Raw genomic sequence first — 91310 nt, forward strand, 5'->3', positions numbered from 1 at the left:
GAGTCTGCTAACCCAATGATCTCAAAGCGGCCGATGTTTTTATATATGTGTATGGTGACAGGTGTGTATCGATTGTTTCCCGGGGTGCGGGACATGGGCCTCTAACGCCTCGTGAATAACGCCCTTAGGGGGTATCTCCTTCGGACTCTTTGGCGCTTCCACCGGCAAGACTAGACATCCGCAAAATAATAGTCTGAGCTAGTCTGTGGAGCAACATCGCAGCCGCTAATTTTCAATACATTCTTCTGGCAGTAGTAGAATTGTCAAAATCGCCCAGAGTCAGATCGCGGCCCTGCTTGTGATTGCTGGTGTACCGACAAAATTTGCATCATTATTTATGGCCTTGAACTTGGGGGTGTCATTCACGGGGGGTGTCATTCACGGGTCGTCAGCCACCCGATTACCTCGCCCGGCAAAATAACAGATGCACACATGTGACTATTCATGCAAATGAAAACATCAACCGCTTTCGCGGCTCTTCCCACATGAGGGTGTAGATCCGGTAGCCGCCGGTTCGGTGTAGGAGTCGGCGCGTCGGTGCCCAGGTAGACGTCGAGGCTTTCCAAAGATGAAGGTTCGTACACACCTCACCCAAGAAGACCTCGACGTGCTTGACGCTACCTTCACCTGCCCGGATCTGACCACGTTCACCGGCGTGGACGACCTCGCCCTGACCATCACCGGCCAACGACCCCTACCCGGCAACGCCGTCCTGGCCTGCGATGTCACCCCCGGAGGAGGACGACTTTCGGTGTTGCCGGGGCGGCTGAGGCAGCCGCCCCGCGGCAGCGTCATCCACTCACTGGCTCACGTGCCATTCGGATGGCGCCCGACCGTGCCGCGAATCCGGGTACGGGTCTACCGCTGCGCCGAGTGCGGGCCCGGGCGGCGACAAGACACCAGCGCCGCGGCCGTAACGACTCCGGCCATGCAAGCTGCCTCCTCAGGCATCGCTAGCCCTCAACACGTCCAACACCAGCGGCACCACCGGCTCGGGCACCAGTCTCAGGTCGGATGTCGGCGTCCACCAGGCGAACTCAAGATCCCGCTCTGGGCTTCGGGGAACCTCGCCGCTAGCAACGAGGGCGTCGCAACTGACGAGGAAGTAGAACTCGACGGAGTGGCATATTTTGCCCTCGTAGGCGAAGAAGTTCTCCAAGACGTCCAGCCGGCGCACAACGTCGATGTCGCTTACGAGCTCCTCACAGAACTCCCGTTGCAGCGCATCGGCGGCAGATTCTCCCTCGTTTACTCCGCCGCCCGGCAACGCCCACACGTCATCGCCGATCTTGCGCTGCACCAGGACGCCAGCAGACCCGATTAAGACGCCCGCTGCACGGACCCGGATGTTTGAAAGTCCCATGTCACAAATCTCTCTGTCTGAGGAATGCCAACCACGTGGGAGCACAAGGAATGCGATGCTGGACGTGAAAGGCGGGTCCCCACATGCACTCCAGGACCATATTCTGATGCAGGCGAGTCCCCATCTCCGCAGCCCCGATGCCGAGCCTCGCCGCTACCCTGCCGACCAGGTCCGAAGTCCAGGACAAGCCAGCTCCGGCACGCAAGACCAGCTTGGCAAGGTGAACGTCACCATGGCTCAAACAGGCAACGGCTGGCGGGGCGGCGTTCACGACGCACTCCGCCCATGTCGCGGTGTCTGTGGCAGGCATGCCACCACGGCGGTCCTCTTCGTCTGCCAGGCCCATGTGTGCCTTGGTGAGGAGGCGCTGCGCAAGTCCAGGGCGGAGCCGTGGAGGTGTTCGTCACACTCTACCGACGTACCTGCTTCCAGCTGACACCCAGCGGTTAATTCAAAAACAGCGAGGTGCCGGCAGGCCCGCAGGCCTACCGGCACCTTAGAAGGGGAAAGATCACTCAGATGGAGTCCAAGGACTTACCTTTGGTCTCTTGAGCGAAGAGATAGATGATCGAACCCATCACCAGCAGCGCCGCAAAGAGGAAGAACGCTGGTGGCACCGCTGCCGTGGTCACATTCTGTTTGAGCATGTCGCCGCCGACGATGATGCCCATCAGTGCCGGACCGACGACCTTGGCCATCGCTCCCAGTCCGTAGCCCAATCCCAGCCCCGTGGAGCGAGCCTCATTGGGGAACTGCTCAGCACCAAAAGCATTGAGGATGCCGAAGGCGCCATCGCCGAAGCCCATGATGATGACGACACCGACGAAGAACATGGTCCCGCTGGTGGAGGTCGCCGCGATCACCGCTCCGACCGCGCCCATCATGCCGAAACTGAACATCGTCCACCGGCGGCCGATCCGGTCGGCCAGCCAGGCCGAAGCCAATCGACCCAGCAGGTCGGCCAAGGAGACCCCCATGAAGAGGTATCCCACGGTGGACAGCGAGTAGCCGTAGCCCTCCTTGAGGAGGGTCTGCCCCCATGACTGGACGGTGAATGATCCGAGGATGAAGCAGAACGATCCGAGAGTGACGATGGTCAGCGGACGCAGGTGACGGGAGATGACCTGCCCGTAGGACATGCCCTTGGTGGTGGTGACCTCGGGAAGTGCACCCACGTTCTCGACTGGCATCTGCAATGCCCAGGCCAGCGCTTCCTTAGCTTCGTCGGTGCGCCCCTTCAACTGCAGGAACCGCGGCGACTCAGGCACCTTGGCCAGCCAGGCCAGGAGGAAGATCGGTATGACACCCAAACCGATCAGGCCACGCCATCCGATGATGTCGCCCAGCCAGGCCTGCGCCATCGACCCCAAGAACAGGCCGAGCGGGATGAAGACAGAGGCCAACCCAGCGAGCAGACCCCGCTGCGCAGCAGGAACGAATTCCTGGACATACGGAATGGAAGTGATGTTGAGACCACCGACGCCGATGCCGACGCCGATCCGCAGGATCGCGAGGAGGAGCCACCCTCGGTCTGGGGTGAAGACCGACAACGCCGTGAAACCGACGAACAGGATGACGCACCATCTAAAGGACGCCTTGCGTCCGATCATGTCAGCCAGCCGACCCCACATGATGGCACCGGCCACGGTGCCCAGCCCGGAGCAGGCAAGGATGACACCGGATTCCAGCCCGGTGAGATGCCAGGGTTTCACCAGGTACGAGATGACGAAACCGATCAGGAACATGTCGAAGAACTCGGCGATATTGCCGGTGATGGCCAGCCCGATCAGGGAGCGTTGGTTCCGTGTGAGGGGGTGGGCGTCGATCTGCTGCAGCGCCGTCATAGGCGTCTGATGCGTAGCAGTCATGGGTGGTCGCTTTCTGCACGTCGTTGTGGAAAGACCGGTGGAGCGTCTGCCTGTTAGAGCAGCCCGGACAGCCGCCCCACCGGTGGTCACCGCACGATGTCGGTCGTGGTGGGGATCTCCAGTTCGGTGGCGGAGATGTGAGTCAGGTCGCCGTGATGGGTCAGGGCGAACTTGGAAGTGCGCAGGCCGTAGCCGATGCCCGCTTTGACGTCGCCGTCGAGATAGCCGTGCAGGCAGCCAGCAACGAAGGAATCGCCTGCGCCAGGTCGGTCGACTACGGGAACCTGCTGGACTTCGTAGGTCTGGCAGCCTTGTTCACCGCAGTAGTAGACCCCGGCGGTCGCGTCAGTGGACACCACATGCCTAATCCCGGTCCACTCCTGCAGACGCCGGTTGACGGTGGGTCCGTCTCCGTCAAGGCCAAACACTTTCGCGCCGTCAGCACGAGAACAAAACAGGATGGAAACCTTGTCCAGCAACGGCTCCAGGACCTCCCGAGCGCGCTGCGGTGACCACAGCAGGCTGCGGTAGTTGACGTCGAGCGCTACCTCGACGCCCCGCCGGGCGGCTTCGTTGACGGCATGGGTGACGACCTTGGCGGTGTCTTCGGTCAGCGAAGCGGTGATGCCGGTGACAAACAACACCCTGGTGTCCAAGAGGCTGTCCCAGTCAAAGGTGTCCGGCGTAATCTCCCGGAACTTGGTGTGCAACCGGTCATAGGTGACTCGGGCAGGCATGGGGCCGTCACCGGGCTCCATGAAGTAGAGCGCGATCCGCTCGTCGGCAGTCCTGATCACGTGGGACAGGTCGACACCGACGCTGCGGTATTCGGCCATCACGCGGGTGCCCAGGTCAGTGGTGGGAATCACCGAGGCCCACGTCGTACGACGAGAGAGCTGGGACAGCAGGCCAGCCACGTTGGCTTCCGACCCGGCTGCGGTCATCCGCAGTCCAGTGGTGGTGCACAGGCGGTCGCCTTTACCGACGGTCAGCCGGATCTGTCCTTCGCCGAAGGTTGCCAGATCGTAGGTCGTCATCGACTCACTCCCGTACTCGCCTGAGATGTGCCGTACCGGTTTTGGTAACGGTCCCAGTTCGCTTCGATCTCCGCCTGATCCAGACGGGTCACTTCTCCTAGCCCTCGTGCGAGGGCGACCGTCGCAGCGACGTCTTCGACCATCACCGCAGCTTGCAGGGCTTTCCCGATGGTGCGACCGACGGTGAACACCCCGTGCTGCTTCATCACAATCGCCGGAGAACGCCCGATGGAGCGGACGATCTCCGCGCCGATCTCGTCGCCTCCGATGGAGGCATAAGCTCCGCAAGGAATATCCCCACCGAACTCGTCGGCGATGGCCGTCAGACAGCAAGGAATCGGCTCGCCCACCGCGGCGAAGGCCGTCGCATACCGCGAATGGGTGTGCACGATGGACATCACGTCTGGGCGCGCCCGATACACGGCCAGATGTGATGCCGTATCGGAGCTTGGCCCCCGATCCCCCGCCACGATGCGTCCCTCCAGGTCAACGACCACCATGTCCAGTGGTGTCATGTCGTCGTACAGCATGCCTGAGGGTTTGATGGCGACCAATCCGGTCTCGGGGTCGCGGGCAGAAAGGTTGCCTCCGGTCCAGGCGACCAGTCCGTTCTCCGGGAGGGCCAGGTTGCCGCGGCACACGTCCTCACGGAGTCGTACGACGGATGCTGGCAGCTCCTGTCCGGCGGGGACCCGACGGGTGGATACGATGATCCCGGCCCGATGCAAGCGTTCCTGAAGGAACTCACGGGCAGCGACGCAGCGATCCAGGCTGGCCGGATCGTCGTCATTCCACATCTCGATCATGAGACGTCCAGACCACCGTTGAGCAGCGAGCTCAGCGAAGGCCACGTCCCAATCGACGATGCCTGATCCCATCGGCACCCGGCGTGGCTCGCCGCGACGGACGTCCTTAGCGTGCAAGGCCAACATGCGGCCAGCACCGCGCCGTAGTTCAGCGACCATCGGCAGGCCCTGTTCAGCAATATTGCCCAGGTCAGGGTAGAGCGCCAGCCAGGGCGAGCCGATCTCGTCGACGACGCTCATCGCAGCACTGATCGAGTCAATGTCGTGCCCGTCGACGTTTTCGATGCCCAGGAGGATGCCGCGTCGGGCAGCGTGGGCCGCGCCACGCCGCAAGCAGTCGACATAGTGGGCTCGAGCCTGCGGGGTGGCCTCCTCGTAGAAGGCGTAGTAGCCGGCCAGTTGCACCACGGGAACGCCCAGGTCGGCAGCCAGATCGATGCCCTGCAACAGGATGGTCCTGGCCTGCTCCCGGACAGCGGGGTCAGCGCTTCCCGGGCCAATCTTGCGATGCAGTGACAGGCATAGCCCACCCACCGTGATCCCAGCGCGGGCCGCAGCAGCCCGCACAGCGGCCCGCTGCGCTCCGGTCCATTCCAGACGTGCAGCCCGCTCCGGGCTTTCGTCGATCGAGAGGTCGACAAACGCGAACCCAGCGCGAGCGACCTGGTCAAACAGGTCGTCGTAGGAGCCGGTGAACCGCAGCGCTTTCTCGTAAATACCCAGCTCCACGCAGGGCTGCCCGTGGGACGCAGCGGTCACATCGAGGTCGTTCTCGACCCGAGTTGCGGTGGCGGTCATGATGGCCACACCCGTCGTAGCTCGTCCTGCAAGGTGCGGGCGGCAGCGGCCGGATCGGCAGCGGCGACCACCGACCGTCCGGCGATGACGATGCCCACCGGATGCCCGGCGAAGGTAGCCAGGTCCGACACCCCGATCCCCCCGGTGATGGTCACGGTGAATCCCATTCCGGCGAGTTCGTCGACACGGGCCAGATCATCTGGTCCCCACGACAGGTCGCCAGCGGCTTCCCGGTCGCGAGACCGTTTCACGATGACATGTTGTACGCCGATGTCCCGCCAGGTGCGGGCCCGCTCAACGTCGTACCACTCGTCGGCCAGTTCGACCTGAACCTCGCCGTCGTACTCAGCGGCGACCGCCACGACCTGACGGACCGTCTCCAAACTTGCCCCGGCCACCACCGAGACCAGCGACGCCCCGGCGCGAAAAGCCATCGTGGACAGGATCTTCCCGGCTTCAGCGATGCGAATGTCCGCGAGGATCGGCGTGGCTGGGAACGCCGCCCGGATCGCCCGGACTGCCGCCATCCCTTCAGCCAGACACAACACGGTGCCGACCTCAATGACGTCGACGTCCGATGCCGCAGCGACCAATGGCCCCAATGCGGCCGGCAGATCCGGAGTGTCTAGCGCGATCTGTAGCCGGGGGGTGGCGAGGCTCACTGCTGCTTCCCGTCAGCGAACGCGAAGAACTGACGGGCGTTGTTGATCAGCAGGTCATCGACGTAGGAGCGCTCGACGCCCTCGTCGATCAGGCGCGGCGCGAAGACTGCCGGATCGAAGTCGATCCCGGTGACCGACCCGTAGGCCTTCTGGTAGGAAGCCTTGCCGGAGTCAGTGCCCAACAGGATCTGCGAGCCGAAGCCATCGCGCTCGAAGGAACGCACCAGGTTGACCCGGTGGCAGTCGGGCAGGTACTTAATGCGGTTGGTGCCGTCCAGCTCCAAGTAGCAGCCGAGCTTCATGATCTGCTCGAGGTACCACACGTCGGCGTTGCGCTGGACATGTCCGATCGCGGTCTTCTCCGGGATCGCCCCCAAGCCGAGGAGGAACTGCGCCTGCTCCAACGCTGCGGTCCCAGCGGTGGTGTGAGTGTTGATCGGGCAGCCAGTCTCTTTCTGAGCGATGACGACGGCCTCGCCGGTCTTCTTCTCCCAGTCGGTGATCTTGCCGTACGCGGTGGCCCATTTGAGCACACCAGCCTTGGACGTGTGGCGGCGGACCAGCGGCCCCATGTAGTCGTACTCGTCGATGCCCTCGCAGATGTCAGCGATAAGCAGGTCAGCGATCTGGTTGACGGTGTACTGGTACACCCAGGTGGTGTGCGGCTCGAGGTACACCTTCTGCTGGTGGAATCCAGAAGCCACGATGACCTGCAGGCCTTCGACCTGCTCGGCAACCTCGTTGAGCAGGGTGATCGATCGTCCGCAGGCGGCCGGGCACATGTCGACGACAGTCCCGCCGTCGGCCCACTGCTTGCTGGCGTCGACGAAGTAGGTGGCTTCTTCCACGGCCTTGCTCACGTCAGAGAGCATGTGGTCACCGTCGATGTACACCTCTCCGGCGCCCACTCGGATCAAGTGGTCGTGGGCGTTCACGACACCCAGGGTCTGAGGGTCGACGTCACCGGCGATCGTGCGTGCAAAAGACATCCGTCACTCCTTCGTGCGGGACCACGGCTTGCGTGCTGGTCCGTCCTGCCACGAGTTGTACGCCCGTCCTGGATCCCCACTCCAGTCCTTACATGCACATCTGTGCATGGACGGCGTGAAGGTCATATGCTTCTTCCCGGCCTCCACACTGTGATTCGACGACGTGCCTGCCACCCCGGCCCACCACAAAGCACAGATGTGCCCATCGCAGGAGAGGAATCCGCCATGCCACCCGATCGTGAACACCTCAGCCTGCTCACCCAGGTCGCCCGGTGGTATTACCTCGATGACCTGAGCCAAGACGCCATCGCCGCCCGAGTCCACCTGTCCCGATCTCGAGTCTCCCGACTCCTGACCGAAGCCCGGGACCGCCGTATCGTCCGATTTGTCATTGGCCATCCCCTGGAACGGGCCATGGCCTTAGAAGATGCTCTCCGCGAGCGCTTTGGGCTGCGTGAGGCGCGGGTTGCCGAACCTGCCGAGGGTTCTTCGGCGATGAATGCTGTGGCTGTAGCCGCTGCCGACGTGGTCGCTGATGCCGCCCGCAATGCCACGGTCCTGGCCACGTCAGCCGGAACGACGCTGGCCGCGGTGGTGGATGAGCTGCCCCAGTTGGCCTTGCACGACCTATGTGTAGTCCAGATGATTGGCGCTCTCAGCAAGGACAATCCGCTGACGGACTCCCCCGATCTGACTCGCCGTCTGGCAGAACGTCTCGGTGGGACGTATCGCCTGATGCCGACCCCGCTGATCGTAGGGTCAGCTCGGCTAGCCCATGCGCTGCGTCGAGAGGAAGCGGTCGCCAATGCGTTGGCGCTGGCTTCCCACGCTGATGTCGCTCTGGTGGGGATCGGTGCTCTCGATCCCAACGGGGCTTCCGGGCCGATTTTTACCGGATGGCTCACCCCTCAGGAGGGGGCATACTTGTCGCGTCTCGGGGCTGTCGGACACATCTCAGGCCATCATTTCGACGCGACCGGGGCGCCGTTACGAACGGACTTGCGTGACCGGGTGATGTCGGTCCCGCTGGATCATCTGCATCGGGTGCACACCGTTATTGGGGTCGCTACTGGTGCGGACAAAGTCGAGGCGATTCGTGGGGCGTTGCGCGGACGCCATGTTGACATCCTCATCACGGACGCCGTGACCGCGCAGGCTGTCCTGGCGCGACGCTGACGGCGTGGTCGATTCCTGGCGGCGAGGTCACATCATGAGTGGTGAGGCCTGGTCACCGTTGAGTGGAGTCGGTGACCTCGCCCACGAGTTCCTCTAGGACATCTTCGAGGAAGACGACACCTGTCACGGTGCCATCGTCGGCGACGACGCGAGCCAGATGGGTGCCCGAGCCACGCATGCTCTCCAAGACATCTTCGACCTCGTCCCCCGGGGCGACAGTCGCCAACCGGCGGATCCGTGAACGCGGGACGGGGTGGCATCGATCTGCGTCAGCAGCGTCAAGGATGTCCTTGAGGTGGAGGTAGCCGACGAGCACCCCGTCTCGTTCCAGGGGAATCCGGGAAAAGCCTCGTTTGGCCACGACACGTTCCACGTCGTCAGGTGTCGCCTCCCAGGGCAACACCACCAAGTCGTCGGTGGGTACGGCGACATCGGCGGCAACCCGGTCACTGAACTCCAAGGCTCGGCGTGCTAAACCGTGTTGGGCTTCGGCGAGCAGTCCTTCACGGGCGGATTCGGCGACGATCTGGTTGACCTCTTGCGCGGTATAGGCGCTGTTGACCTCATCTTTCGGTTCAATCCCGAGCAGACGGACCAGTGCTTTCGCAAGGTATTCGAGCACTTTGATGACCGGCCCCAAGGCGCGCGTCAAATACAGCAGGGCCGGGGCGAGCCACAATGCCGCCTGGTCGGGGCCAGCGATCGCCATATTTTTAGGGACCATTTCCCCGATCACCACATGGAAATAGGCCACGATGAGCAGCGCCACCAGCAAACTCACCGCATGTGACGCGGCGCTGGGGACGGGCAATCCATCAATGAGTGGGGCTATCAGATGGTGGATCGCGTCTTCGGCGAGCGCGCCGAGGAGCAGTGAACATACGGTGATCCCGAGTTGGGCGCAGGTCAGTAGAGAAGCGATCTGTTCCAGAGCGGTCAAAGCTAGCTCTGCCCGTCGGCTCCCGGCCTGGGCCAGCGGCTCCAATTGGCTACGTCGGGCTGCCATCACCGCGAACTCGGCGCCGACGAAGAAGGCGTTACCCAAGAGCAGGAGAACGGACAAGGCGAGTGCCACACCAGTGCTCATCGGTGTTCTCCTGAGGGGTCCGAGGTCTGTGGCGGGGCGGGGACCCGTCCTCGACCGACGACCGGTGGGGGCACCACCACCCGAGATCCGTGCGGCACCGCGCCGCCATCGGCGTGACGAGCTCGATCCAGGTGTTGCTGGACCGGATCCAGCGGGGTGAAGGACACCCGTTCGACGCGACGCCCGTCCATCATGTCCACGCGCAAGGTCCAACCAAGGATTTCTACCTCATCGCCGACAACGGGAAGGCGCCCCACTGCGGCCATCACAAAACCACCGAGAGTTTCATAGGCGCTGGACTCTGGGACGTCCGCGCCGACACGCTCACATACCTCGTCGGTGCGCCACAGCCCCGGGACAGTCCACCTGCCGCGGGCATCCCGCCGAGCCAGGCCTCCTTGGCTGTCATGCTCGTCAGTGACCTCTCCGACCAATTCTTCGATGACATCTTCTAAGGTCACCACCCCGGAGGTGCCGCCGTACTCATCGACGACGATGGCGATCTGGTGCCCGGCTCGACGTAACAGCAGCAGCAGTGGATCCAACCCGATCGTCTCGGGGACGAAGGTTGGTTCGGTCATCAACCCGGACACCTGCACCAGCGCACGCCGTTCATGCGGTACGGCGATGGCTTTCTTCACGTGGACCAAACCATCCACGTCGTCCCAGTCGTCTCCCAACACCGGGAAACGCGAATGTCCGGTACGACGTGCAAGCTCGAGGACTTCCTCCACGGTCGCAGTCCGGTCGATCGGGACACAACGCACTCGCGGTGTCATCACGTCAGCAGCAGTCCGGTTGGCGAAATCCAGAGACCGGGTCATTCGGACGGCCAGTTCTGTGTCGAGAGTGCCAGCTTCGGCGCTGGAACGCACCAGCGAGGCCAACTCTTGCGGGGTGCGCGCCGCGGACAGTTCCTCCTGCGGCTGGATCCCGAACGACTCCAGCAAAGCGTTCGCAGACCCATTCAGGACGACGATCAACGGGCGGAAGAACACCGCAAAAAAACGCACCGGGACCGCAACAATCCGAGCCACCGCCAACGGCGCAGAAATCCCCAAAAATTGCGGCACCAACTCCCCAAACACCATGGAGAACAATGTCGCTATCACTAACGCCGACACCGACGCCACCGTCTCAGCGTGCCCACCACTCCAGCCAGCGTCCGCGAACCCCCGGGTCAGCAGCTTCCCCACCGACGGCGCCGCGATATATCCCAAAGCCAACGTGGTCAACGTGATCCCGACCTGAGCTGCTGAGAGCTGCGTCGATAAGGTCCGCAACGAAGGCAGCACCGTCCGCGCCCTGGAATCCCCCTCCTGCGCGGCGCTCTGCACGCTGGAGCGATCCAACGCGACAAAAGCAAACTCAGCAGTGACGAACAGGGCCGTGCCCAGCGTCAACAGGACGCCGACGGCGACCAGGATCCATTCGGTCATAGTGTCCACAATCCTAGAAGCCCCGACCGGTGCGGACATCTTGGGGCCGCGGCGAGGTCAGGGCATATCCCCTGCCAGAAGCCCACCACCTCGCACGGTAGCCTGGGAACATCGGGCCAGCGAAGTCGTCGGATGGTCCGTCGTGATCTGGCCTCACCGGCGACGTACGAAAGAGGCGAGCCCGCCGTGGCAGAAATGCGTGACCCCAACGACCCCACCGCGAGCTTCGGGCCCAACCAGTGGCTCGTCGACGAGCTGTACGAGCAATACCTGAAGGACCGCCATTCGGTCGACGAATCCTGGTGGGCTTTCTTTGATGGATATGCCACCCGCGACCAAAACCACGACGCCGAGACGCATCCAGCGACGGCCCCCGCGACATCTGCGCCGACAGTGTCCGCGACGCCGCCCACCACCCGCCCGGCCCCGGTGCGCGCGGACGGCCAGGCCGCGCCACGCACCGACCAACCCGAGCGACCCACCACGCCCACTCGCCCCAGCCCGGTCACGTCAACAGGCCCGACCCGGCCACTCGCGGTCAACGCCGCCCGGCAGGAGACCAGCCCCGCCACCGCCGCGCCCGGCTCCAGCGCCGCACCGACCCCCCGAGACACTCCGGCCGTGAACCACCCCAAAGCCGTCTTGGACGACAGCGTTTCCCCGCTCCGCGGCCAAGCCGCCCGCATCGTGACCAACATGGACGCCTCACTTCAGGTGCCCACCGCGACCAGCGTGCGCGCCGTACCGGCGAAAGTCATGATTGACAACCGCATTCAGATCAACGAGCAGCTCAGCCGCACGCGTGGTGGAAAGATCAGCTTCACCCACCTCATCGGATATGCGATCGTGAAGGCGCTCGCCGCCCTACCCGAGATGAACAACAGTTTCCGGGTGGATGAGAAGGGCAAACCACAACTCGTCACGCCCTCTCATGTCAATTTCGGGCTGGCAATCGACCTTCCGCGCCCAGACGGCACCCGAAGCCTGGTAGTGCCCTCGATCAAAGCTGCCGAGACGCTCGATTTCTTCCAGTTCTGGAACGCCTACGAAGACCTCGTCAAAAAAGCCCGGGGCGGCAAACTCACTGTCGATGACTTCGCGGGAACGACCATCTCCTTGACCAACCCTGGCGGCATCGGCACGGTGCAGTCCGTTCCCCGATTGATGCAGGGGCAAGGGTGCATCGTCGGCGCTGGCGCGCTGGAATACCCCGCCGAATGGCAGGGCGCCAGCACCGAGACGGTCGCCCGCCACGGAATCAGCAAGATCGTCACGCTCACCAGCACCTACGACCACCGCATCATCCAGGGAGCGACCTCCGGGGAGTTCTTGCGGATCGTGCACCGGCTGCTGCTGGGCGAGGATGGCTTCTACGACGAAATCTTCCGTAGCCTGCGCATCCCGTACGAACCTGTGCGTTGGCAGCGAGACGTCATGGCCAACCACGAGGACGACCTGTCCAAGGCCGCGCGGGTGCAGCAGCTCATCCATGCTTACCGAGTCCGGGGACATTTGCTCGCTGACACCGACCCGCTCGAATATCGGATGCGTCAGCACGACGACGTCGCCCTGGAAACCTATGGCCTGACGTTGTGGGACCTGGAACGCGAAGTAGCCACCGGTGGATTCGGGGGCAAGGAGCGCGCGACGCTGCGCGAGATCCTGGATGTCCTGCGGGACAGCTACTGCCGCACCGTCGGTGTGGAATATATGCACATTCAAGACCCTGAGCAGCGCCAATGGATGCAGCACAAGGTTGAGGTCAAGGCGTCCAAAGTGAGCCGGGACGAGCAGATGCGCATCCTGCGTCGCCTCAACGCCGCCGAAGCCTTCGAAACCTTCCTGCAGACCAAGTACGTCGGCCAGAAACGATTCAGCCTCGAAGGCGGCGAGTCGGTCATCGCACTCCTTGACCGGGTGTTGTGCCGCGCGGCCGAGGACGGCATGGACGAGGTGTGCATTGGAATGCCACACCGCGGGCGGCTCAATGTGCTCGCGAACATTGCTGGTAAGAGCTACGCCCAGATCTTCCGCGAGTTTGAGGGCACCCAAGATCCGAGCAGCGTGCAGGGGTCCGGTGACGTGAAATATCACCTGGGCACCGAAGGCGTGTTCTCCTCCGAGGACGGGGCGACGACCAAGGTTTACTTGGCAGCGAACCCCTCCCACCTTGAGGCCGTCAACCCGGTACTCGAAGGCATTGTCCGCGCGAAGCAGGACCGTCTAGACAAGCACGGCGAAGCATTCACGGTGTTGCCGATCCTGTTGCACGGTGACGCAGCCTTCGCTGGCCAAGGTGTGGTCTTGGAGACGCTGCAGCTGAGCCAACTTCGCGGCTACCGCACCGGTGGCACCGTGCACGTGGTGGTCAACAACCAGGTCGGTTTCACCACGGCTCCGTCCAGTTCGCGGTCGTCGGTCTATTCCACCGACTTGGCCCGAACCATTCAAGCCCCGATCTTCCACGTCAACGGGGATGATCCGGAGGCCTGTGTGCGGGTCGCCGAGTTGGCGTACGAGTTCCGCCAGAAGTTCGCCAAGGACGTCGTGATCGACATGGTCTGCTACCGGCGGCGCGGTCACAACGAGGGCGACGACCCGTCGATGACCCAACCGTTGATGTACAAACTCATCGAAGCCAAACGGTCGGTTCGTAAGCTCTACACCGAAGCTCTGGTCGGCCGCGGTGACATCACCCTGGAGGACGCGCAGGCAGCGTTGCAGGACTACCAGGGCCGGTTGGAGCAGGTCTTTGTCGAGACCAGGGAAGCAACCCGGGCGCGGCCCACGTCCGGCAGTGAATCCAGCACTCCGCACGTCCGCGAAGGCCTCGAACGCCCCGAAGCGCAGATCGAGGACGAGGTCCGCACCCACCGCACCTACAGCACTGCGATCAGCACTGAGCTGATGCATCGACTCGGTGACGCGTGGACCTCACTGCCAGAAGGCTTCGAGGTTCATCGCAAGCTACGCACGCTGCTGGAGAAGCGCACCCAGATGACCCGCGAGGGAGGCATCGACTGGGGTATGGGCGAGCTGCTCGCCTTCGGGTCGCTCCTCAGCGAAGGCACCCCCGTGAGGTTGGCCGGGCAGGATTCTCGTCGAGGCACGTTTGTCCAGCGGCACGCAGTGCTCATCGACCGCAACACTGCGGAGGAATGGACCCCACTGTTGTATTTGGGCAACGGTCAGGCCCGTTTCTGGGTGTATGACTCGCTGCTGTCTGAATACGCCGCGATGGGCTTCGAATATGGCTATTCGGTGGAGCGACCGGACGCCTTGGTGTGTTGGGAAGCCCAGTTCGGCGACTTCGCGAACGGCGCGCAAACCATCGTCGACGAGTTCATTTCCTCCTCAGAGCAGAAGTGGGGTCAGCGCAGCTCGGTGGTGCTGCTGCTGCCGCATGGTTACGAAGGCCAGGGCCCGGACCACAGCTCCGCCCGAATCGAGCGGTATCTGCAGTTGTGCGCCCAGGACAACATGACGGTGGCCTACCCCAGCACTCCGGCAAGCCACTTCCACTTGTTACGGCGTCAGGCCTATGCCCGTCCGCGCCGTCCTTTGGTGGTCTTCACTCCCAAGCAGCTACTGCGGCTGAAGGCTGCCACCAGCAGCGTGGAGGACTTCACCACCTGCTCGTTCCAGCCAGTTTTGGCAGACCACGCACCGTTGGAAGCTCAGTCAGTGACCAGGGTGCTGTTGGCCTCCGCGCGGATCGTCTACGACCTGGAAGCCGAGCGGGAAAAGCGCCAAGACGGCAGCACCGCCATTGTGCGGGTCGAGCAGCTGTACCCGGTGCCAGCGCAGGAGATCGCGGAGACGGTCAAGCAATACCCGAACGCCGAGCTGGTCTGGTGTCAGGATGAGCCAGCTAACCAGGGCGCCTGGCCTTTCATGAGCGCCAACCTGCCAGAGTTGCTTGCTGAGCAGGGTGAGCACCGTCCGGTGCGGGTTGTTTCCCGACCGGCGTCGGCGTCTCCGTCGACGGGCTCACATAAGCAGCACGAGGTTGAACGTGACGCGTTGATGCGCGGCGCTTTCGACCGGTGAGGTCGCTTCAGGTCGCCACCTGAGCTGACCTGGCCCCGCCGGGAGACTTGGCCGATGTCCTTGTCCCCGGCGGGGGCTCACGTACGGCAGAATGCGTGACGTGTATTTCACCGACCGTGGCATCGAGGAACTGGCATCCCGGCGTGGCGGCGAGGAGGTCACGCTGGATTGGCTTGCCGAGCAGCTCCGCACGTTCGTCGATGTCCATCCTGAGTTCGAGACAGCTGTCGAACGCTTCGCCACCTGGCTCGCCCGACTCGACGACGAGGACTGAGGAAAGCCGTGAGCATCGAAGAAGGTATGGGAAGCGACGATCAGCAACCTCCGATGGAGTTCATCGCCAGCGCTGAGGCCCTGGCCATGGACGGGCCCCGAGACGTCGGGTTGGTTTTTGTCGGCGACTCGTTCGTCGCCGGGTACGGCGACCCTAAAGCACTGGGATGGGTGAGTCGGGTCGTGGCCCGCACCACCCACCCCGACCTGGACCTGACGCCGTACAACCTGGGCGTGCGTGGACAGTCCTCAGCGGACCTGTTGACCCGGTGGCGTGCCGAAGGCCTGCCGCGGTGGGCTGAACGACGAGAGCGCCGCCTGGTGATCGGGGTGGGGCAGGGTGATCTTGACCAGGATCTGACCATCGCCCGGGCAAGGCTGAACATGGCCAACATGTTGGATGATGCCACCGCCCGAGGAATCTCACCGTTTGTGGTGGGCCCGCCCCCGACGTTGGATCAGGAGTTCAACTCCCGGTTGGAGTCGCTCGTAGAAGCTCAGTCGGACGTGTGCGCGCGCCGCAGCATCCCGTACGTCGACTGCTACTACCCCTTGCTAGAGCATGACCAGTGGCTTTCTGAATTGAGCGCTGCCACTGACCAACGCCATCCTGGCCAGGCCGGATACGGACTGTTGGCATGGCTTGTCCTTCATGGCGGGTGGGAGCACTGGCTGGCTATTGCGCCGTGACCACTGCGGTCAATGACATGGTCGGCGCGGGCAGAAATGCTGCCTGCGCCGACCATGTCATGATGGCTCACTCGTGACCGAGGTCATTCGTGAACCGTGGTGAAAGATCCCGGTGAGGTTAGTCCTACTTGATGTAGTTCCACGGGTTTGACGGCTGGTCATCCACTGAGGACCACATCCGGGCTCCCTGGGTGGGCAGAGTGAGACGTTTCTGCGCATCAAGCATCGTATCGTCAGCCAGGATCCATTCGTCACCGAATTCGGTGGAACAGACGTTGTTGACAAATGGTTCAGCCACCCACGACGACAGACGCGCCTCAAACGGGGTGCGGTTTCCCGGCGCTTTCTTGATGCACAAGGCAGGATGCTTCCCCCGGGCTTTCTTGGCGCTGGCATAGTCAGGGCCGAAAGCCATGGAGGTCGCACCCCAGGTTGAGTTCAACACCGACCAGGTGTAGTGCGGAGATTGTGACATCGCGGTCGGGGACTCATAAGGGTGGGTGGCCCATACCTGCAAGCCGTCACTGTAGGCCCACCATTGCCAGCCGCCGTTGCCCTGGTGGTGCTCACCCATGACATAGCCAGCACCAAAATTGGACCTGCAGATCCGGTCCCCCTCGGCCCTGGAGGTGAGCGCCCAACCCTGAATCGGCGGAGTGAGTTTAGCGGTACCCCCGGTCCAACCGTGATAGAAGTCAGGATTAATTCCTGGTGGAACAGGAAGATCTTGTTTTTTGAGGCAGAGCAGTGGCAGCGATTCCTGGCAACTGGTGTCGCCTTGGTACGAGTCAGTGTTAATGTCGGAGCCGATTAAGCTCAGCGCTCTCTCGGTTTCATGAGTACCAACGACCCAGGTCACTCCGCGGCAGGCGGCCGAGAACCGGGCACCATCAGGGGCTGTCGCTGCCGAGGGCTGCGCCGCAGCCACCCCTGCGCTCCCACCGACCACCACCACTGAAGCCAGCACAACGAGGCTTTTCCGTACGGACGACTTTTGCATGTTTTCCCCTCCCGTGCGCACCGGACGCCGATACGTCCGATTTCCCATTGACGGGTTCCCCCGTCGACCCATCCTTGACAATGAGGACACTTCAAGGTTGAGCGTCAACAGTCAAGCGCCATCGGATAAACGCGGCGAGGATCACATCGCATGCGAAGTCACGGCGTCATCACTGAGATGATTCGGCGCACTGAATTACGTCGAACCGATGACCCTCAGTGCGTTTCACATATCGCCACATGTGACATTCGTGACGATCGATTCACCGCACAGGGCGGTGCCGCAATATCCGCAAAAAATAAAGGCAGCCGTCCAGGTCGATTCACCTGGACGGCTGCTCAGCTATCAAGCGTTACCGAACTCACATAGTGAAGACGATCTTGCCGAAGCCTTCCCCGCCCGCCATAAGCTCAAAGCCCCGCCGAGCCTGCGCCAAGGGCATGGTCTGCGCAATCGTGGGAGTGATACCTCTCGTGGTCACCAAAGTCGCCAGACGTTCCAACTCTTGGCGGGTCCCCATTGTTGAACCTGCCACGGTGAGTTGTCGGAAGAAAATCTTGGTCAATTCGGCGCGGGGCGGCGCGTCACCAGTGGTGGCTCCACTGATCACCACGACGCCGCCGGGTCGCAACACGTTGACCGAGTGCGACCAGGTAGCAGCGCCTACTGTCTCCATGACCGCATCAACTTTTTCAGGCAGACGAGCGCCGCTCTCAAAGGCGGCTTCAGCCCCTAGCTCCAAGGCCGCCTGACGTTTAGCCTCCGACCTGCTAGTCACCCACATCCGCAGACCAGCCGCAGCACCGAGTTGCACACAGGCAGTCGCGACACCGCCGCCAGCTCCCTGGACGAGCACCAGGTCCCCAGGAGACACCTTGGCCTGGGTGAAGAGCATCCGGTAGGCCGTCAGCCAGGCGGTCGGCAAGGTCGCGGCGACCTCCCAACTCATCCCGTCCGGCTTGGGGACCAGGTTGCGGGCCGGGACGACGACTTTTTCGGCGAATGTGCCTTGATGCACCTCAGATAGCAGCGACCGGCGTGGGTCGAGAGTTTCATCTCCGGACCACCCTGGGCTGGACACGACGCCATGCACGATCACCTCCCGGCCGTCAGCGGTCACCCCAGCGCCATCGCACCCCAGAATCATCGGAAGGCGCTCTGGAGGCAGACCTACACCTTGAAGGGACCACAGGTCATGGCGGTTCAACGTAGCGGCGCGCAATGCGACCACCTCCCAGCCAGGCAACACTTCTGGTTCGGGACGTTCCCCGATCTGAAGTCCGGACAAGGGGTCGGAAGCGCTCTGGCTGGCGGCGTAGACGGCGAGCATGTCGGCCAACATAGCGACCGGGCAGGCCGATAGGCCAACGCAAGAGGCTCAGGAGACCTAGGTCGCGCCATGATGGGTAGCACGGATCCGAGGAGGGCAGACCGATCCAGGTCGTCTGCCCGAGGAGGATAGGCTGGGTCGGCCATAGGCTGCCGACGAGGGAGGAATACGTGCAGACGCAGTCGTCAACGACCAGAGCGCGGCTTCGGCGATGGCTCTGGGCGGCAGCCGATGTCGTCATCTGGGTGCTCGCCGTCTTCGCGGCTGTGCTGTTACGTTTCGACTTCAGCCTCCCCGAACTCTTAAGTCCGGTCACCGTGCTCACCCTCGGGCTGATGTGTGGACTCCTGCAGCTGGTCTTCGGATCGCTGCTCGGCCCGTATCGGGTCAGTCACACTCGTGGTTCCTATGAGGAAACCTTCGACCTGATGCGGTCGATGTTGACCACCACCGTCTCCGCGCTGCTTATCCAGTTCTTGCTCTGGCACCCCACCCACTTGCCCCGCTCTGGGTCAGTGATGGGTAGCGGTTTAGCGTTGCTCGGATCGTTCGCCTTGCGGCTGATGTTCCGTTCCTTCCGCACCCGGGAGATTCGCACCCGAGCTGATAGCGCCGAGCGAGCCATCGTGTACGGCGCTGGAGACACCGGGCGCCGCCTGATCAAGAGCGCCATCCGGGAGCAGGAAGCTGGCATCCTCCCGGTGGCTTTGCTTGATGACACCCGCGAACGCCAACGTCTGCGGATCGAAGGCATCGCGGTACGAGGCACCAAGTCTGATCTTCGTGAGGTCGCTGAGCAGGTGCGCGCGACCATGCTGATCGTGGCAGCCCCCCACGCCACTGCTGCGGACCTTCGTGAACTGTCTGAAGGCGCTAACGAAGCCGGGCTCAAGGTCAAAATCCTGCCGAGCCTCTCCGACGTCCTAGACCCATCAGCGAGCGGCGCCGGGGTGCGTGACCTACGCGACCTCGATCTGACAGATCTGCTCAGTCGCCCCCCGGTACAACTCGATACCACCGCTATCGCCGCCCAGATTCAAGGCCGACGAGTATTGGTGACCGGGGCGGGTGGATCGATCGGATCAGAGCTATGCCGCCAAATCGCGAAGTTTTCCCCAGAGCGGCTTTTCCTCCTGGACCGGGACGAGTCAGGTCTGCAAGCAACCCAGATGAGCCTGACCGGCCAGGGGCTGCTGGACAGCGACGATGTCCTGCTTGCTGACATTCGTGACCCGGAGGGGCTGCGGTTGGTTTTCGAAACCGCCCGTCCCCAGGTGGTCTTTCACGCGGCAGCGCTGAAGCACTTGCCGCTGTTGGAGAGCTTCCCCTTGGAAGCGTGGAAGACCAATGTGCTGGGCACCTATCACGTGCTGTGTGCCGCCTCAGAGATGGGGGTCGAGGCCTTTGTCAATGTCTCCACTGACAAGGCTGCCGATCCCACCTCCACTCTGGGATATAGCAAACGGTGCACCGAGCGGCTGACGTCTCACTTTGCCCGCACCCAACCGGGCCGGTATGTCTCCGTACGTTTTGGAAATGTGCTCGGCTCCCGCGGTTCAATGTTGCATGCTTTCACCGCCCAGATCGAAGCCGGTGGTCCTGTCACCGTGACGCACCCCGAGGTGCAGCGCTACTTCATGTTGATTCCTGAAGCCTGCCAGCTGGTGCTCGAAGCAGGGACCATCGGTCACGACGGTGAAGTGATGGTTTTGGAAATGGGTGAGCAGGTCAAGATCATCGAAGTCGCCCGCAACCTCATCCGCATCTCCGGGAAAAAAGATGTCGAGATTGTCTTCACCGGTCTGCGCCCCGGCGAGAAACTCGGCGAGGATCTTTTCGCCGACACCGAGGGGCGCCGTTCCACTGCGCATCCCCTGGTCGACGCGGTCGATGTCCCACACCTGGATCCCATGGTGGTGACCGGCGCGTCTCTGCACGACGCGGTATCGGCATACGAGTGGATGCGCGGAGCCGCACTCGGACGTGAAGCGCACCGGGTCATCCCAGCCACCGGCACCCACCCTGTCGCCGCAAGCGGCACCCCGTTGGAATCGGTGTCTTCCTCCTCGTCCGCAACGCCCTGACCGCCCGCCCGCACCAGTTATTTCCGACCCTGTCTGTCAATCATTGATTTCTTCCCCGCGTATGCGGGGGTACGCCGTCCCCCGCGTATGCGGGAATCAGTGTTCTCTGCGTCCGCAGAGATGATTCTTACTCGCCCTAGGCGGCGATTCTCGAAGGAGCGCATCCATGACCAGCCTGTCCGGCGCAACCGTCGCCATCACTGGAGGCACTGGCTCGTTCGGGTCAACGATGGCCCGTCATCTCCTCGCTGAGGATGTCGCCGCCGTCCATATCCTCAGTCGGGACGAGGCGAAACAGCACGACATGCGGTTGCGGTTTGCTGATGCCCGGCTGCGCTGCTTCATCGGCGATGTCCGTGACCCCGAGAGCGTGGCTAAAGCGTTCGTGGGCGCCGACTACGTCTTCCATGCGGCGGCACTGAAGCAGGTCCCCAGCTGTGAATTCTTCCCGCAGCAAGCAGTGAAGACCAACGTGGTCGGCAGCCATCACGTCATCGAGCAGGCGGCGGCGGCCGGAGTTCGTTCGGTGGTCTGTTTATCCACCGACAAGGCGGTCTACCCGGTCAACGCGATGGGAATGACCAAGGCGCTCATGGAGAAGACCGCGCAGGCCTTTGCCCGGCAACAACCCGATTCGCCCACCACCATTAGCGTCACCCGCTACGGCAACGTGATGTATAGCCGTGGGAGCGTCATTCCCCTATTTGTGCAGCAGGTCCGTGCCGGTGCGCCTCTGACGCTGACCGAACCGACGATGACCCGCTTCCTGATGTCATTGGAAGAGTCAGTCGACCTGGTCAAATACGCCTTCGCCCATGCTGAGCCGGGTGACCTGTTCGTACGGAAAGCGCCGGCCTGCACGGTGGAGGTGCTGGCCCGTGCGGTCGCTACCCTGATGGGGCACCCCGACCATCCGATTCGAGTGATTGGGTCCCGGCACGGAGAAAAACTGCATGAGACGCTGTTGTCCCGCGAGGAGATGGTCAAGGCCGAAGATCGGGGAGAGTATTACCGAGTGCCGGTCGATGCTCGTTCCATGCAGTATGAGGAGTACTTTGACGAAGGCAGCCAGGAAGTCGTGGAGTTGCAGGATTACACCTCGGAAAACACTGACCGCCTCGATGTGGCCGCCACTCAGGAACTGCTGCTGACCCTGCCGGAGATGCAGGCGATCGTCGAGGGCCGCGCGTGACCACCGTCGTGATCACTGGTGCTGCTGGTTTCCTCGGCTGGCATACCCGCGCCCGGCTGGCCACCGTCCCTGACATCCATGTGATTCCGATAGATCGGGCGGCTTTCGCCGGTCCGGATCTGGAAGCTGCTCTGGCGGGATTGGGTCCGCAGGACGCGGTCCTCCATCTGGCCGGCATCAACCGCGCCGCTGAGGATGAGGTGCGCGACGGCAATATCGCTCTGGCCGAGCGACTCGCCGATGCGATGGCCACCACCGGATGTCAGGCCCGCACTGTCATCGCTGGATCCACCCAAGCCGATCTCATCGGTGCGGAAGCGACGGCGTACGGAATCGGCAAACGCCGCGCCGCCGAGCATCTCGCTGCCGCCGCAGCACGAGCTGGTCGCAGCTGCGTCGAGGTGCGCTTGCCCAACTTGTACGGCGAGCACGGCCGCCCGGACTACAACTCGTTCGTTGCGACGTTCGCGCACCGCATCGCCGGTGGGGAGGTCCCTACTGTCACCGGTGATCGCGAGATCCCGCTGTTGCACGTCCAGGATGCGGTGACTGACCTGTGGAGTGCGGCCCTGCACTCGGATCCGCCATCGATGATCCGCCCTGAGTCGGTCACCCCGCTGCGCATCTCCTGGATCGCGGATCGTATGGCGTCTTTCCAGGAGGTCTATGCCACGGGTCAGATTCCCGCGCTGGCTGACCTCATCGACGTCAGGCTGTTCAATGTGCTGCGGGCCGCCCGATGGGACCAGGGCCAGTTGTCGTTCCCGTTGACTCCGCACAGCGACGCCCGTGGCGATTTTGTCGAAGTGCTCCGACAGCACGGCGGGTCTGGGCAGAGTTCGTTTTCGACGACAGTGCCGGGAGTCACTCGTGGCGACCATCTGCATTTCCGCAAGATCGAACGGTTCGTCGTGGTCCGGGGCAGCGGGGTCATCCGGTTACGGCAGATGTGCACCGATCGGCTCGTGGAGATCCCGGTCAGCGGGGATAGCCCAGTCGCCGTCGACATGCCTACATTGTGGACGCACTCCATCACCAATGTCGGTGATGACGAAATGCTCACCTTGTTCTGGATCAACGAGTTATACAACCCTCAGGATGCCGATACCTACCCGCATCCGGTGCTGCCGGTGCCCGCCGCTGCCGGGTCACGACCGGGCGGTACGACGGAAGGAACTGCCCTGTGACCAAAGTGATGACCGTCGTCGGCACTCGGCCGGAGATCATCCGGCTCTCCCGGGTGATGGCGCGGCTGGATGCGACATGTGATCACGTGCTGGTGCACACCGGCCAAAACTATGACTATGAATTAAACGGGATCTTCTTCGAGGAGATGGGGATCCGTAAGCCCGACCGGTTTATGGAGGTCAACACTGGCTCGTTGGGTGCCGTGCTGGGTGGGGTGTTAGCGGGCACCGAGGAAGCCATCCTTCAGGAGCGTCCCGACGCGTTATTGGTGTTGGGTGACACCAATTCGTGTATCGCTGCGGTGATGGCCAAACGAATGCGAATCCCCGTTTATCACATGGAAGCCGGCAACCGGTGTTTTGACGAGAACGTCCCGGAAGAGACCAACCGCCGCATGGTGGATCACGTCTCGGATTACAACCTGGTGTATACCGAGCATGCTCGACGTAACCTGCTCGCCGAGGGCATGGCACCGCGACGTATCCTCAAGACCGGCTCTCCGATGAAAGAAGTGCTGCTGCACCACCGGGACCAGTTCGCGGCCTCACAGGTGCTTACCGATGCGGGCCTCACCTCGCAAGGGTTTCTGTTGGTCAGCGCACATCGTGAGGAGAACGTCGACTCCCCAGCACGTTTGGCTGCACTCCTGGATTGTTTGGAAGCGGCACAACGGGAGTACGACGTACCGATGTTGGTCTCCACCCACCCGCGCACCCGCAAACGGGTCGATGCTCTGCTCACCGAAACCGGTCGAGTGCTCTCTGAGCAGATCGTCTTCCATGCTCCGCTGGGATTCGCGGACTATGTGCGGCTGCAACAGGAGTCTTTGGCCGTGTTGTCCGACTCCGGCACCATCAGTGAGGAGTCCGCACTGCTGGGGTTCCCCGCGGTGACATTGCGGGACTCCATTGAACGCCCCGAGGCTTTGGACACCGGTGCGATCGTGATGACAGGTCTGGATCCGGAGAACGTGGTTGAAGGATTGCGCACCGTACTGGCCGAACGGGATGGTGACGGGCGGGTGCATCCGGTGGTGCCGGAGGATTACGCCATCGACAACTGTTCGCAGCGGGCAGTGAATTTCATTCTTTCCACCCATCGTCGACACGAACAATGGTCCGGTCTGCGCCAGTCGTGAACAGCACCTCCCCTGGCGGAACGTGGGGTCGCCTCCTAGATCGCGCCGATGCTGTCGCCCCTGGTGCCATCGTCGCGCTATGTCTGCTGCTGACCTGGGTGAGTCAGATCTCGCTGCGCCTCAAAGGTGCTGCTCGCATCCCGATCTACCTGATTGCCGCCGCGGTGCTGAGCGTGGCTGTCATCGCGGTGTTCAGGTCGCGATGGTGGCGATCCCGTCCGGTGCAGTGCTGGCTGGCTTGGTGGGTGGCCTGGGCAGGAGTCACTGCGCTGGCGTGGACATCGATCCCGGAGCAGGCGCGGCCATCAGCGAGCGCTGAGGTCACGATGATGGCGGCCTGTGCCGCGTTGTCGGGGGCGTCGATCCTCCTGGGGCGGGGATCGCGGCGGGGAGTGTTGGGGTATCGGTGGGCGTGGGCTGCGGTGTTGATGACCACTGCACCGGTGGCGATTCGGGAGGTCGTGGCCAACGAACACATCATCGTCACTAAGTGGGTGGTGTGGTATTTCCACGCGCATGTCCCGGCGGGGCCGTTTGCCAATCCCAACAATTACGGTTGCGTCTTGGTTGCGGTGACTGGGGTGTTGCTGGCGTGGTCGCTGGATCAGCGGCGGCGGAGCATGGTGGCGCTGTTGTTGGTTGGTGCTGCTGGTGCGACCTGGTTGACGTGGCGCACTGAGAGCCGTGGTGCCTTCGCGGCGATCGCGGTGCAGGTGCTGATCACGGCGGTGGGCGCTGCTGCCCGTTGGGGGTGGTGGCGCGCTGTGGCACGTTCGCCGCGGGCTCGTCGTACGGCGATCGCGGCGGGTGCCGCGTTTTCTGCGCTGGCGGTGGCGATGTTTGCTGTCCCGGCGTTGGCGGCGCACAATCCGTTGTTGCGTTCTCCCAAAGCTCAAGCCACCGTGCAATCTGATGGGTTGCGGTGGAGTTTGGTGGAGGCGGGGCTGCGTTATTGGCGGGAGCACCCCCTCTGGGGGACGGGACCGGGGACGTTTGAATATGAGCTCGGTCGGGAGCGGCCGGCAGGGGTGCCCGATCCCACCATCAATGCCCATAACGCGTTTGTGGAAATCCTTTCCCAGTATGGATTAGTGGTCGCCGTGCCGTTGGCAGTGCTGTTGGCGGTGCTGTTGTGGCGAGTGGTGCGTCCGCAGCGTCGTCTCAGCGGGGAAGTTTTACGACGTGCTGAGCGGCACGCACAGGACTCTCAGCTGATTGCGTATCGGGTGGAAATTGCGGTCTTGTGTGTGGCTTTTGTCATCACCGCGATCGTGGTGAGCACTGCTTTGGCGCTGCCAATGTGGTTCCTCATGTTGGCGCACATGGTCACGACGGCCTGGGCAATGGATGAGCCGGTAGAGTTGACGGGTCGCGAAAGGGAGTAGTCCTTAACTCACGTCCGTGTCGACATGCTGGCTCAGCTCATCCCGAGCCCGGTACGGACGGCCACTGATAGTGGCGGACGAGACTTTCGGCCGATGACGCATACCCACCTGCGTCGGCCGAAGCTCTCCCTCGAGGTCTCCGGTGGACGCTGACTCTGCGAGGAGCTTCCCCGTGCATGCCTTCCTGCTGTCCACCGCTGTGATCTTCTTGGCCGAATTGGGCGATAAAAGCCAGTTGATGGCGATGACCTTCGCCACCCGGTACAAAACCCGCGATGTGCTGCTGGGCATCACGGTGGCGACCGCGCTGGTGCATTTGGTGTCGGTGGGCTTAGGGCGGGCCCTCGGGAGCGGTTTGGCTGAATATCAGTGGGGCATCTCTATTGGCGCAGGGGTAGCTTTCTTGGTCTTTGCAGCGTGGACGATCCGAGGGGACGAGCTGACCGACGACGAAGCCCAGGCTGCCCGTCGGAGCACCGGCATGGCTGTAGTCGCCGTGGGGACGGCGTTTTTTATGGCGGAGCTGGGCGACAAGACCATGTTGGCGACGGTGACATTGGCGACACAGGAAGGATGGTTCGGCACGTGGGTCGGCAGCACAGTGGGCATGGTTGCTGCTGACGCGCTGGCCATCGGAGTGGGCGCTTGGTTGGGTCGCTCGCTGCCGCAACGTGTGGTTGCTGTGACAGCAGCGTCAGCGTTGGCGATTTTTGGCGTGGTGCTCATCACCGAGGGTCTGCTCAGTCGCTGAGCGGGACGGCGGGGGTGTGACGCTTCATATGGTCACAGCTAGGTCACGGAATGATCACGTTATGTGCTGCATCAGCCTGAGGCGACGACCGGGCACTCGGGCCGTCCTGGCCCCTTCCCCGTCGGAAACCCCGAGGAGCACGCATGACCTGGCCGAAACTCACCCCTCGCCGTACCCTCGTCACCGCTGTGGCGACCCTGACCGGGGCTGCTGTCCCCATCCTCAGCCCCATGTCCCCCCTTGAGTCCACCGCGCAGGCTGCACCCGCGAAATCCCAGAGCACCTTCATCGCCACCCTGGCCCCGGCAGCTCGGCAGAGCCAACGCGCCACCGGCGTGCCCGCGTCCGTGACCCTCGCGCAGGCGATTCTCGAATCAGGCTGGGGACAGTCCAAACTTGCCTCACAAAGCAACAACTACTTTGGCATCAAATGCCTGTCCGGGACCGGCCCCTACGCCAAAGGGTGCATCACGATGACCACGCAGGAGTGCGCGAAGGGCAAGTGCAGCCCGCAGAAAGCGTCGTTCCGCACGTATGGCACCGTAGCCGCCTCCATGAAGGATCACGGCAACTTCCTGCGAGTCAACCCCCGCTATGCCAAAGCGTTCAGCTACACCCGCAACCCCGACCAGTTCGCCCGTGAGATCCACAAGGCCGGCTATGCGACCTCCCCCACCTACGCCGCCACTCTCATCTCCGTGATGCGCACATACCGGCTCTACCTGTACGACGTACGTTGAATTTCCTTTAAGGACAAGCTTTTAAGGTGAGCGCCATGTTGACTGGCCTCGCCCCACCTCCTAGCGACTCCCCCACCTGGCGCCGACAGCTGGTCTGGCTCCTGGACGATCTGGTACCAGTCCCCGGCACGAAGTTTCGCTTCGGCCTGGACGCCCTAATCGGCCTGATCCCCGGTGTGGGCGACTCGTTCAGCGCCATGCTCTCCATCGCGGTACTCATTGATGCGATCCGTCATCGGATCCCGGTGCCGGTGCTCCTGGAGATGGGATGGAACCTGATCGTTGACACGCTGCTCGGCTTGGTCCCCTTCATCGGGGACCTCGCCGATGCCGCGAGCCGCGCCAATGTCAAAAACCTCCAGCTGCTTGAACGGGCATTAGTCGAGGGACAGACCGTGTCGACCAGTTACGGCGGGTACCTGGGTCAAGCGGCACTCCTCACCTCATCCGTCTTTGCGCTGAGCCTCGTTATGGCAACTCGCAGCGTATGGTGGCTAGTAAAAATCATCGTCTTTTGACGGTGCCCACCAGCAATGCCCGTCAGTATCAGATCGGGGAATCATGGCCAAAACATCGATGCTCAGCGGACGATGAATGCCCGTAGGAATCAGCCTGATGATCCTCGGGGTTGTGGTCCAGCAAGCTCCCGTTGGCAGTATTGACTATCTTCTCCCGGGGCTTGCGATGTGGTGCGGGGTGGGGCGTGTCATGTTATCCCTGGGCCATGTCTGCATCTGTCTGGGTGCCGCACTCATTGGAGCCGGAATCGTCATACGGCATCTCGCCGATCAGTCGCCCCACTCTAAGCACGCACTGTATGACAATTAGTGGGCCTACCGCCTGCCATCACCCTGGGCTGAGACCGCCGCATCGGCACAATCAGGCTTCAGTCGGTTCATTCAGGTGTTGAGCCGTCCCGACAGTTTTTAAAAAAGTACGTCAACGACATTTTGTTACGCCGGTATGGCGACTACGCAGCGCTTCGCTGCTACCTCGTGGAGATGGGTTTACTCGTCCGGGAAAACAACGTGTATTGGTGTTGCGGAGGCTCCGGCCTGGACGGCGCCATAGACGCCGTTTCAGAGCGCTGACCTGGCTCCTGCATTGGCACGCAGGACAACCCCCAACAGACCGGCGACGAAGCCAACGTAGGTCACCACAAAAAGGGCGATCGTGGTTGCGGAAGGATCGCTCCCATCACGCAGTCCAGACATCGCCAAAAATACACCCAAGAATGCATAGCAACCGGCGATTATCCGAGCCATTGGACGCGCAGCTCGATGACCAGCCAGATAACCAGCCCGACGATCAGGGCATTCATCCCACCCAGCCATCACGACACGCTTTTCTTGCGCATTGAAAAATATCTCATTCGCAACAGTCAGTGATGACAATCATTCGTCATGCGCAATTTTTCTCAGCATGCCTGCCACTGAGCTCGCCAAGGCTGGGATGCGCTCCACACGTTGACGAGGCATCGTCCTCAACGAGGAAATCTCATCTCCGACCACCACTCCATAGTCAGCGAGACTCAGCGCCTTAATATCATTATTGTCGTTGCCAAACATTGTCACCCTCTCACCACGCCTTTGCCCCCGCACGACGGCAACTTCTTTGCCGACTCTCCCTGGAGTGAGGTCAATAACCCCATCGTGATGGTGGTTCACACTGAACGCACCGGACAACGAGTCTTGGAATTGCAGCTCGTCACCATCGCGAATGGTCAACGAAATTTTACATATTCCATAAGGATTTAAATTGCATACTTCTGCAAAGTCGGAATCCACGCGCGACGGATGCGCCAGCCAATCAAAACCCCCTCCGAAAACCTCGAAACTATCACCCCTATCAACATAGAAGGGGATCGCCTTGCCGGAAAGCAATTGAGCCGTAGCGCATGCCACACTCTTCTCGAATTCAATTTTTTCGACTGTTTCAAATTGAGAATTTAAAACCAATGCCCCATTCAGTGAGTAATAAAAGTCAAATAAATCACAGTCGGATCCCAAGAGTGCCCTGATGCCTCTCGACGCGCGGGACGAAGCTACGATAAAAGTATCACCAGGTTTGCTGGCTTTAAGACTACGCAGAGCACTGCGCACCTCGGGAGATATCCCGTAACCCGACGGGCTATCAAATGCAAGCGTGCCGTCTAAATCAAAAATGTATCGATTTTGCGAACTGTGCCTGGATTCACATGTCGGCATATCCAGTCTTCCTTAGGTCGTTAAGCGCGGGATGGCAGAATCGAATAAATCGAACCAACAATGGGGGCGCCACCAGGGTAATGTTCCACCATAGAGCTTCAACCGTTTCAGCTGTGCGAACTTGATTGCTGTAACATTTCACAGTGACCGCGTTGGGATCGATCGCCCCAGTTTTTGCAGCCGGTCAGCGATACTCTACCCAACCGTCCACGTCGTAGCAGCTTTTTTATCTCACGATTTTTTCCATCGATGAGGAACTGTGACAACTATCACTAAAATAACTTCTGCAGCTGCCCAGTCTTGGGGGCATGGCATTGTTAGACAGGCGCCTAATCGGTCTTTTCACTCAGGCCCGAACCGCACATCCATGTTCTTATTCCGAACGTCGCTGGAGAGATGACCGCGGCCACTGAGGCCACATTCCAGGCAGGGGCAGCAATATGCCCTGATCGCCGGATGGATAGCGGTGCTCATGGGTGCCATCACGACTTAAGGTGAAGCCCATGTCCACCAGCCTTGCACCCTCATCCGATGCCGCCCTGGCCCGTCGCCGTCGCCTGGCCTGGCTCCTCGACGAGATGGTGCGGGTTCCCGGCACCCGGTTCCGTTTTGGCCTGGACGCTGTGATCGGGTTGATCCCGGGAGTCGGCGATTCGGTCAGCACCGTCCTGGCCGCAGCGATCCTCATCGACGCTGTCCGGCATCGCATCCCGTTGCGCTTGCTGCTGTTGATGGGGTGGAACCTGATGTTTGATGCGATCCTGGGTCTGCTGCCCGTCGTCGGTGACGTGGCTGATGCCGCGCACCGCGCCAACGTGAAGAATGTGCGACTGCTGGAGCGGGCACTGGTCGAGGGACGGACTGTCCCGGTGAGCTATCGCGGTTACCTACTGCGGGCGGTGCTGCTCGTCGCAGCGATTCTCACAGTTATGGTCATGGCAGCCGCATTCACCGTGTGGTGGTTGTTGAGTGTGCTGCTCTCCTGGTGATCCTGCCTGGCCGGGACGAGTCAGACCAGGTCCCGGCCAGGCCTCCTTAGGAGAGACGCCCCATCGCTTCGGCAGCCGTTTGTCGTGTCGTCTCATCCAGATCATCGCTGGCACGGGCCAAGAGGTCAGGCCACCGTTCTGGCTCACCCATTGAGGCCCGATAGAGGTCGCTGATCCGCACCCCGTGCCTCGGCCGGTGCGTCACGATCACCGAGTCGCCAGCTTGCACCTGACCCGGCACGGCCACCGCAAGGTATGTGCCCGGTAGCCCCTCGTCCGTGAACATCTTCAACCATCCAGGCTGGCCCATCCAGGCCCGGAACACCCCGCAAGGGATCCGAGGGCTACGAACTACCAGTTCCAGCGTGGCACCAACCCGCCACCGTTCACCGACCACGGCGCCACTGACATCCACACCGACCGTCGTCAGGTTTTCGCCAAACACGCCCGGCGTCAACGAGCGGCCCATCAGCGCCGCAAAATGGTCCAAGTCCTCTTGGGCGTACGCATACACCGCTTGGTCGTCGCCGCCGTGATCCCGGTGGTCAACCACGACATCACCGACCAGTCCGCTTCCCGCACCGTGGCGTCGATCCCCTGGGGCTCGCACCTCGACAGATCCGTTGACGGGCACCTTCGCGATCCCGGTTGACGCCGTACGCCGTCCCATGTCGACCTGCACTGCCGCTGCTGCGAGACATACAGCGACGACCCGTCCAGCACCCTCCGGGCCAGGATGTGCCCCCGTCATCCGAGCGGGGTGAGGGTCTCGCCGTCTTGACGGTAGCGTCGGCCGCTCTGCGGGCACCGCCACTCACCGTCTCCGGCGTCCTCCAATGGCACTCCAGCCTCTCCGACCCAGCGGAGACGACGAGCAGGGTTCCCGGCCACCAAGGCATACGCCGGGACGTCCTTGACCACGACCGACCCGGCAGCAATCAAGGCCCACGCCCCGATCGTCACCGGCGCCACACACACAGCGCGCGCCCCAATCGAGGCGCCATCATGGACCGTCACACCCACGTGCTCCCAATCATCGCCACGCTTCAACGTGCCATCCGGGGAGATCGACCGGGGGTAATGGTCATTGGTGAACACCACGGCCGGTCCCACAAAAACACCATGACCCAACCGTGCCGGTTCGTAAACCAAGGCATAGTTCTGCAGCTTGCAGTTATCCCCCATCACCACGCCTGACCCGACGTACGCGCCCCGGCCCACGATGCAGTTCTCTCCCAAGACCGCATCCTCCCGGACCTGAGCTAAATGCCAGATCGAACTGCCTTCACCGATCTGGGCGTTCTCCGCCACATCAGCGGTGTCGATGATACGCACGGCCATCACGGCCTCCTTAAGTCACTCGTTACGTCACTGTTGCTTGATTGATCGCTAATCGCCCCAGTTGAGACGACCTGGCAGTGACCTGATGTAGGTCACCTCTGATTCAGGTCAACGCCACGATCGCCGCAGCCAGGTCGTCATAGACGGTGGACCGTCCCGCCTGCTCAACGGCATCTCGGGCCAACCGCCCCCGGATCTCATCCAGACTCTGCGGGTCTGCTGACCAGCGCTGCAGCTGCTCACCGACGGCCCGACCCACCTGCTCATCAGCGCCGGTCGGGACCACGGCACCCGCCTGATGCCGCACGACCAACTCCGCCGGACGACGTAACTGCGTGGTCACCACAGGCAACCCACAGGCCAGGTATTCATACAACTTGCTGGGAACGGCATCCATGAATGCGCGCGTCGGCGTCAATAACAGCAGGCCAGCCCAGGCACCTGCCGCGAGCTGCCATGCCTGCCCTGGAGGTTGCCTGCCATGCAGACGCACTCGACGAGCCAGATCGCTCTCAGCGGCCACCATAGCCCGCACCCGCGGCTCGTCCACCCCAGATAACGGACCGACCAGATCGACCTCCCAGTCCGGCGCACGCCGGATCGCCTCAAGCATCGCGAACAACCCTCGCGACGCCCGCAAGTCACCGATATACAACGCTCGCGGCTGCTCACCGCGCGGCCCCGGAGCAGGCAGCAAGGAGGTGTCCGGGAGATTACGCACGACTAAGCGTCGACGAGCCTGATGCGGGCCGACATGATCATCTGCGACCACTACCAGGTCGGCGGTGCGAAAAGCCCGTTGGGCCGCCCGCACCATCAATCCAGCCACCGCACCAGGAGCACCACCAGCTGCCGACGCCCAGGACCGATCCCGCAACAACGCGGCATAGTCCTCATGGACGTCCACGACCGTACGTCGGCCCCGAGCTCGGGCCACCAGACACGTCGTGAGCCCCGAATCCGGATCCAACGCCATCACCACCCGGCCCCGAGCCAGCAGAGGCAACTTCGCTGCCAGCCAAGCCCGCCCAGCTAAACCAGGACGGTCCCAGGTGCGCACTGAGACCCCTTCCGGAGCACCATGGGCCGAGCCCAACCCGAGAATCTCCACAGACAGACCCGCAGCCCGCAACCCGGCAACCTCACGATGCAGCCGAGCATCAGCCACATCGTGTCCGCTGGTCACGATGGTCACATCGACCTGACCCGTCACCGACCTATCCTTTCCTGCGTCATCACGCCCCGCGCCGACACCGGTCAGCCCTCAGCCGGACGACGCAACTCCCGCGGGCTGGTCAGGAAACCCCACCCCCAGGACCAATGCATCGTGGCCAAAGCCAACGGCACCAACGCCCGGGTCCGCGGCTCCTCCCCCTTCGACACCGCCAGACCACCGCCGACAATGCCTGCGACATATGCCGCCGGGACCACCCACGCTGCCCGAGACCGCCGGGACACCAACCCCGCCGCCGTTGCTGCGACCGTCGCCACCACCATCGCTGGCGGCGCCAGATACCGCGGGTTAATCGTCGAATGATGCGCCGCCACCACTCGACGCCACCGACCGTAATGGAAATACTGCTTCGCCAACGCCGCCGTCGACGGGCGGGGCCGATAAGTCACCCGCAGCTCCGGGGTGAACCACACCACCCCCCCATCCAAACGCAGCCGATGGTTCAACTCCCAATCCTGCGCCCGCGTGAAATGCCCGTCGTACCCACCGATGTCCAGCAACGTGCGCCGCCGAAACACCCCCAGATACACCGTGTCCGCCGGACCCGCGCCACCACCAGTGTGGAAACGCGCTGACCCCACACCGATCCGCGAGCGCATCGCGCACGCCACGGCTCGCTCGAACGGCGTACGGCCCTGGGCGTCCATCACCCCGCCGACGTTCACGGCACCTGTGCGTTCCAACTCGGCGACTGCGGTGCGGATGTAGCCCTCGCTGAGTTCGGCGTGGCCGTCGACACGGACCAGCACGTCATGGCGGGCTGCCGCTACGGCGGCGTTCAAGGCGTCTGGGGTGCGGCCGCTGGGGTTGGCGACCACCCGGACTCGCTCATCCGCGGCTGCCAGCTGGGCTGCGATCTCCTCGGTGCGGTCTTTCGATGGTCCTATGGCCAGGACCACTTCGACCGGTCCCGGGTACTCCTGCGCCAGCACCCGACGTACTGCGTCCTGGAGATAAGGCTCCTCGTTGAGAATCGGCATGATGACGCTGACGCTCGGCCAGTCGGTCACGGAATCGGCCTCGTGGCGGCCGCGGGAGACGTCGACGACGTCGGAAGGAAGATCAGCCATGGTCCTGGTGTTGTCGCGCGGAAAAGGTCACGGCACGACGCAGACGTCGGAGCCGTCGGTCACAGTCGAAGCAGGGGTCCGGTCTCCACCGCTGGAAGCCTGACCACCGCCCTGACTCCCCTCATCCTGCCCGGACCCACCGGGTCGGCGCACACCGCCAGGAGCTGCCCCCGATGAGGCACCCCCCGCAGCAGCCGGACCAGACTCAGTCGAAGAAGGCGGACGTGGACCCACACGTCCGGCAGCGCTGGAAGGGACAGCAGCTCCGGGATCGGCCTCACTCGCAGCCAAAGTCGAGGAGACGGTGTCACGGATCACGCCTGGATCGTAATCCCATGGCTTGATCAACGGCGGCACGAAATTGATACCGGTGATTGGGAAGGCGCGGCCCCGCAACGACAAGTCAGCTAATCCGCCCAGGTCAGCTTGCGGGATGTCGGTGTGTAAGACCTTCTCCCCTGCCGCTGCCAGGTCTCGGAATCGAGTGACTACCGTTTGCGGATCCACTTGTTTCATCGCTGCCTGGAGAACGCACCGTTGCCGCGCCATTCGATCGTAGTTGGTCGATCCCTCCCGGGAACGCGCATACCAGAGGGCGTGAAACCCGTCGAAGTGGTGTCGGCCTGGCTGGATATATCCGCGCACTGGTGAGCTGCCCCCGCCGATCGGGGTGGAGTTTTTGACGATCATGTCCAGCCCACCGACGGCGTCGATCATCGTCGTGAAGCCTTGGAGGTCGATCAACGCGTAGTACTGGATGTCCACACCGGACAGCGCCTCGACTGCTTCTTTGGTGGCCCACGCCCCAGGGTCGTCCACCTCGGACGGGAACTGGTCCCGATGCTCGCCTGCCCAGGTGTAGAGGCCGTTGAGTAAGCATTCGTCACCGCAGTTCCAGCCCTGCGGCATCAACCGGGCCATCACCGACCCCGACCGGAAGGTGATGTTTTCGGTGTCGCGGGCAAACCCGAACGTGACGACTTTGCCTGTCGCCGCGTCAACACTGGCCAAGATGATCGTGTCCGGGCGGGTGCCCATCCGGTCCGCCCCTGAATCACCTCCTAGCAAGAGCACATTGAGACGGCCCTTGACCGGTTGCCGACTGACGTCGGCGTGAAACACCTGCCCCAACACTGCGCCGCCGGTATACAACGCCGACGCCCCCCATCCCAACGGGCCAGAAGTCACCACGATGCCCACCACTGCCGCCACCACGACGCCGCGTCGAGTGGCCCGCGGCAGTGTGGATAACCGTGAGAGACGCACCGCATCCACGAAGGTCAAGGCCCACGCCACCGCCGCCACCGCCAAGAGTGCTGCTAACACCCACAACGTCCACGTCCGGGAGAACAGCCCCAAGACGAAGCTGCGACGTACCCACACTGTGACCGCGGAAAGCACTGCCACGACCCACAGCGCTGCCCACACCCGCAACCCAGCTCGACCCCACCGGCGGCGACCCGCCACCAATTGCGCCGACCCAGGCAGCAGCAGCGTCAACGCCACCAAGGTGTAAGCACGGCGCCGGCGTAGCCGCGGTGACAGCGACGCCGGATCAGCCAGCAGACCCGGACGGCGATGCCGGGCATGACGATGACCACCGCGCGGCAGGGGCACATCAGTTGATGCACCGAGATGCTCATGCTCTCGATCGTGCAGGTCAGAATGATTCATCACCCACAAGTATCGGCCGCTCCCCGCGCCCGACGACCGATTCAGCCAGCGACGCGCCGCGTCATCCCCGTTTGTCCCGCCGGGCCCGTTCCGCAGCGACCTTCGCCAACAATGCCCGCCTCGCTTGCGCCGCAGGCAAACTCACTTCTTCTTTGTATGTCGCCAAGTCATGCAAACCACGCTCCCGCAATGCCACTATGTGGCCCTGCACATCGTCCGGTGATTTGTTTTGACTCATCTTTGCCTTCCCCACCACCCGGTCAATGCGGACCTGCACTCCCACCACCGCGCGCATCATCCGGTCAATGAACTCCTGCGGCGCATCATCCATCGACCACCATCGACGCTGGTCACCGACCCACTGCTGCTCATGCCGACGAGTCATTCGGCTCATCGTGGCCGCCAGCCACACCGGGTCATCCCACCAGATCACCTCGCCGTACACCTGCACCGTGACATAGTCCCAGGTCGGCACCATCCGACCGTGCTCCTGAGCAGCAGGCATATCCCCCGGCGAAACATAATGATCCCCCGCATGGACCACCACCAATCCCGGAGCGGTCACCGGCGTGCGAAACTGCGGATTATTCCGAGCCATATGCGCCACCAATGATCCGGTCGGACCTACGTGCATCCCAGCAGGTCCATCCTCTCCTGCACCGATCAGCTCGAACGGCAGGTACGTCGCATCCAGGCCGTGCTCATGCACCGTGACAAAATCACCTGCCCCCATCCCGGCGAGGATCTGCAAACATTCCGGAACGTCCATCGAGAAATGAGCAGGGATATACATGCCGCCCAGTATCTACTGGACACTGCCAACCCAGCAGGCCGGCATCGCCCACCTAACGGCGTGCTACTCCCGCGCCAGAAGGTGAGGCGCCCTCCCGACCAGACGATGCCCGAGCCGAACGACCCGACACCGCCACCGGTTCCACAACCGGCCGGGCACCCACGGTGACATCACGAGCCGCCACCGCACCCTGAGCCACCACAGCCGCCGCGCCTGCCGCCGCCGCACCACCCAACACGCTGGTCACCGCCGCAAACTGCGCCCTCGTTGCCTCCACCAACACCGCCGCTCCCGTCTCCGTTGCCTCCTGCAAGCGCAACTGCCGTTGCGCCGGACTCAACCCGCCATCCGGCTCAGACGCCCGAACCGCCCCCTGACGAGCCGCACCCAGATCAACCTGCCCCACACCCAACTCCTCAATCGTGGCTGACAGACTCTGCTCCGCCTCATCCACCGCGCCCCGCACCGCCGCCAACACATCAGCCGCCGAATCGATGCGAGCCACCGCCCGCCGCGCCTGCTCCGGCGACCCAATCGGGACCCGATTGACCGTCCCCGACGCTGCCGACGGCCGGTCTGTTGCGGGCACAGCCACCGCCGACACCACCGACGCCGACGAACTCGGCGCGACCGCCGCTGCCCCCACTGGCGCCGCTTCCGACGCACTACCCTGACCAGCCACGACTCCAGAAGCAAACACGCCCAACGGAGGCACCGCCAAAGAAGGGACCGCCGCACCACCCGGCCGAGGAATCACCCGCGCGGCCGCCGCATCAGCCATCCACATCCTCGCCGTGGCACCCAACATCTGCAGGGTGTGATGACGAGCCTGTTCAGCGATCCCTTCCAACTCCTGCGCCGACCTATCCACATACTTCTGCAACACCTCGGCCACCGCCGGAGCATCACCCCCCACCACTGCCTGCACCGCCACCGCCCGCATCCGGCGTAACACCTCCTGCGAACGGTCCAAGTCCTCCCGAGCAACCTGCACGTACCCCAAACCGTCCTGAATCGTCATGTGCCCCTGCCGGGCCCCCAACACCTGCGCGCGGATCCCCTCCGCTGCGCCCACCACCCACGAATCCTCCGCCGCACCCTGCGGCGACCTCCCCACGCCACCAACAGACCCCACCGGCGCCGCTGCTCCCACCCCAGCGACCCCCGACACCTGCGATGACGGGGCCGACGGAGCTGATGCCGTCATCCGCGCCACACTCACATGCATCGCTGCAATCTGCGCAGCCCAGGCCTGCACGTCAGGACGCCGTGACGCATCCTCATCGCCACCGATCCTCATGATGTCCTCCCTCATGCCTGACCCTCGCGACACGGCACCCGGACCCGCGACCACACAGCCCCGATCACCCCCCATCGGTCGCCACCACCACGAACTGAGCCACCCGAAGCATCAGGACCGACGTCCGCCCCACGATCAACCCCACCCAGTGCAGCCAAACACCTCACACCAGCAGAAGCAGCGCGCCACAGTTGAACCCATGACTGAACCCACCTTCCGCACCGTCATCGAACCCTTCCGCATTCACTCCGTCGAACCACTCCACATGACCACCGCCGCCTACCGACGCCGCACCGCCGCTGAGGCGTCGTACAACCTGTTCTCCCTGCGCGCCGAAGACGTCCTCATCGACCTCCTCACCGACTCCGGCACCGGCGCGATGAGCCGCGACCAATGGGCCGCGATCCAACACGGCGACGAAAGCTACGCCGGCAGCCCCTCCTACTACCTCTTCCGCGACGCCGTCCAACACCTCTTCCCCTACACCCACGTCATCCCCACCCACCAAGGCCGCGCCGCCGAAAAAATCCTCTTCGGCGCCCTCGCCGGACCCGGACGCACCATCCCCAGCAACACCCACTTCGACACCACCCGCGCCAACATCGAATTCACCGGCGCCACCGCCGTCGACCTCGTCATCGACGAAGGCCACGACCCGGCCCTGGACCACCCGTTCAAAGGCAACATGAACCTGGAACGCCTCGACGCGCTCCTGACCGACCATGGCGCCGACGTGCCCTGCGTCATGATGACCATCACCAACAACTCCGGCGGCGGCCAACCGGTCTCCCTCGAAAACTTGCGCGCCGTCTCCGAGATCGCCCACCGACATGGCAAACCGCTCTTCCTTGACGCCTGCCGCTTCGGCGAAAACGCCTGGTTCATCCGGATGCGCGAAGAAGGACACCGCGAGCGCGATGTCGTCGACATCATCCGGGACATGGCCGCCTGCGCCGACGGCATGACCATGTCCGCCAAAAAAGATCCGATGGGCAACATCGGCGGCTGGCTGGCCCTCAACGACGACGCCCTCGCTCAGGAATGCCGCAACCTGCTCATCCTCACTGAAGGGTTCCCCACCTACGGCGGCTTGGCCGGACGCGACCTCGAAGCCCTCGCCCAAGGCCTCAAAGAAACGGTTGATCACGACTACCTCAACTATCGGATCACCTCCACTGCCTACCTCGGCGACGCCCTCGAACGCCTTGGCATCCCCTGCATCAAACCCACCGGAGGGCACGCCGTCTACATCGACGCCCGAGCCATGCTCCCCCACATTGAACCTCTGAAATTCCCTGGCCAAGCCCTCGCTGTGGCCCTCTACGAGGTCGGTGGGGTGCGCGCCTGCGAGATAGGTACCGCCATGTTTGGGCGTCAACCCGATGGCACCGAACAACCCGCCGCCATGGACCTGGTCCGCCTCGCCATCCCCCGGCGCACCTACACCCAGAGCCACATGGACTACGTCATTGAAGTCTGTGAGCAGGTCAAAGCGATGGGGCCAGACCTGCCCGGCTACCGAATCATCGAAGAGCCCCCGGCACTACGGCACTTCACCGCGAAATTCGCCCAGATCTGAGGGTGCTCCGACCCGCAGCTCACCGGGTGCGGTGCCCTGCGGGTCGGACCCCCACCACGTTAAAACGTCACTGGTGAGGATGTCGCTGTGTCCCGTCGGACGTACAGTGCCCGTCCTGACGGACCCACCATCTCTGCGCTACACGCCGATGAACTGCGAAGATGCGGAATTCGAGGCGGAGCTGACCGTGGCACTGTACGTCCGACGGGACGCCCCGACCGTCAGCACCACCAGAGCGCACACCTCACCGGATGCAGCCTCACGGCTCCACAGCTCTCAACCTGCGTTGCCGCTGCCCAGCAACGGGAAGGGCTCCGTGGCAAACACCACCTCCACCGGCACCTCGAAGAACGCTGCGATCCGCAACGCCAGATAGAGACTCGGCGCGTATTCCCCGCGTTCGAGGTATCCCACGGTCTGGTAGTGCACTCCCAGCGCCTCAGCTAATGCCCGACGGGACACTCCGCGTTCGGCGCGCAGCATGGCAATACGGTTGTGCACCTGCTCGGACATGACGTTCAGTATCCCCTGGCCAGAAAGCGATCCCGAGTCGCGGCAAGCACCGACGCCGACTGGCGCCGAGATAGGTGACGCAGCGCCCGCGGCGCCAGCGCCAACCCCACGATCGCCCACAGCGCCAAGACCACGAAGGTCAGCTCCAACCGCCAGCTCTGGGTGACTTCCACAGCGACGATGTCAGCAGGCAGAAGTGTCGTCCGAAGTCCGAGACCCACCCAATAGAAAGGGAGTCCTTGCAGAGGGATCTGCGCCCACAGCGCCAAGAGACTCAACGGGAAGAACAACCCACTCAGCGCAGCAAGGACATAAATCACCATGGAGAGCATCATCGAACGTAGGGTGCGGCGGCACCAGGCGCCGATGACTACCGAGACCGGAAAAGTCGCCAACATCCCCAACCCGGTGACCGCGATCATCGTCACCCAGGCCAGAGGGTTCCCTGGCAACAAGTCGGGCCACGCCAAGGCCATCACCGCCACATAGCAGACCAGTGGCAGCAGGCTGAGTGCTGCGACAACACAGATTTCCCCCCACAGGTGGGCTGCTAAAGCTCCAGGGATCGATTTGGCCCGCAGCAAGCTGCCGTCCTCTTCAGCTGACGCAAGTTGAACGATCATCGAGTTCATTCCGGTGACCGTGGTGCACACGGTGATGAGGCCGGGCAGCAGGTAGGCGGCAAGATCGATGGTGGATGACTTCACCGGGGTCCCGGACAGCGTCCACACGGTTATCACCATGACGAAAGGCATGACTGCCCAAGCGAGGAGACGCCATCCAGTCAAGTGGCCGCGGAGTTCTATCCTGGCGTGCCGCCAGGTAGCAGCGGCAATAGTGGACGGCGAGGTCATCGGATCTCCTTGTCGAGTTGAGCCTGGCAGGGAGCAGCGATGAGATCAGAACCTCCGACTGGGACGCGATCCCGCACCCCCGCCACCAGGTCGAGATACACCTCTTCGAGGGTGGCGCGACGAATCTCCAGGTCGGAGATCGACGGCCTGCCCTCGGCGAGCAGGTCACGGAGATAGGCGACGGGATCCTCTGTGGTGTGGATGTGTCGGGTTCCTGCTTCTGACCAGATGATCTCGGCGCGACGAGAAACCTAGCGACGAAGCTGGTCCGGAGATTCATCGGCGACGAAACGGCCGCCGGTGAGAATGAGAAGACGGTCAGCGATCTTCTCCGCTTCTCCCAGGTCATGGGTGGCCATGAGCACGGTCACCTCGTCGTCGGCAAGTTCGACGATGAGATCATGCAATTCGCTGCGGGCTTGAGGGTCGAGGCCATTGGTGGGTTCGGCGAGGAATAGCAGATCTGGGCGGCCGATCAGCCCAATCGCCAGGTCGAGACGGCGACGCTCACCACCAGAGAGCGAGGAGATCTTCTGACTAACTTTGTCCCGCAACCCAACTCGTGCGAGTAAGTCGTCGATGGGCCAGGGCCGGGGCCTGTCAGGAGATCCGTACGGACGGTAAAACTCGCCAGCATGGCTGATCAACTCCCCCACCCGCCACAGCGAGTGGTCTCGCCACGACTGTAGGACAACACCGACGCGGGAGCGCCAGTCTTCACCCGCGGTCAACGGGGTGGCGCCGAGGACCGTCACCTGTCCTGACGTGGGACGGCGAAAACCTTCCAGGATCTCTAAGAACGTCGTCTTACCAGCACCATTGGGTCCCAGGAGGGCGACGATCTCACCGCGCTGGACGGTCAGGTCCACACCACGTAGGACCTGGTGTTCGTCGAAGCTCATAGTGATGTCCCGGGCTTTGATAACCGGCACACTATCCACACTCATACTGAAAAATGTAGCAGATCTACTATCAAAGGTAGTGCAGGCATGACATTTCGCGGTGGCGGCGTCAGCGGACCACTGGTCCCTCCGGACGTACAGTGCCCACCCCGATAGCTTCCTCACTCCTGCATTCCAGGCCTGTGACCAGTGAAAACGCTAAAATTGAAGCTGGGTAAAAAATGGCACTGTAAGTCCGACGGGACACCCCGACGGTGATCCCCTGCCTGACGCCCCGTCAGACCGCAGCCACCGACCGGTCAGGCGCCAAACACCCGCGGATCCGGCCCGGTCCGTCCATCCCGGTCCAATCCATCTAGCAAAGCCAGCTGTCGATCGTCCAAGGTCACGTCAATCGCGGCGAAGTTCTCAGCGATCCGTGACAGAGTTGCCGACTTCGGAATGACGACCGTGCCATGGGCGAGATGCCAGGCCAGGACCACCTGCGCCGGAGTTGCCCCCACTTCCTGAGCGATCTGCACCACCACGGGGTCAGCAAACAACGCGCCACCTCGCGCCAAGGGACTCCACGCCTCCACCACGACACCGTGTCGCTCAGCGGCAGCTCGCAATGGCATTTGGGCCAGGTAGGGATGCAGTTCCACCTGATTGACCGCCGGGGCCATCCCGGTCTCCTCGACCAGACGGTCCAGGTGTTCGGGTTCGAAGTTGCTGACCCCAGCGGCCCGGATGACACCTTCGTCGCGCAAGTGCAACAGTGCCTTCCACGTGTCGACGTACTGGTCTTGCCCAGGGCAGGGCCAGTGAATGAGGTAGAGGTCGACGTAGTCGAGACCGAGACGGTTCCGGGACTCCTCGAAAGCGCGCAAAGTTTGCTCGTAGCCGTGAGCGTCGTTCCAGAGTTTTGTGGTCACGAAGATCTCTTCACGGGGGATGTCGCTGTCTCGCACTGCTCTTCCCACACCGTCCTCATTGCCATAGAAGCTGGCGGTGTCGATACTGCGGTAGCCGACTCGCAACGCCTCACCTACACACTCGACGGCCTGGTCCGGGGTGAGCTTGTACACGCCGTACCCCAGCTGAGGGATGTGACTGGCGGAGGAAGCGGAGGTCAACGGGATCATGGGGGTCTGCGTCATGGCCCGACCCTAGTGCGGACACCACCCACCTAGCCGGACCGGCGGGGGACTTCCACGACCGAACATCGGTTCACCGCCGAATCGGCTGGTCGGCAAACGGCCCTGAACACACTCCTGGCCGTTAGGCTCCGGGCCATGGCCATCTCCTCTGTGCTGATCGCGAACCGCGGCGAGATCGCTGTGCGTATCGCCCGTGCCTGTGCCGACCACGGGATCGCCTCGGTCGCCGTCTATGCCGACCCGGATCGGGACGCCTTGCATGTCAAGGTGGCTGATCAGGCGTATGCGTTGGGAGGGTCGACTCCAGCGGAGAGCTACCTGGTGCAGGAGAAGCTATTGGACGTAGCTCGCCGCAGTGGCGCCGACGCAGTGCATCCGGGGTATGGCTTCCTCGCGGAGAACGCGTCGTTTGCCCAGGCCGTTATCGATGCCGGGTTGACGTGGATCGGACCGTCACCAGCGGCGATTGACGCCTTGGGCGACAAGGTGAAGGCTCGTCACATTGCGATGCGTGCTGGTGCACCGCTGGTGCCGGGCACGAAGGACCCTGTTGCTGACGCGCAGGAGATCGTCCGGTTCGCAGAGGAGTTTGGGCTGCCGGTGGCGATCAAAGCGGCGTACGGCGGTGGTGGGCGCGGCTTGAAGGTGGCTCGCACCGTAGAGGAAATCCCAGAGCTGTTTGAATCGGCGACGCGAGAAGCGGTGACGGCTTTCGGTCGAGGCGAGTGTTTTGTGGAACGGTTCTTGGACAAACCACGTCACGTTGAGACGCAATGTTTGGCTGACATGCACGGCCATGTCGTGGTGGTTTCGACCCGGGATTGTTCGTTGCAGCGGCGTCATCAGAAACTGGTGGAGGAGGCGCCTGCACCGTTCCTGACGGCGGAGCAAAACGCGGAGCTGGTGCGGGCATCGACAGCAATCTTGCGGGAAGCGGGATACGTCGGGGCAGGGACCTGCGAATACCTAGTGGGCCAAGACGGGCTGATCAGTTTCTTGGAGGTCAATACGCGCCTGCAGGTGGAACACCCGGTGACGGAAGAGGTGACCGGCATCGATCTAGTGCGGGAACAATTCCGGATCGCTGATGGGGAGGCGCTGGGGTACGCCGAATCGGATTTGGCGCTGGCGATCTCACGACGGCATGCGTTTGAGTTCCGAATCAATGGCGAGGATCCGGGGCGTAATTTCTTGCCGGCGCCAGGGACGGTGTCCACGTTCCGACCACCGTCGGGTCCTGGGGTGCGGTTGGATTCCGGGGTGGAGCAGGGCGATGTGGTGTCTGGGCAGTTTGATTCAATGTTGGCAAAGCTGATTGTGACGGGCGAGTCCCGACAGCAGGCGTTGCAGCGAGCCCGGCGGGCGTTGGCGGAATTCGAGGTGGACGGGATGCCGACGGCATTGTCTTTCCATCGGGTGGTGGTGGATGATCCGGCGTTCGCGCCAACGGATCCGGAGCAGCCGTTCTCGGTGTACACGACCTGGATGGAAAGTGAGTTCGACAACCAGATCGAGCCGTACGCCGGGGGCGCTGGAGCTGGCGATCCAGAACCGGAAAGACAACGCGTGGTGGTGGAAGTCGGGGGTAAACGCGTCGAGGTGAGCTTGCCCGCTGAGATGGCGGTCGGCACGGCCGGAGCGAGCACCGGGACAACCGCGAAACGGAAAGCTCCACGCCGGTCGTCGTCCGGTGGCCGGGCCGGAACGAAGGTCAGTGGCGACAGCCTGACAGCCCCGATGCAGGGCACCATCGTGAAGATCGCCGTCGCTGAAGGCGACCAGGTCGCTGAGGGCGACCTGGTACTGGTGTTGGAAGCAATGAAGATGGAACAACCGTTGACGGCGCACAAGGCGGGCGTAGTGAGCGGGCTGTCCGCGTCAGCTGGGGAAACCGTCACCAGTGGAGCGGTGTTGTGCGAGATCAAGGACGCCTAGGGTTCAGCGCCTCACCGGGCCCCGGCGTGAAGAATCTGCCGACCTGCTCGGCGGACTATCCGCCTGGATCAACTCCACGGAGCGGCCCACAATGAGCTACTCACCTTCCTCACCCTGCACATCGAACTGCTGACGCAAAAACCCTCCAGGTCGAGCCATCAACTCAGCGGGGCTGCCCATCTCCACTAAGTGCCCCGCTTCAAACACACACACGATGTCCGCATACCGCGTCGCAGCCAAACGATGCGTGACGAGTAGCGTGACGCCGCCGACGGAGTAACCACTTCCACTAGTTCGTAGCCTGGCATAGAGAGCTTCCTCGCCAGCCGGGTCAAGAGCGGAACCAGGCTCATCCAACATTGATAGCGGGGCTTTCCTCCGCATCGAGGCACGGGCAATCGCTAACCTCTGCCACTGACCGAAAGACATCCCCCGACCGCCGGGCCCCAAGAGGACATCTAATCCACCAATGGAACTCACGTCATCAGCTAAACCCGCTGCTGCAATAGACTCATGAATGCACACGTCTGGGGGTAACGTGCCCGCACGAAGACCACCCATCCCCACGACTTCCCGGATGGATAACTTTGGCCGGAGGAAGTCTTGAAATACGGCAGTTCGAAGTCCCCTCGTCGCTGCAGGATCCTGATGCTCCCCACCGACCGAAACGTAGACTCTCCCCTGTGAGGGCGCCACCAGGCCCATTGCCAGCTTGACAAATGTTGACTTTCCAGAACCATTCTCACCCACCACGGCGACCACGCAAGGAGATGTAAAGGTCACACTTAAGTCATGGAGAGCAGTCTCGCAGGCCCCATCATATCGATAGCTAACATGATCAAAAACCAACGTGAGGTCCGGCTCACCTGCGATACTCGCGCACTCCCGCGCGGAGTCTTCAGGTTCACCACCTACCAGACAACCTTCTTGGCGGGCAATCCAATGATGAACCCACACCAGCTCTGAGCAAGCGCCCAGCCAGCCCTCCATCGAGGCGATAACCCGTATACAAGCTGTACAGGCTCCCATGAGCTGAAGCAGGGCCACGGATGCCCCCACAGTCTCTAAGGATCCGCCCTGGCCAGCCAAAATCAGGAGCCAAGAAAGGACGAGAAACATGAGCCAACCTATAGCCTCCAGGGCAGCACTCACAGCTTCGCCTCTCACCTTCCAAGCGCGTGCCCGGGCATCAGAATAGGAAAATTTCTCCGCATATTCCTGCTGTCTATCGTATAGTTTCAGATCTCGCAATCCAGATGCGGACGAAAATAAAGACAGCGCACATTGGCGGACATTATCCCATCGACGCGATTTTTTAAGACACCTTGACTTTGCACTCGCACCTAATCTCGCCGCCCCAATGGGGAGTAGGCAACAGATAAATATGATGAGCGATCCCGATCCGGTCGTGCCTAAAATAGTTGCCAGGCCTAAGAGCCTCACCACAGCGCCGGTCAGCCTGACGAGATCTGAGTAGAACATCCCGAGCTGAGTGCTTCCGTTGCGAAGGATCTCAGTGTTTTCCCTCAGATGGGGCTCGAGGAGAGTCGTCCTGGCGAAACCGCCCATCTGCCAAGCAGCCGATTCCTCCAGTTGCGATCTCACTCTTACTCTGAAGCCACTGTCGACCCAAGACATGAAGAGACCTGTGCACATACCGATACTGAGTGAGGCAGCCAGCAGCATGGAAAAACTAGCGATGGAGGTCAAAGAGGTGAGGTCAACCTCCCAAAGTCGATGCACCAACAACCATGCGATGGCCACATCAGATATGGCTCGCAGAACGCTCAGAGCCCCCAGAAATAGCAGTCGAAAGGGATCCGCTCGCAGCCCTATCGACATCATTTGTCGAGCTACAGCAGTCCTCGTGGGGCGGACTGAGAGGCCATGTGCGGCAGTCACGATTCGACACCCTTGCCGCGCTCATCGAGATATTCCACTGATTGCAACCGCCACATGTCACTGTACCAACCTGACGATGCCATCAACTCTAAATGCGTGCCAACACCGGTCATAACGCCATTCTCTAAAACATATATCCGACTATGCGCGGGTATGGAATAGAGCCTGTGGGTCACTAGGACTCTCACTGCTTGGGGTGCCAGCTCAGGCAGCCCCTCGAAGACCTCCCGTTCACTACGCGAGTCCATTTGTGAAGTCGGTTCATCAAGCAGCAAGAGACGCGCTTGGCCCCCGCCCCGTGCGACCGCGCGGGCGACTCCGATCCGCTGTCTCTCGCCTCCTGACAGCTGAGGCTCTCTGGAGTCGTCAGTGGGCTGTCTCTCTGGGATGCGCCAACGGCGCATGAGGGTCTGCGCAGCGACATAATGCCCATGCCCTACATTAGTGAGGGTCGACTCAGGGAATAGCGTGAAGTCCTGAAATACAGCCCCGATATGCTCGTGACACTCCCAGCGGGGGCGAGTCAATCGATCTCCGTTTAGGGCGATCAGACCGCTGCTAGGAACATCCAGACCGACAAGTAGCATACCTAGCGTAGATTTTCCAGAGCCATTGGGGCCAACAATGGCGATCGTCTCCCCTGGTCTCGCATTCAGAGTGATTCCACGAAGCGCATATTCGCCTGAGTCCCTATACTGATAAAAGACGGACTCGACGGTCAGCCCCGGGCGCGCATCTCCTCGCTCAGCAGTAGCGGAATGGAGGCCATCTCGACTCCTGGATGTTTCCTTGGAGAGGGCATGAACGGACGTCCAGGGATCCAGTGATGTATGAATCCACCAATCTGAATCTCGTGCGGGCACGGACCCCAGGATGACCACCAAAAGCCACAGGCCCCCTGCCATCGCTCCGGCACCTCGATCACTACCTTCTATAACGACCAATGCGCAGGTCGCCATGAAGGCTAAGGTGATCTTTATACAGTACGGCCCAAGCTGCTCTCGCCACTTCCTTGCTCCAGCTAAAGTATACTGTTCAATCTGGGAGCGCACGCTCCGATAACGTCCGACGATCCACTCAAGAGAATCAAAAATCCGTAATTCTTTTGCCCCCTCATCCCGCACGCACAAGCCATAGAGGTCGTCAGCCTCTGTGCCGAGCCTCGCCATCCTGGCTCGATCTGCAGGGCTCAGGTCCCCTAAGGCGTCTGGGATGGAACGTGATAAGACGGCCATAAAGCACACTCCAACAGCGGCGAGTGGCGCTATGGTTGCCAGCGCGATCAGGGCAAAGCTAAAGGTCACCAACGATGCCAAACGTGGCCATAGAACTTCGTGAACATCAGCCAGCGTAGGCCCGATGAGTCCCTCGTCGCAGGTCCGCACTCGGTCAACGTCAGCGCTCACTTGTGGGGAGCTCATTGCTGCGGGGGTAAGGTCGGTCGCGACGTCGATCAAACGTCGGTGAAGCCACGAGGAGCAGGCTCCACCCATTACTCTGCCGAGCCCCGCACATAATCGCGAGAGGATGGCCTGAATTGCAACCGCAGCCACCACTAGGGGGAAGCCATGCTCGGACTTTCCCACGATGAATGGCGTGACCGCCACCGGCAAGAGTCCGGATATGACGCAGGTGACCACAAGGACAATCGCTAATGGCGAATGCACCTGCCAGGCAGCGGCAAGAGTGCCTCTCCACCAGTCTTCAGTGATTCTTCGAAGGTCGCCAGCAGTACGTCCAATGTTCATGTGAACATATCCCAATCGGTTGATGGCTCACTGCCACATGATGGCGTGTGCCCGCCGATGACATGCGCGCGTGGCTGCATTGATGGGCGCCATGTCGTTCATCACATATGAAGTGGGTTCACCGGATCGGCCGCACCGCATCGGCTGCGACAGCAGCATACGCCCACTCCGGTGTTGGGGCGGGCCGTTCAGGAATTCTTTGTTGGTGAGGCATATCCTGCTGAAATACCGGGATATGCCGCAAAATCGGCCAGTTCAGGTGATGATGGTGAAGTGCGGTGGCATGCCAGGTGGTGGATGACGCCAGCTGACGTTTCCACCGTGACCATTCGCACCTGCTCACTGAAAGGCATTGAGACTAGTCCGGCGGGATTCTGACACGGCGGGTCGTCCGGCAGCGGCGGCCAAGGTCAGATCTTGGTGGGCGGGTCGATCGGTGTGGGTGGGTCGACCGGGTCGGTCGTGACCTGGTCGATGGTGGGGGTGCTGGTCATCTCCTCGGTGAAGGCGTCTTTAGCCCGCCTGGTGGTAGCCAGGGCGTCATCAACGGCCCGAGTGCCGACGGCGAGTTGGTCGGCGTACCGACTCCCGGTGCGGATGTTGACGGCATCCTCGACGGAATGGACGCCATTGCTGAGCGTCTCCCCCAGAGGCCGCCGACGTCTGTGACGCCACCGGTGGGTGAGGGCACGCCACCGTGACATGTCAGTCGCCGACAGCGTGCAGGCGGCGGGCAGCTTCAGCGATCGACCCGGACAAAGACGGGTAGACGGTAATGGTGGAGGCGACCTGGTCGACGGTGAGGCGTTGCCCGACGGCCAGGGCGATCGGGAAGATCAGTTCGCTGGCGCGGGGGGCGACGACGACACCACCGACGACCTGGTTGCTGCCGGCACGGGCGAAAAGCTTGACGAAACCGACGCTGACGTTGTCCATCTTGGCGCGGGCATTGGTGGCCAACGGCATGGTGATCTGGTGAATGTCGTCACGGTCGGTCGCGTCGGCTTTGGTGAGGCCGACAGTAGCGATCTCTGGATCGGTGAAGATGGTGGAGCTGACACCGCGAATGTTCAGCGGGGCGACGGCATCACCGAGGGCGTGTGCGACGGCAATACGACCCTGCATGGCCGCGACGGAGGCCAACGGCAGGACGCCGGTGCAGTCGCCAGCAGCATAAACGCCACGGACGCTGGTGCGAGACACCCGATCGACGCGGATATGTCCACGCTCGGTGCGGGCGACTCCGATGTCCTCCAAGCCGAGGTCATCAGTGCGGGGCACGGATCCGACAGCGAGCAGGGCGTGGCTGCCGGTGATCTCACGACCGTCGTCGAGGAGTACGTGGACCTGGTCGCCGTCACGTCGTACCGCAGCCATCCGGGACCGGTTGAGCACCTGCATGCCTCGATCGCGGAAAACGTCCTCGATGACTTGCGCGGCATCGCTGTCTTCGCCGGGGAGGACGTGATCTCGGGAGGAGACGAGGGTGACGGTGGTCCCCATCCCCAAGTAAGCCTGGGCGAGTTCGGCGCCGGTGACACCGGAGCCGACGACGATGAGGTGTTCAGGGATGTCGGTGAGCGTCCATATCTGTTGCCAGGTAAGGATGCGTTCCCCGTCGGGGACCGCAGTGTCCATGACGCGCGGGGCGGCTCCGGTGGCAAGCAGGATCATGTCTGCGTCGATGTCGTACGGCGCTGCTGGGGGCTCGTCCCCGCTGGTGGCAGGGGTGACTCGGACCTGGGACGGTGAGATGAGCCGTCCCCGTCCAGTGACGACATGAGCGCCTCGGGCCTGCAGCCCGGTGCGGATGTCGGCGCTTTGCGCTTTGGCGAGGGCTTGGATGCGGGCGTTGACCAGGGGAAGGTCAGCATCGAGGGCGGCGTCATTGGCGGTACGACGTTCGGGGGCGGCCAGGCGCACTCCCATCTGCGCGGCCTCACCGACTCGACCGACGTAGGTCGCGGTGGAGATGAGAGCTTTGCTGGGGACGCAGTCGGTGAGGACGCAGGATCCGCCGACCCCATCGGAGTCGATCACGGTGACCTGGGCGTTCAGGGAGGCTGCCACAAGGGCCGCTTCGTAGCCGCCGGGGCCTCCGCCGATGATGACCACAGACTGCGTTCGTTCGCTCACGGGGACCATCCTGTCATTGCCGCGGAGTCGGGGTGACACTGCTGGTGAACGCTACGCCTGTGCGGACGGTGGAGCTGCAGTATCCGTGTCACATGGGGTCTGTCGGGATCAGGCCCTAGTCTGCTGTCATGGCTGAGGAACAGTGTGTGGATACCCAGGATCCTTTTGTACTAGCTGAGCAGGCTGCGGCGGTGATCGCTGAGGGCACTGGTGTGGCCCGTCACGACATCGCGTTGGTCCTCGGGTCGGGGTGGGGACAGACTGCGGATCTGATCGGGGAGACTCGGGCGTCGTTGCCGCACGACGCAGTGCCGGGTTTCGCCAAAGCCGCGGTGGCGGGTCATTCGGGGACGATGCGGTCGGTGGCGATCGGGGATTCGGATCGGCGAGCGTTGGTCTTCGGGACGCGGACTCATTTCTATGAGGGTCGGGGGGTGCGAGCGGTGGTGCATGCGGTGCGGACCGCTGCTGCTGCCGGATGCCGGGCGATCGTCTTGACCAATGGGTGTGGCGGGTTGCGGGCCGAGTGGGCACCGGGGACTCCGGTGCTGATCAGTGACCACCTGAACCTCACAGGGCAGTCGCCCATCGAGGGCGCGAACTTCGTGGATCTGACCGATCTGTATTCGCCGCGGCTGCGTGAGCTGGCCCAGCAGATCGACCCGGATCTGGACGAGGGCGTCTATGTACAGTTCCGAGGACCGCACTACGAGACTCCAGCCGAGGTGCGAATGGCTCGTGTCTTGGGCGGCGACCTGGTAGGTATGTCGACGACATTGGAGGCCATTGCGGCCCGGCAGTGCGGCATGGAGGTGTTGGGCGTGTCTCTGGTGACGAACGCTGCTGCGGGTATTTCCCCGAACCCGCTGTCGCATGCAGAGGTCGTGGAAGCCGGTCAGGCTGCCGCGGCGCGATGTGGCAAGTTGTTGGCGCGCATCGTGGTGGCGATCTGAGTTGACGGGCGTGGGTGTCGGTCGTCGCCGGCGTTAGAGCACGGTGACGGCCATCACCGCGAGCGCGCCGAGGAGCAGTAGAAGCGTGGGGGCCCAGGCCATGTCGGTGTGGGTGGTAGCCAGTTGGGGGTGTTCCTCACTGACGGGCTTGAGGCTCGTCGGGCGGTGATCGCGTCCCCGTTCGATCCACGCGGCGATAGCAGCGGCCGAGGCTCCCCAGGTGGGCGGTCGCAGACCGGCTTCGACAGCGGAGGCGTCGACGACCATGACGTCGTGGGGACCGAGTGTGGTCGCCGCTGAGGATTCTTGACGGCGCCGGAGTGCGTCCCGGCCGGGGCTAGCTGTCCCAGAGATGGCCCAGGAGGTGTAGGACGTCCCGGCGGCGTCGACGATCAGGCTCCACGAGGACCGGGCTGCGTCTATCTCGTTCCAGGGCACGGTGGTGTCACGGAGTATGTTGCGGATCTGGACCCCCCGGTCATCTACGACGACACACGGCCGGAGGAAACCGGCATAGGAGACGACCAGAGCTGCGATGCACCAGGCCGTGGTGGTCGTCGACGGGGTGTTCCACCCTCCAGCCATGGACCAGAGCACAGCGAACGCCACGGCGGCGAGGGTGATGCCCACCATCAGTTGTCCCCATTGGCGGAAGCTCTGCCGTTCCACGGTTCACCTCGTCGTTGTGCCTTGTCGTGTCTGGGGCAGGATATCGAGGTCACGGCGTGCGGGAGTGTCCGCGCAGGTCTGGCGTGGCGGTTGTTGTCGGATGGAGGTGCGGTGTTGTCGTCGATATGCCCAGGTGTCCGTCGCCCGGTGAGGCATGATGGTGGCCATCGTCGCTGGGCGACAGGTCGGTGACCAGAGGTGAGGACACAGGGATGACGCAGCAACCTGAGGCACCGGCAGCTGCCGTTCTGGTGCCGCCGGGGTCGGTGTCGCCGGGTTCTCAGGGCCCGATTTATGGGGACCGGTTCGGGGTGGCGGAGGGGTTTTCGCCAGAGTTGTCGATGGCTGGTTTGCCGGAGTCGGTGGACGAGGCGATGGGGTCGGCGCAGGTGCTCGCGTATCGACCTGGGGTGATCACGTTACGACCGATGGATATGGGTCCGTTGGTGGACGCGTCGGTACGGTCGGTGCGGACTGCTCCGGCGTTGTATTTGGGGGTGATTGCTGTGGTGGCGGCGGGGGCGGTCGTGGTGGAGACGGGGATTGGGGTGTGGATGGAGTCGTTGTCGGTGAAGCAGGGGATCTTCGGGTTGAGGCCGTCGCCGACGACGGCGGGGTGGAGCTTGTTGGGGGGTCTCGCTGCGGGGTTGTTAGCGGTTCCGACGTCGTACGCCGTGTTGGGTCGGAAGAACACTCTGCGGGCGTGGTGGGCGGCGACGGCACCCCGAATCGGCGCCCTGGTGGGGTATGTGGCGGTGATGGCGGCGGTGCTGGTGCCGGTGATCGCTGCGGTGTGGCTGGGTTTGGGGGGTTCTTCAGCGCAACCAGTGAATTTGTGGTTGACGATGGGGGCATTGGCTGCGTTGATTGAGGTGCTTCGGGTGCCCTTTGTGGCAGCTCCAGCGGCGGTGGTGTTGGAGGGGCTGGGTCCGTGGCGGGCGGTACGACGGTCGTGGAGCTTGGTGCATGGGTCGGTGATGCGGACGTTTGCGATCGGGATAGTGTTGCGTCTGTTGACGATGTTGTTATCGGTGTCGTTGTCGGTGCCTTTCGCGTTGGGGGTGCTGTTTGCAACTGAGGTGGGGGGAATCAAGCTGGAGCAGGGGATCATTGGCGCGGCATTGCCGGTGCTGCTCTCCCTGGTGGTGTTGTGCCTGACGTTGCCCTTTGAGGCGGCGTTACGAACGTTGTATTACACGGATCTTCGGGTGCGCACCGAAGGTTTCGATGTGATGCTGCTTGAGGATGCCCGGCGGCGGGGGCGACGGTGATGCGACAGGTGGCGATGCTGGGCTGGTGGGTGACGGCTGACCCTGCCCCGGACCCAGGGACTGCGCGCGAGTGGGCCCGGCAGGAACTCGCGAAGGACGCCTACGGCGAGTCGTGGATTGAAAAAGCTCTCAACGGGATCATGGATCTGATCCGTCACCTGTTCTCTTCGGGGCCTCCTGGGCGGTGGTCCATCCCGGTGGTGGCTGTGCTGCTGGGGATCCTGCTCCTGGTTGTGGTGCTGGCATTGGGATTGCGGTGGGCACGTCGGACCAAGAAACCGGAAGTGTCCTCGGAAGACGCGATGCCGGTGTTTGACGGTCCCGCGTTGACTGCAGCGACGTACCGGGAGTTGGCGGTGGCGGCGTTGGCTCGGGGCGACACGGCGACGGCGGTAGTGGAGGCGTTCCGGTCGATGGCCGCGGGTCTGATTGAACGGCATTTGTTGGATGAGGCTTTGGATCGCACCTCTGGGGAGTTCGCGCAAGCGGTAGAGGCGACCTTCGATGGTTTCGGGGATCGGGCCCGGGCAGCGTCGTCATGCTTTGACCTGGCCCGGTACGGCGGTGGCGCCCCCTCTTTCCCGGAGGCGCAGGCCATGCTGACGCTGGAGGAATCGTTACGCCACGCTGCCCCTCGCCACGATGACCCGGCGGAAGCTGTCGATGCGTTGGCGGCGCAGGGATGAGGCGTGGGGCCCGCGCTGGGATCACGGCGGCGATTGTCCTGCTTGTGCTGTTGACGGCGGTGGTGATGGGGTCTTGGCAGGGCCTCCAAGGAGGCAACGCAGCTGAGGGTGATCCTCGGGTGACGCGGTCAATGGGCAGTGCTGCTGTGGCGCAAGTGTTGACTGATCATCAGAAGATCCGGATGACCCAGGCGATGTCAGCGGACCAGATCGGGGATGCGCGCGGTGCCACGTTGCTGGTCTTCCGGCGGGGAAGTTTAGCGCCGGAAGCGCTCGCATCGGTGAAACGCGCCTCGACGACAGCTCAAGATCTGGTGGTGGTGCAGCCCCATCAGTCCGTCTTGAAAGAGTTGGTCCCGGAGGTCGAGTCATCAGGTGGTGTGGACGGTGCCTTGACCGCCACCTGTGTCACCGACCTGACCACTGGGAAGGAAGAGATCGGCGGGCCGTCCGAGACGTACCGATTCGTGGGTGCCACCAAAGGACAGGTGTGTTTTCCCGGTCCGGCAGCTATCACCGAATCCGGCGGTGCGGTGGTGACATTCACCCGCCCCAGTGGGCAGCGGGTCACCGTCATCGGCAACCCCTGGATATTTTCTAATAGCCAGTTGACTGAGTTGGATCACGCAGCGATGGCAGTGCGATACCTCAGTCGATCCCCGCACCTGATCTGGTACTTAGGCATCCAAGATCCCCGATCGACACCGAAGGACGCCGCCTCCTCGGAGAATGCTTGGCCGCCAGCGTGGTTCCAACCCTTGGTCTTGGCTTTGGCCGGTATGGTCGTGGCGCTGATGTGGTGGCGGGGGCGCCGCCTTGGTCGGCTGGCCCAGGAGCCGCTGCCCGTCATCGTCCAAGCCAACGAGACCACAGTCGCTCGCAGCCAGATGTACCGTCGGGCCCGCCAACCGGCGTATGCCGCTAGCGTCCTGCAAGAAGCAACCCGTCACCGTCTCAGCCCCCTCTTGGGGTTGCCGGAAGGGTCGGACACGCAGAGCGTGGCAGCGGCGGTGTCGGCGCGCACCGGGCGACCCACGGATCAGGTCTTGGCCGCGCTGACGAGCGCTCCGGACTCATCAGAAGCGTTGACCACCCTCGCGGGTGATTTGACCACCATCGAGAAAGAGGTCCGCCGATCATGACCGATCAGCCCCCCTTCCCCCCGCAAGGTGCCTCCGTGCCGCAGGCCAGGCCATATGACCCGCAGCCGCCCATGCCGGAGGGCTACCACCCCGGTCACCAGGGAGGGTATCCCCCGCCCCCACAGATGTCGCCCACTCAGCCACCCGCGTCGGGGGCTCCCCACGGGTATTCGCAGATGCCAGAGGAAAGCCGCGAAGACAGCGCGGCACGGGAGAAGTTGCTGGCGGTGAGAGATGAGGTCGGCAAAGCCGTAGTTGGCCAGGACAGTGCGGTGATTGGGTTAATCATCGGGTTGATTTCCCGAGGGCATGTCCTCCTGGAAGGTGTTCCCGGGGTCGCCAAAACGTTGCTGGTCCGTTCGCTGGCTGCGGCGCTGGCGATCGACACCAAACGGGTCCAGTTCACCCCGGACCTGATGCCCGGCGACATCACGGGATCATTGGTCTATGACCCGACCTCCGCGGAGTTCAGTTTCCGCGCTGGGCCAGTCTTTACCAATCTGCTCCTCGCAGACGAGATTAACCGGACCCCTCCCAAGACGCAGGCAGCATTGTTGGAGGCGATGGAGGAGCGACAGGTCAGCGTCGATGGAGAGACCCGACTCTTGCCGTCGCCTTTCCTGGTGGCGGCGACGCAAAACCCGGTAGAACACGAAGGGACCTATCCGCTGCCAGAGGCCCAGCTCGACCGCTTCCTCTTAAAAATTGAGATCGGGCTTCCCGATCGACACGAGGAAGTGGCTGTGCTGCAGCGGCACGCTGCGGGTTTCGATCCTCGCGATCTCGCCGCCGCCGGATTGACTCCCGTTGCTGGCCCAGCTGACTTGTTAGCCGCAGCAGAAGCAGTACGGCGAGTCGCAATCGCCCCAGATGTCGCGGCGTACATCGTCGACATCGCCCGGGCGACCCGGCACTCGCCATCGCTGGAATTGGGAGTCAGTCCTCGTGGGGCGACTGCACTGTTGGCGACCTCCCGAGGGTGGGCCTGGCTGAATGGCCGCTCTTTCGTCACCCCAGATGATGTGAAGGCGTTGGCGCACGCGACCTTGGCGCACCGGCTGCGGTTGCGCCCGGAAGCCGAACTGGACGGAGTGTCAGTCGGGACGGTGCTCGCCAACGCGGTCGCCTCAGTGCCGGTGCCCCGATGATCGACGACGGGGTGACCTCATGGCCGTGACCGGCCGGTTCGTGGCCTTGGTGGCGGCAGGGACAGCTCTGCTCCTGATCTGGCCACAAGCGATGTTGGTGCGCGGATGGTGGGTGCTTTCGGTGGCTTTGGCGCTGCTCGACGTGGCGCTGGCCACCTCACCGGGACGGCTGTCGGCAACACGGTCCCCGGTGGAACCCGTCCGACTGGGTGCCTCCACCCGCAGCAGACTGACCGTGACGAACCCGACTCGCCGTCAGGTCAGGATGCAGCTGCGCGACGCCTGGCAGCCGTCCGCTGGGGCCCACCACGATCGTTCCCAGATGGTGCTGCACCCGGGCCGCAGCGCCACCTTCGACGTGACGTTGACGCCCACTCGCCGCGGTGACCGCTTGACCGACCGGTTGACGGTGCGGGTATTCGGACCGCTGGGATTAGCCGCCCGACAGCGTTCCTTCGACGTACCAGGGGTGGCACGGGCTTTGCCGCCGTTCCATTCCCGGAAGCATCTGCCGAGCCTGTTGGCCGAGCTGCGCCAGCTAGACGGACGATCCGCAGTACGGACCCGCGGTCAAGGCACTGAGTTCGACTCGTTGCGCGATTACGTCGAAGGTGACGACGTACGCAGCATTGACTGGCGGGCCTCGGCGCGCCGTCAACAGGTCGTCGTACGCACCTGGCAACCCGAACGGGACCGGCACGTCGTCCTAGTGCTGGACACCTCCCGGACCAGCGCCGGACGCATCCTCGACATGCCCCGACTCGACTCGGCGATGGATGCAGCGCTGCTGTTGGGAGCGTTGGCGTCCCGCGCAGGAGACCGCGTTGAGGTGTTAATCGGTGACCGGACGGTGCATGCGCAGGTGCGCACTGATCGGCGCGGAGAGCTCCTTCACCAACTGGTCACCGCGATGGCCCCGGTGGAACCCTCCCTGGTGGAAGCCGACTGGCCACGGCTGGTGGGCGCGGTCAGCGCGAGGGTCCGCCGCCGGGCGCTCGTGGTGCTCCTGACTCCGCTGGAACCAGCTGCCGTGGAAGAAAGCCTGCTGCCGGTGCTCCCCACGTTGACCCACCACCACCGGGTGGTGGTGGCATCGGTCCAGGACCCAGCACTGGCTGCGGCCACTCTGCCCGCGCAGCACGGCACTGCCGATGCGTCACCGTCAGCGTTCGACCTCACCCAGGTCTATGCCGCGGCGGCAGCCGAACAGACCATCGCTGCCCGGGCACACACTGCAGAATCGCTGAATCGGCTGAACGTGCACGTCGTGGATGAGCCTCCGGATCGGCTCCCGTTGGCGCTCTGTCAGCATTACCTCGCTTTGAAAGCCCGCGGCCTGCTATGAGTGAGGCAGCGACGGTCAGTCCCGAGCTGGTGCGACATATCCGGAGTGATCCGCTCCGACATCACCGTCAATGCCTCGGTGCGCAGCCCACCGTCCGACGGTGAAGACATAGGTCAGGAAGAGCACTTCAGCAAGGACGCCAATTCCCACTCGTATGGCGGTCGGCAGCGACGACGGTGTCACAAAACCTTCAATGAGACCGCAAATTCCTAACACCAATACCAACCCCAGCGCCACACTCATCGCGCTGCGACCGCTGGCGGCAAAGGACTGGCTGCGAGTGAGCCGACCTGGCTCCACCCACGACCAGAACAACCGAAGCCCCAGCCCTCCCGCCACAAAAACGCAGGTCAGCTCAAGAATGCCGTGCGGACTGATCAGGCCAAAGAACACATCGGCGCGGCCAGCGTTGATCATCAACGCACCGATGACACTCAGGTTGAAGATGTTGCTCCACAACGCCGTGATCACCGGAAAACCCAACGCCCCAAAAGCAATACACATCGCCGCAACCAGCAGGTTGTTCGTCCACACCCGAAAAGCAAAACTGGACGCGGCGTTCTCCACGTAATAATTCGCAAAATCGCGGTCCACCAGTTGCCGGATATCACCCGGCGACAGCAACGAACTCTCCGCCCCGGGATGCTCCACAAACCACCACATGAGGGCCGCAGTCACGATGACATTGACCGCTAGCGTGCCGAGCCACCAATACCTGGCCTGATACAACGCGGCGGGGAAGGTGTCGCTGAAGAACGTCCCAATGGCACGCACACTGGCCCGCTGCGGGCGGTGAGCATGCGAGCGCGCCCGCATGGACAGCCACGACAGATAGCCGACGAGTTCTGGGTCAGGGGCCTCGGAACGGACCGCCGAGAGGTGGGTCGCCGTGCGCTGATACAGGTCGAGCAGTTCGTCAACCTGGGGGCCAGTCAACCGTCGACGTTTGACCAGCACTTCGAGGCGTCGCCACGTGGGGAGATGGGTCGCGACGTAAGCATCCAGGTCCACGAGGTCACTGTAGTTGCCCGCTGATCCCCACGGTTGACGGTTCCCGAGGTGATCCGTGCCGATACGCTGACTGAGTGAATATCGCAGGTCCGTCAGAGAGTTACCCGGGAGCGGCGCAACCCAGCGAAAACCTGGTCACAGGTGAAGCCGTGGCGTTGGATTTGCCGTCGGCATCGCTGGGGATCCGAGCGCTCTCCGGGGTAATGGACTTGTTTTTCACCTGGTCGATCGTCATCGTCCCCGCGAACGCGGCATCGTTGTTCGTGGCGGGGATTGTCGACCCGGCCGTCGCGGCAACGGTGTCGGTGGTGGTGATCGTGGCAGGCATGATCACGTTCCCCGTGGTCTGCGAAACCTTCAGCGGCGGACGAAGCCTGGCGAAATTGGTCTTGGGGCTGCGGACGATCCGTGATGACGGCGGTCCGATCAGCTTCCGACATGCGCTGACTCGTCAGCTGGTCGGGGTCATGGAGATTTACATGTTCACCGGTGCGCCAGCGTTGGTGACCGGACTGTTAAACACTCGCAGCAAACGTCTCGGCGACCTCGCCGCAGGGACGTACGTCGTCCAGGATCGGTATACGCCACCTCACCCCAAGCAGGGGTCGATTGCGCCACCGTTAGTGGCCTGGGCGCAGCACGCCGACATTGCCCCGCTGCCTGATCAGTTGGCGCTGTCGATCCGCGAGCTGCTCAGTCGTGCCCCGCAGATCCGCCCTGTTCCGCGTCAGCAGTTGGCGATGTCCTTGGCTGCTCAAGCCGTTGCCCATGTCTCCCCCGGCCCGCCGCCGGGGACCCCACCGGAAATGTTCTTAGAAGCGGTCCTTGTCGAGCGGGGACGCCGAGATTGGGTGCGGTTGCAGCAGCAGCAGGAGTTCCGCCGCAGAATTACCGCTCGTCACGAGACTCCCTGTGGGCCGTCGTGGGGCTAAACGCGGGCAGACAGATCGCGATGAATTCGGCCCCGCTCTCTCCTACCGAATAACGGATCCGTTCGCCGGCGCGGGCGATCAACGACTGACCTGCTCGTACGACGGCTTGCCCGCCGTCGTGATCGACCAGAACGGTGCCGGTGAGCACGAGCGTGACTTCGTCGAACTCCGGCGTCTGAAATGGCTGGTCCCATCCGGGTGGTACGTGGATGTGCGCGACTGACACCGCTTCATGCCCGGTGCTCTGGCGGCCTAGATGCTCGACGACCGTCTTGCCCCCGGGCGCCGGAACCCGCACCGGCTTCGTGATCAGTTCCGGCATTGATTCAGGATGCCGCAGCTCCCGGTGATTCAGCAGTGCCTTCACCTGGCCAGAGCGGCCACTGGTTCGCCCCGTCGCTGGAGGGTCGACCACTGGTGGAGGGTCGACCACTGGTGGAGGGTCGACCACTGGTGGAGCCAGGGTGCGGTGACACCCCGGCTCCACCGGGGACCTCGCGCGTCATCGGCACGGCATCAGCATCGCTCAGCTGATGCGGTCGATGATGAGCTGCGGACGATCCGGAGCGACCTCGCCAATGCTCCAGGCCCCTTGCAGAGCTTCCTGGGCGCGAGCAAACCGCTCTGGTGTGTCGGTGTGCAATGTCATCAACGGCTGCCCTGCGCGGACGGTGTCACCCGGCTTGGCATGCAGTTCCACACCGGCGCCAGCCTGAACTGCCTCATCTTGACGGGCCCGGCCAGCCCCGAGACGCCACGCAGCGACCCCCACACCGAGAGCATCCAGTTCGGTGAGGACACCATCACGGTCAGCCGTGATGACCTCCTGCTCCTTGGCCACTGGCAGGGTCGCGTCCGGGTCACCGCCCTGCGCACTGATCATCCGACGCCACACATCCATGGCCCGGCCGTCCCGCAACGCTTCCGCCGGATCAACGTCCGTGACACCGGCCCCGGCCAGCATCTCCTTGGCCAGCTCCACCGTCAGGTCGATGACATCCTGCGGCCCCCCACCGGCGAGAACCTCAACTGATTCACGCACCTCCAAGGCGTTGCCTGCAGTCAGCCCCAACGGAGTGGACATGTCGGTGAGCAAAGCCACGGTATGCACCCCCGCGTCTTGCCCCAAGTCGACCATGGTGCGTGCCAGCTCCCGCGCCGACTCCTCAGTTTTCATGAACGCCCCGGAACCGACCTTGACGTCGAGGATCAGCACCCCCGTGCCCTCAGCGATTTTCTTGCTCATGATGGAGCTGGCAATGAGCGGGATCGCCTCGACCGTGCCGGTCACATCACGCAGCGCATACAGTTTTTTGTCGGCCGGCGCCAGACCCGACCCAGCAGCGCAGATCACCGCTGCGACCTCGTCGAGCTGGCGCATCATTTCTTCGTTGGACAACGCAGCCCGCCAGCCAGGGATCGCCTCCAGCTTGTCCAGCGTCCCCCCGGTGTGCCCCAACCCACGACCGGACAGCTGCGGAACAGCGACGCCGTACGCTCCCACCAGCGGCGCCAACGGCAAGGTGATCTTGTCACCCACTCCCCCGGTCGAGTGCTTGTCCGCGGTCTTACGGCTGAGCCCAGAGAAGTCCATCCGCTCGCCGCTGGCGATCATCGCCGCAGTCCAGCGCGCGATTTCGGGGCGGTCCATGCCGCGCAGCAGGATGGCCATCGCCAACGCGCTCATCTGCTCATGGGCCACTGCTCCCCGGGTGTAGGCGTCGATCACCCAGTCGATCTGGGCATCGGAGAGCCTGCCCCCGTCACGTTTGGTCCGGATCACATCTACAGCATCGAAGGCTTCATTCATGACATAAATCCTGCCGTACCGGACCGAATGCCTCCGCCCAGCGCCGCAACGACCCGGCTGGGCGGGCCTCCTGCGCTGCCCCCATCGACCCCGTGGGGAACGATCGAGACTAGGTTGACCGCAAGGACGTCCCGTACTGACCATCACCAGGAGGCACCCGATGACCCTTCCTCGCGAGCGCACCGTGGACTGGGTGAAGCGGCTGGTCCGGATCGACACGACGAGCAGGGAGCCGAATACACCGTTGATCGACGTAGTGGCTCACGAGTTGAACCGTCACGGGGTGACGTCGACGGTGCTTCCTGCGCCGCGGACCGGATGGGCCAATCTCATGGCGACGATCCCGGCAGCGGACGGTACGACGAGCGGCGGAGTGGTGCTCTCCGGTCATACCGATGTGGTTCCCGTTGATGGGCAGGACTGGGATAGCGATCCCTTCGAGGTGGATATCCGCGACGGGCTGCTCTACGGGCGGGGGTCGACAGATATGAAAGGTTTCCTCGCCTGCGTGCTGGCGGCAGTGCCGGAGATGGTCGCGGCTCGGTTGCGTGAGCCGGTCCATCTGGCCTTCAGTTACGACGAGGAAGTGGGATGCGTTGGCGGTGCTGACCTGGTCCGTGGCCTGATGGCCTCCGGCGCTCAACCGCGGGCAGCGATCATCGGAGAACCCACCTCAATGCGGGCGGTATTGGCTCACAAGTCGGTGAATATCGTGGAGATCGAGGTCGTGGGCTTGGCCTGTCACAGTTCGTTGGCTCCGCACGGGGTCAACGCGCTGACCCATGCGGCACGCATCATCGGGCAGATCGCTGATCTCGCGGAGACATATGCCACGGCGGGGCCGCGTGATCTCGACCACGAGGTGCCCTTCAGCACGATCGGGGTCAATGTGGCCCACGGTGGGATCGCCGCCAACACTGTCGCTGATCGGTGTGTGCTCCTCGCAGATTTCCGGACGATCGAGGGTCATGACCCGCATGAGGTGCTGAATCAGATCAAGGCGATTGCCGCTCAGCAGGAAGAGCTGATGCAGCGCCAGTCGTCGGCGGCGCGGGTCCGAGTGCGTCCGCTGTCGATGGTGCCCGGATTGTCCAGTTCCGCGTCCGGGGCGGCTGCTGGGTTGGCTCGGGATATCGGTGTGGTGGTGGATCAGGCCAAGGTCCCGTACGGCACCGAGGCGGGTCAGTTCGCGGCTGCGGGAATCGATGCGATCGTGTGTGGCCCTGGGGATATCGCCCAAGCCCATGGACCCAACGAGTACGTCCCATTGGAGCAGCTCGCTGCTTGTGAGCAGATGATCACTTCGTTGCTCGCCCACCTGACGCTTCCGCCAGAGGGTACGTCGGCGTCGGCGTGATCGACTGATGGGCCCGGTGCACGGATTTGCCGCTGCCCCTGCGACACTAGCGGCGTGACCTCGCTCAACCCTGACACCGGTTCTCTTCCTGTCGTTCCTGACGCTGACGCCCGACGGATCATCTCCACTGTCGCGGCGACCGCGATCACCTCGCAGCCCCGGTTGGCGACCGGCCCGATGTTGCGGGTCGCACCGTGGGCCGATCAACTTCCTCCTGCGGTGTTCCGTTCAGTCATCGCTCAGATCGAGCGGGGCATGGCCCATCCTGACCCTGATGAGCAGATTCGCTTGGTGTCTGAGGCTTTGCAGCACGGCGCGGACGTCGCTGCTCGTTTTGGCGCCTCGACTCCGACCCCACCGGCTTCGGTTGCTGCGGCTTCAGCCGCTGCGGAACCATCCCCGCCATCAGTTGCCGCGATGCCCGACGACGAGGCTGCGGCGCCAACTCAGCCTGACACCGCGACGCCGGAACAGCCTGTCGCAGCAGCACCAGAACCGCTCGACGCTGCACCAGCGGAGCAGCCGGAGATGACCGCTCCGGCAACGGCCGATGCCCCGGCAACGGGTGCGGTGGTGGATCAGCGATCCCGTCGGCGTGGTTCCCGCCCGACGCCGTGGTGGCGGCGGTGGTTCCAGCCGACGCAGTGACATCTGCTGAGCTGCGATGTCACTATCCCGGGCAGCAGCCTGGTCGCTACCGGTCACCGCTCACCACCTTCGGTGACCTGATTAAAGACACCAGAATGGGGTAGTCCGTCATCATGTCGAGATTTCCGTCATTGACCGCTGCATTGGCTCGTCCCGGTGCGCTCCCGCCCAGCCCTGTCGCGGTAGTGGCTGGGGCGTCTCGCGGCTTAGGTCTACTTGTCGCACGGGAGTTGGCGTCCCGAGGCTGCCGTGTCGTGGGGTTGGCCCGTTCTGAGGAGTCCCTGGGCGACGCCCGGGAGCTGATGCGCTCCTGGGGGTGGTCCATGACGACGTACGTCGCTGATGTCACCGACGCTGACGCCCTGGCGGGGGTGATCCGTCAGGTCGAGACGGAGGTAGGTCCGGTGGACGTCGCGGTGCATGTCGCCGGAATCATTCAGGTCGGTCCAGCGGTGTCGATGACCCGGGACCATTACGAGCGTTGCCTTGACGTGATGCTGTGGGGACCAATCAACCTGTCGTTGGCGGTTCTGGATGGTATGCGGAAGCGGCGGCGGGGACGGATTGGTGTGGTGACTTCCATCGGCGGGAAGCTGTCGGTGCCACATCTGTTGCCGTATTCCACGGCCAAAGCTGGCGCCATTGGATTCTGCGACGGTCTACGAGCTGACCTGGCAGGTAGTGGGGTCACGGCCACCACGATCGTTCCGGGGTTGATGCGGACCGGTTCACAAGGCGCGGCGCAATTCACGGGCGATCAGGCCAAGGAATATGCCTGGTTCGCGCCGAGCGCGTCGCTGCCGTTGGTCTCCTCGGATGCGTCAGCGGCCGCGGCACGGATCGCCGAGGGAGTCTTAGCGGGTCGCGGCATGGTGGTGATCTCCCCACTAGCTCAGGTCGGGATGCGGGTGGGTGGGGTGGCCCCGGCAATGACCGGCGCGATCCTAGGGTTAGTCGGCCGGTTATTGCCAGCGCCTCCGTCAGGTGATCCCCAGGCGAGTGGCACTGTTGACGGTCACACCGCCCGCAGGATGTTGAACTCGCCGTGGGTGGATCGAATCACCTCGGCGGGGCGCCGGGCCAGCACCCGATTCAACGGCCAGGAACGCCCCGCAGCTTCTTCCGCCACGACACATCCCTGACACCGGACCCTTGATCGAATATCTGCCCGCGCCTCGCTGAGGTGTCGGCGCAGTCAGGTCGTGGCGGTGGCGTCGCGGACCGCGTCGAGGTCGGCTGGGCCGAAGGCCTGCGGCAGGATCTGCGCCAAGGTCATGATCCCTTCGGGGGTGTAGATCTGACAGGTGGGTCCACCGAATTCGTAGAGCAGCTGGCGGCAGCGACCACAGGGCATCAGGGTCTCTTCACGGGCGTCAACGCACCAGACCGCAACGAGCCGCCCTCCGCCGGTCATGGCCAGGTGGGAGACCATTCCACATTCGGCGCACAGTCCGACGCCGTACGAAGCGTTTTCGACATTGCATCCGGAGACGATGCGACCGTCGTCGACGAGCCCAGCCACTCCAACCGGAAACTGCGAGTACGGCGCATAGGCGTGTTTCATGGCGGCGACGGCAGCGGTGTGCAGGTCGTCCCAGTTGATGGTCATGCGTGATGTCCTTTCCCTACGGTGCGGGGTGGGAACCGGATTCGGTCCCCACCCCGCGTCTTTGCCTGTCGACGGTGTCGTCAGTATCGGCTCAGTGCGCTTCACCCTTGCGGTAGATCACGCCGTCCGCAGCGGGCATCCGCAGGTTCTGGCTCGCCAAGGCCAACACGAGCAGCGTGGCGAAATACGGCGCAGCACCAGTCAGCTGGCTGGGGACTGAGTCGGATGCCGTATACCACCAGAGCGCGAGCAGCCCGAAACCGATCATGACGACCGCGCCAGTGAGGCCGGACCGAGCTGCGGTCGCCACACCGGCGGGAGCAGCAGCTTCCAGGCTGACAGCGCTCTCGGAGCGGCGAGCGATCACGGCCAACACGATCGCTGCGAGCAGGAGCAGGACGCCAGCCAGCCCGATGGCCAGTCGGACAGCCCCTGGGGTGTTGTGGTCGCTGGCATACCAGCCCAGCCCCAAGGACAGCGCTGCAGCGAGTGCGGGAACCAGGTCACGTCGGGCAGCGAGTGGTCCGCCAGTGTGTGTTGCTGGGGCGTTGCCGGAGGTGAAGGCGCGCATCGCCGTGACGACGCCGATGGTGACCACGGCAATCGCTGCCGCCAAGAGAACTGCGTGGATAGCGTTGCCGCGCAGCTGGATCGCGTCAAAGTAGCCGAACATGAGGGCACCGCCAGCCAGAGATCCTGGCCGCCAGTTTCCGAAGATGAGCGCGGCGAGTCCGATGAACCCGCGCCCGCCTGTCTGGCCATCTCGGAAGATATTGGCGGCGACCAGAGCCAGGTAGGCCCCACCAAACCCAGCGAGTCCACCAGAGACGAGGACACCGACGTACTTGTAGGTGTAGACATTCACGCCGAGGGTTTCGGCGGCGGCAGGTGCTTCACCGCAGGAACGCAACCGCAGGCCGAAGGGAGTGAACCACAAGACTCGCCAAGTCACCACGACTAACCCCATCGCGATGACCGTGGCCACTGACATGTTGGTGGTGAGTCCGGCGAGGATCCCGGCAGCGTCCGACAGACCAAACACATGTTGTTCTTCCAGCGAATGCAAGGCGTCCGACACTCCGGGAATGCTGATCTTGGGGAGTTCAGGCAACGTCGGCGATTGTGCCCCCTGATACTGCGGCCAGCACCGGGCAGCGAGATATTTCGCAGCGCCAGGGCCGATCAGGTTCAAGGCGACACCGGAGACGACATGATCGACGCCGAAGTAAACGGTAGCCACCGCATGGATCAGACCACCGACCATCCCGATGAGGATGCCACCGACCAATCCCATCCACGGCCCCCACTGCAGGGCGAATAATGCTGAGCCCCAACAGCCGAGGATCATCATGCCTTCGAGGCCAATGTTGACCACACCGGAACGTTCGCTCCACAAACCGCCCAGTCCGGCCATTCCGATAGGGACGGCTAGACCGATGGCTGCGGCGATAGCCCCAGACGAAGCAATGTCATTCTCACCGGAGACCACACGCAACACGGCGAGGCCAACAATCGCCGCCACGACGAGCAGGGCAATCCGGACCGGGTCCATCTGGGCCCGCCGCCGGGGAAGGTCCGGCACCACGGCGGTGTCGAGCTGGAGACCCATGCTCATGACTCGCCCCTTTCACTCGTTCCAGTCGTCGAGGTGCGCTGCCCGTCCTGGGTCGTCGCATCACGGTGAGACGTAGCCGTGTGGTCCCCACCTTGGGTGTTCTTCTCCTTGGGGTGTCCCGTCTGAGGGGATTTGACACCACCTCGGGCTTTCTTCGGACCTGACCTGGACCGCTTGCCCTTCTTCGGCGGTGGCGTGGACGACGGGTCTTTGACAGCTGGCCCGGTCGGGGCGGGCCGGGTCGTGGCCTGCTGCTCCTTCGGGACCAGCACGGGCTCCGAGGGTGCCGGTTTCGTCTGCGATTCCGGCTTCACGGGACGGCTGGTTTCCGCCGTCTCCACTGGACCAGATCCCTCCGTCGGTGCTGTCTTCTCCACCGGACCAGATCCCTCCGTCGGTGCTGTCTTCTCCACCGAATCAGCCGGGGCAGCCGGAGTCGCCGGGGCGGATGTGGCAGCTGGGATGGCCGACACCGCCGGGCTTGCGGGAGCAGACGGGGCCTCAACCACGATGGCGGCACCAGACGGCGCGGCATGGGTCACGGAGCTTTCGTGGTCACCGACTCGTTCACCGGAGGCAAGACGACGGGCCACCGATGCCTGCTCCATGCGGGTGGTGACTCGGTTGACGACCTCGTAAGCGATGACGACAGCCAAGACGATGACACCCTGAATGATGGAGACGATTTCCGGAGAAATCGACATGAACTGCAGCGGTCCGGCTTGCTGGTTCAGATAGGCCCACAGCAGAGCGCCGATAGCCACCCCGATCGGGTGATTACGTCCCAGCAGTGCGATACCAATCCCGGCGAATCCCAGGCCGGCCTGGAAGGTGCCACCGTAGGTGTGGTCCTGCCCAAAGAGCAGTGGCATCCCGACAAGGCCAGCGACACCACCACTGATGGCCATGGTGAGCAGCACCATTTTCTTCGCGTCGACACCACTGGCGATCGCCGCGGTTTCGCTGCGTCCTGCTGCCCGCAGGTCGTATCCGAAACGGGTGTGGGTCAGCACGAACCAATACAAGACGCCGATCAGCACCGACAAGAAGATCAGGGTGAAGACGGTGCTGTGGGCGCCTGGGATGAGATCCAGACCGTCCAGCCAAGCCGATTCGGGGATCTCTTTGGTCCGTGTCACGTCGCCCCGTTCGTCAGGGGCAACGACCTGCAGCAAATAGGCGATCAAACCGGTAGCGATCGCGTTCAACATGATGGTGGAGATCACTTCGGAGACACCCCGAGTCACCTTGAGCCAACCGGCGATGCCAGCCCAAAGCGCACCGGCGATGACGGCCACGACAATGCCCAGAAGGACATTGGCCCAGCCACCGACGATGCCGGTGCCGCACACTGCGGCAGCGGTGAATACCGCCACCCGATATTGACCTTCGACACCAATGTTGAACAAGTTCATCCGGAACCCGATGGCCACGGCGATGGCGGACAGGTAAAGGACAACCGCTTCGTTGATGATGTTGACCGTGACTCGAGGCTTGGGTGCGGTCAACAGCTGCTGCCAGACCGCACCAACCGGGTCCCCGGCGGCGGCAAGGATCAGCGAGGTCACGGCGAAAGCGATCGCCACGGCCAGCAACGGCGCGGCGAGGCTCAGACCGATCCGTCGTACGTCGAGCTTCATCGCTCATCCCCCGTCTTCGAGGTGGCACCGGTCATCGCGGCGCCCAGTTCCTGAGCGGTCACCGTGTCCGGGTCGAACGGGCCGGTCAATCGTCCGCGCAGTAGGACATAAATCGTGTCGGACAGACCGATCAGTTCGTCCAGGTCAGCAGAGATGAGCAGGACGCCGAGACCTTCGCGTCGGGCATCCTTCAGGTGGCCCCAGATGGAGGCTTGAGCCCCGACATCGACGCCTCTGGTCGGGTGGGCGGCAAGGAGCACCACCGGGTCGTGAGCCATCTCGCGCCCGACGATCAGCTTTTGCTGGTTTCCGCCAGACAGCGAACCAGCCGTCACGTGGATGCTGGGAGTGCGCACGTCGTACGCCGCCACAATCTCTTGGGTGGACGCTTGGGCGCCACGAGAGTCGATGAGCAGGCCTTTGACATTAGGCTGCTGTGTCTGATGGCCCAGGATCCGGTTTTCCCACAGGGGCGCATCAAGCAGCAGTCCGTGCCGGTGGCGATCTTCAGGGATGTATCCCACTCCGGCTTCCCGGATCGACCGCACGCCCCAACCGGTGATGTCCTGGTCCTTGAGGCGTATAGAGCCTGCGCTCAACGTGACCATGCCCATCACGGCCTCAACCAATTCGGCCTGTCCGTTTCCTTCGACACCAGCGATGCCGACGACCTCACCGGAGTGGATCGTCAAGTCGATGTGGTCGAGCAGCGGCCGAGCCCCGGAACCGTCCAAGACCAGGTCGTTCAGCGTGAGCAGCGGCGTGTCAGTGACCGTGGACTCTTCGGTGTCCGGGGTGGGCAGCGCCGACCCGACCATCAACTCGGCCAAACCGCGCGCCGTGGTCTCCCGGGGATCCACGGAAGCGACAGTGGTGCCACGTCGGATGACCGTGATGGCATCAGCCACGGAGAGGACTTCGTCCAGTTTGTGGCTAATGAAGATGATCGTCAGGCCCTGTGCCGTGAGTTTCTTCAAGTTGGCGAAGAGTTCGGAGACTTCCTGCGGCACCAACACGGCGGTCGGCTCGTCCAGGATCAGGATGCGGGCCCCGCGGTAGAGAACTTTGAGGATCTCGACGCGCTGTCGAGCGCCGACACCCAGGCGTGAGGTCATCTCGTCGGGGTCGATGTCCAGTCCGTATTCACCGGAGATCTCCCGGATACGGGTGCGGGCGGCTTCTCCGATGCCGTGGAGTTTTTCGGCGCCCAGGACCACGTTTTCTAGGACGGTGAGGTTATCAGCGAGCATGAAGTGCTGGAACACCATGCCGATGCCGTGGGTGATGGCGTCGCTGGGACTCTTCAGCGTGATCTGTTGACCGTCGACGGTGATGGTGCCTTCGTCTGGGCGTTGTACGCCGTAGAGGATCTTCATCAGGGTCGACTTGCCGGCGCCGTTTTCACCGCAGAGGGCGTGAATGTGGCCTCGGCGCACGGCGAAGGTGATGTCCTTGTTGGCCACCACCCCCGGGAAACGTTTGGTGATTCCCTCGATGTGCACGGCGTACGGCGTCCGCGGGTCCGGTGACGATGTCGTCGGTGTCGAGGAGGGTGTGGCGGGTGGGGGGTCTCCCGGCGTGGCCGGGACAGGGGGTTGAGCGGTGGGCATCGGACTTCCCAGAGTGAGGGCTGATCAGGGGGGACGGATGATTCCGAGGTGTCGTGCGGAGGCGTCTCGGCCCGGCACGGGGCGAATCCCGCACCGGGCCGAGAGCTCAGGAAAAATCAGGCGGCGGGGCTGGTCGGGACCTTGACCTTGCCCTCGACGATGTCCTGCTTGGCCTTGTCAATGTCGGCCTTGATGTCGTCGATCTTGCCGTTGGTGGTGGCCAGCGAGACACCGCCACCCTTGAGGTCGAAGCTCTGCACCCCGGCCTTGGTGTTGCCATCGTGCACCGACTTCAGGAAGTCGTAAACGCCCACGTCAACGTTCTTGACCATGGAGGTGATGATGATGTCACGCACGTCAGGGGCTGCGGTCTTGGCCTGGTCTGAGTCGACTCCGATGGCCATCTTGCCCGCCGCCTTGACTGCGGTGAAGACACCCGAACCTGATCCACCTGCTGCGTGGTAGATCACGTCAGCGCCCCCGGAGAGCATCCCTTCAGCAGCCGTCTTGCCCTTGGCGGGGTCGCTGAATCCGCTGAAGTCCGGCGGCTGGGTGAGGTACTTGGAGCTGATCTTGATGTCAGGGTTGATGCTTTTAGCTCCAGCGATGTAGCCAGCCTCAAACTTCTTGATGAGGTCGGACTGCACGCCACCCACAAAACCGATGTGGTTCGCCTTGCTCTTCTTGGCGGCGGCGACACCGGCCAGGTAGGAGCCCTCCTGCTCGGCGAAGACCACGTTGGTGATGCTCTTGGCCTTGGCGTCGGTGGAGTCGACGATCGCTATCTTCACCTCAGGGTGCTTTTTAGCGATCTTGGTCACGGAATCGGCGTAGGCATATCCCACCGCAACGATGGTGGTGTAACCAGCGTCGATGAGCTGGAGCAACCGAGTTTCACGTGACTGCTCGTTCTCATTGGGGGTCGCCGTGGAATCCTTAATGTCTCCACCGAATTCGGTTTTGGCCTTGTCGGCACCCCGGGCAGCGGAGTCGTTGAAGGACTGGTCGCCGCGACCACCCACGTCGAAGGCCAACCCGACCTTCAACGGTTTGCCGGCCTGGTCGCCTCCCCCGGACCCCTTCGAACCTTCGCCGTTATCGGCGGAGGAGCCGCAGCCGGACAGGGCCAGGCTCACGGCGGCAAGGGCCGCTACAGCGGCCGTCGTGTGACGCATGTGCTTCTCCTTCATCATGCGGGTCGTCGTCATCGAGCGGCCCAACGCGAGATCGTATATCTGAGGGAGGCACCGACCGAACCGTTCGACGGCCCAACCGTCCATAATGGCACGGCACTCACCCCCGCGTGGCTGATTCCTGCCCCCCAGTTCTTCTCTGTTGCAGACGCTCCCACATTTCGGTCGCGAGACTGCGTTTTTCTGACACCTCGGCAGGAAGACGAAGCGGCAGGACCATAGCCATCAACACGAACAGGAACGCTGCTCCGCTGTAGGCATAGGTCAGGTATTGATACCACTCATGCTGCCCCCACCCCGTCAAGGTGATGAACACCATACTTACGGCGAACATCGTGCCCCACAAGCCGGACATGGTTCTCATCACGAGCGTTCCCACCACGGTGGCGATCACACAGGCCACCCCAGTGATCAACGGAAGGTGCGGAACCGTGTTCGCCGTGGTCCCCAAATCTGCTTTCTGGAACGGCGCGTAGACATCCGGGTCAAGAAGGTAAGGAACGAAGATCAGCAGCCCGGAGAGCACTGCAGCAGGGATTGCTGCAGTGAGCATGGCCCGCAACCCGTGGTGCCGCCACAGCAGCACCGCCAACGGTAGGGCGATCACGGCGTAGATGAACCGATAGGAAAAAGCCAACGCGAAAAGCACCGCCATCAGCAGGTACGCCGCCGTCCACCATGTGGACCTGCGGTACCTGCCGGCCAGCAAATACAGCCCCGTTGTGAAAATCACCAAGGCAGCGCCGTTGATCCACCCATCAGACTGGATCGCCACTTCCAGGCGCACCGTGGGGCTGAAAATCATCAACGACCCCACCACCACACCAGCCCGCGGACCACACAGCCAGGTCACAAAGGCCAAAGTGATCACTAGCCAGACCATGCCCTGCCAGTACATGTCCCCATGAGTCAGGACGAACGGTCCAGCCAGCACCAGCCCGCCGACCATCGGCGAGATGGTGTTGTCCAATTGAGTGTGCCGGTAATACGGGTTGCGACCAGCAGCGAGTTCCTCCCAGCCGTACTGCAGCGCAGTGGCCCGGTCTGTCACCGGCGCATAGTGCGCGACGTACGTGCGGTACACGTCGTAGGCCAGGAGCAGCACCACCACCATCCCGACCAGACAGGCCGCAGTGACGACCCGCGGGTGCCGTCGTTCCAGACGCTGGGCCCACGGCGACATCAACGCCAACCAGACCACGAGGAAACCCACGACTCCACAGAGCACCGACAACTCGACGCCCCAGAACGGGACAGATAACTTGCCCATCCCCCTCGGATTCTGACTTTTACGGGTCAGATACCCGATAGGGATCCAACTGAGCAGCCCGTAGGCCACCGCGATCGGCAGGACATACCAGGCTTTCCAGAGCCGGGGCGATCGGTGGAAAAACCGGTCGCCCCACCCCGGGACAGGGTCGGAGGGATGGGGGGCGGGAGAGGGCAGCGCAGCGTTCATAGGGCATCAGGATGCCTCACCCTGACACCTGCCGTCTTCGCCTCTCCCCCCCTCCGCGCGGCGGGGATCTCCCTTGGGCTCAGGTCAGCTCGGCGCGCCCCTCAGCCTTGAGCCGGTCCACGATCGCTTTGACGTCTTGGGCCCGTTCACGCGTGGTCACCAAGACAGCGTCAGGAGTGTCCACCACCACCACGTCATCGAGTCCCACGACGGCAACGATTCGCCCAGCATGCGGTACGACGATGCCGCTGGCGTCCTGCGCGACAACCTGCCCGGGATCACCCACTACCCGCATCCCGTCAGCGTCAGGGATCAGATCAGCCAAGGCGTGGAAGTCACCCACGTCATCCCACGGGAAGTCTGTCTCCACGACAGCGACCCGGCCAGCGTCGGCAGCTGGCTCAGCGACGGCATGGTCGATGCTGATCTTGGTCAGCCCAGGCCAGATCTCACCGAGGCGCTGCGGCTCGGCGGCGATGGCACGCAGGCCAGCAGCCAAGTCCGGGTGTTCTTCAGCGAGCAGGTCAAGTAGCACTCCCGCCTTGACCACGAACATCCCCGCATTCCAGCGGTATTCGCCGCTGCGCAGATATTCCTCAGCTCGCTCAGCGTCTGGCTTCTCAACGAACCGGCGTACCTCGTGTGCCCGCGGGGCGCCGGGCACCGACAAGGCCGGACCCACGTTGATGTAGCCGAAACCGGTGGACGCGAACGTCGGTCGGATCCCCAAGGTGACCAACAGCCCAGTCCGAGCCACCCGGACCGCTTCTTGCACGCACGCCCGGAAACCATCCTCGTCACCGACGACATGATCGGCAGCGAACGATCCGATGACCGCGTCAGGAGAACGTCGTTCCACCACGGCCGCGGCCAAACCGATCGCGGCCATCGAGTCACGCGGCAGCGGCTCAGCGATCAGCCCCTCCTCCCCGAGTTCGGGAAGCTGCGCCCGCACCGCCGGCTCGTGGACCTGACCAGTCACCACGATCAGCCGTCCTGGCGCCAACGGCGCCAGTCGATCCGCGGTCGACTGCAACAACGACCGCCCGGCACCGGTCAGGTCGTGGAGGAACTTGGGCCGTGAAGCGCGGGAGAGGGGCCACAATCGGGTCCCGGCACCACCTGCGGGGATGATCGGCCAGAAGTCTGCGGTGTCGCACTGCGCGTCGTTCACCGGAAAGTCACCGGCGGCTTCGGACGGGTTATCTGCCATGGGGGCAACCTACCCAGGCAGGGCTGCACCGCGCGAGTGGATCCGCGAGGACACCGCGGCGTCATCTGTTGCTCACCGATTTCACCCCGGCACGTCGACCGGTCAGCATCTGCTCCCCGCACGGTGGTCATGTGCGGATCACGATCGTCACAGAATCGTTCCTCCCCTCAGTCAACGGCGTCACCACCAGCGTGTGTCGTGTCATCGATCACCTGGTTCAGTCTGGGCATGAGGTGAGTGTGATCGCCCCCGCCCCGGCACCGCCTCAATATCGCGGTTGCCCGGTTGAGACGGTCCCCAGCGTGCCGGTGCGGCAATTTCCCGTGGGGGTCCCTACCCGACGGGTGGCTGAGCTGTTACGGCATGCCGCTCCCGACGTCGTCCACCTCGCCTCCCCGGTGGTCCTGGGAGCCCGGGGGATGCTTGCCGCTCAGGAACTAGGCATCCCCACGGTCGCTGTTTACCAGACCGACATCGCGCGTTATCTGGTGCAGCATGGCGGCCGTGCGGGGATCCACGCCGCCCGGGCGGCGTGGCGACATCTGCGGTGGATTCACACCTCGGCCGACGTGACGCTCGCTCCTTCCCGTGCCGCCGTGCATGATCTCGAACAGGTGGGGATCCCGCGCGTCACGCTGTGGGGTCGGGGGGTTGAGTCGCTCTTCCATCGACACTGGCAGGAGGATGCTGGCTGCCGAGCGTTACGTCGACGACTCGCTCCTCAGCAGGAAGTGCTGGTCGGGTACGTCGGTCGTCTCGCCCCGGAAAAAGAGGTACACCGGCTCCGCCCCGTCTTGCGACTTCCCGGCGTACGGGTCGTCGTGGTGGGAGACGGACCGAGCCGGCGGGCTTTGGAAACCGCATTACCAGGCGCGGTGTTCCTAGGTCGGAGGGACGGTGACGACCTGGCGCGCGCCTACGGAGCGCTCGACGTTTTCGTGCACACCGGCACCAGCGACACCTTCGGTCAGACCTTGCAAGAAGCAGCGGCCTGCGGACTTCCAGTCGTTGCTCCGGCAACAGGGGGGCCGCTGGATCTGGTCGAGGACGGAGTGACAGGGTTACTTTTCGACCCGAAGGATCATGACGGGTTACGGTCGTGCGTACATTTCCTGTCGTGCGCCGAAGATTCATGGCAAAACCGGGCTTTGATGGGTGAAGCAGGAGCTGGACGAGTCGCTTCTCGAAGGTGGTCCCGACTGACCGAAGAGTTGCTGCGTCACTACCAGCGAGCCTGTCGCAGACACATGAACGTCCGAGTACATTGACGCAAAAGCATCGACCCGCCTCTGCGTCCAGGAGGATCCGTGATCACGTCCGGGAACGGACACCGTCATCAGCAGATATCACGGTGTCAACATTCCGGACGCAGATCACTGATATCACTGCTCACAGCGCTCATGATGACCCTGGCGTTAGCTGCTCCTGGCGGGCTGATCAGCACAGCTCACGGCATGGGGGCATCGCATCCGTCACAGCGCACTGCGGCAGCACCCACCCAAGACCGTTTACACGAAAAAGGGCTGATCAGCGATGTCCCCGCGGGGGTCCCTGCGCCGCCAGCCTTGCCAGCTCAGAGTTTTATCCTGGCCGACTTAGGCAGCGGCGCCATCCTCGCGGCGAAGGGCGCCCATGACCGCAATCCGCCTGCGAGCACGATGAAACTGCTGACTGCCCAGACTCTCGCCCCGCGCCTTCCTGACGGAAAAATCATCAAAGCCGCTCTCTCCGACTACAAGGTCGATGGCACCAGGGTCGGGATGATCCCTGACCAGGACTATCGGGTGGATCAACTGTTGCAAGCGTTGTTGATGGGATCGGCAAATGACGCCGCCGAGGCTTTAGCCCGAGGTAACGGGGGGCTGGAACCCACCGTGCAACAGATGGCTGAACGCGCGGCCGCACTGGGCGCCAAGGACACCACCCCCAAGACACCCCACGGATTGGACGCCAAAGACCAACTCAGCTCAGTACATGACCTGGTGCTCTTGTTACGCGGCGCATTGGAGGTGCCCAAACTCGCGAAGATCTTCACCATGCAGACCGCGAAATTTCCCGGTCGGGGCACCGAGATGATGTCCATCACCAGCCAGAACAAGCTGCTGTGGAACTATCAAGGGACCATTGGTGGCAAAGATGGATTCACCGATGCCGCCGGTCACACGTACGTCGGAGCTGTACGCCGCGGTGGGCGCACGTATGCGGTGGCCTTCATGGGCGCGAAAAGCAATGACTGGCAGCCCAGCGGCAAACTTCTCGACTGGGCGTTCCGTTACGGAACGAAAGCCCGACCGGTGGGTCAACTCCCCGGCGCCAACTCAGCTTCCCCTTCCCCGTCGTCGACGCCTTCAGCCTCCGCCACGGACGGCGGCAACCCCGCAGTCCCGCCCCCAGGGCAATCCGCTGCTCCGGCCGGACCGGAGACGAAGGACGGCTCTCTTTCACTCTTGACCATTGGACAATCGGTATTGACCTTCTTGGGCCTGATCATCGTGGCCGTGGTCATTCTGCGGGCCCGCAAGCTTCACCGCGACGCCCAAAGACGTCTCGCCCGTCGAGAACGTGTGGAAAATGCCCGTCAGCAGCGCCTAGAAAGCGTCCGACGATGACAGCGGCGGCATCCGCTTACCACCGCCACCTGACGCCGTAGGTCCCCGGCCCAAAATCCAGCACCAGGGTGTGCAACGACGGCCCCGCGATCACCACCGGGTCGACCCTCTCTACCCCGTCCGTGACGGTGTAGCGCTCCGCGGACAACGGCAGCGCCCCCTCACGAAAAAGCACTTCGGTATGCGCCGAGCGCACCGGACGGACAAAGCTGCGCTCGACATACTCACGAGGCATGGGGTCCGCGACGACGACCTCATACTCCACCAGAATCGTCTCACCGGGCCGCAACGCCCGGTCCAACACCATCTCCCCCAGCAGCAGCCCTTCTTCTGGGGCGGGAACGACTCGCCCGACGTGGCAATTACGTTGCGGCTTGACTTCGATGTTGGTGGCGGCGCCATTGGTGCCATGGGCCAGGAAGTATCGGTCCACTCCATCCTGGTCAGCGAGAAGGAGTTCTTTCACCTCGTGAACGACCAACCGGTGAGACGGTCCGATCTCTAACCGGTCGTGGACGGTGACCCGATGCAAACCAGGCGGACCTGCCAGCCCCCACTCCGCCACCATCTCCTCTACCTGCGCAGGGAGCTGGCGACCCACCATGGCGGATACCTCGGACAGTCCAGTGCCGCCATGCCGACGTCGGGCGGCAAGACGCTGGGACAGTGATCCTGTCGGGACCTGCAGAATCTCTTCCATCTGAGCCAACGCCGCCAAGGACGTGGCGCGCTCTGGTTGGCTCCGACCAGACTGCCAATAACTGATGGTGGCCACCGAGAGCTCATGGCCCCGTTGGATGAGGTGCCAGCGGATCCGCTCAAGGGACAACCCGCGCGCTTGAATCGCTGCTCGGAGTGCTTCGGGGAATTCCTCCGCTGACATGTCTTTCTTGTCCCCCACGGTGTTCACCACACCCATTCCAGTCCGTAGAGACCTGGTTCGGGGTCGATGGCGAGCAGATGCAAAGAATTACCGACGAATCGTGCGGGCTCGACGACGGCTTGTCCGTGGCGCATGCATCGGGTGAAGGCTTCACGAGGGACTGCCGAGGAGGGGAACCGAACCTCCATCACCAGTTCGCGGATGGACGTGGTCACGCCTCGGTGCAGGTTCACCAGGGGGGTGGTCTGGCCGATTGATTCAAGCCGGTGCTCCACGATGGTCGACTCACCTTGGGCGAGGGAATGGTCGAGGAGCATTTCAGCCGCGACGGCGATATTCTCTGGAAATTCGGTGGCGACGCCGAGACGACAATTGGACAGGGCCATCACAAAGGGGAAAGCGCCACGGTCATCATGGGCATACCAGATGGGATATCGGTCCACCCCAGGGCGTCGGGCCACAAAAACAGTCCGTACGTCGTGGGGTCCGTCGGTGCGATCTGGTCTGATTTCTAACCGGTCGTGGTAGCTCACTCGATCGAGCCCGTCATCTTCTTCCATGCCGACCTCGACCAAGCGGGTACGCACGATTTCCGGGGTGCAGCCGATGACCGAGACCGTCCCGGGAGGCGGAGCTTGGATGACTCGGTAGTGCGTGGGAAGCCCACTAGCCACAGCACTTCCAGGACCGCGGGGGGTGACCTTGCTGGTGAGGAAACCGGCTGGAAGTCGCAGGACCTCCTCCAGGTGAGATAGCGCGATCATCGATCCGCCTCGGTCGGGTCGGCTGCGACCAGACCGCCAATAACTCAACGTGGCGACGCTGACCTGGGAACCACGCTCAGCGAGAGCGAGACGTAGCGACTCCAAGCTGGCGCCCCGAGTGGAAATCGCTGCGCGCAAAGCGCGAGTCACGGGTGCCTCGAGGACGTCAACGAGCGCCGGTGCGGCGTCGGTGCCGTCCGGAGCGACATCCGGCAGGGGCAGCTCGTTCATCGTTGTGATCGTATCGGTCGAAGCCCTGCTGCAGGCGGCGGACGCGGCACGGGAGCAGCCGTGGGGCTGGGGTCTCTCCATCGATGGAGAGACCCCAGCCCCACCGGTGAGGTCGTGCAGGCAGGTCGAAGTCCTGGCCTGGACGACGCTCAGATGGCGTCGATGATGGCGTTGAGCGTGGCGCTGGGACGCATGGCCGCAGCGGTCTTCTCAGCGTCAGGGAGGTAGTACCCGCCCATGTCGACAGGGCTCCCCTGAACGGCAAGCAGCTCAGCGTCGATCTGGTCCTGGGAGTTCTCCAACGCCTCAGCAACCGGCGTGAACCGGGTCTTAAGCGCAGCGTCGACATCCTGATCGGCCAGAGCACGAGCCCAGTACTGGGCGAGGTAAAAGTGGCTACCTCGGTTGTCGATCTGGCCCACCTTGCGTGCCGGAGATTTGTTCTCGTCGAGGAAGCGTCCGATGGCTACGTCCAGAGCGTCGGCGAGGACTTTCGCGCCAGCGTTGCCTTGAGTCGCGGCGAGATGCTCCAGAGAGGCACCCAGAGCGGAAAACTCTCCGAGGGAATCCCAGCGCAGGTAGTTTTCTTTGATGAACTGCTGGACGTGTTTCGGGGCGGACCCTCCGGCTCCGGTCTCAAACAGACCGCCACCGTTGAGCAGCGGGACGATAGAGAGCATCTTGGCGCTGGTGCCCAGCTCGAGGATGGGGAACAGGTCAGTGAGGTAGTCACGCAGGACGTTCCCGGTCACCGAGATGGTGTCTTGGCCGCGGCGAATCCGCTCCAGACAGAAGGTCACTGCTTCGACTGGAGGCTTGATGACGATCTCCAGGCCTTCGGTGTCATGGCTGCTCAGGTACTGGTGGACCTTGGCAATGACATGCCGGTCGTGAGCTCGTTCTTCGTCGAGGAAGAAGCAGGCGGGGGCGCCGGTGGCGCGGGCCCGGGTCACCGCGAGCTTCACCCAGTCCTGCACGGGAATGTCCTTGACGCGGCTCATCCGCCAGATGTCACCGGCGTCAACCTGATGTTCGGAGACGACGGTGCCATCGGCGCGGGAAACCCGAACGATGCCAGCTTCGTCGAGGATGAACGTGGTGGGGTGTGACCCGTATTCTTCGGCCTTCTGCGCCATCAGGCCGACGTTGGGGACATCTCCCATCGTGGCGGGGTCGAGGGCGCCATGGCGACGGCAGTCATCGAAGACCGCCGCGTACAGCGGGCCGTAGCAACGGTCCGGAACCATCGCCAGGGTTTGCTGCTGCTCACCGGCGGCGTTCCACATCTGTCCGGAGTCGCGGACGACGACAGGCATGGACGCGTCGATGATGACATCGCTGGGGACGTGCAGGTTGGTGATGCCACGGTCGGAGTCGACCATGGCCAGGGCGGGCCGCTTGTCGTACTCAGCGGTGATGGCCTGTTCGATCTCGGCGCGTTTGTCGGCAGGCAGGTTCTCCAAGCGAGCTAGCAGGTCGCCCAAGCCCAGGTTGGGGTTAACGCCGAGGGCAGCGAAATCATCGGCGTACCGCTCAAAGACGTCAGCGAAGAAGGTCTGGACGCCATAGCCAAACATGACGGGGTCGGAGACCTTCATCATGGTCGCTTTCAGATGCAAGGACAGCAGCAGCCCTTCGGCCTTAGCCGCCTCGATCTGCTCGGCGTAAAACGCGGTGAGGGCCTTGGCGCTCATGAAGGTGGTGCTGACGATCTCACCGTCGGTGACCGGCAGGCCGTCCTTGAGGACGTGGACGCCACTGTCGGCGATCAGAGTGATGGTCAGGGTGTCATCGCGGTCCATGACCGTTGACTTTTCGTTGCCGTAGAAGTCGCCGCCTTTCATGGAGGCGACTCGGGCGGCGTTGTCCGGGCTCCATGGGCCGAGGCGGTGCGGGTGGCTCTGCGCGAAGCGTTTCACCGACAGCGGGGCGCGCCGGTCAGAGTTCCCTTCGCGCAGCACCGGGTTGACAGCCGAACCCAGCACCTTGGCGTAGCGGGCGGCAATCTGGCGTGCCTCCTCATCCGCGGGAGCCTCGGGGTAGTCGGGGACGTCGTACCCCTTCTCCTGGAGTTCGGCGATAGCTGCTTTGAGCTGCGGCACTGACGCCGAGACGTTGGGCAGCTTGACGATGTTGGCGCCTGGATCCTGGGTCAGGCGGCCTAGGGCGGCCAGGTTGTCCGGGACCTGCCGGTCTTGTGGGAGGCGTTCGGGGAACTGGGCGAGGATGCGACCGGCGAGGGAGATATCACTGGTGACCACGTCCACCCCGGCGGCCTGGGTGAAGGCTTTCACGACGGGGAGGAAGGAGTACGTCGCCAAGGCCGGCGCCTCATCGATCTTGGTCCACACGATCTGCGACGTCGTCATGCTCAACTCCTGGTTGATGGGTGGGAAATGATGGACATGCCATCTCTTTGCCCAACCTACCGCTCTGACAGTTCCGGCATGCAGCAACGGGTCCGTTGGCGCCCCAGGCCATCTCGGCGGCGCGCTCCATGCCATGGCGAACGCTGCCCCTGCGGCAGCACCGCTGTCCGCGGAGTCTAGATCGATCGACCGACTGGTGAGCCGACCTGGCATCTTTTCGGGCTGGTGGTGGAGGATGGGGGTCATGGCGGCGAACGGCTACCCACACATGGTCTTCGTGCAACCCGAAGCGCAGCTCGACAAAGAGTCTTTGTCGAGCTTGCTGTCGTCCCTCTTTCCAGAAGCGACCGTCGCCGACAAGCCGTTGAGGTTGGACCTGACGATCCAGGACTACACCTTCCATTTGTGGTTCGAGGAGGCAGAGGAAGTCGCCGAACGGTATGCCGATTTCCTCCCCGAAGGTGCCCGCCGACGCTGGCTCAGCCGCTGTACGACGATGATCGATGTGCACGGGGAAGCCGACCCGCAGGAGCGACACCGCGAGGCGGCCGAGCAGGTCGTGGCTGCACTGGTGCAGCGGGACGGCGTTGAGGTGTTTTCTGAGGTCACCCGTCGGTTTATCGGCATGGATTACGGCGACGTGACGGTGGCAGCTCCCTCGACTGAGGTGCCGGTGGCCACCGATGTCACCCTGACCAAGGAGCCAGCTCCTGCCGTTGCTGAGGCCACGACGTCACCGGCATCGACCGCTGCGGCGGCCCCGAACAACCCCGAGCCAGAAGCGGGACCCGGCCCTGGCGGGGGCCCCGACACCGTCTGGATGACGGTGACGCCTACGCTCGCTGAGCAGGAAGAACTGGTTGGCGCCACCGTCGCTCCGGCAGCGCCCGAAGACACCGCCGAGCCCACTGTGTCGACGTCGCAGAGCACGCCGGAACAGGCCGCCGCCCCGGCACCGGAACCGACTCCGACAGCGCCAGCAACTCCGGCTGTGCCTGCCCCGAGCCCGTCAGCGGCCCCAGCACAGGCAGACGCGCCCTCCGACCAGGAAGAGAACCAAGGGTTCTTCCGCCGGTTGTTCGGCCGACGCTGAGCGGACGTCCACCAGGAATCGGTGAGGGGCACCTGCCCCACCCCAGGTGACCGCGCAGTGATCTCATGATCGGATGCCTATTTACCGTCGAGCGCAGGACCGGGACGAAAGTCGCCCGTTCAGCGCCGTAACGTTCCGCTGGCAGATTCACTCCGAAGTGGCTGGTAGGTTTCAGGACACAACGACGTTTCCTCATCGCAAAGGGCGGACCCAACAGTGAGCACTACACCTGTCAAGGTCGCCGTGACCGGCGCTGCCGGCCAGATCGGCTACAGCCTCCTCTTCCGCATCGCCAGCGGTGCCCTGCTCGGACCGGACACCCCCGTGCAGTTGCAGCTCCTCGAGATCACCCCGGCGCTGAAGGCGCTCGAAGGAACAGTCATGGAGCTCAACGACTGCGCCTTCCCGACCCTCGCGGGTGTCGAGATCGGTGACGACCCCAACAAGATCTTCGACGGCGCAAACCTGGCGCTGCTCGTCGGTGCCCGTCCCCGTACCAAGGGCATGGAGCGTGGCGATCTGCTCGAAGCCAATGGGGCGATCTTCACCGGTCAGGGCAAGGCTCTCAACGACCACGCCGCGGATGACATCCGCATCGGCGTCACCGGCAACCCCGCCAACACCAATGCGCTCATCGCGATGAGCAACGCTCCCGACATCCCCAAGGAGCGTTTCTCCGCGTTGACCCGTTTGGACCACAACCGAGCCATCAGTCAGCTCGCTGAAAAACTGGGCGTCCCGGTCACCGAGATCCGCAAGATGACGATCTGGGGCAACCACTCCGCGACTCAATACCCCGACCTGTTCCACGCTGAGGTGGGCGGCAAGAACGCCTACCAGGCCGTGGGCGACCAGGCCTGGTATGAGAACGACTTCATCCCCACCGTCGCCAAGCGTGGCGCGGCGATCATCGAAGCCCGTGGCGCTTCGTCCGCTGCCTCGGCAGCCTCCGCCACCATCGACGCCGCCCGCGACTGGCTGAAGGGTTCCCCCGACGGCGACTGGCTGTCCATGGCTGTCGTCTCCGATGGCTCGTACGGCGTCCCCGAGGGCATCATCTCCTCGTTCCCCGTCGTCACCAAGAACGGCGACTGGGAGATCGTCCAGGGCTTGGAGATCGACGAGTTCAGCCGGGCACGGATCGATGCATCCGTCGCTGAGCTCGTCGAAGAACGCGACGCGGTGCGTGAGCTCGGTCTGATCAAGTAATCAGCCCACGGCAGAGAGCGGGGGCGGAGCAACCGTGGTTGCTCCGCCCCCGCTCTCTGCCGTGCGATCACACTGTGTGCGCCATGCAGCAGCGGTCAGCTCACGGCGTGGCCCGCAGGTCGACAGCCACGAACGACCCCAGGACCAGCGCGGCGATGCTCAACAAGGTCAACGCATCGACGACCTTGGTGCGCACCGCAATAGCGCCGACGATGTCCGTGGGCAATGAAATACGCAGCAGTGCCGCCATCAGGAACCCGATGCCCATGATGACGCCACCGACCAGCGCCCGCCCCACAAAAACGACGAAGACCGCGCCGACCGCGAAGATCGCTGCCAGCCACCACCACAGCCGCAGCGCTGCCCACGCCCGATGAAAAAGCGACACCGTGCGGCGTACCCCCAGCGGTCTCACCGTAGTCCGGCCTGACGTTCAGCCACCTCAACAACGTTACGCAACAACATGGCGCGAGTCATCGGCCCTACTCCCCCAGGGTTAGGAGCCACCCATCCGGCCACTTCGGCACATTCTGCAGCGACATCCCCAGCCACCTTCCCGTCCCGGCGCGACACTCCCACATCGAGCACTGCAGCACCAGACTTCAACATCTCAGCAGTGATGATTCCCGGCACCCCAGCCGCCGCGACCACGATATCGGCCTGACGCACCTGCGCCGCAAGGTCGCGAGTCCCGGTGTGGCACAAAGTGACAGTCGCATTCTCCGACTTGCGAGTCAGGATCAGCCCCAGGGGCCGCCCCACCGTCAATCCACGCCCCACGACCACAACATGAGCGCCAGCGATGGGCACCTCATGTCGCCGCAGCAACTCCACAATGCCCACTGGCGTGCACGGCAATGGTGCTGGCCGGTTCATCACCAAGCACCCCAGGTTGTAGGGGTGCAACCCATCGACGTCCTTCGCCGGGTCGACCCGCGACAAAATCGCGAACTCATCCAAGCCAGTGGGCTGCTGCACGATGAAACCGGTGCAGGCTGGATCGGCGTTCAACTCATCGACGACCGCTTCGACTTCCTCCTGCGACGCGCCTGCGGGCAGGTCACGACGCATGCTGGTCAAGCCGATCTCGGCGCAGTCGCGATGCTTCGCCCCGACGTACCAATGACTTCCCGGATCGTCACCGACTAAGACCGTGCCCAGCCCAGGGGTGACCCCACGCTCCGCCAAGGCAGCCACTCGGGCCGCCAATTCCGTCTTGATGGTGGCCAAAGTGGCCTTGCCGTCGAGGATCTGCGCGCTCATGACCTTGATCCTGCCACCATCCCGGACGACAGTCCTGAGGTCGTGGCAGATCGAGGCAGCCCACTGGCAGTCTGGTCAGTGCGCGAAGTGCCGCACCCCGGTGAAATACAGCGCGACCCCATGCTCCTGACACACCTGAATGGTCTGCGAGTCACGCAATGACCCACCAGGCGCCACCATCGCTCGCACCCCCGCGTCAATGAGGATCTGCGGGCCGTCAGCGAACGGGAAAAACGCATCAGATGCCGCCACCGATCCACGGGCTCGATCCTGACCTGCCCGATCGACGGCCAACCGGCAGGAATCCACGCGGTTGACTTGACCCATGCCAATCCCGACGGACGCTCCGTCGTGAGCGAGCAGGATGGCATTGGATTTAGTAGCCCGCACGGCGCGCCACGCAAACTGCAGATCCCGTGCTGTCGCCTCATCGACGGCCTCTCCTGCGACGAGAGTCCATTCCGTGAAATCGTCGCCGTGCCCGGCAGTCACCGGGTCGTCGTCAGCGTCAGGAATGACTGCGTCCACCCGGTCCACGGTTTGCACCAGCATTCCCCCGCTGATCGGCCGGAACTCCACCTGCCCACGCTGATCATCTGGAGTTGCCGCGCACCGCAATAACCGAATGTTTTTCTTAGCCGTCAGGATCTCCCACGCTTCCTCGTCGAATCCCGGAGCAACCACCACTTCCGTGAAAATATCCTGCACGGCTCGAGCCATAGCTGCGCTGACCGGGCGGTTCGTGGCGATCACCCCGCCAAAAGCGGACAGGGGATCACACTCATGCGCTTTCTGATGCGCCACCGCAATATCCTGCGATGGGTCGGCCACCGCTATGCCGCAGGGGTTGTTGTGCTTCACCACGGCACAGGTAGGCAGATCTCCGTGATCATAGGCAGCTCGCATCGCCGCATCAGCATCGACGTAGTTGTTGTAACTCATCGCTTTGCCGTGCAGGAGATCAGCGTCAGCGATACCAGGACGCCCGTCCCGGTAAAGGGCGGCTCCCTGGTGGGGGTTCTCGCCGTAGCGCAATCCCTGCGCCCGCTCGGCGGTCACGCCCACAAACCGGGGGAAACCGGTGCCGTCGGTGGTGTCGGCGTACGTCTCGCCCATCCAGGTGGCCACTGCCACGTCGTACGACGCAGTGTGCGCGAAGGCATCTGCAGCTAAAAGCTGACGTTGCCTCAGCGTGAACCCTCCAGTCCCGATGGCCTCGACGGCTTCGGCATATTGCGCGGGAGACGTGAGGACGGCGACGCTGTGATGGTTTTTTGCAGCTGCCCGCACCATCGACGGCCCGCCAATGTCGATCTGTTCGAGGCACTCGTGCGGCGCAGCTCCACGAGCGACGGTCCGCTGAAAGGGATAGAGATTGCACACGACCAGATCGACTGGAGTGATCTCGAGGTCATCAAGTTGGTGGCGATGCTCCGGGCGGCGGGTGTCGGCGAGGATCCCGGCGTGCACCGCAGGGTGCAACGTTTTGACTCGCCCATCAAGACATTCCGGAAAACCGGTGATGTCCTCGACCTGGGTGACAGGGATTCCCAAGTCTGCGATGGCGCGGGCTGATCCGCCGGTGGAGACGATCTGCGCGCCGACAGCGTGGAGGGCACGCACGATGGCGTCCAGCCCTGTTTTGTCATGGACACTGACCAGAGCTCGACGGATCGGACGGCGGGTGACTTCGGTCATCTTCACTCCTGGTAGACAGGGCCGCCGGACGTCTGCACAGGTCCGGTAGCCGGGCCGGTGGGCACCCAGGCGGGCGATGCCCACGACGTCACTCCCCGGTGGTGCCCCACCTTCGCCAGTCGTGTGCGGTTAGCCTACGCCCCGAGACGCACCTGACGACCGTCAAGCTGGTATCCCGCTCGTGCGAGCGTCCCGACGCAGTCCACCAGCATGGCCCGTTCCACCACTTTGATGCGTTCGTGCAGCGTGGCTTCAGTGTCGTCCGGGTCGACTCGGACGACGCGTTGATCGATGATCGGCCCAGTGTCCACGCCGGCGTCAACGAAGTGACAGGTGGCCCCGGTGACTTTGACGCCGTGGGTGAGAGCGTCGCGAACGCCATGCGCACCGGGAAAACTGGGCAACAACGCAGGGTGGGTGTTGATGATCCGGCCCCCGAAGCGGGCGAGGAAGGCGGGTCCCAGGATCTTCATGAATCCCGCACCGATGACAAGAGCTGGCTCGTGGGTGGCGACCGCGCAGGTCAATGCGCGGTCCCAGGCTGCGCGGTCAGGATGGTCACTGACGCGGCAGACAAATGTGGGGATTCCGGCTCGGTCGGCGCGAGCAAGTCCTTCAATGCCGTCCCGGTCGGCACCGACCGCGACGATGCGCACACCGTACGTCGGGTCAGTGGCGGCGTCGATGAGCGCTTGCAGGGTGCTACCGGACCCGGAGACCAGCACGACCAGCGGAACGGGGAGCGCGCGAGAGGAGTCTGTGTGGCTCACGACGGTCAACTTAGCGGTCGTAGTTGTCGGGCGGTCGCGGTATCTCGGGGGTCGGTGCGGGCGGGGTGTGCGGGCGGCCAGCTGGGGTGGTGGGGGTGTGCCGGGTGGCAGTGGACATGGGGCGGAGGCGGCGCACGGGTCGGTGGTTCAGCCCAGCAGAGGGCACTGGGGCATCCTGGGGTCTCGGGCGGGGCGAGTGGCCTGCGTCGGTGGAGGTGTCCGCTGGACCTTGGTGGACCATCCGGACGAGTTGTGACAGCACCGCGCCGATGCTGATCTCCGCTCCGACACAGATGCCCAGCAGCAGCGGCTGGACCCCGACGTAGGAAAGTTGACCGCCGCCGAGGGATCCGCTGGAGATCATGCCGACCAAGACCGCACCGGTGGCGGCGACGACGGATCCGACAAGTAACCCGTGGGCGTGGCGACGCCATCCGACGTGGCAACGACGAGCGAGGTCACGGTCCATCGCCACGCCACCGAGCATCGGAAGGAGCGGGAGGGCGCGTGCTAGGAGGGGAAGTTCGCCGGGCTCGGGCAGGATTCCGAGGGCGGGGATCAACGGGAGGAGTCCGGGGGTGGATCGAGTCAGGGTGATGGTGGAGTCAGCGCCGATACCGAATCCGGGGCCGCTGATCCAACTGAGTGTCCAGACGGCGGCGTTGGGCAGGTAGAGCAGTTGGAGTCCGGTGAGGACTGTGCCGCCGGCGAGTCCTGGACTGAGCTCGTGGTAGAGCTGGGTGATCTGGCTATATCGCAGCGCGACGAGGACGATGACTGCGACGACGCTGACGGTGAGGAGCCCGGCCAGAGAGCGCAGCCCAGCGCGAGCCCCACCGAAAGCCCACCGCGGCACCCAGTCCAAAGGGCGGCAGCGGTCAGCGACGTCACCGATGTCGGAACGGAATTCCACGAGGAGACCGCCGAGGTAGGAGAGCGCGCCGACAGCGGTGAATCCGACGAGGCCGTGCGCGACAGAGGCTCGCATGGTGTCGGTGCGGACCAGGGCGCAGGCCAAGATGCCTAATGTCAGGTAGCAGCCGATGAAGGCCAGACCTTCCAGGGCCACGTCTCGACGGAGGCCTCCGGCCCACGCCCATCGAGGTCCGGGATCGCGGGGGAGCCAGGAGCAGAGCCGCGAGGCCGCCCAGGTCCCGGTGGTGATGACGAGCGCGGTAGCTAGCAGCGGGGCCAGCGAGAAGACTCCGATGGACACGGTCAGGGTGACGCCGTGAGCGAGCAGCCACGCTCCCAGACCGAATTGGATCGCCCCCCAGAGCCCGACCGCCTGGTCGGGGCTGGCGAAGTAGACGGCCAGGACTGGCCCGGCCAGGGCGAGCAGGGAGGCACCGGCGGCTTCTCCGGCGGCGGCGATGGCGCGCGCCGGTCCGGGTGCGTCGTCGACGGCGTCACCAACCGGGTGGACGAATCGTGAGCTGCGCATGACCATGAGGCGTTTATCGTCCCTTGCTGTCGTGACACTCCCAAATCACCACGCCGGTCACCGGAGTCAGGTGGTGGTAGGGACGCATCCTGATGGGTTCTCGGGATGCGTCCCGGCCATCATGGACGACATGGGTGGGCTGTGGGCGCCGTTCGCGGCGGGGCTCTTCGGGATGTGTGGTGGATGGTGGGTACGTCGGATGGTGCGTTCCGGGGCGCATCGACGGTACGCCGATGAGGTCGCTGCGCCGACGTATGCACCGTGGTGGCCGCCGGTGTGGGGTGCGGGGCTGTGCGCGCTGTCGTGGTGGCGCCTCGTGGCGGGGAATGAAGGGTTCACCGTGGGGGTGACATTGATGCTGCCGGCGTATCTGTGGTTAGCGGCGGTCGACCTGGACGTGCATCGGCTGCCCGACGTGGTGACGGTGCCGTTGTTTCCGGTGGTGACGGTGTGGACTGCCGGGCTGGCCTGGTGGGGTGGTGATGGTGACCGGTGGCGGCGGGCGTTATTGGCCGGGGTGCTGGTGTCTGTGTTCTTCGTCGCGCTGCATCTGGTGTCCCGCCGCCAGTTGGGATGGGGGGACGTGAAGTTATCAGGACCGTTGGGCATGCTTCTGGGCTGGTCGTCGTGGACAGCAGTGTGGGTGGGTGTGTATGCGATGTTTGTGTGTGGCGGGCTCGCTGCGGGGTGGCTGATAGTGCGCCGTCGGGCGGGGCGGCGAAGCCGGATCGCTTTTGGTCCCGCGATGGCGCTGGGGGCGTGGATCGGCGTGTTTCTGACCTAAGCCGCACCGGGGCCTGGGATGAATCCCATGATGTGAGAATGCCCGTCGTGTCCCAGTGCGCTCTGACCTGGGGCGGCCTGGCGGTAGCTACTGGGCGGAAACTTTTGTGAGCTGACGATGCAACCCCTGTGCGACCTCAGGCGTGTTCATTCATGACGAGACGCAGGGGGGCGGCACTCAGCGTGCCGTGCCGTGACAGTGTGGGGAGAGTCACCCGAAGATGACCATGGTCGATCTGGCCGTTCCGCCGAGGAGGCAGGCTGCCCGCCCGCGGATCGACTTGTCCATTGAGGCGTGTGGCTTGTTGTTACGAGAGCGCCCTCGTCATTGGGGGCACCGGCCCGGTGAGGTCCCCCGGGCCTGGCCCGACCTACCTTCCTGGGCACCGCCTGCATCCACTCCCCTGCCCGCGATACCCTCCGAAACGCCTAGGCTGGCCGCACAGCATGTCGGTAGCGAGCAGGGAAGGAGTGTCGAAGGCCGGATGGACGATGCCGCCTTCGATGCCCTATACACGGCTCACTCGCGACGTCTCGTCGGTCAGATGTATGCGGTCTGCGGCAATTTGGCGGAAGCTCAGGATGTCGTTCAAGAGGCTTTCGCCCGTGCGTGGGAACGCCGGGAACAGCTGTCCACGTTAGATGCCCCGGAAGCGTGGTTGCGTACGGTCGCATACCGACTGGCGGTGTCTCGATGGCGTAAAGCTAAAAATGCTGCGACGGCATGGCTCAGGCGCGCGGAGTCGGATTCGGTGGATGAGACGTCCCCGGACCATGTGATGCTCATGGCGGCGTTGCGTCAGCTCCCCGAGGCCCAACGACACACGATCGTGCTTTATCACCTCTGCGACCTGCCGGTGGAGGAGGTCGCGGCCCTCACTGGTGTCCCGGTGGGGACGGTCAAGGCCCGCTTGTCCCGTGGCCGTAGTGCTTTGGCGAACGTGCTGTCCGAGCAGTCGGAGGAGTTGACCCGTGGCTGACATCGATCTGGATCCGTTGCTGCGGGCCGTGGCTCAGGACGCAGCACGACGTGCCCAACTACCGGAGGCTGCGCAAGTCAGACTGGCTGGGGAGCATCGCCGCCGAGGTCGTGCCATCGCGGCGGGATTAGCGGTGACAGTTGTCACCGTCGGAGCTTTCACCACAATGACTCGGGGCGGTTTTGGCATGGTCCCGGCCAGCAGCAATCCTGACGTGGCGACCGGGGTAGCGACGCCCACGCCGACGGCGCCGTCCACTCCATCGACGGTCGCCCCGAGCCGTACGGTCGGTCCGGAGGTACCCCCATGGGGGGGTCCCAGCAGCGTCACCAACCCGACGTCCCCGAGCCGATCGCGGGCATCGACCACTACGACGGCCCCCTCGGGAATTCCCAGCACCGGTCCCGGCGGGTCCAGCGGGACCGGTGGTCCGTCGGTGACGGGCACCCCAGGCACGGGTTCTCCATCGCCGAGCAACAGCTCTCCTGGCAGTAGCAACCCTGCGGGCACTCCCCCAGCTGACGGTCCCAAAACTGATCCGAAGCCGGGGACTGGCACACAGAACTCCCCTCAGCCGAATGCGGGTTCCCCAGCAGCGGCTGCCCTGGCCCGGGGATATTCGTTGCGGCTGTCGCAACCGGTGAACGGCTCGATTGGCCACCGAACCCTCTCGCACTCGGGGGTGGCGAGCACAGCGGAAGGCACATTGCCCTACTCCGCGAAGGTGGCAACGACAGCTCTGCTGACCGGGACCGCGGAGGGGGATACCACCGGGTCGTCACCGAGCGTTGCGGCTGTGGGCGTGGACACGTCCGGCAAGGCCCGGTTGTCTTATTTCACGGCAGGGCGCACGGACACCACCATCTCGCTCGCTGATGCCGACTGGTCTGACCTGGTCAGCGTGGACGCCTTCTGGGACCGTTCATCCCGTCGGGTGACGGTGATTGGGTTCCACACGGACGGCCGAGTGTCCTGGCAGACGGTGGAAGCAGCCTGGCCTGGGGCGACACCGGTGGTCAATCCCCGTCGGGTGCTACACACCGGTCTCACCGGGATTTCAGCGTCAGCGGTGGCCCGCACCGTCAGTGACGCCAAGGGCGCTTTTTCCCAGGCATGGTTGTATGTCGCTCAAGGCGACCAGTTGGTCCTGGTCAAGGTCGACGAGCAACAAATCCGCGCGGAAAAGGTGCTGTCACCTCGGGGATTAGCGGGATGTACGGCGCTGGCATTGTTAACGCCGACCACATCCGGGATTGCAGGGGTAGCTGCCTGGTTTGGTTCTGGACCTGGGGTGTTGTACGCCGGGAACGATCCCTGGGGGCCGATGTCTTACATCGGGCCGACGGTGCCATTGCCGGTGTAACCGTCGTGCACCACCACGATGTGCACGGCAAGCGGTGATGCTGTCTCTGCCGAGTGGTCCGCCGAGTATCTGGGTGGTCACCTGACCTCCCCAGGTCACCCTTGATGCCTACTCGCGCCTGAGGCGCCAGACAAGGCACGCAGCGATAGGAGCGCCCAGGGCGGTGGACACCAGTGGT

79 protein-coding genes are annotated in these 91310 nt (G+C 63.5%); 33 read left to right on the forward strand and 46 right to left on the reverse strand.

Annotation, left to right across the window (positions count from 1 at the left end; all coding sequences use genetic code 11):
- Positions 1–943 precede the first annotated feature (943 nt).
- The 6 genes from KEM60_RS16815 to KEM60_RS03885 form a co-directional block, all read right to left on the reverse strand.
- Positions 944–1363: an NUDIX domain-containing protein gene (locus KEM60_RS16815; RefSeq protein WP_219106180.1), complete on the reverse strand. Its 420-nt coding sequence runs from the start codon at positions 1361–1363 to the stop codon at positions 944–946.
- 515 nt (positions 1364–1878) lie between these two features.
- Complete coding sequence (locus KEM60_RS03865; protein WP_219106181.1) at positions 1879–3231, reverse strand: MFS transporter; 1353 nt, start codon at positions 3229–3231, stop codon at positions 1879–1881.
- Between the two features lie 86 nt (positions 3232–3317).
- Positions 3318–4268, reverse strand: a complete 951-nt coding sequence (locus KEM60_RS03870; RefSeq protein ID WP_219106182.1) for a sugar kinase — start codon at positions 4266–4268, stop codon at positions 3318–3320.
- Positions 4265–5872 carry an L-ribulose-5-phosphate 4-epimerase gene (locus tag KEM60_RS16415; protein WP_255574208.1) on the reverse strand — a complete coding sequence of 536 codons (1608 nt, stop codon included), beginning with the start codon at positions 5870–5872 and terminating at the stop codon, positions 4265–4267. The genes KEM60_RS03870 and KEM60_RS16415 overlap by 4 nt, the downstream gene beginning before the upstream one ends.
- On the reverse strand, positions 5869–6534 hold the full coding sequence (locus KEM60_RS03880; protein ID WP_219106183.1) for an orotidine 5'-phosphate decarboxylase / HUMPS family protein: 666 nt from the start codon (positions 6532–6534) through the stop codon (positions 5869–5871). Before KEM60_RS03880 ends, KEM60_RS16415 begins: the two co-directional genes overlap by 4 nt.
- Positions 6531–7523 (reverse strand): phosphotriesterase, encoded by a 993-nt coding sequence (locus KEM60_RS03885; RefSeq protein WP_219106184.1) that lies wholly within the window; start codon positions 7521–7523, stop codon positions 6531–6533. Before KEM60_RS03885 ends, KEM60_RS03880 begins: the two co-directional genes overlap by 4 nt.
- A gap of 225 nt (positions 7524–7748) precedes the next feature.
- Here KEM60_RS03885 and KEM60_RS03890 point away from each other — a divergent pair, with 225 nt between their 5' ends.
- Positions 7749–8699: a sugar-binding transcriptional regulator gene (locus KEM60_RS03890; RefSeq protein WP_219106185.1), complete on the forward strand. Its 951-nt coding sequence runs from the start codon at positions 7749–7751 to the stop codon at positions 8697–8699.
- Positions 8700–8751: 52 nt separating this feature from the next.
- On the opposite strand, the gene KEM60_RS03895 is transcribed toward KEM60_RS03890, so the two are convergent.
- Entirely contained in the window at positions 8752–9786 is a 1035-nt protein-coding gene (locus KEM60_RS03895; RefSeq protein WP_219106186.1) for a hemolysin family protein, read from the reverse strand.
- On the reverse strand, positions 9783–11225 hold the full coding sequence (locus tag KEM60_RS03900) for a hemolysin family protein (protein ID WP_219106187.1): 1443 nt from the start codon (positions 11223–11225) through the stop codon (positions 9783–9785). The genes KEM60_RS03895 and KEM60_RS03900 overlap by 4 nt, the downstream gene beginning before the upstream one ends.
- 195 nt (positions 11226–11420) lie before the next feature.
- Here KEM60_RS03900 and KEM60_RS03905 point away from each other — a divergent pair, with 195 nt between their 5' ends.
- The 3 genes from KEM60_RS03905 to KEM60_RS03915 all read left to right on the forward strand — a co-directional run bounded on the left by KEM60_RS03905 (position 11421) and on the right by KEM60_RS03915 (position 16238).
- The gene (locus KEM60_RS03905) at positions 11421–15275 is read left to right on the forward strand and encodes a multifunctional oxoglutarate decarboxylase/oxoglutarate dehydrogenase thiamine pyrophosphate-binding subunit/dihydrolipoyllysine-residue succinyltransferase subunit (protein ID WP_219106570.1); all 3855 of its coding nucleotides are present in this window, start codon (positions 11421–11423) and stop codon (positions 15273–15275) included.
- Positions 15276–15375: 100 nt separating this feature from the next.
- Positions 15376–15549, forward strand: a complete 174-nt coding sequence (locus KEM60_RS03910; protein WP_219106188.1) for a DUF6104 family protein — start codon at positions 15376–15378, stop codon at positions 15547–15549.
- 26 nt (positions 15550–15575) lie between these two features.
- Entirely contained in the window at positions 15576–16238 is a 663-nt protein-coding gene (locus tag KEM60_RS03915) for a GDSL-type esterase/lipase family protein (RefSeq protein ID WP_219106571.1), read from the forward strand.
- A gap of 124 nt (positions 16239–16362) precedes the next feature.
- On the opposite strand, the gene KEM60_RS03920 is transcribed toward KEM60_RS03915, so the two are convergent.
- Both KEM60_RS03920 and KEM60_RS03925 read right to left on the reverse strand, forming a co-directional pair.
- Positions 16363–17238 (reverse strand): hypothetical protein, encoded by an 876-nt coding sequence (locus tag KEM60_RS03920; protein WP_219106189.1) that lies wholly within the window; start codon positions 17236–17238, stop codon positions 16363–16365.
- A gap of 361 nt (positions 17239–17599) precedes the next feature.
- Positions 17600–18568, reverse strand: coding sequence for a zinc-binding dehydrogenase (locus KEM60_RS03925; RefSeq protein ID WP_219106190.1), 969 nt, complete (start codon positions 18566–18568; stop codon positions 17600–17602).
- A gap of 170 nt (positions 18569–18738) precedes the next feature.
- On the opposite strand from KEM60_RS03925, the gene KEM60_RS03930 reads away from it, so the two are divergent.
- The 9 genes from KEM60_RS03930 (at position 18739) to KEM60_RS16820 (ending at position 28137) form a co-directional block, all read left to right on the forward strand.
- Positions 18739–20652 carry a nucleoside-diphosphate sugar epimerase/dehydratase gene (locus KEM60_RS03930; protein ID WP_219106191.1) on the forward strand — a complete coding sequence of 638 codons (1914 nt, stop codon included), beginning with the start codon at positions 18739–18741 and terminating at the stop codon, positions 20650–20652.
- 166 nt (positions 20653–20818) lie between these two features.
- Positions 20819–21844: a polysaccharide biosynthesis protein gene (locus tag KEM60_RS03935; RefSeq protein WP_219106192.1), complete on the forward strand. Its 1026-nt coding sequence runs from the start codon at positions 20819–20821 to the stop codon at positions 21842–21844.
- Positions 21841–23031 carry an NAD-dependent epimerase/dehydratase family protein gene (locus KEM60_RS03940; protein WP_219106193.1) on the forward strand — a complete coding sequence of 397 codons (1191 nt, stop codon included), beginning with the start codon at positions 21841–21843 and terminating at the stop codon, positions 23029–23031. The genes KEM60_RS03935 and KEM60_RS03940 overlap by 4 nt, the downstream gene beginning before the upstream one ends.
- The gene (gene wecB / locus KEM60_RS03945) at positions 23028–24170 is read left to right on the forward strand and encodes a non-hydrolyzing UDP-N-acetylglucosamine 2-epimerase (protein ID WP_219106194.1); all 1143 of its coding nucleotides are present in this window, start codon (positions 23028–23030) and stop codon (positions 24168–24170) included. Before KEM60_RS03940 ends, wecB begins: the two co-directional genes overlap by 4 nt.
- On the forward strand, positions 24167–25555 hold the full coding sequence (locus KEM60_RS03950) for an O-antigen ligase (RefSeq protein ID WP_219106195.1): 1389 nt from the start codon (positions 24167–24169) through the stop codon (positions 25553–25555). The genes wecB and KEM60_RS03950 overlap by 4 nt, the downstream gene beginning before the upstream one ends.
- A 172-nt stretch (positions 25556–25727) precedes the next feature.
- Entirely contained in the window at positions 25728–26306 is a 579-nt protein-coding gene (locus KEM60_RS03955) for a TMEM165/GDT1 family protein (protein ID WP_219106196.1), read from the forward strand.
- Positions 26307–26449: 143 nt separating this feature from the next.
- Entirely contained in the window at positions 26450–27046 is a 597-nt protein-coding gene (gsmA, locus tag KEM60_RS03960) for a sporangiospore maturation cell wall hydrolase GsmA (RefSeq protein ID WP_219106197.1), read from the forward strand.
- Between the two features lie 35 nt (positions 27047–27081).
- Positions 27082–27564: a DUF4112 domain-containing protein gene (locus tag KEM60_RS03965; protein WP_219106198.1), complete on the forward strand. Its 483-nt coding sequence runs from the start codon at positions 27082–27084 to the stop codon at positions 27562–27564.
- Positions 27565–27924: 360 nt separating this feature from the next.
- A complete protein-coding gene (locus KEM60_RS16820) occupies positions 27925–28137 on the forward strand; it encodes a DUF2087 domain-containing protein (RefSeq protein WP_370626302.1) in 213 nt (70 codons plus the stop codon).
- Here the strand turns inward: KEM60_RS16820 and KEM60_RS03975 are convergent.
- Both KEM60_RS03975 and KEM60_RS03980 read right to left on the reverse strand, forming a co-directional pair.
- The gene (locus tag KEM60_RS03975) at positions 28126–28380 is read right to left on the reverse strand and encodes a hypothetical protein (RefSeq protein ID WP_219106199.1); all 255 of its coding nucleotides are present in this window, start codon (positions 28378–28380) and stop codon (positions 28126–28128) included. The two genes, KEM60_RS16820 and KEM60_RS03975, sit on opposite strands and share 12 nt — an antisense overlap.
- 60 nt (positions 28381–28440) lie before the next feature.
- Complete coding sequence (locus tag KEM60_RS03980; RefSeq protein ID WP_219106200.1) at positions 28441–29253, reverse strand: HAD hydrolase family protein; 813 nt, start codon at positions 29251–29253, stop codon at positions 28441–28443.
- A 503-nt stretch (positions 29254–29756) separates the two neighbouring features.
- On the opposite strand from KEM60_RS03980, the gene KEM60_RS03985 reads away from it, so the two are divergent.
- Entirely contained in the window at positions 29757–30242 is a 486-nt protein-coding gene (locus KEM60_RS03985; RefSeq protein WP_219106201.1) for a DUF4112 domain-containing protein, read from the forward strand.
- A gap of 46 nt (positions 30243–30288) precedes the next feature.
- On the opposite strand, the gene KEM60_RS03990 is transcribed toward KEM60_RS03985, so the two are convergent.
- The 7 genes from KEM60_RS03990 to KEM60_RS16750 form a co-directional block, all read right to left on the reverse strand.
- Positions 30289–30993 (reverse strand): MOSC domain-containing protein, encoded by a 705-nt coding sequence (locus tag KEM60_RS03990; protein ID WP_219106202.1) that lies wholly within the window; start codon positions 30991–30993, stop codon positions 30289–30291.
- Positions 30990–31583 carry an acyltransferase gene (locus KEM60_RS03995; RefSeq protein WP_219106203.1) on the reverse strand — a complete coding sequence of 198 codons (594 nt, stop codon included), beginning with the start codon at positions 31581–31583 and terminating at the stop codon, positions 30990–30992. The genes KEM60_RS03990 and KEM60_RS03995 overlap by 4 nt, the downstream gene beginning before the upstream one ends.
- A gap of 103 nt (positions 31584–31686) precedes the next feature.
- Positions 31687–32796 carry a glycosyltransferase gene (locus KEM60_RS04000; protein ID WP_219106204.1) on the reverse strand — a complete coding sequence of 370 codons (1110 nt, stop codon included), beginning with the start codon at positions 32794–32796 and terminating at the stop codon, positions 31687–31689.
- Between the two features lie 44 nt (positions 32797–32840).
- Entirely contained in the window at positions 32841–33887 is a 1047-nt protein-coding gene (locus KEM60_RS04005; protein WP_219106205.1) for a glycosyltransferase family 2 protein, read from the reverse strand.
- 27 nt (positions 33888–33914) lie between these two features.
- Positions 33915–35561, reverse strand: coding sequence for an LCP family protein (locus KEM60_RS04010; RefSeq protein WP_255574212.1), 1647 nt, complete (start codon positions 35559–35561; stop codon positions 33915–33917).
- Between the two features lie 61 nt (positions 35562–35622).
- The gene (locus KEM60_RS04015; protein ID WP_219106206.1) at positions 35623–36354 is read right to left on the reverse strand and encodes an FMN-binding negative transcriptional regulator; all 732 of its coding nucleotides are present in this window, start codon (positions 36352–36354) and stop codon (positions 35623–35625) included.
- 52 nt (positions 36355–36406) lie between these two features.
- Complete coding sequence (locus KEM60_RS16750; protein WP_219106207.1) at positions 36407–37654, reverse strand: hypothetical protein; 1248 nt, start codon at positions 37652–37654, stop codon at positions 36407–36409.
- Positions 37655–37853: 199 nt separating this feature from the next.
- Here KEM60_RS16750 and KEM60_RS04025 point away from each other — a divergent pair, with 199 nt between their 5' ends.
- Positions 37854–39233, forward strand: a complete 1380-nt coding sequence (locus tag KEM60_RS04025) for a tryptophanase (RefSeq protein ID WP_219106208.1) — start codon at positions 37854–37856, stop codon at positions 39231–39233.
- 276 nt (positions 39234–39509) lie between these two features.
- Here KEM60_RS04025 and KEM60_RS04030 read toward each other — a convergent pair whose 3' ends face one another.
- The 4 genes from KEM60_RS04030 to KEM60_RS04045 form a co-directional block, all read right to left on the reverse strand.
- Positions 39510–39746: a helix-turn-helix transcriptional regulator gene (locus tag KEM60_RS04030; RefSeq protein ID WP_219106209.1), complete on the reverse strand. Its 237-nt coding sequence runs from the start codon at positions 39744–39746 to the stop codon at positions 39510–39512.
- Between the two features lie 5 nt (positions 39747–39751).
- Entirely contained in the window at positions 39752–40600 is an 849-nt protein-coding gene (locus KEM60_RS04035) for an ABC transporter permease (protein WP_219106210.1), read from the reverse strand.
- A 251-nt stretch (positions 40601–40851) separates the two neighbouring features.
- Entirely contained in the window at positions 40852–41547 is a 696-nt protein-coding gene (locus KEM60_RS04040; RefSeq protein ID WP_255574214.1) for an ABC transporter ATP-binding protein, read from the reverse strand.
- A 254-nt stretch (positions 41548–41801) separates the two neighbouring features.
- Positions 41802–42641: an aldo/keto reductase gene (locus tag KEM60_RS04045; RefSeq protein WP_219106211.1), complete on the reverse strand. Its 840-nt coding sequence runs from the start codon at positions 42639–42641 to the stop codon at positions 41802–41804.
- Between the two features lie 135 nt (positions 42642–42776).
- Here KEM60_RS04045 and KEM60_RS04050 point away from each other — a divergent pair, with 135 nt between their 5' ends.
- Positions 42777–44576, forward strand: coding sequence for a biotin carboxylase N-terminal domain-containing protein (locus tag KEM60_RS04050; protein WP_219106212.1), 1800 nt, complete (start codon positions 42777–42779; stop codon positions 44574–44576).
- 96 nt (positions 44577–44672) lie between these two features.
- Here KEM60_RS04050 and KEM60_RS16825 read toward each other — a convergent pair whose 3' ends face one another.
- From KEM60_RS16825 to KEM60_RS04070, 4 genes are all read right to left on the reverse strand, one after another.
- The gene (locus KEM60_RS16825; RefSeq protein ID WP_370626303.1) at positions 44673–46421 is read right to left on the reverse strand and encodes an ATP-binding cassette domain-containing protein; all 1749 of its coding nucleotides are present in this window, start codon (positions 46419–46421) and stop codon (positions 44673–44675) included.
- Positions 46422–46474: 53 nt separating this feature from the next.
- Positions 46475–48226, reverse strand: a complete 1752-nt coding sequence (locus tag KEM60_RS16830) for an ATP-binding cassette domain-containing protein (RefSeq protein WP_219106214.1) — start codon at positions 48224–48226, stop codon at positions 46475–46477.
- Between the two features lie 410 nt (positions 48227–48636).
- On the reverse strand, positions 48637–48930 hold the full coding sequence (locus tag KEM60_RS04065; protein ID WP_219106215.1) for an antitoxin: 294 nt from the start codon (positions 48928–48930) through the stop codon (positions 48637–48639).
- A 1-nt stretch (position 48931) separates the two neighbouring features.
- Complete coding sequence (locus KEM60_RS04070) at positions 48932–50362, reverse strand: NAD(P)H-quinone dehydrogenase (RefSeq protein WP_255574215.1); 1431 nt, start codon at positions 50360–50362, stop codon at positions 48932–48934.
- A 128-nt stretch (positions 50363–50490) separates the two neighbouring features.
- Here KEM60_RS04070 and KEM60_RS04075 point away from each other — a divergent pair, with 128 nt between their 5' ends.
- Positions 50491–51315 carry a purine-nucleoside phosphorylase gene (locus tag KEM60_RS04075; RefSeq protein WP_219106217.1) on the forward strand — a complete coding sequence of 275 codons (825 nt, stop codon included), beginning with the start codon at positions 50491–50493 and terminating at the stop codon, positions 51313–51315.
- Between the two features lie 33 nt (positions 51316–51348).
- On the opposite strand, the gene KEM60_RS04080 is transcribed toward KEM60_RS04075, so the two are convergent.
- Positions 51349–51984 carry a PH domain-containing protein gene (locus KEM60_RS04080; RefSeq protein WP_219106218.1) on the reverse strand — a complete coding sequence of 212 codons (636 nt, stop codon included), beginning with the start codon at positions 51982–51984 and terminating at the stop codon, positions 51349–51351.
- 212 nt (positions 51985–52196) lie between these two features.
- Here KEM60_RS04080 and KEM60_RS04085 point away from each other — a divergent pair, with 212 nt between their 5' ends.
- The 5 genes from KEM60_RS04085 to KEM60_RS04105 are packed head-to-tail and all read left to right on the forward strand — an operon-like array spanning position 52197 to position 57576.
- The gene (locus tag KEM60_RS04085) at positions 52197–53255 is read left to right on the forward strand and encodes a hypothetical protein (protein ID WP_219106219.1); all 1059 of its coding nucleotides are present in this window, start codon (positions 52197–52199) and stop codon (positions 53253–53255) included.
- On the forward strand, positions 53255–53941 hold the full coding sequence (locus KEM60_RS04090) for a DUF4129 domain-containing protein (RefSeq protein WP_255574307.1): 687 nt from the start codon (positions 53255–53257) through the stop codon (positions 53939–53941). Before KEM60_RS04085 ends, KEM60_RS04090 begins: the two co-directional genes overlap by 1 nt.
- Positions 53938–55083, forward strand: coding sequence for a DUF4350 domain-containing protein (locus tag KEM60_RS04095; RefSeq protein WP_219106221.1), 1146 nt, complete (start codon positions 53938–53940; stop codon positions 55081–55083). The genes KEM60_RS04090 and KEM60_RS04095 overlap by 4 nt, the downstream gene beginning before the upstream one ends.
- Positions 55080–56231, forward strand: coding sequence for a MoxR family ATPase (locus KEM60_RS04100; protein ID WP_219106222.1), 1152 nt, complete (start codon positions 55080–55082; stop codon positions 56229–56231). Before KEM60_RS04095 ends, KEM60_RS04100 begins: the two co-directional genes overlap by 4 nt.
- 19 nt (positions 56232–56250) lie before the next feature.
- The gene (locus tag KEM60_RS04105; RefSeq protein ID WP_219106223.1) at positions 56251–57576 is read left to right on the forward strand and encodes a DUF58 domain-containing protein; all 1326 of its coding nucleotides are present in this window, start codon (positions 56251–56253) and stop codon (positions 57574–57576) included.
- A 15-nt stretch (positions 57577–57591) separates the two neighbouring features.
- Here the strand turns inward: KEM60_RS04105 and KEM60_RS04110 are convergent, their stop codons facing one another.
- Positions 57592–58587 carry a stage II sporulation protein M gene (locus KEM60_RS04110; protein WP_219106224.1) on the reverse strand — a complete coding sequence of 332 codons (996 nt, stop codon included), beginning with the start codon at positions 58585–58587 and terminating at the stop codon, positions 57592–57594.
- A gap of 74 nt (positions 58588–58661) precedes the next feature.
- On the opposite strand from KEM60_RS04110, the gene KEM60_RS04115 reads away from it, so the two are divergent.
- On the forward strand, positions 58662–59519 hold the full coding sequence (locus tag KEM60_RS04115; RefSeq protein WP_219106225.1) for an RDD family protein: 858 nt from the start codon (positions 58662–58664) through the stop codon (positions 59517–59519).
- On the opposite strand, the gene KEM60_RS04120 is transcribed toward KEM60_RS04115, so the two are convergent.
- Positions 59476–59841, reverse strand: coding sequence for a cupin (locus tag KEM60_RS04120; protein ID WP_219106226.1), 366 nt, complete (start codon positions 59839–59841; stop codon positions 59476–59478). The genes KEM60_RS04115 and KEM60_RS04120 overlap by 44 nt on opposite strands.
- Positions 59842–60045: 204 nt before the next feature.
- The gene (locus tag KEM60_RS04125) at positions 60046–61329 is read right to left on the reverse strand and encodes a thymidine phosphorylase (RefSeq protein ID WP_219106227.1); all 1284 of its coding nucleotides are present in this window, start codon (positions 61327–61329) and stop codon (positions 60046–60048) included.
- Positions 61330–61489: 160 nt separating this feature from the next.
- On the opposite strand from KEM60_RS04125, the gene argE reads away from it, so the two are divergent.
- From argE to KEM60_RS04140, 3 genes are all read left to right on the forward strand, one after another.
- Entirely contained in the window at positions 61490–62686 is a 1197-nt protein-coding gene (gene argE / locus KEM60_RS04130; RefSeq protein WP_219106228.1) for an acetylornithine deacetylase, read from the forward strand.
- 54 nt (positions 62687–62740) lie between these two features.
- Complete coding sequence (locus tag KEM60_RS04135) at positions 62741–63334, forward strand: hypothetical protein (RefSeq protein WP_219106229.1); 594 nt, start codon at positions 62741–62743, stop codon at positions 63332–63334.
- Positions 63335–63447: 113 nt separating this feature from the next.
- A complete protein-coding gene (locus KEM60_RS04140; protein ID WP_219106230.1) occupies positions 63448–64476 on the forward strand; it encodes an SDR family oxidoreductase in 1029 nt (342 codons plus the stop codon).
- A gap of 53 nt (positions 64477–64529) precedes the next feature.
- Here the strand turns inward: KEM60_RS04140 and KEM60_RS04145 are convergent, their stop codons facing one another.
- The 7 genes from KEM60_RS04145 to KEM60_RS04175 all read right to left on the reverse strand — a co-directional run bounded on the left by KEM60_RS04145 (position 64530) and on the right by KEM60_RS04175 (position 73673).
- Entirely contained in the window at positions 64530–64943 is a 414-nt protein-coding gene (locus KEM60_RS04145; RefSeq protein ID WP_219106231.1) for a cytidine deaminase, read from the reverse strand.
- 91 nt (positions 64944–65034) lie between these two features.
- Positions 65035–66558, reverse strand: coding sequence for an ABC transporter permease (locus tag KEM60_RS04150; protein ID WP_219106232.1), 1524 nt, complete (start codon positions 66556–66558; stop codon positions 65035–65037).
- On the reverse strand, positions 66555–68198 hold the full coding sequence (locus tag KEM60_RS04155; RefSeq protein WP_255574217.1) for an ABC transporter permease: 1644 nt from the start codon (positions 68196–68198) through the stop codon (positions 66555–66557). The genes KEM60_RS04150 and KEM60_RS04155 overlap by 4 nt, the downstream gene beginning before the upstream one ends.
- Positions 68195–69808: an ABC transporter ATP-binding protein gene (locus tag KEM60_RS04160; RefSeq protein WP_219106233.1), complete on the reverse strand. Its 1614-nt coding sequence runs from the start codon at positions 69806–69808 to the stop codon at positions 68195–68197. The genes KEM60_RS04155 and KEM60_RS04160 overlap by 4 nt, the downstream gene beginning before the upstream one ends.
- Before the next feature lie 116 nt (positions 69809–69924).
- A complete protein-coding gene (locus tag KEM60_RS04165) occupies positions 69925–70983 on the reverse strand; it encodes a BMP family protein (RefSeq protein WP_219106234.1) in 1059 nt (352 codons plus the stop codon).
- Positions 70984–71101: 118 nt separating this feature from the next.
- Positions 71102–72460 carry a hypothetical protein gene (locus tag KEM60_RS04170; RefSeq protein ID WP_219106235.1) on the reverse strand — a complete coding sequence of 453 codons (1359 nt, stop codon included), beginning with the start codon at positions 72458–72460 and terminating at the stop codon, positions 71102–71104.
- A 79-nt stretch (positions 72461–72539) separates the two neighbouring features.
- Positions 72540–73673, reverse strand: coding sequence for a mannose-1-phosphate guanylyltransferase (locus KEM60_RS04175; protein ID WP_219106236.1), 1134 nt, complete (start codon positions 73671–73673; stop codon positions 72540–72542).
- A 68-nt stretch (positions 73674–73741) separates the two neighbouring features.
- On the opposite strand from KEM60_RS04175, the gene KEM60_RS04180 reads away from it, so the two are divergent.
- Entirely contained in the window at positions 73742–74941 is a 1200-nt protein-coding gene (locus tag KEM60_RS04180; RefSeq protein WP_370626282.1) for a glycosyltransferase family 4 protein, read from the forward strand.
- A 132-nt stretch (positions 74942–75073) separates the two neighbouring features.
- On the forward strand, positions 75074–76282 hold the full coding sequence (locus KEM60_RS04185; RefSeq protein ID WP_219106237.1) for a D-alanyl-D-alanine carboxypeptidase family protein: 1209 nt from the start codon (positions 75074–75076) through the stop codon (positions 76280–76282).
- A 16-nt stretch (positions 76283–76298) separates the two neighbouring features.
- On the opposite strand, the gene KEM60_RS04190 is transcribed toward KEM60_RS04185, so the two are convergent.
- The 3 genes from KEM60_RS04190 to KEM60_RS04200 all read right to left on the reverse strand — a co-directional run bounded on the left by KEM60_RS04190 (position 76299) and on the right by KEM60_RS04200 (position 80529).
- Complete coding sequence (locus KEM60_RS04190; RefSeq protein WP_219106238.1) at positions 76299–77195, reverse strand: hypothetical protein; 897 nt, start codon at positions 77193–77195, stop codon at positions 76299–76301.
- A complete protein-coding gene (locus KEM60_RS04195; protein WP_219106239.1) occupies positions 77189–78160 on the reverse strand; it encodes a hypothetical protein in 972 nt (323 codons plus the stop codon). Before KEM60_RS04195 ends, KEM60_RS04190 begins: the two co-directional genes overlap by 7 nt.
- A 149-nt stretch (positions 78161–78309) precedes the next feature.
- Entirely contained in the window at positions 78310–80529 is a 2220-nt protein-coding gene (locus KEM60_RS04200) for an NADP-dependent isocitrate dehydrogenase (RefSeq protein WP_219106240.1), read from the reverse strand.
- A gap of 244 nt (positions 80530–80773) precedes the next feature.
- On the opposite strand from KEM60_RS04200, the gene KEM60_RS04205 reads away from it, so the two are divergent.
- Entirely contained in the window at positions 80774–81622 is an 849-nt protein-coding gene (locus KEM60_RS04205; RefSeq protein ID WP_219106241.1) for a hypothetical protein, read from the forward strand.
- A gap of 216 nt (positions 81623–81838) precedes the next feature.
- The gene (locus KEM60_RS04210) at positions 81839–82831 is read left to right on the forward strand and encodes a malate dehydrogenase (RefSeq protein WP_219106242.1); all 993 of its coding nucleotides are present in this window, start codon (positions 81839–81841) and stop codon (positions 82829–82831) included.
- 100 nt (positions 82832–82931) lie between these two features.
- On the opposite strand, the gene KEM60_RS04215 is transcribed toward KEM60_RS04210, so the two are convergent.
- The 5 genes from KEM60_RS04215 to KEM60_RS04235 all read right to left on the reverse strand — a co-directional run bounded on the left by KEM60_RS04215 (position 82932) and on the right by KEM60_RS04235 (position 88006).
- Positions 82932–83219 (reverse strand): DUF3017 domain-containing protein, encoded by a 288-nt coding sequence (locus tag KEM60_RS04215; RefSeq protein ID WP_255574219.1) that lies wholly within the window; start codon positions 83217–83219, stop codon positions 82932–82934.
- A gap of 23 nt (positions 83220–83242) precedes the next feature.
- Positions 83243–84094 (reverse strand): bifunctional methylenetetrahydrofolate dehydrogenase/methenyltetrahydrofolate cyclohydrolase, encoded by an 852-nt coding sequence (locus KEM60_RS04220; protein ID WP_219106244.1) that lies wholly within the window; start codon positions 84092–84094, stop codon positions 83243–83245.
- Positions 84095–84169: 75 nt separating this feature from the next.
- Positions 84170–85792: a bifunctional phosphoribosylaminoimidazolecarboxamide formyltransferase/IMP cyclohydrolase gene (gene purH / locus KEM60_RS04225; RefSeq protein ID WP_219106245.1), complete on the reverse strand. Its 1623-nt coding sequence runs from the start codon at positions 85790–85792 to the stop codon at positions 84170–84172.
- Positions 85793–85926: 134 nt separating this feature from the next.
- Positions 85927–86562: a phosphoribosylglycinamide formyltransferase gene (purN, locus tag KEM60_RS04230; RefSeq protein WP_219106246.1), complete on the reverse strand. Its 636-nt coding sequence runs from the start codon at positions 86560–86562 to the stop codon at positions 85927–85929.
- 10 nt (positions 86563–86572) lie between these two features.
- Positions 86573–88006 carry a DUF6350 family protein gene (locus KEM60_RS04235; RefSeq protein WP_219106247.1) on the reverse strand — a complete coding sequence of 478 codons (1434 nt, stop codon included), beginning with the start codon at positions 88004–88006 and terminating at the stop codon, positions 86573–86575.
- A 31-nt stretch (positions 88007–88037) separates the two neighbouring features.
- Between KEM60_RS04235 and KEM60_RS04240 the strand changes: the two genes are divergently transcribed.
- The 3 genes from KEM60_RS04240 (at position 88038) to KEM60_RS04250 (ending at position 91132) form a co-directional block, all read left to right on the forward strand.
- On the forward strand, positions 88038–88790 hold the full coding sequence (locus KEM60_RS04240; protein ID WP_219106248.1) for an A24 family peptidase: 753 nt from the start codon (positions 88038–88040) through the stop codon (positions 88788–88790).
- A 484-nt stretch (positions 88791–89274) separates the two neighbouring features.
- Complete coding sequence (locus KEM60_RS04245; RefSeq protein WP_219106249.1) at positions 89275–89769, forward strand: RNA polymerase sigma factor; 495 nt, start codon at positions 89275–89277, stop codon at positions 89767–89769.
- On the forward strand, positions 89762–91132 hold the full coding sequence (locus KEM60_RS04250) for a hypothetical protein (protein ID WP_219106250.1): 1371 nt from the start codon (positions 89762–89764) through the stop codon (positions 91130–91132). Before KEM60_RS04245 ends, KEM60_RS04250 begins: the two co-directional genes overlap by 8 nt.
- Positions 91133–91310 lie beyond the last annotated feature (178 nt).

Origin of the sequence: Austwickia sp. TVS 96-490-7B (genome assembly GCF_019331795.1) — a bacterium.
GTDB lineage: Bacteria > Actinomycetota > Actinomycetes > Actinomycetales > Dermatophilaceae > Austwickia.

Bases quoted from the DNA above. Each gene is read 5' to 3' on its own strand.
- KEM60_RS04010 (WP_255574212.1), bottom strand. From the start codon at position 35,561: ATGAATCATTCTGACCTGCACGATCGAGAGCATGAGCATCTCGGTGCA.
- KEM60_RS04050 (WP_219106212.1), top strand. From the start codon at position 42,777: ATGGCCATCTCCTCTGTGCTGATCGCGAACCGCGGCGAGATCGCTGTG.
- KEM60_RS04005 (WP_219106205.1), bottom strand. From the start codon at position 33,887: ATGGCTGATCTTCCTTCCGACGTCGTCGACGTCTCCCGCGGCCGCCAC.
- KEM60_RS04105 (WP_219106223.1), top strand. From the start codon at position 56,251: ATGGCCGTGACCGGCCGGTTCGTGGCCTTGGTGGCGGCAGGGACAGCT.
- KEM60_RS04140 (WP_219106230.1), top strand. From the start codon at position 63,448: ATGTCGAGATTTCCGTCATTGACCGCTGCATTGGCTCGTCCCGGTGCG.
- KEM60_RS03925 (WP_219106190.1), bottom strand. From the start codon at position 18,568: ATGCTCGCCGTCTACGCCGCCAGCCAGAGCGCTTCCGACCCCTTGTCC.
- gsmA (WP_219106197.1), top strand. From the start codon at position 26,450: ATGACCTGGCCGAAACTCACCCCTCGCCGTACCCTCGTCACCGCTGTG.
- KEM60_RS04245 (WP_219106249.1), top strand. From the start codon at position 89,275: ATGGACGATGCCGCCTTCGATGCCCTATACACGGCTCACTCGCGACGT.
- KEM60_RS16815 (WP_219106180.1), bottom strand. From the start codon at position 1,363: ATGGGACTTTCAAACATCCGGGTCCGTGCAGCGGGCGTCTTAATCGGG.
- KEM60_RS03900 (WP_219106187.1), bottom strand. From the start codon at position 11,225: ATGACCGAATGGATCCTGGTCGCCGTCGGCGTCCTGTTGACGCTGGGC.
- KEM60_RS03870 (WP_219106182.1), bottom strand. From the start codon at position 4,268: ATGACGACCTACGATCTGGCAACCTTCGGCGAAGGACAGATCCGGCTG.
- KEM60_RS03995 (WP_219106203.1), bottom strand. From the start codon at position 31,583: ATGGCCGTGCGTATCATCGACACCGCTGATGTGGCGGAGAACGCCCAG.
- KEM60_RS16750 (WP_219106207.1), bottom strand. From the start codon at position 37,654: ATGAGGATCGGTGGCGATGAGGATGCGTCACGGCGTCCTGACGTGCAG.
- KEM60_RS04095 (WP_219106221.1), top strand. From the start codon at position 53,938: ATGAGGCGTGGGGCCCGCGCTGGGATCACGGCGGCGATTGTCCTGCTT.
- KEM60_RS04155 (WP_255574217.1), bottom strand. From the start codon at position 68,198: ATGAAGCTCGACGTACGACGGATCGGTCTGAGCCTCGCCGCGCCGTTG.
- KEM60_RS04160 (WP_219106233.1), bottom strand. From the start codon at position 69,808: ATGCCCACCGCTCAACCCCCTGTCCCGGCCACGCCGGGAGACCCCCCA.
- KEM60_RS04145 (WP_219106231.1), bottom strand. From the start codon at position 64,943: ATGACCATCAACTGGGACGACCTGCACACCGCTGCCGTCGCCGCCATG.
- KEM60_RS03920 (WP_219106189.1), bottom strand. From the start codon at position 17,238: ATGCAAAAGTCGTCCGTACGGAAAAGCCTCGTTGTGCTGGCTTCAGTG.
- KEM60_RS04200 (WP_219106240.1), bottom strand. From the start codon at position 80,529: ATGACGACGTCGCAGATCGTGTGGACCAAGATCGATGAGGCGCCGGCC.
- KEM60_RS03885 (WP_219106184.1), bottom strand. From the start codon at position 7,523: ATGTCTTTTGCACGCACGATCGCCGGTGACGTCGACCCTCAGACCCTG.
- KEM60_RS04025 (WP_219106208.1), top strand. From the start codon at position 37,854: ATGACTGAACCCACCTTCCGCACCGTCATCGAACCCTTCCGCATTCAC.
- KEM60_RS04175 (WP_219106236.1), bottom strand. From the start codon at position 73,673: ATGGCAGATAACCCGTCCGAAGCCGCCGGTGACTTTCCGGTGAACGAC.
- KEM60_RS03905 (WP_219106570.1), top strand. From the start codon at position 11,421: ATGCGTGACCCCAACGACCCCACCGCGAGCTTCGGGCCCAACCAGTGG.
- KEM60_RS04165 (WP_219106234.1), bottom strand. From the start codon at position 70,983: ATGCGTCACACGACGGCCGCTGTAGCGGCCCTTGCCGCCGTGAGCCTG.
- KEM60_RS04185 (WP_219106237.1), top strand. From the start codon at position 75,074: ATGATGACCCTGGCGTTAGCTGCTCCTGGCGGGCTGATCAGCACAGCT.
- KEM60_RS16830 (WP_219106214.1), bottom strand. From the start codon at position 48,226: ATGAACATTGGACGTACTGCTGGCGACCTTCGAAGAATCACTGAAGAC.
- KEM60_RS04120 (WP_219106226.1), bottom strand. From the start codon at position 59,841: ATGCCGGAACTGATCACGAAGCCGGTGCGGGTTCCGGCGCCCGGGGGC.
- KEM60_RS03965 (WP_219106198.1), top strand. From the start codon at position 27,082: ATGTTGACTGGCCTCGCCCCACCTCCTAGCGACTCCCCCACCTGGCGC.
- argE (WP_219106228.1), top strand. From the start codon at position 61,490: ATGACCCTTCCTCGCGAGCGCACCGTGGACTGGGTGAAGCGGCTGGTC.
- KEM60_RS03865 (WP_219106181.1), bottom strand. From the start codon at position 3,231: ATGACTGCTACGCATCAGACGCCTATGACGGCGCTGCAGCAGATCGAC.
- KEM60_RS03890 (WP_219106185.1), top strand. From the start codon at position 7,749: ATGCCACCCGATCGTGAACACCTCAGCCTGCTCACCCAGGTCGCCCGG.
- KEM60_RS04205 (WP_219106241.1), top strand. From the start codon at position 80,774: ATGGCGGCGAACGGCTACCCACACATGGTCTTCGTGCAACCCGAAGCG.
- KEM60_RS16825 (WP_370626303.1), bottom strand. From the start codon at position 46,421: ATGATGTCGATAGGGCTGCGAGCGGATCCCTTTCGACTGCTATTTCTG.
- KEM60_RS04195 (WP_219106239.1), bottom strand. From the start codon at position 78,160: ATGAACGAGCTGCCCCTGCCGGATGTCGCTCCGGACGGCACCGACGCC.
- KEM60_RS04045 (WP_219106211.1), bottom strand. From the start codon at position 42,641: ATGACGCAGACCCCCATGATCCCGTTGACCTCCGCTTCCTCCGCCAGT.
- KEM60_RS03935 (WP_219106192.1), top strand. From the start codon at position 20,819: ATGACCAGCCTGTCCGGCGCAACCGTCGCCATCACTGGAGGCACTGGC.
- purH (WP_219106245.1), bottom strand. From the start codon at position 85,792: ATGACCGAAGTCACCCGCCGTCCGATCCGTCGAGCTCTGGTCAGTGTC.
- KEM60_RS04125 (WP_219106227.1), bottom strand. From the start codon at position 61,329: ATGAATGAAGCCTTCGATGCTGTAGATGTGATCCGGACCAAACGTGAC.
- KEM60_RS04015 (WP_219106206.1), bottom strand. From the start codon at position 36,354: ATGTATATCCCTGCTCATTTCTCGATGGACGTTCCGGAATGTTTGCAG.
- KEM60_RS03915 (WP_219106571.1), top strand. From the start codon at position 15,576: ATGGGAAGCGACGATCAGCAACCTCCGATGGAGTTCATCGCCAGCGCT.
- KEM60_RS04170 (WP_219106235.1), bottom strand. From the start codon at position 72,460: ATGAACGCTGCGCTGCCCTCTCCCGCCCCCCATCCCTCCGACCCTGTC.
- KEM60_RS03985 (WP_219106201.1), top strand. From the start codon at position 29,757: ATGTCCACCAGCCTTGCACCCTCATCCGATGCCGCCCTGGCCCGTCGC.
- KEM60_RS03975 (WP_219106199.1), bottom strand. From the start codon at position 28,380: ATGGCTGGGTGGGATGAATGCCCTGATCGTCGGGCTGGTTATCTGGCT.
- KEM60_RS03990 (WP_219106202.1), bottom strand. From the start codon at position 30,993: ATGACGGGGGCACATCCTGGCCCGGAGGGTGCTGGACGGGTCGTCGCT.
- KEM60_RS04065 (WP_219106215.1), bottom strand. From the start codon at position 48,930: ATGTCACGGTGGCGTGCCCTCACCCACCGGTGGCGTCACAGACGTCGG.
- KEM60_RS04090 (WP_255574307.1), top strand. From the start codon at position 53,255: ATGCGACAGGTGGCGATGCTGGGCTGGTGGGTGACGGCTGACCCTGCC.
- KEM60_RS04220 (WP_219106244.1), bottom strand. From the start codon at position 84,094: ATGAGCGCGCAGATCCTCGACGGCAAGGCCACTTTGGCCACCATCAAG.
- KEM60_RS04235 (WP_219106247.1), bottom strand. From the start codon at position 88,006: ATGCGCAGCTCACGATTCGTCCACCCGGTTGGTGACGCCGTCGACGAC.
- KEM60_RS04085 (WP_219106219.1), top strand. From the start codon at position 52,197: ATGACGCAGCAACCTGAGGCACCGGCAGCTGCCGTTCTGGTGCCGCCG.
- KEM60_RS03980 (WP_219106200.1), bottom strand. From the start codon at position 29,253: ATGCCGACATGTGAATCCAGGCACAGTTCGCAAAATCGATACATTTTT.
- KEM60_RS04030 (WP_219106209.1), bottom strand. From the start codon at position 39,746: ATGTCCGAGCAGGTGCACAACCGTATTGCCATGCTGCGCGCCGAACGC.
- KEM60_RS03895 (WP_219106186.1), bottom strand. From the start codon at position 9,786: ATGAGCACTGGTGTGGCACTCGCCTTGTCCGTTCTCCTGCTCTTGGGT.
- KEM60_RS16415 (WP_255574208.1), bottom strand. From the start codon at position 5,872: ATGACCGCCACCGCAACTCGGGTCGAGAACGACCTCGATGTGACCGCT.
- KEM60_RS04040 (WP_255574214.1), bottom strand. From the start codon at position 41,547: ATGAGTGTGGATAGTGTGCCGGTTATCAAAGCCCGGGACATCACTATG.
- KEM60_RS04100 (WP_219106222.1), top strand. From the start codon at position 55,080: ATGACCGATCAGCCCCCCTTCCCCCCGCAAGGTGCCTCCGTGCCGCAG.
- KEM60_RS04035 (WP_219106210.1), bottom strand. From the start codon at position 40,600: ATGACCTCGCCGTCCACTATTGCCGCTGCTACCTGGCGGCACGCCAGG.
- KEM60_RS04075 (WP_219106217.1), top strand. From the start codon at position 50,491: ATGGCTGAGGAACAGTGTGTGGATACCCAGGATCCTTTTGTACTAGCT.
- KEM60_RS04150 (WP_219106232.1), bottom strand. From the start codon at position 66,558: ATGAGCATGGGTCTCCAGCTCGACACCGCCGTGGTGCCGGACCTTCCC.